This is a genomic window from Pseudomonas bharatica (genome assembly GCF_048586865.1).
Classification (GTDB): Bacteria; Pseudomonadota; Gammaproteobacteria; order Pseudomonadales; family Pseudomonadaceae; genus Aquipseudomonas; species Aquipseudomonas bharatica.
The window spans coordinates 1-91082 of sequence record NZ_JBMAWR010000024.1; the positions used below are offsets into that span (position 1 = coordinate 1).

Below are 91082 nucleotides of genomic sequence, written 5' to 3' on the forward strand. Positions count from 1 at the left end.
TTTCAACTTCAACCACTTGACTCGCTGCGATCTCTCGTCAGCGGGAGGCGAATTCTACAGCGTTACAACCTGCTGTCAACTGCCTTTTTCAACCGCTTTCGGTGGAGACCGAAGTACTTCCGATACCACCTGAAACTTCTAACTCGTTGAATCTCAAGGAGTTTTCCGTTTCGACTGCGCCGGAAGTGGGGCGAATTATAGAGAGATGGAACGGGACGTCAAGCACTTATTTAAACTTTTGTTACCGAACCGCTTTTCCGCCCTGCAAAGCGCGGCAAACGCTGAAGTATGGCGGGAACCCGTGTGAGCAACAGCGCTACGCCAATCACGGCATAGACGCTCCACTCCTTCAGGTCCGCACGAACGATCCAGAGGAAATGCAGCAGTCCCAGGCCGAGAATCATATAAGCCAGTTTATGCAGGCGCTTCCAGCGCGCACCGAGCCGCCGCTGGCTGTAGCGATTGGACGTCACGGCCAGGGCCAACAGGCCGAGGAAGCCCAGAACGCCAACGATGATGTAGGGACGCTTGCGCAACTCGACCGTGAGCTGCCCCCAATCGAGACCGAGAATAAAGAAGAGGTAGGCACACAGGTGCAAGGCTATATAAGCAAAGCACCACAATCCCAACTGACGCCTGACCACGATCCAGCCCGGCCACCCGGTCATGCGCTGCAACGGCGTCATGCCCAGGGTGATCAGCAGGAAAATCAATCCGCCCAGGCCAAGGCGGTCAACCAGTACCTTGCCAGGGTCCGGCCCCAGGGCAAAGATCCAGGCCTGGTACAGCCAAAGCAATGGCCAGACCGCCGCCAGCACAAAGATACTCAGGCGAAACAGGGGATAGCGCATCAATAGTTCTTCCGCAGATCGAGACCGGTGTACAGGGAAGCCACCTCTTCGGCATAGCCATTGAACATCTGCGTCTCGCGCACATTGGGACTGAACAGCCCGCTCGGCAGTCGCCGCTCCCGTGCCTGGGTCCAACGCGGATGGTCGACGGTCGGGTTGACGTTGGCATAGAAGCCATACTCGTCAGGCGCAATCTTCTGCCAGGTGGTTTGCGGCTGCTCGGCGACCAGACTGATGCGCACGATGGATTTCACACTCTTGAAGCCATACTTCCACGGCACCACCAAGCGCAGCGGCGCGCCATTCTGGTTCGGCAGTTCGCGTCCGTACATGCCTACGGCAAGGATCGCCAGCGGATTCATCGCTTCGTCCATACGCAACCCTTCTACATAAGGCCAGTCGATCAGGGCAAACCCCGAACGCTGCCCCGGCATATGCTTGGGATCCTGCAAGGTCTCGAAACGGATGTACTTCGCCCTGGACGTCGGCTCAACCGCCTTGAGCAGTGCCGACAACGGAAAGCCCAACCAGGGAATGACCATCGACCACGCCTCCACACAGCGCAGACGATAGATACGCTCCTCCAGTTGATACGGCTTCATGAAATCTTCGAGTGCATAGCGCCCCGGCTTGCCCACCTCGCCATCGATCACCACGGTCCAGGGCGACGTCGGAAGGCTCCCGGCGTTTTCCGCCGGATCCCCCTTGTCGGTACCGAACTCATAGAAGTTGTTGTAGTGGGTCGCATCCTTGAACGGGGTGATCGCCTCGTCCTGCACATTCACTGCCTGCCAGCGCACTCCCGGCAGCTTTTCGGTGAACCAGGCAGGCGGCGAGCCCGCCTCGACATCGGCATAGCGGGAGGCCTCGGCTGCGCGCGCCCAAGCCGGGAGCCCGGCGACCGCCAGACAGGCCATGGAGGCCCCCAGAAGGGAACGACGGGAAAGGTAAAGCGACTCGGGCGTGACTTCCGACTCGGAACAGTCGGAAGCCCGGGGGAACTTGATCAGCATGATGACTCCGCAGAACCGCTGGACAGATGCAGCAGTAGACTACAGAGTCCTGAAAATATTGCAGCCCTACTCGACGCTTTTCCGCCGACGCATGCGTAACAAATATTGCGCCGGACCAGAGGCCGCATAGGCAAGGAACACCAGCAGGAGGATGCGCGGCGGATCGCTGAAGACAACCGCAAACACCAGCACCACGGCAAGGATGGCCACGAACGGCACACGCCCCTTGAGGTCCAGTTCCTTGAAGCTGTTGTACTTGATGTTGCTGACCATCAGCATGCCCGCGCCGGCCACCAGCAAGGCCACCAGGAATGAAAGCTTGGAACCCTGGATGCCGAAATCGCTGAACGCCCAGACAGTTCCTGCCACCACACCCGCCGCAGCCGGACTGGCCAGGCCGATGAAGTAGCGCTTGTCGGCCTTGCCGACCTGGGTATTGAAGCGCGCCAGACGCAATGCAGCGCCAGCGACATAGATGAAGGCGACCATCCAGCCGACCTTGCCCATGTCACCCAGCGCCCAGCCAAAGGCCAGCAATGCCGGCGCAACGCCAAAGGCGACCATGTCGGACAGGGAGTCGTACTCGGCACCGAAAGCGCTCTGGGTATTGGTCATGCGCGCAACACGGCCATCCAGGCCATCGAGCACCATGGCCACGAAAATGGCGATGGCGGCGAAGGCGAAGTACTTGCTCGCCTCCTTCGGGTCACCGGCACTCAAGGCGCTCTGGGCGCTCATCGAGTTGATGATGGAATAGAAACCGGCGAACAGGTTCGCGGTAGTGAACAGGTTAGGCAGCAGATAGATGCCGCGGTGACGGACTTTGCGTCCTTCGGCGTCATGTCCTTCTTCGACATGCTCATCGATCGGTAGCAGGCTTTCGGCGTCAGAGGCCTTGTTGGGCTCTTCGGGACGTTCGCTCATTGAGATTACCTTGCAACGGTTTGGAAAGTTTCGACAAAGGTTCGCGGCGAGGGTTCGCCGACAAACGGATGGAAAGCTTATACCAGAAGCTGACCCCCGAAATGAAAAAACGCGGCCGAAGCCGCGTTTTCATTCGCTCGAAACCAATCAGTTCTTGGTTTTGTCGACGATCTTGTTCGCCGAGATCCAAGGCATCATCGAACGCAGTTGCTCGCCGATGATCTCGATGCCGTGGGCAGCGTTGTTGCGGCGCTTGGCGGTCATCGATGGGTAGTTGGTGGCACCTTCGGAGATGAACATCTTCGCGTACTCGCCGTCCTGGATGCGCTTCAGAGCGTTGCGCATGGCCTTGCGGGATTCTTCGTTGATGACTTCCGGACCGGTGACGTACTCACCATACTCGGCGTTGTTGGAGATCGAGTAGTTCATGTTGGCGATACCGCCTTCGTACATGAGGTCGACGATCAGTTTCAGTTCGTGCAGGCACTCGAAGTAGGCCATTTCCGGCGCGTAGCCAGCTTCGACCAGGGTTTCGAAACCGGCCTTGACCAGCTCGACGGTACCGCCGCACAGAACGGCCTGCTCACCGAACAGGTCGGTTTCGGTCTCGTCCTTGAAGGTGGTTTCGATGATGCCGGTACGGCCGCCACCAACGCCAGCGGCGTAGGACAGGGCGACGTTCTTGGCGTTGCCCGAAGCGTCCTGGTAAACGGCGATCAGGTCAGGGATACCACCGCCCTTGACGAACTCGGAGCGAACGGTGTGGCCTGGAGCCTTCGGCGCGATCATGATCACGTCCAGGTCGGCGCGAGGGACGACCTGGTTGTAGTGGATCGAGAAGCCGTGGGAGAAGGCCAGGGTAGCGCCCTTCTTGATGTTCGGCTCGATTTCGTTCTTGTACAGGGTGCCCTGGAATTCGTCCGGGGTCAGGATCATGACCAGGTCGGCAGCGGCGACGGCGGTAGCGACGTCAGCAACTTTCAGGCCGTGGGCTTCAGCCTTGGCAACGGTAGCCGAACCCTTACGCAGACCGACGGTGACATCCACACCGGAGTCCTTCAGGTTGCACGCCTGGGCGTGACCCTGGGAGCCGTAACCGATGATGGCAACCTTCTTGCCCTGGATGATCGACAGATCGCAGTCTTTATCGTAGAAAACTTTCATGAAATACCCCTGTTATCTCGGCCTTGTTCAGGCCATTCGCTAATTTCGTAGAGTTAGATGCTCAGCACTTTGTCGCCACGGGCAATCCCGGTGACACCGCTACGCACGGTTTCCAGGATGGACGCAGTGCCGATAGCCTGAATGAAGCTGTCGAGCTTGTCGCTGGTGCCGCTCAGCTGCACGGTGTACACACTGGCGCTGACGTCGACGATCTGCCCACGGAAGATATCGGTGGTGCGCTTGATCTCGGCACGCTGGGCGCCAGTGGCCTTCACCTTGACCAGCATCAGTTCGCGCTCGATATGAGCACTTTCCGACAGGTCGACCAGCTTGACCACCTCAACCAGTTTGTTCAGGTTCTTGGTGATCTGCTCGATCACCTCATCATGGCCGACAGTGGTCAGCGTCAGACGCGACAGGGTCGGGTCTTCGGTTGGCGCCACGGTCAGGCTTTCGATGTTGTAGTTGCGTTGCGAGAACAAGCCGACGACGCGGGACAGGGCACCGGGTTCGTTTTCCAACAGCAGGGAAATAATGTGCCGCATATCAGGTCCGCTCCGTCTTGCTCAGCCACATGTCGCGCATCGAACCATCCTTGATCTGCATCGGATAGACGTGCTCGCTGTTATCGACCTGGATATCGATGAACACCAGGCGATCCTTGAGGGCAAAGGCTTCTTCGAGCTTGGGCTTGAGGTCCTTCAGGCTGGTGATGCGGATACCCACATGACCATAGGCCTCGGCCAGCTTGACGAAGTCAGGCAGCGATTCCATGTACGAATGGGAGTGACGGCTGTTGTAGGACATGTCCTGCCACTGGCGAACCATCCCCAGCACACCGTTGTTCAGGTTGACGATCTTCACCGGCAGGTCGTACTGCAGGCAGGTCGACAGTTCCTGGATGTTCATCTGGATGCTGCCTTCGCCGGTAACGCAGGCTACGTCTGCTTCCGGGAAGTTCAGCTTGACGCCCATGGCCGCCGGGAAACCGAAGCCCATGGTGCCCAGGCCGCCGGAGTTGATCCAGCGGTTCGGCTTGTTGAAGCGGTAGTACTGCGCCGCGAACATCTGGTGCTGGCCCACGTCGGAGGTGACGAAAGCATCGCCCTTGGTGACTTCGCACAGGGTCTCGATCACGGTCTGTGGCTTGATGACGCTGCCGTCGCCCTTGTCGTAAGGGAACAGGCCGCGGTCGCCGCGCCATTCTTCGATCTGTTTCCACCATGCATCCATCGCCGCCTTTTCAGGCTTCTCGCCGATCTCGCGAACTGCGGCGAGCATTTCGGTGAGAACGCTCTCCACCGGCCCAACGATCGGTACGTCGGCCTTGATCATCTTGGAGATCGAAGCCGGGTCGATATCGATGTGGATGATCTTGGCGCTCGGGCAGAACTTGGCCGGGCCATTGACCACGCGGTCGTCGAAGCGCGCGCCGACAGCCAGGATCACGTCGGCATGGTGCATCGCCACGTTGGCGGTGTAGCTGCCGTGCATGCCGAGCATGCCGAGGAACTGGCGGTCGGTGCCAGGGTAGCCACCGAGGCCCATCAGGGTGTTGGTAACCGGAACGTTCAGCAGTTGTGCCAGCTCGGTCAGCGCCTCGGAGCCGCCGCCAAGGATCACGCCGCCACCGGCGTAGATGATCGGGCGCTTGGCGGCGATGATCATCTCGGCGGCCTTGCGGATCTGGCCGGAGTGACCACGCACGGCAGGGCTGTAGGAACGCAGCTTGACCTTCTTCGGATAGACGTACTCGAACTTTTCAGCCGGGTTGGTCATGTCCTTCGGAATGTCCACGACCACAGGGCCAGGACGGCCGGACTGGGCCAGGTAGAAGGCTTTTTTCAGGACTTCGGGGATTTCCGAGGCGTGCTTGATCATGAAGCTGTGCTTCACGATCGGCCGGGAAATACCGATCATGTCGGTTTCCTGGAAGGCATCGGTACCGACCATGGTGCTGGGCACCTGACCGGACAGGATGACCATCGGGATGGAGTCCATGTAGGCGGTGGCAATGCCGGTGATGGCATTGGTAGCGCCAGGGCCGGAAGTTACCAGTACCACGCCGGCCTTGCCGGTGGCACGGGCATAGCCGTCCGCCATATGGGTAGCAGCCTGCTCGTGGCGAACCAGGATGTGGCTCACTTCCGGTTCCTTGAACAGGGCATCGTAAACATGAAGGAGAGCACCGCCAGGGTACCCATAGATGTGCTTAACGCCTTCGTCACGCAAGAAGCGGACGACCATTTCAGCGCCGGATAAAAGCTCCACGTTGTTCACCTCTAAAACGCCAGAATACCGTTCGCTCCGGAACGGGTCTTAATAGGTTTACTGCCAAGCAGAGCATGAGCGACGAAAATGCCACTACGTCAGCACTGACTGAGCAAGTATTGGGAGCGCCCCAAAGTGTTGCGGGGTCTTCCCACCCAGCGCGAGGTAACGCGTTGCGGGGTGTAACAGGTCGGCGCGGGTGTGCGCCTCATGATCTGCTTAGCGGGTCTGCTTCTGGCAGTCCCCCTACAGCGGACTTCGGATTGTTGTGATTCGAACTGCGCAAGTCAAGTGACTTAGCGGTTTAAATTCCGCCGCAGCGCCTTTGCCAGCCGGGCGGAAACGTTTGCCCGGCCTTGCCTGCAACGAAACGGGGCCGCAAAAGCGGCCCCGGACGATAACGGCAGGCAAATCAGGCAGATGGATTGATCAATTGGTCGAACTCGGCCAACAGCTTGCGCAATTGACGGCTTTCTTCCGGACGGTCCACATAGACCGTCTCGGCCATGACCAGGATCCCCGACGCGTTAGGCAGCGGCAGCCCCCGCTCGAGGATCTCCTTCATGCGCGGCAGGAAGATCCACTGCAGCCACTGATCGAACGCCATGGTGTCGACGGCGAACGGCACGGTGCTGGACAGTGCTTCGACGCTGGGGGACTCATCGCTCCACCAGCCCTGCACATGCAGTTCACGCTCGATCAACAGCAGATGATCGGCGATATCGAGAATGCGCGGATCCATCACTGCGGCGCCTGGGCTTTCTGCCGGGCCAGGGCGGCACCCGCAGCGTCACCCTGCTTGTCGCGAGCCTGGGCGATGATGTTCCACAGCCCGGCCTGCAGGTCGGGACGACCGTTCGCATAGGTCATTGCACGACGCGCCAGTTGCTCGGACTGGGCGGCATCCCCCTGGGCCAGGCGCACCTGGGCCAGTCGATAAAGCACCTGGGGTTCACGCGGCGCGATGCGCTGGGCGCGCTCCAGACTGGACGAGGCACCGTTGTAGTCGCCACTGCCCTGCTGTTGCTGGGCAGTGGTCAGCAGCGCGAGCACCGGACCGTCCAGTTGCTCGTCGGCCGATAGGCCACCCGAGCTGGTATTGGCCCGCGGAATACCGGTCGGCGCCGACGGCATCGTGTAGGTGCTGGTACTGCCTTGCGGCGTGTACGGCTGCGAAGTCGACGGCCCCGGGACAATCGGCCCGGTGCTGATTCCGGCCGGCGCGGTGGACGCCGGGAAGGTCTGGATTGGCGCCGCGCCGCTGCCTTGCGGGATCATCACGGTCACACCGCTGTCCTGCGGCACGGACTGGGCCTGGCTGGTACCGCTGCGCACAGGCGCGGTATTGCCGCGGTTGGCCTGGACACGCTCGCTATTGGATACCCGGGTACCGGAATCCACCACCGGGATCGAACCACGCTGCACGGTGGCGCAGCCGTTTAGCAAGGCCAGCGCCGTCAGGGCTGGAAACCACCATTTTTTCACGTCAGGTCCTCTTGGCTCTCGCCGATCAATTCATCCAGCCCTTGACCCAGTCCATGACTGACTCGGCCGGGTTCTGTTCACCGCCACAGGCCGCACCTGCAGCCGGCTCGCTTCCGCGAATATAAGGCATCTGCACCGCGCCGGGGCAGCTCGCATCGGAGCCCTGGCCGGTATGCGGATCGACCCAGGCCTGCACCACGTTGTCCGGCTGCGGCATGTCCAGCGGCAGCGGGTCGGCCTTGCGCATGAAGCTGGTCCACACCTGCAGGGCACCGGTGGCGCCGGTGAACGGCGTCTTGCCGTTGTCGTCACGACCGAGCCAGACCACTGCCAGCAGGTCCTGGCTGAAACCGGCGAACCAGCTGTCCCGCGAGTCGTTACTGGTACCCGTCTTGCCCGCCAGGTTCAGCGACGCCGGCAGCACACTGTAGACCGAGCGCCCGGTACCTTCGCGCATCACCCGCTGCATGGCGTTCTGCACCAGATAGATGGAGCCCGGATCGAAACGCTGCTGGATCTGGAACGGATAACGCTTGAGCGGCTCGCCTTCGGCGGTCAGCACGCTGCGGATACCGCGCATCGGTGTGTTGAAGCCACCGTTGGCCAGGGTCTGGTACATGGTCGCCACCTGCATCGGTGACATTCCGCCAGCGCCCAGGAGCATCGACGGGAAGGCCGGCCAGTCGACCTCGACACCCAGGCGCCCGATGGTTTTGAGCACATTCGGCACACCCAGTTCCAGGCCCAGCTTGGCCGTGGACAGGTTGTAGGAGTTTGCCAGCCCTTGGTACAGGTAGATGGTGCCATGGGCGCGGCGGTCGTAGTTCTGCGGTTTCCACACCTGGCCATCGGCGCCCTTGACCGAGAAGGGTTCATCCTGGACCCAGCTCGTCAGGGTGTACTGGCTGGGTTTCTCCAGCGCCGTCAGGTAGACCGCCGGCTTGACCAGGGAGCCGATCGGACGCACTGCGTCGATAGCCCGGTTGAAGCCGGCGAAACCGGCCTGGCGGCTGCCGATCAGGGCCTGTACTTCACCGGTTTCAGGGTTGGTCACGACCATCGCCGCTTCCACCTCGTCGGCACCCTTGCGGCCCGCAAGACGCTTGAAGGTATCGGCCATGGACGACTCGGCCTTCATCTGCAGGATCGGGTCGAAACTGGTGAAAATGCGCAGGCCTTCTTCGGTCAGGTCTTCGTCGCGATAGTCCTGGCGCAGTTGGCGCTTGACCAGGTCGAGGAAGCCGGGGAACGAGCTGTCCGCCAGGCTGCCGCGCTTGGTCACGCCCAGCGGCATTTTCTTCGCTGCTTCCACCGCTTCCGGCGTTGCCACGCCCTGCTCCGCCAGCAGATCGAGGACAAGGTTGCGCCGCTGCAGGGCACGCTCGGGATAACGGCGCGGATTGTAGTAGGACGGCCCCTTGACCATACCCACCAGCAACGCCACCTGGTGCAGCTTCAGCTCCGACAGCGGCTGGCTGAAGAAGAACTGGCTGGCCAGTCCGAAGCCGTGCACGGCACGCTGGCCATCCTGGCCGACGAAGACCTCGTTGAGGTAGGCCTCGAGGATTTCCTGCTTGTCGTAGTGCATTTCCAGCAGCACCGCCATCATGGCTTCGGTGAGCTTGCGGCTGAGGCTGCGTTCGTTGGTCAGGAAGAAGTTCTTGACCAACTGCTGGGTCAGGGTACTACCGCCCTGGCGCATGGCCCCGGAAGACGTATTGACCCAGACGGCACGGGCAATGGACTTGGGCGACACACCGAAGTGGTGATAGAAGTCGCGGTCTTCAACGGCGACCAGAGTTTCCAGCAGGTACGGCGGCACCTGGTCCAGCTTGATCAGGATGCGGTCTTCGAGATTCTTCGGATACAGGCCGCCGATCAGCAACGGTTCCAGGCGCACCACTGCCAGCTTGGCGTCGTTGGCCGCACTGAGGCCGGCAACGTAGTCACCGGAGAAACGCACGCGGACCTTCTGTGCCGGCTCCATGCCCTCATAGAACTGGAATCCGCGGGTGTTCAGGTCGACGGTATTGCCGTTCACCGCTGCCGCGCCCGGGCCGTTGGCCACGCTTTCACGGCGATAGCCAAGGGCGTCGAGTTCAACCAGGAAATCGTCCCTGCTCAGCTTCTGGCCAACGAAAAGCTCCAGCGGCCGCGCGTAGACCTTGGCCGGAATGGTCCAGCGCTTGCCGGAGAATTTCTCCTGGACGACGGCATCGAGATAGACGGCGAAGCCGGCCAGCACCACAAGACCGACCAGGCTGAGCTTGATGACCCAGCCGAGCCAGGCGCGGGAGCGGCTGGACGCTTGTTTTTTGGGGGTACGGGAAGATCGGGTACGTGTCATGGGCGCGGATTATACGCACTTTATCGTTCATCGACAGACGCCCCCCGGCGGTTTCCAGACGGCATGCTTGCCGCCATAATGACCGATTAGAATCCCCTTTTCCCCGGAAGGATCGCCCGTGACCCAAGCCTTGATCGCAGCCCTGCAGAACCCAGCCCTGTACCCGCATCCAGTGAAGGATTTCCGGGTTATCGAGACGCACATTTCCTGGGTCGTGCTCACTGGCGATTACGCCTACAAGATCAAGAAGCCGATGAATTTCGGCTTTCTCGATTTCACCGAGCTGTCCAGTCGCGAGCACTTCTGCAACGAAGAATTGCGCCTCAACAAACGCCTGACCGATGGCCTGTACCTGGATGTCCTGCCGATCACCGGCAGCGCCGAGGCCCCGCAGCTCGGTGGCGAAGGCGAAGCGATCGAGTTCGCCCTGAAGATGCGCCAGTTCCCCCAGGAGCAGATGCTCAGCACCCTCCAGGCCAATGGCGAACTGACCGCCGCGCACATCGACCAGATGGCCAGGCAGATTGCCGAATTCCACCTCCAGGCCCCGCGCGTTGCCGTCGAACATCCGCTGGGCACACCGGAAAGCGTGATGGCGCCGGTGGAACAGAACTTCGAACAGATCCGCCCTTTCCTCAGCGACAAGGCCGACCTGCAACAACTCGATGCACTGCAGGCCTGGGCCCGCAGCAATTTCGACCGCCTGCACCCGCTGCTGGAAGCGCGCAAGGCACAAGGATTCATCCGTGAGTGCCACGGCGATATCCACCTGGGCAACGCAACCGTCATCGACGGCAAGGTGGTGATCTTCGATTGCATCGAATTCAACGAGCCATTCCGCCTGACCGACGTCTACGCCGACACAGCCTTCCTGGCAATGGACCTCGAAGACCGTGGCCTGAAATGCCTGGCGCGGCGCTTCATCAGCCAGTACCTGGAATTGACCGGCGATTACGCCGGCCTGGAACTGCTCAACTTCTACAAGGCCTACCGCGCCCTGGTCCGGGCCAAGGTCGCCCTGTTCAGCATGCCGGCAGATGCCGACGGCGTGCAGCGTGCCACGACCCTGCGTCAGTACCGCAACTACGCCAACCTGGCCGAAAGCTACAGCGCCATTCCTTCGCGCTTGCTGGCCATCACCCACGGCGTTTCCGCGGTCGGCAAAAGCCATGTGGCCATGCGTCTGGTCGAGGCGCTCGGTGCCATCCGCCTGCGCTCGGACGTGGAGCGCAAGCGCATGTTCGGAGAGCAGGCCGGCGAGGCGACTGGCGAACTGCAAGCCGGCATCTATAGCAGCGACGCCAGCCAGGCCACGTATGAGCGCCTGCACCAACTGGCTGCGATGATCCTGCGCGCCGGCTTCCCGGTGGTGATCGATGCCACGTACCTGAAGCAGCCGCAGCGCGCTGCCGCAGCCGACGTCGCCAGCGAGACCGGGGTGCCCTTCCTTATCCTCGACTGCAACGCCCCGGATGCGGTGATCGCCAGCTGGCTGGCGCAGCGCCAGGCGGACCGGACCGACCCTTCCGACGCGACCCTGGAAGTCATTGCTGCCCAGCAGGTCAGCCGCGACCCACTGAATGCCGAAGAGCAACTGCACAGCAAGCGCGTGGAAACCAACGAAAGCGACAGCCTCGACAAGCTCATCGAGCAGATCCGTCAGCGCCTGCCCGGCTTGTAATCCTGCATAGGCGTGAAGCAGTCCACACTTCACGCCTCTGCTCCGGGGCTTTCCGGAGAGCGTGACACTATAATGCCAGTATCCGGCCACCTCCTTCGGCCGATCACGAGGCGCTCATCATGAATCAACCACGGCTACTGGACAGTTCGCTGTTTGCATTGATTCGCAACGAGGACATCACGGGTTTCAACCGCGAAAAACCCAAGGACGCCAGCATCGATTTCCGCGGGGGTGACTTCCGCGGGCTTGACCTGCGTGACCTCGACACCAGCGGCATCGATTTCCGTGACGCCTACTTCCGCGCTGCCGACCTCCGCGGCCTTGACTTGCGGGATGTGCCCCTCGAAGGCGCCAGCCTGGCCCACGCGCAGATCTCGGGCACCTATTTTCCGGCTGATCTGAGCGCCGACGAGATCCTCATGTCGGTGAAGTACGGTACCCGCATGCGTTATCGTCCGCGCTAGGCTCTGTTCGGAAGCCTTGAGCCCTCCTCGACGCCCGACCTGGGCGACATTCCCAACGGCACTGGCAAATAGCCGCGTTATTGCCAAGTGCCGCTACACTGCTGAGTGATATTCCGCGACTTCCTCCACCAGACCCGTTCAGCCGGCGCAAGGAGGCTTGATGAACGATGAACTCCAGCACCTGAAGAATCTTGGCAAGACCTCGGCACAGTGGCTGCACGCGGTAGGTATCCACAGCGCATCCGACCTGCGTCGCCTTGGCGCGGTGGATGCCTATCGGGCGGTACGCACACGGGGCTTCCGGGCATCGAAGGTGCTGCTTTACGCCATTGAAGGCGCGTTGCTGGATGTGCACTGGAACGATATCCCCGCAGAACGCAAGGAGGCGCTGAATCAACAATTGGATGCGACCAGCCTGCGGAAAAAAAACTGAGTTTTTTCGGATTGGCCCGTTGACATAGAAATGAGAATCGTTATGATTACCACAACTGGTCGCGAGACTGGTTGGATAAACTGAAAGCCCCTGGTTCGGACTCTCAGATTATCTCCTCATCAGGCTAATCACGGTTATTGACCCGGCACTTTGCCGGGTCTTTTTTTGCCTGCTCGATCGTGAACTCAGCGCAGATCGGCGCAGTAGTCCTTCTTCGGCAGGGCCGCCGTGTACCAGACGAAATCGGCCATCTGCGGGCTCACGTCCTCGCCCACCTGCGCCAGCATCAGCACCAGCGTACCCTGCTCCGCACCGAGATCAGCCAGGTGCAGCGGCACACCGACATCCTTGCGCACATGGTAGCCACCGGCCAGGAGCAGGCTCGGTGCCGGGGCAGCAAGCAGACGTTCGGCCATGCGCCGGTCACGCTGCTGTTGCACCGCAACCATGGACGGCAACTGGCTTTCGGGGAGCATGCCGCAGTGACCGTCGCGCACTTCCTCCATCAGCGCATCACGCACCGCCGCAGTGGTAGAGCGTGGGCCACCGAGGTCTGGCGGATTGCGATAGATCGCCGCCATTTCCCCGCGGTCGAGATTGGCCGCCAGGACCGGGTAGCCTTTGGCAAAGGCTTCACGAACGATCGGCGCGTAGAACGTCCAGTCCCAGCCCTGGCGCCAGTCGATGGCCTTGGCCAGGTCGCTCGGCAAAGGCTGTTGCTGACGGACCAGGTCGACCTTGACCTGCTGCGCCGGCTCGAGCATTTCCAGCAACAGGCTGCCTTGCGCCCGTCGCTGGTTCAGCGCCTGCAACAACCAACGTTGCAAGGCATGGTGATCGGGGTTGTCGTGCTGCTCACCGACCAGGACCCGCGGTACGCCCGCCAGGCGCTGGAGTAATTGCTCCGGGGTCAACGCCTTGCCACTGGCCATCTCGCGAATCAGCCCCAGTTCCGCATGCCCGCGCCCCTCGGGGCTTTGCCAGGCCGGAAGCGGCGGCAACGCAGGCGACGCAGGCATGGACTGACATCCCGCCAGCCCTCCGGCCAACAACACAACCACGCCAAGCACGCGGGACAGGGACATGGACGACTCCTATCGGGCAATGATGAGCGGATGCCCCCGCTCGGGATGAGGCTGCACCAGCACGTCGAGACCGAACACGGCCTTCAGCGCGTCCGGCTGCAGCACCACCTGGGGTGTGTCGAGGGCACGGGGCCGACCGTTCTGCAGGAGCAGGATGCGATCACAATAGCGTGCAGCCAGGTTCAGGTCATGAAGGATAACCAGTACCGCTCCGCCGTGATCGGCGAAACCGCGCACGGCTTGAAGCGTCGTGTGCTGGTGCAGGGGATCGAGCGCAGAGGTCGGCTCATCGAGCAACAGGGTTCGCCCCTGTTCGCCAGGCCAAAGCTGCGCCAGTACACGGGCCAGATGCACGCGCTGGCGTTCGCCACCTGACAGCGCCAGGTAGCTGCGTTCGGCAAGATGCAACGCGTCCGCGGCCTGCAGCGCCTCGATCACGATCTCCCGATCACGGGCCTGCCCCGTACGATGGGGCAGACGGCCCATCCCCACCACCTCCTCGACGCGAAACGCAAAGCCCAGGCTGGAGACCTGCGGCAACACCGCCAGGCACCGGGCCCTCTCCGGCCCCGGCCAGTCGGCCAGCGGACGGTCATGCAGAAGCACCCGGCCACGATGAGGCGCCAGCTCACCGCACAGGGCACCCAGCAAGGTGCTCTTTCCCGCGCCATTTGGCCCAAGCACACCCAGCACCTGCCCCGGTGTCACATCGAGGGTGATGCCGTCGAGGACGCTCGTGTGCCCGCGAATGACCTGCAGATCCCGGACCTGGAGCATCAGGCGCGCCCTCGCAGCAGCAGATACAAAAAGAACGGCGCTCCGATGAAGGCGGTAACGATACCGATCGGCAACTCGGCCGGCGCCAGCACCAGGCGTGCGGCCAGATCGGCGAACAACAGCAGCGAGGCACCCGCCAGCAGCGAGGCCGGCAGCAGGACCCGGTGGTCAGGCCCGGCCAGCAAGCGGATCAGATGGGGCACGACAAGGCCGATGAAGCCGATCAGGCCGGCCGCCGCCACCGCTGCACCAACGCCCAGGGCAGTGCAGAAGACCAGTTCGCGCTTGAGCTTTTCTACCTCGAAGCCCAGGTGGCGCGCCTCGGACTCGCCCAGCAGCATGGCATTGAGTGCCTCGGCGCGGCGCGGCAGCCAAAGCGCCACGCCGGTCGCCACCAGCACCAGCGGCCATAGGCGCTGGTAACTGGCGCCGTTGAGGCTGCCCAGGTTCCAGAAGGTCAGGGTGCGCAGGGTGGCATCGTCGGCCAGATAGGTGAACAGGCCCACCGCAGAGCTGGCCAGGGCAGTCAGGGCAATACCGGCGAGCAGCATGGTGGCAACACTGGTCTGGCCGTCCTTGCGGCCGAGGCGGTAGACCAGCGCGGTTACACCCAACCCGCCGAGAAAGGCGCAGAGTGACAATAGATAGGGCGCAAAGGCTTCCGGGATGCCGCCCACCCAGGCACTGCCAACGATGGCAATCGCCGCTCCCAGCGCCGCGCCACTGGACACCCCGACCAGCCCCGGGTCCGCCAGCGGATTGCGAAACAACCCCTGCATCGCCACTCCGGCGAGCGCCAGCACTGCACCCACCGCTAGCCCGAGCAGGGTACGCGGAAGACGGATCTGCCCAAGGATCAGTTCCGCCTGTTCCAGGCCCGCGCCGTTCACGGGCAGGCCGAGCAGGCGCAGGCCGGCCCGCAGGGTGTCCATCATTGGCAGGCTGACCGGCCCGAGGGCCAGCGACAACCAGACTGCCAGCAGACACGCCAGGCCCAGTACTACAAACAGCGTGCGCGGCGTTACCAGTCGGATCATCGCGCGAGCTCGGCCCTGGCCGACGGATAGAAGGCCTGGGCCAGCGCCTGCAGGCTGGCCGGCAGACGCGGCCCGAGGCCTCCGACCAGCAGCGTCGGGTCAAGAGCGATCAAGCGCTTCATGCGCACCGCACGCGACGATGCCAGGGCCGGGTTTTCCTTGATAAGCGCCTCTAGCGCAGCATCACCGCTCAACGCGCGGTCGGCGAACACCACCACCTGGGGATTCAGCGCCGCCAGGGTCTCGGTAGAGAAGTTCTTGTAACCGTCGTTGGTCGCCAGGTTGCGTCCTCCGGCCTTCTCGATCAGCCAGTCGCCCGCAGTTCCCCTGCCGGCGATCATCGGCCTGGCGCCCGCATGGCCGACCAGCAGGATGACCCCCGGGGCATCTTCGGCGGCCCGGGCCGCGCTGATCTTCACCTGCAATGCAGCGAGCTGCCGGCGGTAATCGACGAAACGCTGTTCGGCCTGCTCAGGCTTGCCCAGCAACCGCCCCAGGAGCTTGAGATTGTCATGCACGGCATCCAGGTCGGCCTCGCTGGAAAACAGCTCGACCTGCACCCCGGCGCTGCGGATCTGCGCGAGCACCGGGGGCGGGCCCATTTCGGCGGTGCCTGCCAGCAAGTCGGGACGCAGGCTCAAAACGCCCTCGGCTGAAAGCTGGCGTTGATAACCGATGCTCGGCAGCGCCTTCAAGGATTCAGGGTGCTGGCTGGTGGTATCGACACCGACCAGGCGGGACTGCGCGCCGAGCTCGACAATCCACTCGCTCAGCGCACCACCGGCGCTGACCCAGCGTTGCGGCGGTTCCCCGGCTTGCACCGGGTTGAACACAAGCCCGAGGCAAAGGGCGACCAGGCTGGCATATCGGCGCATAAGGCAGCTTCCTGTTGATGAGGTTGGGAGTGGGATCACGGACAGGGTATAAAGACGCCCGACGCGGCCCGAGCCGGTAATTTGATAATTATTTGCATTTAGGCGTCAAGCCGACCGAATCCGTCACGGAGTTTCCCATGCACCTTCTATGTAGCGGCGTCGAACTGAGCGAAGGCCAGAGCCGTGGTTTCAACCATGAAGGCGTCGAGCTGCTGGGTGTTCGCCGCCACGGCCAGGTTTATCTATACCGCAATCGCTGCCCTCACCGTGGTATTGCGCTGAACTGGCAGCCGGACGGGTTTCTCGACAGCAGCGCCAGCCTGATCGCCTGTGCCCACCATGGCGCCCTGTTCCTGATCGAAAGCGGCGAATGCGTTGCCGGCCCCTGCGCTGGCGAGGCACTGGAAGCCCTGGACTGCCACGAGGACAGCCAGGGCATCTGGCTCAGGGATTGAGCAGTACCGGCAAGGGCCGGTCGATGCGCACCTGGCGGTTGTCCAGCGTGACACCGTAGGCCAGCACCTCGACGCCATCGAGCACGGCCGCGCGCAAGGCGATGGCGTAGCCGGGGTCGATTTCCTCCGCCGGACGTACCGCATCGACACCGGCCAGGTTCACGCAGTAGAGCTGCACGGCCCTTACGCCCTGGCGGGCCAGCGCCGCCAGTTCGCGCAGGTGTTTGGCTCCGCGCTGGGTCACGGCGTCAGGAAAGGCGGCGATGGTCGAGCCATCGAAGCCTAAGGTCACGCTTTTCACCTCGACGTAGGCCAATCCGCTGTCGTAGGTCAACTGGAAGTCGATGCGGCTCTTTTCCTCGCCATAGGGCACCTCGCGGCGCAGGGCGGTGAAGCCGGCCAGCTCGCTGATCACCCCGGCGCGCAGCGCTTCCTCGACAATCGCATTGGCCCGCCCGGTATTCACGCAAGCCAGGCGCCCTTGGGGCGTCTCGCTGATTTCCCAGGTTCCCGGCAGCTTGCGCTTGGGATCGCCGGAGCGGCTGAACCAGACCTGGCCACCCTCTTTCATGCAATTGAGCATCGACCCGGTATTCGGACAGTGGATGGTCATCCGTTCGCCGCTGGGCAATTCGATATCGGCGAGAAAGCGCTTGTAGCGTTTGAGCAGTCGCGCCTGCTCGAGCAACGGGGAAAACTCCATCAGCCTTGCCAGCTCCGCAAGCCCCGGGCAATCCGCTCCACCGCCTCGTGCAAGCGTGGCAGGCTCTGGGTATAGGCGAAACGCACATGATGGTTGGCCTGATGGCGACCGAAGTCGATACCCGGAGTGAAGGCGATGTGTTCGGTTTCGAGGAAATGCCGGCAGAAAGCGAATGCATCGCCGCCGAACTTGCTGATATCGGCGTAAAGATAGAAAGCGCCCTGCGGCTCCACGGTGATGCCGAAGCCCAGCTCGCGCAGCGCCGGCAGGAGGAAATCACGACGGCGGGCAAACTCGGCGCGGCGCTCTTCGAGGATTTCGATGGTGCGCGGTTCGAAGCAGGCCAGAGCGGCATGCTGGGCCATGCTGGGTGCACTGATGTAGAGGTTCTGCGCCAGCTTCTCCAGCTCCGGAATCGCTGCGGGCGGCGCCACCAGCCAACCGAGACGCCAGCCGGTCATGCCGAAATATTTTGAGAAACTGTTCAGGATAAACGCCTGGTCGTCGACCTCCAGCGCGCTCGGAGCATCCATCCCGTAGGTCAGGCCGTGATAGATCTCGTCCACCACCAGGTGGCCATTGTGCGCACGGGTAGCGCGGGACAGGCCGGCCAGCGCTTCGCGGTCGAGCACGGTACCGGTCGGGTTGGCCGGCGAGGCCACCAGGGCGCCAACCGTATCGTGGTCCCAGTAGCGCTCCACCAAGTCGGCATTGAGCTGATAGTTCACCTCTGGCCCCACTGGCACCAGTTGCGCGCCGCCCTCGACCAGGCGCAGGAAATGACGGTTGCACGGATACCCTGGATCGGCCAGCAGCCAGTGCTTGCCCGGATCCACCAGCAGGCTGCTGGCCAGCAGCAGCGCGCCGGAGCCGCCAGGGGTGATGAGAATCCGCTGCGGATCGATGTTCAGTCCATAGCGCTGCCCGTAGAACCCGGCGATCGCCTCGCGCAGCGCCGGCAGCCCGCGCGCGGCGGTGTAACGGGTGTGGCCGGCAGCCAGCGCCGCCTGCCCGGCTTCGACGATGGGCGCAGCGGTGGTGAAGTCCGGCTCGCCGATCTCCAGGTGGATGACATCGTTGCCGGCGGCCTGCAATTCATTGGCCCGTGCCAGCAGGGCCATCACGTGAAAGGGTTCGATGGCGCGACTGCGCGCACTGTAGGGCTGAGCCATTGGCCTTCTCTCAATCGGGACTAGACTGATGATTCTAACCGCGCGCCGCGGTGAACGTATGGATAAACCCCGCTGTCCTACCGGAGATAACCGGGAGTAGCGCACCCCGATCCTATCTGGTAAGTTCGGCGGCTCGCAGTCGCAGGGCCGGCGGTCGCCGGATATGGAAACATGCCTGCGCATTGGATCAGATGAGTGAGAGGCGGTCTATTCATGTCCACCGTAGAAAAGCAAAAAGCCGGTCATTCCATGTACGGTGTCGATGCCTATGTGGAGACCAAGGGTGAGGAGTACATGGGTGAAGCCATGAAGGCTCACTTCACCAAACTGCTCGGCGCCTGGAAAGCTGAACTGATGCAGAGCGTGGACCGCACCGTGGACCACATGAAGGACGAAGCCGCCAACTTCCCCGACCCGGCCGACCGTGCCAGCCAGGAAGAAGAATTCGCCCTGGAGCTGCGCAACCGCGACCGCGAGCGCAAGCTGATCAAGAAAATCGACAAGACACTCGACAAGATCAAGGCCGACGAGTACGGCTGGTGCGAGACGTGCGGCATCCCGATCGGCCTGCGCCGCCTGGAAGCCCGCCCCACCGCAGACCTGTGCTTCGATTGCAAGGAACTCGACGAGAAGAAGGAAAAGCAGATCGGCAAAGGCTGATCCTGACTCCTGCAGACGGGGCGCATCATGCGCCCCGTTTCATTTATACAGCCTGCATTGATCATGACCGACTCCCGCTACATCGGGCGCTTCGCCCCCACTCCCAGTGGTTTCCTGCATTTCGGCTCGCTGGTCGCGGCCCTCGCCTCCTGGCTCGATGCCCGGGCCGTCGGCGGCCAGTGGCTGCTGCGCATGGAAGATATCGACCCGCCGCGCGAGGCACCCGGAGCGCAAAAAGCGATTCTCGACACCCTGGAAAACTACGGCCTGGAATGGGATGGTGAGGTGGTCTACCAGCACGACCGCCACGGCGCCTACGCCGAAGTGATCGACCGCCTGTTCCGCCAGGGCCTGGCTTACGCCTGTACCTGTTCGCGCAAACAGCTGGAAGGTTATAACGGCATCTATCCGGGGCTATGCCGCAATCTCGGGCACGCTCAGGAAGATGCGGCGATTCGCATCCGCGTACCGGAACTGACCTACAGCTTCGACGACCGCGTACAAGGGCACTTTCAGCAACATCTGGGCAAGGAAGTGGGTGACTTCGTCATCCGCCGCCGCGATGGTCTCTATGCTTATCAATTGGCGGTGGTCCTGGACGATGCCTGGCAGGGCGTGACCGATATCGTTCGCGGCGCCGACCTGTTGGACAACACACCGCGCCAGCTTTATCTCCAGGAGTTGCTGGGGCTGTCACAACCCCGCTACCTGCACGTCCCGCTTATCGTCCAGCCGGACGGACACAAGCTGGGCAAGTCCTACCGTTCGGCACCACTGCCGGCGGAACAGGCCGCACCACTGATCCTGAGAGCCTTGCGCGCATTGGGCCAGCCTACCGACGCCGCCATGGCCGCAGCCCGCCCCGCCGAGGTGCTGGCATATGCCGCACGGCACTGGAACGCACAAGCGATTCCGCGCAGCCTGACCCTGGCCGAAGCGGAACTGCACTGAGTGCTTGCCGGAGATCGAAAAGGCCAATAGATTCAAAACCTTGGGTATTGTCCGCCGGCCCGTTTGCAGGCGCCGGCCCTTCCGTTACCATCAGCCGCGTTTTGCGCCAATAATAAATCCACTTCGCAGCGCGCAATTCCTACGAGGCCAGCATGTACATCTATCGTTTGGTCCTGCTTCTGGTCGTGGGGATCTACCTGTTCTCCCCGGCCATCATGGACTGGTGGATCGAGCCGACCGGTGCCTGGTATCGCCCTTACCTGCTCTGGCTGATCCTGATCGTCGTGACCTTTATCCTGCAGAGCCAACGTGATGCCGATGAGCTTTAGCCTGACCCAGATGATCCTGATCAGCGCCGCCTACCTGCTGGTGCTGTTCGGCGTGGCCTGGATCAGCGAACGCGGCATGATCCCCCGGGCGATCATCCGTCATCCACTGACCTACACCCTGTCACTTGGTGTCTACGCCAGCGCCTGGGCCTTCTATGGCACGGTCGGCCTGGCCTACCAATACGGCTATGGTTTCCTCGCCTGCTACCTCGGCGTGTCCGGTGCCTTCCTGCTCGCGCCGGTGCTGCTCTACCCGATCCTCAAGATCACCCGCACCTACCAGCTCTCCTCCCTGGCCGACCTGATCGCCTTCCGCTTCCGCAGCACCTGGGCAGGCGCGCTGACCACGGTGTTCATGCTGATCGGTGTCCTGCCGTTGCTGGCCCTGCAGATCCAGGCAGTGGCCGACTCCATCAGCATCCTTACCGGCGAACCGGTGAAGAGCCGGGTGGCCCTGGCCTTCTGCGCGATGATCACGCTGTTCACCATCTTCTTCGGCTCGCGGCACATCGCGACCCGCGAGAAACACGAGGGGCTGGTCTTCGCCATTGCCTTCGAATCCGTAGTCAAGCTCCTGGCGCTTGGCGGGATTGGTCTGTATGCGCTGTACGGCGTGTTCGGCGGCCCGCATCAGCTGGAGGTCTGGCTGCTGCAGAACCAGACCGCCCTCGCCGCCCTGCACACGCCATTGCAGGAAGGACCCTGGCGCACACTGCTGCTGGTGTTCTTCGCTTCGGCCATCGTGATGCCGCACATGTATCACATGGCCTTTACCGAAAACCTCAACCCGCGCTCGCTGGTCAGCGCCAGTTGGGGCCTGCCCCTGTTCCTGCTGCTGATGAGCCTGGCGGTGCCGCTGATTCTCTGGGCCGGCCTCAAGCTGGGCGCCAGCACCAATCCGGAGTTCTTCACCCTTGGCCTGGGTATCGCCGCCAACAGCCAGGCCCTGGCCCTGCTGGCCTATATAGGCGGGCTATCGGCCGCCAGCGGATTGATCATCGTGACCACGCTGGCGCTTTCGGGAATGGCCTTGAACCACCTGGTGCTGCCCCTCTACCAGCCGCCCGCCGAAGGCAATATCTATCGCTGGCTGAAATGGACCCGGCGCGCCCTGATCGTCGCCATCATCGCGGCCGGCTTCGGTTTCTACCTGTTGCTCGGGGCGCAGCAGGACCTCGCCAACCTCGGCATCGTTGCCTTCGTTGCCACCCTGCAGTTCCTGCCGGGCGTGCTCTCGGTGCTGTATTGGCCGACCGCTAACCGGCGCGGCTTCATCGCCGGGCTGCTGGCCGGTATCACGGTATGGATGGTGACCATGCTGCTGCCGCTGGTCGGCAACCTGCAGGGTTTCTACATCCCGTTGCTGAACATGATCTACGTGCTCGACGACACCAGTTGGCACATGGCGGCAATCGCCTCGCTGGCCGCCAACGTATTGCTGTTCACCCTGATCTCGCTGTTCACCAACGCCAGCTCCGAAGAGGTCGGCGCTGCCGAAGCCTGTGCGGTGGATAACGTCCGGCGCCCGCAACGGCGCGAGCTGCACGCCGCTTCGCCGCAGGAGTTCGCCACGCAACTGGCCAAGCCACTGGGCGCCAAGGCCGCGCAAAAGGAGGTCGAGCAGGCGCTGCGCGACCTCTACCTGCCCTTCGATGAACGCCGCCCTTACGCGCTGCGCCGCCTGCGCGACCGCATCGAGGCCAACCTGTCGGGCCTGATGGGGCCGAGCGTGGCCCAGGACATGGTGGAAACCTTCCTGCCCTACAAGTCCGGCAGCGAAAACTACGTGACCGAGGACATCCATTTCATCGAAAGCCGCCTTGAGGACTATCACTCGCGCCTGACCGGCCTGGCCGCCGAACTCGATGCCCTGCGCCGCTATCACCGACAGACCCTGCAGGAACTGCCGATGGGCGTCTGCTCCCTGGCCAAGGACCAGGAGATCCTCATGTGGAACAAGGCCATGGAGGAGCTGACCGGGATTCCCGCCAAGCGCGTGGTCGGTTCGCGCCTGAGCACCATCGTCGAGCCATGGCGCGGGCTGCTGCTGGGCTTCATCAACGTGCCCGACGAGCACCTGCACAAGCAACGGCTGGCGCTGGATGGCCAGACCCGCTGGCTGAACCTGCACAAGGCGGCCATCGACGAACCCTTGGCCCCCGGCAACAGCGGCCTGGTACTGCTGGTGGAAGACCTCACCGAAACCCAGATGCTCGAAGACAAGCTGGTGCACTCCGAACGCCTGGCCAGCATCGGCCGCCTGGCGGCCGGGGTGGCCCACGAGATCGGCAATCCGGTGACCGGCATCGCCTGCCTGGCGCAGAACCTGCGTGAAGAGCGCGAGGAGGACGGGGAAATCACCGAGCTGAGCAGCCAGATCCTCGAACAGACCAAGCGCATCTCGCGCATCGTCCAGTCGCTGATGAGCTTCGCCCATGCCGGCAGCCACCAGCACAGCGACGAGCCGGTGTGCCTGGCCGAAGTGGCACAGGACGCCATTGGTCTGCTGGCACTGAACCGGCGCAACTTCGAGGTACAGTTCTTCAACCTGTGCGACCCGGAGCACTGGGTCGAAGGCGACCCCCAGCGCCTTGCCCAGGTACTGATCAACCTGCTCTCCAACGCCCGCGACGCCTCGCCCGCCGGAGCGGCGGTGCGCGTGCGCAGCGAGGCCAGCGAGCATACCGTGGACCTGATCGTCGAGGACGAAGGCAGCGGCATTCCGAAAAACATCATGGACCGCCTGTTCGAACCCTTCTTCACCACCAAGGATCCGGGCGAAGGAACCGGGCTGGGGCTCGCTCTGGTCTATTCCATCGTGGAAGAGCATTATGGACAGATCACCATCGACAGCCCGGCCGATACCAAGAGCCAACGTGGCACGCGCATCCGTGTGACCCTGCCACGACATGTCGAAGCGACGTCCGCTGTGAACTGAGACCGTCGAGAGAATTGAATCAATGCCTCATATTCTGATCGTCGAAGACGAAACCATCATCCGTTCCGCCCTGCGCCGCCTGCTGGAACGCAACCAGTACCAGGTCAGCGAGGCCGGGTCGGTGCAGGAAGCCCAGGAGCGGTTCAGCATCGCCACCTTCGACCTGATCGTCAGCGACCTGCGTCTGCCGGGTGCCCCCGGTACCGAGCTGATAAAGCTGGGTCAGGGCACACCGGTGCTGATCATGACCAGCTATGCCAGCCTGCGCTCGGCGGTCGACTCGATGAAGATGGGCGCGGTGGACTACATCGCCAAGCCGTTCGACCACGATGAAATGCTCCAGGCCGTCGCCCGTATCCTGCGCGACCGGCAGAATGCGCCGGCGGCGCCGGTGGAACGCAGCAACGCCAAGGCGCCTGCCGCGGACAAGGCGGCTGGCACGGCCAATGCCAACGGCGAAATCGGCATCATCGGTTCCTGTGCGCCCATGCAGGACCTGTACAGCAAGATCCGCAAGGTGGCGCCCACCGATTCCAATGTCCTGATCCAGGGCGAATCCGGTACCGGCAAGGAGCTGGTGGCCCGTGCCCTGCACAATCTCTCGCGTCGGGCCAAGGCGCCGATGATCTCGGTGAACTGCGCGGCGATCCCGGAAACCCTGATCGAATCCGAGCTGTTCGGCCACGAGAAGGGCGCGTTCACCGGCGCCAGTGCCGGCCGCGCCGGCCTGGTGGAAGCTGCCGATGGTGGCACCCTGTTCCTCGACGAGATCGGCGAACTCCCACTGGAAGCCCAGGCCCGCCTGCTGCGCGTGCTGCAGGAAGGCGAGATCCGCCGGGTCGGTTCGGTGCAATCGCAGAAAGTCGATGTCCGCCTGATTGCCGCCACCCACCGCGACCTGAAGAACCTGGCCAAGGTCGGTCAGTTCCGCGAGGACCTTTACTATCGCCTGCACGTCATCGCCCTCAAGCTGCCCGCCCTGCGCGAGCGCGGTGCCGACGTCAACGAGATCGCCAATGCCTTCCTCGCCCGCCAGGCGGCCCGAATCGGACGCAACGACCTGAAGTTTGCCCACGACGCCGAGCAGGCGATCCGTCATTACTCCTGGCCGGGGAACGTACGTGAACTGGAAAACGCAGTGGAGCGTGCGGTGATTCTGTCCGAGAGCCCGGAGATTTCCGCAGACCTGCTGGGCATCGATATCGAACTGGGTGACCTGGAAGACGACGACGCCTTCGACACCCTTCCGGCCATCGCCAGCCAGGCCAACGCCGCCAGCCATGAGCCTACCGAGGACCTGTCGCTGGAGGACTATTTCCAGCACTTCGTTCTCGAACACCAGGACCACATGACCGAAACCGAACTGGCACGCAAGCTCGGGGTAAGCCGCAAATGCCTGTGGGAACGCCGCCAGCGCCTGGGCATTCCACGACGCAAGAGCGGGGCCACCAGCGAAAGCTGAAAGGAGGGTGCGACACGGTGTCACCCTCATTCGGTAACACCGCGTTTCGGCCAAAAACTGTTACCTCACGGCGACGCCGTAACAGAAACCGGGGCTTACGGTAACGAAACCCCGGTTTTTTTACGCCTCGAAAATGCCCCATGACCGTGCTAACCCCTTGTTTTACTGGGCTTTGCAAAAGTTGGCACGGCACCTGCTATATGTTCGGTACAAGAACAATAACAAGCACTGCAAAACACAATAAAAATAAGACGAATCGGCTCACGCACAATAAGAACAAGACGGCGGAGGCGCAGCTAACTGATTCTTTTGGAGAGGAGTTGTGTTTGGGGCTTGCCCCACAACCAGGTAGAGAACAACAAAAACTGCACTCAAGCAGAACCTGAACTGGTTGGATCGAAAGGTCATCGCAACGTCAGCGACCAAAGCAATCCGTTTGCTCTTGTACTCCCGGTTAGGGAGACAGTCCACAGGCCCCAGGGCATTCAGTGGATCAGGGCATGAACAAAAACAAGAAGCCCGACAAAAAAACAATAAGAGCACGCAACTACTTCTTGGGGAGCTTCGGCTCCCCTTGTAGTTTCCGCCTTCTGGCACTCCCTCTGCGCAGCGTTACCAGCCCATTTCTCGGGTGCCTACACCCTTTTCCGACTAAATGCTAGAATCCGTGCCCATCATGCGGCCATTCTTCCTTTCTGGCCGAAAATTCCTTCAAACAGTGCATCCCATGCTGAAGAAGCTGTTCCAGTCTTTCCGTCCCCCGGCGCGCGTCCAGCACCACAAGCGCACCACGCCCGAGGTGATCAACCATTCGCAGCATTCGCTGCAACGTCATCAATTCAGCCGTCACGCGGTCAATATCGTCGAGCGCCTGCAAAGCGCCGGTTACCAGGCCTACCTGGTCGGTGGCTGCGTACGCGACCTGCTCCTGGGCATCACCCCCAAGGATTTCGACGTCGCCACCAGCGCCACACCCGAGCAGATTCGTGCCGAGTTCCGCAACGCACGCATCATCGGCCGGCGCTTCAAGCTGGTTCATGTGCATTTCGGTCGCGAAATCATCGAAGTCGCGACCTTCCGTGCCAACCATCCGACTGACGAAGAAGAAAACAGTCACCAGTCGTCCCGCAACGAAAGCGGCCGGATCCTGCGTGACAACGTCTACGGCACGCTGGAGGACGACGCCCAGCGCCGTGACTTCACGATCAACGCGCTGTACTACGATCCGGTCAGCGAGCGCATCCTCGACTACGCCAACGGCGTGCACGATGTGCGCAACCGCCTGGTCCGCCTGATCGGCGATCCGACCCAGCGCTACCAGGAAGACCCGGTGCGCATGCTGCGCGCCGTGCGCTTCGCTGCCAAGCTCAACTTCGGCATCGAGAAGCATACCGTGCTGCCGATCCGCGAACTGGCGCCGATGCTGCGGGAAATCCCGGCGGCGCGGCTGTTCGAGGAGTCGCTGAAGCTGTTCCTGTCCGGCCACGCTGCCGACACCTTCGAGATGCTGGTCGACCTGCAACTGTTCGACCCGCTGTTCCCTGCCAGTGCCGAGGCCCTCGAAGAGCAGCCGACCTACACCCACACGCTGATCAGCAACGCGCTGATCAACACCGACCTGCGGGTGAAACAAGGCAAGCCGGTCACCCCGGCCTTCCTTTTCGCCGCCCTGCTCTGGCCTGCCCTGCCAGCACGCGCCCTGCAGCTGCAGGGCCGCGGCATGCCGCCGATCCCGGCAATGAACGAAGCGGCCCACCAGTTGATCTTCGAACAGTGCCAGCGCATCGCCATTCCCAAGCGCTTCACCCTGCCAATCCGTGAAATCTGGGATATGCAGGAACGCCTGCCGCGTCGCAGCGGCAAGCGTGCCGACCTGCTCCTGGACAATCCGCGTTTCCGTGCCGGTTATGACTTCCTGCTGCTGCGCGAAAGCGCCGGCGAAGACACGGATGACCTCGGCCAGTGGTGGACCGATTACCAGGAGTGCAATGAAAGCGAGCGCCGCGACATGATCCGCGACCTCGGCGGCCGCGAAGACGGCAGCGGTGCCGGCCCACGCAAACGCAAGCGCAGCCCGGGCAAGCGACGTCGCGCCGACGGTGGCGCTGGCGAATGACCCAGCGCGCCTACATCGGCCTGGGCAGCAACCTGGCCAACCCCCAGGCGCAACTGCGCAGCGCCCTCGACGCGCTGGCGCAGTTGCCGGATACGCGACTGGCGGGCGTCTCGTCCTTCTATGCCAGCGATTCCCTGTCCCCGGGCCAGCCGCGCTACACCAACGCCGTGGCCGCGCTGGACACCAGCCTCGCCCCCCTCGACCTGCTCGACGCCCTGCAAGGCATCGAGGCCGACCAGGGCCGCGAGCGCAAGGAGCGCTGGGGCCCGCGCACGCTCGACCTGGACATCCTGCTCTATGCCGACCAGGTCATCGACGAGCCGCGCCTGAAAGTCCCGCACTACCACATGCACGCCCGCCCCTTCGTGCTCTATCCCCTTGCCGAACTGGTGCCCGAAGACTTCCGTCTGGCGGACCAGCGCTCTCTCGCAGAACTGCTGGCAGCCTGCCCATTCATCGGGCTGGAGCGCCTGTAGCCGGGCGCTCCCCCAGCGGTAACGTCCGTAACAGTTCCGGCGTAACAATGCGGTAACACGGCAATTGACTTCCCCCCGCGCGCTCACGACTATAGGCGTCCCGTGGCACGACCGTGCCGTAAAACAAGGCCGGGAACGGATTGACCCCAAACACCACGCTCGATGATGTGCCGTTCCAGTGGTTTTCACAGCGCCTGAACGAGGATTGCTTTTCATGCCAGACGTAACCCTGACCACTCTCCAGGCCCTCAAGGCCAAGGGTGAAAAAATCGCCATGCTGACCTGCTACGACGCGACCTTCGCCCAGGCGGCGGCCCGTGCCGGTGTCGAGATCCTGCTGGTTGGCGACTCCCTGGGGATGGTCCTGCAGGGCCACGACAGCACACTGCCGGTGACCAATGCGGAAATGGCCTACCACGTCGCCAGCGTCAAGCGCGGCAACGAAGGTGCGCTGATCCTCGCCGACCTGCCATTCATGGCCTATGCCACCGCCGACCAGGCCTTCGCCAATTGCGCCGAGCTGATGCGTGCCGGCGCGCACATGGTCAAGCTCGAAGGCGCGGCCTGGCTGGGCGAGACCGTACGCCAGCTGGCCGACCGTGGCGTGCCGGTGTGCATGCACCTGGGCCTTACCCCGCAGGCGGTCAACATCCTCGGTGGCTACAAGGTCCAGGGGCGTCAGGAAAACCAGGCACGCCAGATGCGCGCGGACGCCATCGCCCTGGAGCAGGCCGGTGCCGCCATGTTGCTGCTGGAGTGCGTACCAAGCGAGCTGGCCGCGGAAATCACCCAGGCGGTGAGCATCCCGGTGATCGGCATTGGCGCCGGCAGCGCCACCGATGGCCAGGTTCTGGTCCTGCACGACATGCTGGGCCTGTCGCTGAGCGGTCGTGCGCCGAAGTTCGTGAAGAACTTCATGGCCGGCCAGCCGGACATCCAGAGCGCCTTGCAAGCCTACGTGCAAGCGGTCAAGGACGTCAGCTTCCCCGGCAGCGAACACGGGTTCAGCGCATGAATACCGTCAAGACCGTCCTTGAACTGCGCGCCGCCGTCGCCCGTGCCCGCGGCGAAGGCAAGCGCATCGCCTTCGTGCCGACCATGGGCAACCTGCACAGCGGCCATGCCGCGCTGGTGACCAAGGCCGCCCAGCGCGCTGATTTCGTGGTTGCCAGCATCTTCGTCAACCCGTTGCAGTTCGGCGCCGGTGAAGACCTCGACAAGTATCCGCGAACCCTCGCCGCCGACCAGGAAAGGCTCCTCGAAGCCGGCTGCAACCTGCTGTTCGCCCCGACCGTGGACGAAATGTACCCGGACGGCATGGCCGTACAGACCCGGGTCAGCGTCCCGCAACTGTCCGAAGGGCTGTGTGGCGCCAGCCGCCCGGGCCATTTCGAGGGCGTGGCGACCGTGGTCAGCAAGCTGTTCAACATGGTCCAGCCGGATATCGCAGTGTTCGGCCAGAAGGACTTCCAGCAACTGGCGGTAATCCGCGCTATGGTCCGCGATCTGAACATGCCGATCCAGATCATCGGCGAGCCGACCGTTCGGGCCGAGGATGGCCTGGCGCTGTCGTCGCGCAACGGCTACCTGAATGCCGAGCAGCGTGCCATCGCCCCCGTGGTCTATCGCACCCTGAGCCAATTGGCCGATGGCATCCGCCAGGGCCGTCGCGATTTCCCGGCACTGATCGCCGAGGGTCGACAGGCGCTGACCGAGGCCGGCCTCAAGCCCGACTACCTGGAAGTCCGTCACGCCGTCGACCTGCGCCCCGCCCTCGCCAGCGACCACGACCTGGTCATTCTGGTCGCCGCCTACCTTGGCCCTACCCGCCTGATCGATAACCTGCACCTCGATCTCGAAGGCAACTAAGCTCTCGGGATACACCGGGCCAGGACGCCCGGTGAACAGGCTGAAGCGAAATGACATATCTCAATGGCTTTTGCCGGCCTGTCGCGAAATAATCCGCGACGGGCCGGTAACGGCTACACGTTCTCCGTGTCCAAGGCAGTTCAAGCAATCAAGGAACCCTGCAGCGATGGCGTATTACCGTACTCCTCATGATGTCACCGCACTGCCAGCCTGGCAGGCACTCCAGCAACACCGCGAAACCATGCAGGATTTCAGCATGCGCGAGGCCTTCAACGCCGACCCGCAGCGATTCAACCAGTTTTCCCTGAGCAGTTGCGGTCTGTTCCTCGACTACTCGAAGAACCTGATCAATGCCGAGACCCGCGACAAGCTGGTCGGGCTGGCCAATGAAGTGGGCCTGCAGCAAGCCATCCAGGCACTGTTCGCCGGCGAGATCGTCAACGCCTCCGAAGGCCGCCCGGCACTGCACACCGCGCTGCGCCGTCCGGTGGGCGACAAACTGAGCGTCAATGGCGTCAACGTAATGCCGGACGTGCATAAAGTGCTCAACCAGGTTACCGAGCTGGTCGGCAAGATCCACGACGGCCTGTGGCGCGGCTACAGCGAGAAGCCGATCACCGACGTGGTCAACATCGGCATCGGCGGCTCCTTCCTCGGCCCGGAACTGGTTTCCGAGGCCTTGCTGCCCTATGCCCAGCGCGGCGTGCGTTGCCACTACCTGGCGAATATCGACGGCAGCGAGTTCCATGAGCTGTCGGCCAACCTGCGCGCTGAAACCACGCTGTTCATCGTTTCCTCGAAATCCTTCAACACCCTGGAAACCTTGAAGAACGCCCAGGCCGCTCGCGCCTGGTACCTGGCCCAGGGCGGTTCGGAAGCCGAGCTGTATCGCCACTTCATCGCCGTGTCGAGCAACAAGGCGGCGGCCGTCGCCTTCGGCATCCGCGAAGAGAACATCTTCCCGATGTGGGACTGGGTCGGCGGACGTTATTCGCTGTGGTCGGCCATCGGCCTGCCGATCGCCCTGGCCATCGGCACCGCCAACTTCAAGGAACTGCTGTCCGGCGCCTACACCATGGACCAGCATTTCCAGAATGCCCCGTTCGAGCAGAACATGCCGGTGCTGCTGGCCTTGCTCGGTGTCTGGTACGGCAACTTCTGGGGAGCGCAAAGCCATGCGATCCTGCCGTACGACCATTACCTGCGCAACATCACCAAGCACCTGCAGCAGCTGGACATGGAGTCCAATGGCAAGCACGTGCGCCAGGACGGCACGCCGGTCACCCATGACACCGGCCCGGTGATCTGGGGCGGCGTCGGCTGCAACGGCCAGCACGCCTACCATCAGTTGCTGCACCAGGGCACCCAGTTGATCCCGGCGGACTTCATCGTCCCGGTGGTGAGCTTCAACCCGGTCGCCGACCATCATCAGTGGCTGTACGCCAACTGCTTGTCGCAGAGCCAGGCGCTGATGCTCGGCAAGACCCGCGTCGAAGCCGAGGCCGAGCTGCGCGACAAGGGCATGAGCGAAGCCGATGTGCAAAGGCTGGCGCCGCACAAGGTGATCCCGGGCAATCGCCCGAGCAACACCCTGGTGGTCGAACGCATCAGCCCGCGTCGTCTTGGCGCACTGGTTGCGATGTACGAGCACAAGGTTTTCGTGCAAAGCGTAATCTGGGGCATCAACGCCTTCGACCAGTGGGGCGTGGAACTGGGCAAGGAGCTCGGCAAGGGCGTCTACCAACGCCTGATCGGCGGTATCGAGGAGCCGGCAGAAGATGCTTCGACCCAGGGCCTGATCAACTACTTCCGCGGCCGTCACCGCGGCTGACCCCCGGTCGCCGCCCCCGGGCATGGCCGGGGGCAGCGGCTACACTGTCCTGACCCCCGGCTGCCTTCGAAAGGCTTCCCCGCGTCGTCGACGAAGGCAACGCCGTCCATAACAACAGGACAGGTGCCCATGTTCGATATCAGTCGATTCCCCCATGCCGATGCCGTCAGCCGTGCCGCCGAGCTGAGCCAGGGCGACTACGATCGCCTTTATCGCCAATCCATCGAGCAACCCGAGCAATTCTGGACCGAACAGGCCCGCCGGCTGGACTGGATCAGCCCGTGGAGCACCGTGCAGGACTGCGATATCCGCAGCGGCAAGGCGATCTGGTTCAAGAACGCCCGGCTCAACGTCAGCTACAACTGCCTCGACCGCCACCTTGAGGAACATGGCGAGAGGCCGGCAATCATCTGGGAAAGCGACGACCCCTCGCGTTCGGCCACTCTCACCTATCGCCAGGTACACCAGCAGGTGTGCCGCCTGGCCAATGTGCTCAAGCAGCGCGGCGTGAAGAAGGGCGACCGGGTGTGCATCTACATGCCGATGATTCCGGAGGCGGCCTTCGCCATGCTGGCCTGTGCACGGATCGGCGCGATCCATTCCGTGGTATTCGGCGGGTTCTCACCGGATGCTCTGCGCGACCGCATTCTCGATGCCGACTGCCGCACCGTGATTACCGCGGACGAAGGCGTACGCGGTGGCAAGACCGTCCCGCTCAAGCAGAACGTCGACAAGGCCCTGGCCAGTTGCCCGAATGTCAGCAGCGTCGTGGTGGTACGGCGCACCGGTGGCAAGGTGGACTGGAGCGAACCGCGCGACCTCTGGTACCACGACGCCACGGCCGGTGCCGGCGACGACTGCCCACCGGAGCCGATGGATGCCGAGGATCCGCTGTTCATCCTCTACACCTCCGGCAGCACCGGCAAGCCCAAGGGGGTGTTGCACACCAGTGCCGGTTATCTGTTGCAGGCGACGATGACCTTCAAGGTGGTATTCGATTACCGCGACGGCGAGGTGTTCTGGTGCAGCGCCGATGTCGGCTGGGTCACCGGGCACAGCTATATCGTCTACGGGCCGCTGGCCAACGGTGCTACCAGCCTGATGTTCGAAGGTGTGCCGAACTACCCGGACGCCTCGCGTTTCTGGCAGGTGGTGGACAAGCACCAGGTCAACATCTTCTATACCGCGCCGACGGCCCTGCGCGCCCTGATGCGCGAAGGCCAGGGGCCGCTGCAGGGCACCTCACGCAAAAGCCTGCGCCTGCTCGGCAGCGTTGGCGAGCCGATCAATCCGGAAGCCTGGGAGTGGTATTTCAATGCCGTGGGCGAGCAGCGCTGCCCTATCGTCGACACCTGGTGGCAGACCGAAACCGGCGGCATCATGCTCACCCCATTGATCAGCAACCGGCATATCAAGCCCGGCTGCGCGACCCGCCCCATGTTCGGCGTACAACCGGTACTGCTCGACGAGCAAGGCAAGCTGATCGAAGGCCCCGGCGCCGGGCTGCTGGCGATCAAGGCCAGCTGGCCGGCACAGATCCGCAGCGTATATGGCGATCACCAGCGGATGATCGACACCTACTTCAAACCTTTCCCCGGCTATTACTTCACCGGCGACGGCGCGCGCCGCGACGAGCAGGGCGACCTGTGGATAACCGGGCGGATCGACGACGTGATCAACGTTTCCGGGCACCGCATCGGTACGGCCGAGGTGGAAAGCGCGCTGGTGCTGCATGACAGCATCGCCGAGGCCGCCGTGGTGGGTTATCCCCATGATCTCAAGGGCCAGGGCATCTACGCCTTTGTCACGCCGATGAACGGGATCGAACCGGACGAAGCGCTGAAGAAGGAGCTGCTGGCGCTGGTGAGCAAGGAGATCGGCAGCTTCGCCAAGCCGGAACTGATCCAGTGGGCACCGGCGCTGCCCAAGACCCGCTCGGGCAAGATCATGCGGCGGATATTGCGCAAGATTGCCTGCAACGAGCTGGAGAACCTGGGGGATACCTCGACGCTGGCGGATCCCGGCGTTGTTCAAGGGTTGATCGATAAGCGCTTGAATACCTGATATACCGGGTATTTTGGGGCCGCTTTGCGGCCCTTCGCGGGCAAGCCACGCTCCTACAGACGATCGCGTCGCTGGTAGGAGCGTGGCTTGCCTGCGAAGGACCGCGAAGCGGTCCCAGCGACCTGAGCCCAAAGGTATTCATGGAAGCCCTACGCCGCCGCATCGAAACCCAGCTCCTCAGCCTCACCGGCCTGTCCCTCGGCCAACTCGACCTGGAAAACCCCAAGGGCGACCCCGGCCTGTTCGGCCCGCAGAGCCTCAGTTGGCAGGTACACGGCGACTTCCCCAGCATGCTGGCAGGCGGAATCAGCGCCTTGCTCCTGCAAATGCTTCACCCACTGGCCCTGGCCGGGGTCTGGGATCATTCCAATTTCCGCGAAGACATGCTCGGCCGGCTGCGCCGCACCAGCCAGTTCATCTCCGGCACCACCTTCGGCGCGACCGACGATGCCGAATGGCTGATCGAACGGGTCAAGACCATCCACCAGCAGGTCGCCGGCAACGCTGCCGATGGAACGCCCTATGCCGCCAGCGACCCGGACCTGCTGACCTGGGTGCATGTCGCCGAGGTACGCAGTTTCCTCGCCGCCCACCTGCGTTACCGCAACCGCCACATGGCCGACGCGGCGCAGGATGCCTACTACAGCGAAATCGCCCTGATCGCCGAGCGGCTGGGAGCACGGGATGTGCCCAGGTCGCGGCAGGAGGTGGCGGACTATCTGCGCCGGGTACGTCCGCAACTGGTTTGCGACGAGCGCAGCCGCGAGGTGGTGCGGGTGCTACTGAATGCCCCGGCGCCGAGCCGGATAGCCCGGCCAGTGGGGAACCTGATGATGCAGGCGGGGATCGGCCTGCTGCCCGATTGGGCCGGCGACATGCTCGGGTTGAGGCTGGGCCCGGTGAAGCAGCGAGTGGTCGATCTGGGCATGAATGCGCTGGTCGGGCCGGTGTTGCGCTGGGCGATGCGGGATGGCTCGGTGCATCGGGCGCGGCGGCGGATGGGTCTGCAGTGACTTGCCAGCGATGAGGCCATCAAAGCCACCACTGCCCCGACCTGCCCATCTGTGCCACTATGCGCGAGCCCACCGCAGACTCAACGTCAAAACGAACAAGACAGAGGACTAGAGCATGCAAGATGTCGTAATCGTCGCCGCCACCCGTACTGCGGTCGGCAGCTTCCAGGGCGCGCTGGCGAATATTCCCGCCGTCGATCTCGGCGCCGCCGTGATCCGTCAACTGCTGGCCCAGACCGGCCTGGACGGCGCCCAGGTCGACGAAGTGATCCTTGGCCAGGTACTGACCGCCGGTGCCGGCCAGAACCCGGCGCGCCAGGCCGCGATCAAGGCCGGCCTGCCCCACGCGGTCCCCGCCATGACCCTGAACAAGGTCTGCGGCTCCGGCCTCAAGGCCCTGCACCTGGCGACCCAGGCGATCCGCTGCGGCGACGCCGAGGTCATCATCGCTGGCGGCCAGGAGAACATGAGCCTGGCCAACTACGTCATGCCAGGTGCCCGCACCGGCCTGCGCATGGGCCATGCGAGCCTGATCGACAGCATGATCAGCGACGGCCTGTGGGATGCCTTCAACGACTATCACATGGGCATCACCGCCGAGAACCTGGTGGAAAAGTACGGGATCAGCCGTGAAGAGCAGGACGCCTTTGCCGCCGCCTCCCAGCAGAAGGCTGCCGCCGCCATCGAAAGCCGGCGCTTCGTCGAGGAAATCACCCCGATCCTGATCCCGCAGCGCAAGGGTGATCCGGTTGCATTCGCCACCGACGAGCAACCCCGCGCCGGCACTACGGCCGAGGCCCTGGCCAAGCTCAAGCCGGCATTCAAGAAAGACGGCAGCGTTACCGCCGGCAACGCTTCTTCACTGAACGACGGCGCGGCCGCCGTGATGCTGATGAGCGCGGCCAAGGCCGAGGCGCTGAACCTGCCGGTGCTGGCGCGAATCAAGGCCTATGCCAATGCCGGTGTCGATCCGGCGATCATGGGCATCGGGCCAGTCAGCGCCACCCGCCGCTGCCTGGAGAAGGCCGGCTGGAGCCTGGACCAGCTCGACCTGATCGAAGCCAACGAGGCCTTTGCCGCCCAGGCCCTGTCGGTGGGCAAGGAACTGCAATGGGATGCCTCGAAGGTCAACGTCAACGGCGGAGCCATCGCCCTTGGCCATCCGATCGGCGCGTCCGGCTGCCGCGTGCTGGTGACCCTGCTGCATGAAATGATCAAGCGCGATGCCAGGAAAGGCCTGGCGACCCTGTGCATCGGTGGCGGCCAGGGCGTAGCCCTGGCGATCGAACGCTGATCGACGCGGGGAGGGGCCGCCGGGCCCCTCCCCGTTGCGCAACTGGTAAACTGCACGCCCGCAACCAAGGCCACGTGCATGTCTTCCTTGAACCAGGCGCTGCGCGCCGCCCTCGACAACCGTCAATCCCTTCTCGCCGAACTGCATGCCCAGGGCACCGACTGCTATCGCCTGTTCCATGGCAGCCAGGAAGGCGCCCCCGGCCTCACCGCCGACCGCTATGGCCCACAGTTGCTGGTGCAGAGCTTCCACCAGACCGTGGAGCGGGACAACCTGCTGGACCTGCACGCGACCATCGAACAATTCCTCGGCCAGCCGTTGCACCTGGTCTATAACGACCGCTCCCGGGGCAATAGCCGGGTGGACCGCCATGACACCGTCCATGAGGCCAGCGACGAGGCGCTGGCCGATATGGTCGGCCACGAGTGGGGCCTGAACTACCGGGTGCGCGGCCGCCACGCCGGCCAGGACCCGCTGCTGTTCCTCGACTTGCGCAACGCCCGCGGCTGGGTCAGGCAGCACAGCGCTGGCAAGCGCGTGCTCAACCTGTTCGCCTACACCTGTGGCGTCGGCCTTGCCGCTGCGGCGGGCGGCGCCCGTGAGGTATGCAACCTGGACTTCGCTGAAAGCAACCTGGCAGTGGGCCGAGAGAATGGCACGCTCAATCCGCAGGTAACACCGATGGAGTTCGTCCAGTCCGATTACTTCCCGGCCATTCGCCAACTGGCAGGATTGCCGGTCAGCCAGCGCCGTGGACAAAAACTGCCCTCTTACCCGCGCCTGCAGGCACGCCAGTACGACCTGGTATTCCTCGACCCGCCGGCCTGGGCCAAGAGCGCCTTCGGCACCGTGGACCTGTTGCGCGATTACCAGAGCCTGCTCAAGCCGGCACTGCTGACCACTGCCCAGGACGGCGTTCTGGTCTGCAATAACAATCTGGCCAAGGTCGATATGGACGATTGGCGTGAATTGGTATTGCGCTGTGCCGAAAAAGCCGGACGCCCGGTGCGGGAATGGCAGGTGATCACCCCGGCAGCCGACTTCCCCTCCTCTGACGCTCGCCCGCCGCTGAAAACCCTGGTGTTGCATCTTTAAAGATTTGTATGGCGTGGCTGTCGGATCGCTCCGACAGCCTTCGGAACTCCATTTACCTGCCATACTCTAAGCGTCCCGCTCTCCATGCAGATGCCGCACATGCCCAAAGGATTGAAACGCGCCCTCGGCGCCTTGTTGGTTGCGCTTGCCCTGTACAGCCTTCTCGGCTTCTTCATCCTCCCCGGCGTTGCCCTGCGAATTGCCAACCAGCAGTTGGCACAGTACGCCACCGTTCCCGCCCACCTACAGCGCATCGAACTCAACCCGTTCAGCCTTGAGTTGACTGTCTGGGGCCTGCAGATCGGCGAGCCGGGCAAGGAACAACTCGGCTTCGAGAAGCTTTACGCCAACCTGCAACTGGACAGCCTGTGGACCAAGGCCTTGCACCTGGAGCGGGTCGAGCTGGTCAAGCCACGCACCGAGGTACTGTTCGCCAAGGATGGACAACTCAACCTGGTCAATCTGTTCAAGCTCCCTCCCAGCGAACCCAAGCCCGAGGAACCGGCCAGCGAACCGTTTCCACTGCGCATCGGCAGCATCCGCCTGAGCGACGGCTACCTGCATTTCGAGGATGCCCGCCCGAGCGAGCCGATCGAATTCCTCTACGATGCGATGAACCTGGAGTTAAAGAACCTCAGCACGCTGCCTGACGACAACACCGACATGACGTTGGTGGCTACCGGCCCCAACGGTGGCCAGATCGACTGGACCGGCACCTTCAGCCTGTCGCCGATCGCCTCCAAGGGCTCGCTGAAAGTCAGCGATGCCAAGATGAAAGCCTTCTGGCCCTACGTTCGCGATGCCGCACCGCTAGTGCTCGAAGACGGCACCTGGAACCTGCAAAGCGACTACAACTTCAGCCTCGGCAAGCAGACCGAGCTGCTGCTGGAGAACCTGACGCTGGGCGTATCTTCCTTCGCCATCAAGGCGCCGGACGACCGACCGCTGGCACGCTTGGCCAGGCTGGATGTCAGCGAAACCTCCATCGACCTGGCCAAGCAACTGGTCACCGTCGGCAAGATCCGCAGTGACCAGCTGGAAACCTGGGCTGCCCTGGAAGCCGATGGGCAACTGGACTGGCAGAAACTGTTCGCCAGCCAGCCGCCCAAGGCCACCGAAAAGCAAAAGGCCGAGCCCGCCGCTGCCGAACCTACGCCGAAAGAACAAGCCGTGGAGGACAAACCCTGGCAGGTGCTGCTCAAGGACACCCAGGTGCGCAACTACCGGGTTCATCTCGCTGACCGTACCCGGAAAGAGCCGGTCACCCTGGATGTGGGGCCGCTGAACGCCGACCTGCAGAACTTCGACAGCCTCAACCAGGCGCCCTTCACGCTCAGGCTCGATAGCGGCATTGGCAAGCAGGGCAAGCTGCAAGCGGCCGGCGAGGTCAACCTGGCCCCCGTGAAGGCGAAGCTGAAAGTCAGCACCCAGGACATCGACCTGCGCATTGCCCAGGCCTACATCAGCCCGTTCATCCGCCTGGAATTGCGCAGCGGCATGCTCGGTGCCGATCTCGACGTCGATCTGAAGAGCACCGAGCCGCTGGCCTTCACCGTCGCCGGCAAGGCCCGCGTCAACCAGATGCACACCCTCGACACCATCAAGGACCGCGACTTCGTCAAATGGCAGCAACTTGACCTGAGCGGTATCGACTACCGTCACGGCGACGCGCTGAGCATCGGCCGGGTCGATCTGCAACAGCCGTACGCGCGCTTCATGATCAACGAGGACCGTACCACCAACATCGACGACCTGCTGATTCCGCAGCCCGCCGGCAAAGAGACCACGCCCCAGGCCCGGACTGCGGCCAGCAACGAGAAGCCGCTGGGCATACGCATTGGCCAGATCGCCATCAACGATGGCTCGGCGAACTTTGCCGACTTCAGCCTGACGCCGAACTTCGCCACCGCCATCCAGCAGCTCAATGGCCAGATCGGCACCATCGACAACCGCCAGCCGGTTCCGGCCAAGGTCGATGTGAAGGGCAAGGTCGACCGCTATGCGCCGGTAACCATCAAGGGCGCGCTCAATCCCTTCAACCCGCTGGCCAGCCTGGATATCGCCACCAGCTTCAAGCGGGTCGAGCTGACAACCCTGACCCCCTACTCCGGCAAGTTCGCCGGGTATCGCATTCGCAAGGGCCGGCTCAACCTCGATCTGCACTACCTGATTACCAACGGCCAGCTCAAGGCCGAGAACAAGGTGGTAGTGGAGCAACTGCAGTTGGGTGAGAAAGTCGACAGCCCGGATGCCGTGGACCTGCCGATCCGCCTGGCGATTGCCCTGTTGAAGGACACCGAAGGCAAGATCTCCATCGAATTGCCGGTCACCGGCGATCTCAACAACCCGCAGTTCAGCGTAATGCCGATAGTCTGGCAGACGTTGCGCAACCTGGTTTTGCGCGCGGTACAGGCGCCGTTCAAGCTGATCGGCGGACTGATCGCCGGCGGCGGCTCCGAAGACCTTGGCACTGTCGCCTTCACCCCCGGCTCCAGCGATCTGACTGCGGACGCCCAAGGCTCGCTGGACAAGCTCGCCGCCGCCCTGCAGCAGCGCCCGACCCTGCGTCTGGAAATCGAAGGCACCAGCGCCCAGAGCAGCGATGGCCCGCTGATCGCCGGGCAGCGCCTGGAAAGGGAATACCAGAGCACTTATTACAAGATGCTGCAGCGACGTGGCGACAAGGTTCCAGCCCAGGCCTCGATGCTTCAGGTGCCGGAAGATGACAAGCCGGCCATGCTCGAGGGCATCTACCGCTCGCGCCTGAAACAACAGCCACCCAAGGAATGGGAGCAACTGGACACCAAGCAGCGCATTGCCAACATGCGTGACGCGGTGCTGAAGAGCTGGGCGGAAAGCAGCGTTCTGCTTCGTCAACTGGGCCAGGCGCGGGCCAGCAGCATCAAGGACTACCTGGTGGACAAGGGCAAGCTGGAGGATGACCGCGTTTATTTCATCGATGCCAGCCTGGGCGAAGCCGAATCCGATGGGCGGGTCATCACTCCATTGCATCTCGACGCAGAGTGATTTTCCGCCAGCCAAAAAAGTGAGCCCCGGCGCATGGCCGGGGCTCGGGGCGCCCAAATCCTTTTGGGCTGTCGCATGAACCGTCAGGATCAGCGAGCGGAACAAACCATTATCAGTTGGTTTTCAGGCCATCAGCCGAAACAGCCTGTACGCCTTTGATTTTCTTGGCGATGGCAACGGCGGTGTCTTTCTGCGCCGAAGTCACGGCCACGTCGGAGGACAGCGATACCACACCCTTGTTGGTCTCGACCTTGATGTCGGTACCTGGAATACCTTTCTCGGTGACCAGGTCGGCTTTGACCTTGGTGGTGATCCAGGTGTCGGAAGTGGCTTCCTTCGCTTTGGTCACTTCACCGGCTGCGAGCATCATCGGAGCCTGGGTGGACTGTTGAGCAGCGAAGGCGACATTGCCCAGGGTCAGGGTCAGGGCAGTAGCGGTGGCAGCAGCGATAGCGAACTTCTTCATACGAGACACTCCTGTTTTTCGAAAGGGCCTGCGCCGACATGTCCTGGCGGCAGGTGTACTTGGGTTATTGCAGGGGCTGTGCCAGTTTTTCGCCCAAATAAAATCGTTTAAAAACAGTAAGTTACGAATAAACAAGTTTTGCTGGATCGTGCAATTTGCAAAGTGGGCTGCCGTTTCGCTTGCAAGATGCAAGTTGTTGGAAAGCACGCCGCGAATCCCTGTGGGAGCGGGTTCACCCGCGATTGCGGTGGCGGGCCCGCTATCGCAATCGCGGGTGAACCCGCTCCCACAGGGTCCGCGCAAGGCATAAAAAAAGGGCCCCGAAGGGCCCTTTCATTCAGCTAAGGTCGCGAGGACTCAGACGCCCGATGCCTTGGCAGCAGCAACGTCCTTGATCGACAGCTTGATACGGCCGCGGTTGTCCACGTCCAGTACCAGCACTTCGACTTCCTGGCCTTCCTTCAGCACGTCGGTGACCTTCTCGACACGAGCGTCGCTCAGCATCGAGATATGCACCAGGCCGTCCTTGCCCGGCAGGATGTTGACGAAGGCACCGAAGTCGACGATGCGCTCTACCTTGCCGACGTAGATCTTGCCGATCTCGGCCTCGGCGGTGATGCTCAGTACGCGCTGGCGTGCAGCTTCAGCGGCGTCCTTGGTTTCACCGAAGATCTTGATCGAGCCGTCGTCTTCGATATCGATCGAAGCCTTGGTTTCTTCGCAGATGGCACGGATGGTCGCGCCGCCTTTGCCGATGACGTCACGGATCTTGTCGGTGTCGATCTTCATCGCGATCATGGTCGGCGCGTTTTCCGACAGCTCGCTGCGCGATTGGGCAATGACCTGGTTCATCTGGCCGAGGATGTTCAGGCGCGCTTCAAGGGCCTGGCCCAGGGCGATTTCCATGATCTCTTCGGTGATGCCGTTGATCTTGATGTCCATCTGCAGCGCGGTAACGCCCTTGGCGGTACCGGCGACCTTGAAGTCCATGTCGCCCAGGTGGTCTTCGTCACCCAGGATGTCGGTCAGGATGGCGAACTTCTCGCCTTCCTTCACCAGGCCCATGGCGATACCGGCAACTGGCGCCTTCATCGGTACACCGGCGTCCATCAGGGCCAGGGAAGCACCGCAGACCGAAGCCATGGAGCTGGAGCCGTTGGATTCGGTGATTTCCGATACGACGCGGATGGTGTACGGGAATTCGTCGGCAGCCGGCAGCATGGCCTGGACCGAACGACGGGCCAGACGGCCGTGACCGATTTCGCGACGGCCGGCACCGCCCATGCGACCACACTCGCCCACCGAGAACGGAGGGAAGTTGTAGTGCAGCATGAAGGGGTCTTTCTTCTCGCCTTCCAGGGTGTCCAGCAACTGTGCGTCACGGGCAGTACCCAGGGTTGCAACGACCAGGGCCTGGGTCTCGCCACGGGTGAACAGTGCGGAACCGTGGGTTTTCGGCAGAACACCGACTTCGATGTTCAGCGGGCGAACGGTCTTGGTGTCGCGGCCGTCGATACGTGGCTTGCCGTTGACGATGTTTTCGCGAACGGTGCGGTATTCGATCTCGCCGAAGATGTCCTTCACTTCACCAGCGCCTGGCTGGCCTTCTTCGCCGGAGAACCTGGCGACCGCCTGGTCGCGCAGCTCGCCCAGGCGGGCGTAACGGTCGGCCTTGACGGTGATGGTGTAGGCCTGGGAAACGGCCTCGCCGAACTCGGCACGAACGGCGTTCAGCAGTTCGGTGTTGGCAACCGCTGGTTTCCAGTCCCAGGTCGGCTTGGCGGCTTCGGCGGCGAATTCCTTGACGGCCTGGATCACGGCCTGGAATTCGTCGTGGGCGAACAGCACGGCGCCCAGCATCTGGTCTTCGGTCAGTTCCTTGGCTTCCGATTCAACCATCAGTACGGCGTCGGAAGTACCGGCCACGACCATGTCCAGGCTGGAGGCAGCCAGTTGCTCGTAGGTCGGGTTCAGCAGGTAACCGGTGCTTTCGTGGAAGGCAACGCGGGCAGCGCCGATCGGGCCTTCGAACGGGATACCGGAAACGGCCAGCGCAGCCGAGGTACCGATCATCGCAGCGATGTCCGGATCGGTCTTCTTGCTGGTGGAAACGACGGTGCAGACGACCTGCACTTCGTTCATGAAACCTTCTGGGAACAGCGGACGGATCGGACGGTCGATCAGGCGCGAGGTCAGGGTCTCTTTCTCGGAAGGACGGCCTTCACGCTTGAAGAAGCCACCAGGGATCTTGCCGGCAGCGTAGGTCTTTTCCTGGTAGTGGACGGACAGCGGGAAGAAGCCCTTGCCCGGGTCGGCCTGCTTGGCACCGACAACGGTGACCAGCACGGTGACATCATTGTCGACGGTGACCAGTACGGCACCGGACGCTTGACGGGCGATACGGCCCGTTTCGAGGGTTACGGTCGATTGACCGAACTGGAATTTCTTGATTACCGGGTTCACGGTTTCCTACCTTCTCTTCAGTTGCACTTGGGGGAACTGGTTCTTGCGAATTCTTGGGCAGAACGGGGAATCGGCCCCATTGACCGTCCAGATAAAACTAGAGGTTGGGAGCCTGCCCTGCCATCGCGCTAAGCGCTCCGGCGGAACAGCCAACCAACCTCTCGGATACGCGGGGTGCGTTCGCGTGCCGGGGAGCCGAAGCCCCCGGCTGACGACCGCAGTACGCCGCGCACACCACTGGTCGGGCCGCTATTAGCGACGCAGACCCAGACGACCGATCAGGGCGCTGTAACGAGTGGTGTCTTTGCCTTTCAGGTAGTCCAGCAGCTTGCGACGCTGGTTAACCATGCGGATCAGGCCACGACGGGAGTGGTGGTCTTTACCGTTGGCCTTGAAGTGGCCTTGCAGCTTGTTGATGTTGGCGGTCAGCAGGGCAACCTGCACTTCCGGGCTACCGGTGTCGCCGGCGGCTTGCTGATAGTCGGCAACGATCTGAGCTTTTTCTTCAACGCTGAGTGCCATTTGGCTTTCTCCAAATCAACGGAAACCCGAAGGTTCCCAACAGGCCAGGGACAAGCCCTGTATTAAGAAAATGAGGTGTGACCATGCCTGTTGACAGCCACCCTCGTGTCCCCCCAGTACCTGGCCAAGGCCCTGCACTGACGGTTTCGATCATTCCGACCGAATCAGTCGACGCGGCGCGATGCGCCCGTCTTCGCTCACTTCACCGATACCGATGAAGCGACCGTTGTGATCCTGAACGCGGACCATGCCGAATTTCGGCGCGTCCGGCGAACGTACCGGCTGACCATGCAACCAGTAGAAAGCACTGTGCTCGGAGAACTGCAGCAACGGCCAGTCCTGCAGACCGCTGTCGGAGGGCATCAGGAAGCGATCGATCGCTTCGTTGCCACCTTCGGCGTGGGCCGCCTCGAGTTCTTCGAGGGTCACGGTCTGGGCCAGCTCGAACGGTCCGGCCTGGGTCCTGCGCAGTTCCGCGACATAAGCACCACAGCCCAGTACCTCGCCGATGTCCTCGACCAGGGTGCGGATATACGTGCCTTTGCTGCAGCCGACCGACAGGCGAACCCGGGTGCCTTCGCACTCCAGCAGTTCCAAGCGGGTAATAGTAACAGAACGCGCTTCACGCTCCACTACTTCCCCTGCACGGGCCAGTTTGTACAGCGGCTGGCCATCACGCTTGAGAGCCGAGTACATCGGCGGTATCTGGCTGATTTCACCACGGAATCGTGGCAGAACCGCTTCAATGTCCGCGCGACCAACGGTCACATCGCGGGTGCGCAGCACTTCGCCTTCGGCATCCGCAGTACTGGTGGTCTGACCCAGTTGCATGACCGTCTCGTAGCCTTTGTCGGAATCGAGCAGGTACTGGGAGAACTTGGTGGCTTCGCCAAAGCACAGCGGCAGAACGCCACTAGCCAGCGGATCGAGGCTGCCGGTGTGTCCGGCCTTCTCGGCGTTGAGCAGCCAGCGGACCTTCTGCAACGCGGCGTTGGACGTGAACCCCAATGGTTTGTCGAGCAGGATGATGCCGCTGACGTTACGGCGGATGCGTTTGACCTGGGCCACCGGTTACTCCTTGTCGCTGTCCGGAGCGTTGGCGCTCTGGTGCAGGCTGTCCTCGGCAACGGCGCGCTCGATCAGGGCCGACAGGTGGGCACCGCGGCTGACGCTTTCGTCATAGTGGAAATGCAGTTGCGGCACGCTGCGCAGCTTCATTTCGCGACCGAGCTGCATGCGCAGGAAGCCGGCGGCGGAGTTGAGGACCTTCAGGCTTTGCTGGATCGCATCGTCGCCTTCCTGGCCCATGACGGTGATGAACACCTTGGCATGGCCGACATCGCGACTGACATCGACGGCGGTGATGGTGACCAGGCCGACGCGCGGGTCTTTCACTTCACGACGAATCAGCTGGGCCAGCTCGCGCTGCATCTGATCGCCGATACGTTGGGTACGGCTATATTCTTTTGCCATGTCTTGCTACCTGTAACTAAAGCGGCAAACGCCCGGCCAGGCATGAAGCCTGACCGGGCGTTGCGTTCAGAGCATCCAGCGGGGCCATGCGGCCACCTGCCTGGCGCTTCCAAGCTCGCGCATCAGAGCGTACGAGCCACCTGGACTTTCTCGAAGACCTCGATCTTGTCGCCGATCTTGACGTCGTTGTAGCTCTTGACGCCAATACCGCACTCCATGCCGTTACGGACTTCGGACGCGTCATCCTTGAAGCGACGCAGCGATTCCAGCTCGCCTTCGAAGATAACCACGTCTTCGCGCAGTACACGGATCGGGCGGTTACGGTAGACCGTACCTTCCACGACCATGCAACCGGCGATGGCGCCGAACTTCGGCGAACGGAACACGTCACGCACTTCGGCGACGCCCAGGATGTTCTCGCGAACATCGCTGCCGAGCATGCCGGTCAGGGCCTTCTTGACGTCTTCGATGATGTCGTAGATCACGTTGTAGTAACGCATATCCAGACCTTCCTGCTCGACGATCTTGCGCGCACCGGCATCGGCACGCACGTTGAAGCCGAACAGGACCGCATTCGAAGCCAGCGCCAGGTTGGCGTCGCTCTCGGTGATACCACCGACACCGCCAGCGACCACGCGAACCTGCACTTCGTCGTTGCCCAGGCCACCGAGGGAGCCCTGCAGGGCTTCGAGAGAACCACGAACGTCGGCCTTGAGGACGATGTTGAGGGTCTTCTTCTCTTCCTGGCCCATGCTTTCGAAGATGTTTTCCAGCTTGCCGGCATGGGCGCGAGCCAGTTTGACTTCGCGGAACTTGCCTTGGCGGAACAGCGCGACTTCACGGGCCTTCTTCTCGTCAGCCACAACGCTCAGTTCGTCACCGGCATCCGGAGTGCCGTCCAGGCCGAGGATCTCGACCGGGATCGACGGGCCGGCTTCCTTAACAGGCTTGCCGTTCTCGTCGAGCATGGCGCGAACGCGACCGTAGTTGGAGCCGCAGAGGACCATGTCGCCCTGACGCAGGGTACCGTCCTGAACCAGCACGGTAGCGACCGGGCCGCGGCCCTTGTCCAGACGCGATTCGACCACGACACCACGACCTGGAGCGGTAGGCATCGCCTTGAGCTCGAGGATCTCGGCCTGCAGCAGAACGGCTTCGAGCAGTTCGTCGACACCGGTACCCATCTTCGCCGAAACCTTGACGAACGGAGTGTCGCCACCCCAGTCCTCGGAGGTCACGCCGTGAACGGCCAGTTCGTTGCGGATGCGATCGAGGTCGGCACCCGGCTTGTCGATCTTGTTCACCGCAACCACCAGCGGTACGCCGGCAGCCTTGGCGTGCTGGACGGCTTCGACGGTCTGCGGCATCACGCCGTCGTCCGCCGCAACCACCAGGATCACGATATCGGTAGCCTTGGCACCACGGGCACGCATGGCAGTAAACGCGGCGTGGCCCGGGGTGTCGAGGAAGGTGACCATGCCGCGGTCGGTTTCCACGTGGTAGGCACCGATGTGCTGGGTGATACCACCAGCCTCGCCGGCAGCGACCTTCGCACGACGGATGTAGTCGAGCAGCGAGGTCTTGCCGTGGTCGACGTGGCCCATGACGGTCACGACCGGCGCACGGGAAACGCTCTCGCCTTCGAACTTCAGCGATTCGGCCAGGGAGTCTTCCAGGGCGGTGTCACTGATCAGGGTAACCTTGTGACCCAGCTCTTCGGCGACCAGTTGAGCGGTCTCCTGGTCGAGCACCTGGTTGATGGTCACCGGAGTGCCCAGCTTGAACATGAACTTGACGACTTCAGCGGCCTTGACCGACATCTGTTGCGCCAGTTCGGAGACGGTAATGGTCTCGCCGATGGTCACGTCGCGGATAACCGGACCGGTCGGGCTCTGGAAACCATGGGCGTTGCGCTTCTTCGGCTTGGCCTTGCCGCGGCCGCCACGACGGAAGCCATCGCTTTCCTCGTCGGTGGTACGCGGGGCAGCACGAGGGGTCGGAGCTTTCTCTTTCTCCTTGACCTTGACCGAAACGCGCGGCGCTTCGTTGCGACGCTCGCCACCGCGACGGTCGTCGTCACGGGTACGGTCGTTGCGACGGTTGTCGTCTTTCTTGCGGTCGGCGGTCGGAGCCGGAGCAGCAGCCTCGACAGCTGCCGGGGCAGGCGCCGGAGCGGCTGGCTGGGCGACCGGAGCTGGCGCTGCGGGCGCTGCAGCCTTGTCGGCAGCCGCCTGGCGACGAGCCTCTTCCTCGGCGCGTTGACGCGCTTCGGCCTCGGACTTCTCCCGGGCTGCGTTTTCGACGGCGCGACGCTCTTCCAGCTCGCGTTTCTGCTCGGCCTGGATCTCTTCCGGGCTGCGCTGGACGAAAACCTTCTTCTTGCGTACTTCTACGCTGATGCTCTTGCTGCCGGCAACACGCAGGGTGCTGGTGGTCTTGCGCTGCAAGGTGATCTTGCGCGGTTCTTCCACTTTCGCCTTGTGACTGCTTTTCAAATGGGTCAGCAGAGCCTGCTTTTCACTATCGCTCACCAGCTGACCGGCGTCGGTGTGCGGCAGACCTGCCTCACGCATCTGCTGCAGCAGGCGCTCTACCGGTGCAGCGACCTCTTGGGCCAATTCTTTCACCGTGACTTGCGTCATGCACTTCTCTCCTCAGGCCAGCCTGCTTACTCGAACCAGTGGGCTCGGGCGGCCATGATCAACTTGCCGGCACGCTCTTCGTCGATGCCGTCGATGTCGAGCAGGTCGTCAATCGACTGCTCGGCCAGGTCTTCGCGGTTAACCACGCCGCGCACCGCCAGTTCCGCTGCCAGGTCGTTGTCCATGCCCTCGAGGGAGAGCAGGTCTTCGGCCGGGTGGGCGTCTGCCAGTTTTTCCTCGGTAGCGATGGCTTTGGTCAACAGGCGGTCCTTGGCCCGAGCGCGAAGCTCGTTGACGATTTCCTCGTCGAAGCCATCGATGTTGAGCATTTCTTCCAGCGGTACGTAGGCAATTTCTTCAAGGCTGGTGAAGCCCTCGTCAACCAGCACCTGGGCCAGTTCTTCGTCGACTTCCAGCTCTTCGATGAAGTTGCGCAGGATGTCGCCAGTCTCGGCTTGCTGCTTGGCCTGGATGTCCGATTCGGTCATCACGTTCAGGGTCCAGCCGGTCAGTTGGCTCGCCAGGCGCACGTTCTGGCCACCTCGGCCAATGGCCTGGGCCAGGTTGTCGGCAGCCACGGCGATGTCCATCGCGTGGGCGTCTTCATCAACGATGATCGCCGCCACTTCGGCAGGCGACATGGCATTGATGACGAACTGCGCCGGGTTGTCGTCCCAAAGCACGATGTCGACCCGCTCGCCACCCAGTTCGCCGGAAACGGCCTGGACGCGCGAACCGCGCATGCCGATGCAGGCGCCTTGCGGGTCGATACGCTTGTCCTTGGAGCGGACGGCGATCTTGGCGCGGGAGCCCGGGTCGCGGGACGCACCCATCACTTCGATCAGGCCCTCGGCGATTTCCGGCACTTCGATGCGGAACAGTTCGATCAGCATCTGCGGCGCGGTACGCGACAGGATCAGCTGCGGACCGCGGTTCTCGGTGCGGATCTCCTTGAGCAGCGCACGAACGCGAACGCCGACGCGGAAGGTCTCGCGGGAAATGATGTCTTCGCGAGCCAGCAGGGCTTCGGCGTTGTTACCCAGGTCAACGATGACGTTGTCGCGGGTCACCTTCTTCACGGTGCCGGAGATGATTTCGCCCAGGCGCTCGCGATAAGCGTCGACGACCTGTGCACGCTCGGCTTCGCGAACCTTCTGCACGATGACCTGCTTGGCGGTCTGGGCTGCGATACGACCGAACTCGATGGACTCGATCTTCTCTTCGATGATGTCGCCCGCCACTGCGCCCGGCTTTTTGGCCTGGGCCTGGTCTACCGCCAGCTCGATGGCCGGATCGTCGAGGTCTTCGTCCTCGACCACGGTCCAGCGACGGAAGGTCTCGTAGTTACCGGTGTGGCGGTTGATTTCCACACGCAGGTCGACTTCGTCTTCAAAACGTTTTTTGGTTGCAGTGGCCAGGGCCACCTCCAGCGCTTCGAAAATCACGCCCGCCGGTACACCCTTTTCATTGGATACCGACTCAACAACCAGCAGTACTTCTTTGCTCATCGTACGCCTCGCCTTTCGCAAGCCATTGGAACCGCGTCAACCGCAGCTCCGGCATGTCTCAGTCAAAACTGGGAATAATGTTGGCCTTGTCGATCGAGTCGATGGGCAGCAGGAATTCGTGATTGTCCACCTGGACCACGACATCCTGCTCCTCAACACCACGGATCAGGCCTTGAAAGTTACGACGACCTTCGAAGGGCGTACGCAGCTTGATCTTCACTTGTTCGCCGGCATGCGAAGCAAACTGTTCAAGGGTGAACAGCGGGCGATCCATGCCAGGAGAGGAGACTTCCAGGGTGTATTCGGTGCTGATGGGATCTTCAACGTCCAGAATACCGCTGACCTGGCGACTGACGACTTCGCAGTCATCCACCAGGATGCCGTCCTCTTTGTCGATATAGATACGCAGTACCGAATGCTTGCCCTGGGAAATGAACTCGATCCCCCAGCATTGATAGCCAAGCGCTTCGACTACCGGGGCCAACAAGGCCTGCAACTGTTCTAGCTTGCTCGACACCTGAACCCCCTCGTGCATGCTGTGCAAATAAAAAATGGGCAAGCGCCCATCGTGAAATGCGCCGTGGAATGTGGCGCCTGAGAACTGTTTAGCTAACAAAAAGCCCCTGAAAAGGGGCTCCGCTAAAACTGGTTGCGGGGGCTGGATTTGAACCAACGACCTTCGGGTTATGAGCCCGACGAGCTACCAGACTGCTCCACCCCGCGACAAAGCTGGGGCGAAAGTATACGACCGAACCCCGGGAGGGTCAATCAACCTCCACCTGCAAGAAAGCCCGCTAGTGCGGGCTCCCATGCTTCAATTGGTACCGAGAAGGGGACTCGAACCCCTACACCCTATGGGCACAACCACCTCAAGGTTGCGTGTCTACCAATTCCACCACCTCGGCAATACTACTTTGAAACCCGTTACTTCTGCTCTGGAGCCTGAGGAACATCGCTGTTGTTGCCAGCTTCGTTCTTCTGTTGCTGTTGCCCCTGGAGCACCGGTACATCATCTGTTGCCGGTTTGTTCTGCTGTACTTCCAGAACCGCTGGATCTGGCAAACCTGCTTGAGTCAGCTGATGAGCTTTCTCTTTAGCAAAGTATCCTAACCCAAGAGCAGTTAAGAAGAAAGAGGCAGCTAGTATAGCAGTAAACTTACTCAAAAAGGTAGCGGAACCTTGGCTTCCGAACACAGTATTTGAAGCACCTGCGCCGAAAGATGCACCCGCTTCCGCACCTTTACCCTGTTGCAGCAGAACCAGTACTACCAAGCCCAGTGCGCCCAACAGATGAAGAACGACAATAACTGTTTCCAGCATTTTTCAGTTTCCTGCGGCGCGACAAATTGCACCGAATTCGTCTGCGTTCAGGGAAGCCCCACCAATCAGGCCCCCATCGATATCCGGCATGCCGAACAGCTCAGCCGCATTGGCCGCCTTCACGCTGCCGCCGTATAGAAGCCGCGTATTTTGCGCAACTTCCGGATCCTTCGCCGCCAACTGGTCGCGAATGGCTTTATGCACATCCTGCGCCTGTTGCGGAGTGGCCGTCAGGCCAGTGCCGATGGCCCATACAGGCTCATAAGCGATAATCGCATCTGCAAAAGCAGAAATACCCAGTTGGTCGATGATGCTGTCCAACTGACGCCCCACAACCTCGAGCGTTTTGTTCGCTTCACGCTCTTCGAGGGTTTCCCCTACACAGAACACCGGCTTCAAGCCACAGGACTGTGCCGCTGCGAACTTCCGGATCAGGGTCGAGTCCTGCTCGCCCAGGATCTGCCGCCGCTCCGAGTGACCGATCAACACCAGCTTGCAACCGGCATCGACCAACTGACTCGGCGCCACCTCTCCGGTCAGAGCCCCTTGCTGGGACTCCACCGCAGCGTTCTGCGCACCTACCACGATCGATTTGCCTTCCAGCCCCTCGATCACCTGGCTGATGAACAGACTCGGTGGGAACACCGCGACATCAACACCGCTCGGCAGGACCTGATTGCTCAAGCCCTTGATCAGCTCAGCGACGCTGGCGCGGGTACCGTGCATTTTCCAGTTACCAGCTACCATTGGGCGACGCATGCTTTACCTCGTGGGTCAAAGTGGGCGCAGATGTTACCCAACCAATTCATCACTGGCAAGCGTAAATCAAACGCAAACTTCACTTACCAGTTTTGCCAGCGCTTCGGCATGGCCACGCACCTGGGATTCGTCGTCACCTTCGACCATTACGCGCACCAGAGGCTCTGTTCCGGACTTGCGCAGCAACACGCGGCCACGCCCGGCCATCTCCTCGGTGACACGCTCGCAAGCAGCCTTCACGTCAGGATGCTCCAGCGGGTCGACCTTGCTGGCGCCGAAACGCACGTTGATCAACACCTGCGGACATTTGCGCACGGCCTGGCGGGCTTGTGCCAGGGTCTCGCCGCGACGCTTGAGGGCCATCAGCACCTGCAATGCCGCGATGATCGCATCGCCGGTGGTGGTGTGGCTGCAGCACACGACATGCCCGGAGTTCTCGCCGCCGATGATCCAGTCGCGCTCGAGCAGCTCGGACATGACATAGCGGTCGCCGACCTTGGCACGTACGAACGGAATGTCGAGGTCCTTCAAGGCCAGCTCCAGGCCAAGGTTGCTCATCAGCGTCCCGACCACGCCACCTTGCAGCTTGCCGCGCTCCTGCAGATCACGAGCGATGATGAACAGCAGTTCGTCACCATCGACGATGGCACCGGTGTGATCCACCATCAGCACGCGATCACCGTCACCATCGAAGGCAATGCCGAGGTCGGCATGCCCGACCAGGACCGCCGCCTGCAATGACTCGATGTGGGTGGAGCCGCAGTTTTCGTTGATATTCAGCCCATCGGGCTGGTTGGCAAGCACCGTGACATCGGCGCCCAGCTCCCGGAACACGCTGGGCGCTACCTTGTAGGTTGCGCCGTGGGCACAGTCGATGGCCAGCTTGAGCCCGGAAAAGTCGGTACTGCTCGGCACGCTGCTCTTGCAGAACTCGATATAGCGGCCCGCCGCGTCGTTGATCCGCGAAACCTTGCCCAGCTTGCTGGACTCGACCACGGTCATCGGCTGGTCGAGCAACTCCTCGATCATCAGTTCGACCTCATCCGGCAGCTTGGTGCCCTGCCCGGAGAAGAACTTGATGCCGTTGTCGTCGTGCGGATTGTGCGACGCGCTGATCACGATACCGGCTTCGGCGTGGAAGGTCCGGGTCAGATAGGCAATGGCCGGGGTCGGCATCGGACCCAGCAGCAGGACGTCCGCCCCGGCGGCGGACAGCCCGGCTTCCAGCGCCGACTCGAACATGTACCCGGAAATGCGTGTGTCCTTGCCCACCAGTACCCGGCAGTTGCCCTGCTTGCGGAATGCCATGCCCGCCGCCCAGCCAAGCTTGAGCATGAAATCAGGGGTGATCGGGTATTCCCCGACGCGGCCGCGAATGCCGTCGGTACCAAAATATTTTCTGCTCATAAATGCTCCGTCATTCTTTATTCGGCGTTTTGTACTGCGGCGATCATCCGTACGACATCGACGGTTTCAGCGACATCATGGACACGCAGGATCGCGGCCCCTTTTGTCATCGCCAAGGCAGCCAGCGCCAGGCTGCCGTACATCCGCTCGTTTACTGGCCGGTTGAGGGTCAGGCCGATCATGCTCTTGCGTGAAACGCCCACCAACAGCGGGCGTCCCAGGCGCTGCAAGCTGTCCATGTGCTTGAACAGACTAAGATTATGCTCCAAGGTTTTGGCAAAGCCGAAGCCCGGATCAAGAATAATGCGTTCCGCCTCGATGCCGACCGCCGCACAGGCAGCCATACGCGCTTCAAGATAGCGGCCAACCTCGGCAGTCACGTCTTCGTAATGCGGGTCGTCCTGCATGTTTCCGGGCTCCCCGCGCATATGCATCAGGCATACCGGCAAGCCGGTGGCCGCCGCCGCATCCAGGGCGCCATCCCGTGACAGCGAGCGGACATCGTTGATCAACCCAGCCCCCAGCCGCGCCGACTCGCGAATGACCGCCGGCGTGGACGTGTCCACTGAGATCACCACATCCAGCTCGCGATTGAGTGCTTCGACGATGGGCGCAACGCGCTCCAGCTCTTCGAGCGCCGTCACCACCCGCGCACCGGGCCGAGTGGACTCGCCACCGACGTCGATCAGCGTCGCTCCTGCCGCAACCATTGTCTCGGCATGACGCAAGGCCGCATCACGCTGGGTGAAGCGGCCGCCATCGGAGAAGGAATCCGGAGTGATATTGAGGATACCCATGACATGGGTACGGGAAAGGTCGAGAACCCGGTTGCCGCAAGGCAACCGGGTTGGGTACTGCTGTGAAGTCATGTCAGCCCTTAGTGTTGCGCAGCCGGACCACCGATAGGGGACTCGGGACGGTCACCCTGGGATGCAGCGGTGCCCGAAGTACCGGAATCGTTGTCCCAGTCCCGCGGCTCGCGCGGTGTACGACCTGCCATGATGTCGTCGATCTGGTCGGCGTCGATGGTTTCGTACTTCATCAGCGCATCGGCCATGGCGTCGAGCTTGTCACGGTTGTCCGTGAGGATCTGCTTGGCAGTGGCATAGCACTGGTCGATGATGCTGCGCACCTCGGAGTCGATCAGCTTGGCGGTCTCGCCCGACACATTGGTGTGCTGGCCACTAGAGCCTCGGCCCAGGAACACTTCGCCCTCTTCCTCGGCGTACATCAGCGGCCCGAGCTTTTCCGACAGCCCCCACTTGGTCACCATGTTCCGTGCGATCTGGCTGGCACGCATGATGTCGTTGGAGGCGCCGGTGGTCACGCCGTCGAAGCCCAGGGTCATCTCTTCGGCGATACGGCCGCCGTACAGCGAGCAGATCTGGCTGATCAGCGCGCGCTTGGACAGGCTGTAGCGGTCTTCTTCCGGCAGGAACATGGTCACGCCCAGCGCACGACCGCGCGGGATGATCGAAACCTTGTACACCGGATCATGCTCGGGAACGATGCGACCGACGATGGCGTGGCCCGCCTCGTGGTAGGCAGTGTTCTGTTTCTCTTTCTCCGACATGACCATGGTCTTGCGCTCGGCGCCCATCATGATCTTGTCCTTGGCCAGCTCGAACTCCTTCATCTCCACCACGCGCTTGCCACCGCGGGCGGCGAAGAGCGAGGCCTCGTTGACCAGGTTGGCCAGGTCGGCACCGGAGAAGCCAGGTGTACCGCGCGCGATGACCGCCGGGTTGACGTTGTCGCCGATCGGCACCTTGCGCATGTGGACCTTGAGGATCTGTTCGCGACCGCGGATATCCGGCAGGCCGACCACCACCTGGCGGTCGAAGCGACCGGGACGCAGCAGCGCCGGGTCAAGCACGTCAGGACGGTTGGTGGCAGCGATGACGATGATGCCATCGTTCATTTCGAAGCCATCCATCTCTACCAGCAACTGGTTGAGGGTCTGCTCGCGTTCGTCGTGACCGCCGCCCATGCCGGCACCACGATGGCGACCCACGGCGTCGATCTCGTCGATGAAGATGATGCACGGTGCGTGCTTCTTGGCCTGTTCGAACATGTCGCGCACACGGCTGGCACCGACACCGACGAACATTTCCACGAAGTCCGAACCGGAAATGGTGAAGAACGGCACCTTGGCCTCACCTGCAATGGCCTTGGCCAGCAGGGTCTTGCCGGTACCCGGAGGGCCGACCATCAGCACGCCGCGCGGGATACGACCACCCAGGCGCTGGAACTTGCCCGGATCACGCAGGAACTCGACCAGCTCGCCGACTTCTTCCTTGGCTTCGTCGCAACCGGCGACATCGGCCAGGGTCGTCTTGACCTGGTCTTCGGACAAGAGGCGCGCCTTGCTCTTGCCGAAGCTCATCGGGCCGCCCTTGCCGCCGGCACCGCCCTGCATCTGGCGCATGAAGAACATGAATACCGCGATGATCACCAGGATCGGGAAGCTGGCTACGAGCAACTGGGTCCAGATGCTCTGCTGCTCGGGTTGACGACCTTCGATCACCACGTGATTGTCGACCAGGTCGCCAATCAGGCCGTTGTCCTGGATCGCCGGACGGATGGTCTTGAAGGTATCGCCGTCGCTGCGCTTGCCGGTAATGACAGCACCGTCGACCGTGACGCGCTCGACCTTGCCATCCTTGACTTGCTGGATGAAGTCGGAATAGTTGAGGGTCTGCGGCTCATTCGGGCTGGAGAAGTTGTTCATCACCGTCACCAGGACCGCCGCGATGATCAACCACAGGATCAAATTCTTTGCCATATCGTTCAATTCGCTACCCTCTGAAGCAGGTTTAGGCGCAACCGTGCCTCGCATGATAATCAGCGGCTTAACTTACTACATTCCTACAACGGCTGTTGGCGCCGTCTGTAACCCTTTGTGAATCCAGACTACACGATATTCATCCACACCACGCAGGGAGACCGATTGGAAAATACTATCGGTACCGCGTTAAACCGCCGCGTTATTCGCCGCGGTAGCCCCTCGCCAGAAGGTATTGCTCACGCGAGCGATCACGTGACGACGACGGCTTGCGCATCTGGACCTTGTCGAATTTCTGACGAACGTCCTTCAAATAGGTATCGAAGCCTTCACCCTGGAAGATCTTGATCAGAAAATCCCCACCTGGACGCAGGACGCGACTGGCCAGATCAAGGGCCAGCTCACAAAGGAACATCGCCCGCGGCATATCGACAGCAGGCGTACCACTCATGTTGGGGGCCATATCCGAAATCACAAGGTCCACCTGTGAATTACCTACGGCCTCGAGAATCTGCGCAAGCACTTCGTCCTGGGTGAAATCGCCCTGGATGAAGGTCACGTCGGGAATGCTGTCCATTTCCAGGATGTCGGAAGCGATCAGCCGACCTTGCCCGCCGATCAGCCGGCTGGTGACCTGGGACCAGCCACCCGGCGCGGCGCCGAGGTCGATCACGCTCATGCCCGGGCGGATCAAGCGGTCCTTTTCCTGGATTTCCAGCAGTTTGTAGCTCGCGCGCGAGCGGTAGCCGTCCTTTTGCGCCTGTTTGACGAAAGGATCGTTGAAATGCTCTCTCAGCCAGTTATGGCTGCTCTTGGAACGCTGCGCCACTGGGCACCTCGATGATTAAGCGTCGTGATTGACTGGGCGGAGCCACGGGCCCTCGGGTAAAATGGCCGCCATTTTTACAGAATCCAGACGAAAGGGTCAGATTATGCCGCTCAATAACGAGCAGAAGAAACAGTACAAATCCATTGGTCACGACCTGAAACCGGTCCTGATCGTGGCGGGCAATGGCTTGACCGAAGGTGTCCTCGCCGAACTCGAGCGTGCCCTGGTAGATCATGAACTGATCAAGGTGCAGGTCAAGCTCGAAGACCGGGAAGAACGTCGGGCAGTCATGGATGAACTGAGCAAGATCGGCCGAGCCGAACAGGTACAGATCATCGGCAAGATGGTCCTGCTGTATCGCCGTAACCCGCAACCGAACAAGCAACTGTCCAATATCCACCGCTACAAGTAACGGTGATACCGGTCAGCGGCGCGTCTTAGCGCGCCCTGGTCGGGACAGGCTGGGCCACCAGCGCAATGCCGCTGAGCCCCAGCACGACGAAGCAGAACACCTGCCAGCGCGCACCGGCCGAGAAGCCGTAGCGCAAGGTGTAATAGCCGATGCAAGCGGTGAAACCGACCAGCAGCAACTTGCCGCTGAACAGCCGCCAGCAAGCCGGCAATCCCTTCAGCCGCACCAGCACGGCCAATTGCGTCAACAATCCCAGCGCCGCCACACCGATCAACCAGCGGTCGATCTGGATAGAGATGTCCTCTATCAGCAGGGGCGCCAGGCTGCTGACCTTCAACGCCGGCACCAGGCCGACATGAAACACCCAAAGGCCACCGACCCAGAATACCTGGGCCAGTTGCCAGAGGATGGCTTCGACGCAAGGCCCGGAGAGGCTGTCGTCAGATGTGCTTGACTTCGACAATCTCGTACTCGACCGTGCCGCTCGGGGTTTTCACCACGACCACATCGCCTTCTTCCTTGCCGATGATGGCGCGGGCGATCGGCGCGCTCGCGGAGAGCTTGCCTTTCTTGATATCAGCCTCGTCCTCGCCAACGATCTGGTAGGTCACCTGATCGCCGGTCTCGGTGTTTTCCAGATCCACGGTGGTACCGAAAATCACCTTGCCGGTATGGGCGATGGTGGTGACGTCGATCACCACCGAGTTCTGCAGACGGCCTTCGATGTCGCGGATCCGCGCCTCGACCATGCCCTGCTCTTCACGAGCGGCGTGGTATTCGGCGTTTTCCTTGAGATCGCCCAGCTCCCGCGCTTCACCGATCGCCTGGCTCAGGCGTGGGCGCTCGGTCTTGCTGAGGAAGGTCAGTTCGTCTTCCAGGGCGCGAGCGCCCTGGACGGTCATCGGGTACTTGGTAATGCTCATGCTTTGAGTCCTGCATGCAGATCCTGCAAGCGGCGAACGGTCTTTTCCGGACCGAACTTCAGCGCTTCGCAGATAGCTTCACCGGCCGCAATGGTGGTGGTGCAGTAGATCTTGTGCTGCAACGCATTGCGGCGAATCGAGTAGGAATCGGCGATCGACTGGCGACCTTCGGTGGTGTTGATGATCAGCGACACTTCGTCGTTCTTGATCATGTCGACCACGTGCGGACGCCCTTCGGTCACCTTGTTCACGCGACGCACTTTCAGGCCGGCCGCCTCGATGATCTTCGCGGTTCCGGCAGTTGCGACCACTTCGAAGCCCAGGGCAATCAGGTCGCGGGCAACGCCGGCCACTTGCGGCTTGTCGTCGTCACGCACGCTGATGAACGCGGTACCGCCGGTCGGCAGCACTTCGCTGGCACCCATCTGGGCCTTGGCGAAGGCTTCACCGAAGCTGTCGCCGACACCCATGACTTCGCCGGTGGATTTCATCTCAGGGCCGAGGATCGGGTCAACCCCAGGGAACTTGGCGAACGGGAACACCGCTTCCTTGACGCTGTAGAAGTTAGGAATGATTTCCTTGGTGAAGCCCAGCTCTTTCAGGGTCTTACCGGCCATGACACGGGCCGCGATCATCGCCAGCGAGGTGCCGATGCACTTCGAAACGAAAGGCACGGTCCGCGAAGCGCGCGGGTTGACTTCAATCACGTAGATCTTGTCGCCCTGCAGCGCCAGCTGCACGTTCATCAGGCCGACAACGCCCAGCTCCAGGGCCATCTTCTTGACCTGCTCGCGGACTTCGTCCTGCACATGGGCAGGCAACGAGTACGGCGGCAGCGAGCATGCAGAGTCACCGGAGTGAACACCGGCCTGCTCGATGTGCTGCATGATCGCGCCGATGACCACGTCGGTGCCGTCGCAGACCGCATCCACGTCCATCTCGATGGCGCAGTTGAGGAAGTGGTCGAGCAGCACCGGGCTGTCGTTGGAGACCTGGACCGCTTCACGCAGGTAGCGCTTCAGTTCGTCCAGCTCGTAGACGATTTCCATGGCGCGACCGCCCAGTACGTAGGACGGACGAACGACCAGCGGGTAGCCGATATCGCCAGCGGCGCGAATGGCTTCGTCTTCGCTGCGCACGGTGGCGTTTGGCGGCTGCAGCAGGTTCAGGCGCTGGACCATCTGCTGGAAGCGCTCGCGGTCTTCGGCACGGTCGATGGCGTCAGGGCTGGTACCGATGATCGGTACACCGGCCTCTTCCAGGGCGCGAGCCAGTTTCAGCGGGGTCTGGCCGCCGTAGTGGACGATGACGCCCTTCGGCTTCTCGACGCGCACCACTTCCAGCACGTCTTCCAGGGTCAGCGGCTCGAAGTACAGGCGGTCGGAGGTGTCGTAGTCGGTGGAAACGGTTTCCGGGTTGCAGTTGACCATGATGGTCTCGTAACCGTCGTCACGCAGTGCCAGCGCGGCATGCACGCAGCAGTAGTCGAACTCGATGCCCTGGCCGATACGGTTCGGACCGCCGCCCAGGATCATGATCTTGTCGCGGGTCGACGGATTGGCCTCGCACTCTTCCTCGTAGGTCGAGTACAGGTAGGCGGTGTCGGTGGCGAACTCGGCGGCGCAGGTATCCACGCGCTTGTACACCGGGAAGACTTCCAGCTTGTGGCGATGGCGACGCAGGTTCTTGTCGGTGATACCCAGCAGCTTGGCCAGGCGCTGGTCGGAGAAGCCCTTGCGCTTGAGGTTCAGCATCAGTTGCTTGTCGATGGCGGCCAGGCCTAGGGTCTTGACCTTCTCTTCTTCCTTGATCAGGTCTTCGATCTGGATCAGGAACCAGTGGTCGATGCTGGTCAGGGCGAAGATTTCGTCGCGGGTCATGCCGGCGCGGAAGGCATCGGCCACGTACCAGATACGCTCGGCGCCCGGCACGGTCAGCTCGCGCTTGAGGATGCTCGGGGTTTCCGGGTTGGCCAGGTCGACTTTCGGGTCGAGGCCGCACACACCGACTTCCAGGCCACGCAGGGCTTTCTGCAGTGACTCCTGGAAGGTCCGGCCGATGGCCATGACTTCACCCACGGATTTCATCTGGGTGGTCAGGCGGGCGTCGGCTTTCGGGAATTTCTCGAAGGCGAAACGTGGCAGCTTGGTGACGACGTAGTCGATCGATGGCTCGAAGGACGCCGGGGTACGACCGCCGGTGATGTCGTTCTGCAGCTCGTCGAGGGTGTAGCCGACAGCCAGCTTGGCGGCGATCTTGGCGATCGGGAAGCCGGTGGCTTTCGAAGCCAGTGCGGAGGAACGGGATACCCGCGGGTTCATTTCGATCACGACCATGCGGCCGGTGTTCGGGCAGATACCGAACTGCACGTTGGAACCGCCGGTTTCGACACCGATTTCACGCAGCACCGCCAGGGAGGCGTTGCGCATGATCTGGTATTCCTTATCGGTCAGGGTCTGTGCCGGAGCAACGGTGATCGAGTCACCGGTGTGCACGCCCATCGGGTCGAAGTTCTCGATGGAGCAGACGATGATGCAGTTGTCCTTTTTGTCGCGGACCACTTCCATCTCGTACTCTTTCCAGCCGATCAGCGATTCGTCGATCAGCAGTTCCTTGGTCGGCGACAGGTCGAGGCCACGGGCGCAGATCTCTTCGAACTCTTCACGGTTGTAGGCGATGCCACCACCGGTACCGCCCATGGTGAAGGACGGACGGATGATGCACGGGAAGCCCAGCTTCTCGAGGACCGCATTGGCCTCTTCCATGCTGTGGGCGATACCCGAGCGCGGGCATTCCAGGCCGATGGCCTTCATTGCCTTGTCGAAACGCGAACGGTCTTCGGCCTTGTCGATGGTGTCGGCGTTGGCGCCGATCATTTCCACGCCGAATTTCTCCAGGACGCCCTCGCGCTCCAGGTCCAGGGCGCAGTTCAGTGCGGTCTGGCCACCCATGGTCGGCAGCAGCGCGTCCGGCCGCTCTTTCTCGATGATCTTGGCAACGGACTGCCACTTGATCGGCTCGATGTAGGTGGCGTCGGCCATGGCCGGGTCGGTCATGATGGTGGCAGGGTTGGAGTTCACCAGGATGACGCGGAAACCCTCCTCGCGCAGGGCCTTGCAAGCCTGGGCGCCGGAGTAGTCGAATTCGCAGGCCTGGCCGATCACGATCGGGCCAGCGCCGAGAATCAGGATGCTTTTAATGTCTGTACGTTTTGGCATGGTTGTCACTCAAATCCGCAGGTCAGTCGGCAAGCCGTCTTGAACAATCTTGGTCAGGCGCTGCTGAACCGGGCTTCGCCGGTCCAGCGCCTTCACGCAGGGATGCTTAGCGGCGCTTGGCCATGGCATCGATGAAACGATCGAACAGTGGCGCGACATCGGTCGGGCCAGGGCTGGCTTCAGGGTGGCCCTGGAAGCTGAACGCGCTCTTGTCGGTGCGCTCGATGCCCTGCAGGGTACCGTCGAACAGCGACTTGTGGATGGCGCGAACGTTGGCCGGCAGGGTGGCCTCGTCGACCGCGAAGCCGTGGTTCTGGCTGGTGATCATCACCACGCCGGTGTCCAGGTCCTGGACCGGGTGGTTGGCACCGTGATGGCCGTGGCCCATCTTCACGGTCTTGGCACCGGACGCCAGGGCCAGCAGCTGGTGACCGAGGCAGATACCGAAGACCGGGATATCGGTTTCCAGGATTTCCTTGATCGCCTGGATGGCGTAGTCGCAAGGCTCCGGATCGCCAGGGCCGTTGGACAGGAACACGCCATCAGGGTTGAGGGCAAGCACTTCGCTGGCCGGGGTCTGCGCCGGGACGACGGTCAGGCGGCAGCCACGGGCGACCAGCATGCGCAGGATGTTCAGCTTGACGCCATAGTCGTAGGCAACCACGTGGTACGGCAGGTCGGCCGCCTCGATGGTCGGGTGGCTGTCGGTTTTCAGCTCCCAGACACTGGAGCGCCACTCGTAGGCACTCTTGGTGCTGACCACCTTGGCCAGGTCCATGCCTTTCAGGCCCGGGAATCCGCGCGCTGCGGCGATGGCGGCTTCCTCGCTGATATTGTCACCGGCCAGGATACAACCGTTCTGTGCACCTTTCTCACGCAGGATGCGGGTCAGGCGGCGGGTATCGATACCGGCGATGGCCACGACATTGTTGGCTTTGAGGTAATCGCTCAGGGACAGGGTGTTACGCCAGTTGCTGGCGATCAGCGGCAGGTCGCGGATGACCAGGCCGGCCGACCAGACGCGATCGGACTCGGCGTCTTCGGCGGTAGTGCCGGTGTTGCCGATATGAGGGTAGGTCAGGGTAACGATCTGTTGCGAGTACGATGGGTCAGTCAGGATTTCCTGATAGCCGGTCATTGCGGTGTTGAACACCACCTCACCAACGGTCTGACCGTCGGCTCCAATGGCTTCACCGCGAAAAATGCTGCCATCGGCAAGGGCGAGTATGGCTGGCTTAGTCAAGAAGACCTCCCGTAAATCAAGCCTGAAGGGGCGATCGCAGGTTGCAAAAAAGCGGAATGACGTATAGATACGTCACCCCGCTTTCTTCGTCGAATTATCTGCGCGCTTTTAGTGGACACACTAAAGCTGTAGCTTACAGAAAAACGCTTTTTGGGTCTACCACTGATGTGTCTGAAAGACGCAGGAATGCGACAGGGCGCATCGGAGAAGGCCGCAGGAGTGCCCGCTCATGGAGACCGGGCACTCTGGGTAACGCAGCACAGAATCAATGCAGGTCGAGCACGTCCTGCATATCGTACAGGCCCGGCTCGCGACCATCGAGCCACATGGCCGCACGAACCGCACCCTTGGCGAAGGTCATGCGACTGGAAGCCTTGTGGGTGATTTCCACGCGCTCGCCCTCGGCGGCGAACAGCACGGTGTGGTCACCGACTACATCACCGGCACGCACAGTGGCGAAACCAATGGTCTGGCGATCACGTGCGCCGGTCTGGCCCTCGCGACCGTAGACCGCCACCTCCTTCAGATCGCGCCCCAGCGCCTGGGCCACCACTTCGCCCATGCGCAGTGCGGTACCGGACGGCGCATCGACCTTGTGACGATGGTGGGCCTCGATGATCTCGATATCCACTTCATCGGCCAGCACGCGGGCAGCGGTGTCGAGCAGCTTCAGGCAGAGGTTGACCCCTACGCTGAAGTTGGCGGCGAAGACGATCGGAATCTCCTTGCCCGCCTCGACCAGCAGCTGCTTCTCCTCGGCACTGAAGCCCGTAGTGCCAATTACCATGGCCTTCCCCGCCTTGCGGCAGAACGCCAGGTTCTTCAGGGTCACCGACGGGTGGGTGAAGTCGATCAACACATCGAACTCTTCCACCACCTTGGCCAGGTCGTCCGAGATCGGCACGCCGATCCGGCCCAGCGCCGCCAGCTCGCCGGCATCGGCACCCACCAGCGTGCTGTCGGGACGATCCACCGCCGCCGTCAGACCAGCGCCCTGGACGTGCTGGATCGCCTCGACCAGGGTCTTGCCCATGCGCCCAGCCGCGCCCATTACCGCAATACGTCGCATGCGTTTTTCCTTTTACAGATCGCCGAAGAAGCGTTTCACACCCTCGAACCAGCCACTGGCCTTGGGCGAATGGGAACTGTCGCCTTCCAGGGAAGCACGCAGCTCTTCGAGCAGCTCGCGCTGGCGACGGCTCAGGTTGACCGGCGTCTCGACCGCCACACGGCACATCAGGTCACCGGCACCACCACCACGCACCGGCGCCACACCCTTGCCGCGCAAGCGGAACTGCTTGCCGGTCTGGGTACCTTCCGGAATCTTCAGCTTGACCCGACCATCGAGGGTCGGCACTTCCAGCTCGCCACCCAATGCCGCATCGGTGTAGCTGATCGGTACTTCGCAGTACAGATGCTTGCCGTCACGCTGGAAGATCGGGTGCTCGCGCACATTGATCACCACGTACAGGTCGCCGGTCGGGCCACCCTGGGTGCCCGCCTCGCCTTCGCCGGAGAGGCGAATGCGGTCGCCGGTATCGACACCGGCCGGCACCTTGACCGACAGGGTCTTGTACTCTTCGATGCGCCCCTCGCCGTGGCAGGAGTCGCACGGATCGGTGATGATCTTGCCCTGCCCCTGGCAACGCGGGCAGGTCTGCTGCACCGAGAAGAAGCCTTGCTGCATGCGCACCTGGCCGATGCCGCCGCAGGTCGGGCAGGTCGCTGGCGAAGAGCCTTTCTTCGCGCCCGAGCCGTCGCATGGCTTGCAGTTGACCAGTGTCGGCACACGGATATTGACCGTGGTGCCACGCACCGCTTCTTCGAGGTTCAGCTCCAGGGTGTAGCGCAGGTCACTGCCACGCTGGGCGCCGCCGCGGGAACCGCCACGACCACCACCGAAGAAATCGCTGAACACATCGCCGAAGATGTCGGAGAAATTGGCGCCGCCAAAACCGGCACCGCCGCCACCCATGCTCGGGTCGACGCCGGCGTGGCCGTACTGGTCGTACGCGGCACGCTTGCTGGTATCGGAGAGCACTTCGTAGGCCTCGTTGGCCTCCTTGAACAGCTCTTCGGACTCTTTGCTATCGGGATTACGGTCCGGGTGGTGCTTCATCGCCAGGCGACGGTAGGCCTTTTTCAAATCAGCCTCGCTCGCGCCCCGCTCGACTCCCAGAACCTCGTAATAGTCACGCTTTGCCATGGTTCTTTGCACTCTTGAGGACGTTCGGCAAACCTCTGCGCGTCAGCGCTGTGCCGTCAGCATCGGCATCGCTACCGGTGCTGGAGAAAATTCGGGTGTTCCAGACACGCCAACGCGGGAGCAAGCCCCCGCGCGGCGACATCCTACCAGTCAACGTCAAACATCAGTCAACCGGCCGACAACCAGCAGCAATTACTTGTTGTCTTTGACTTCTTCGAACTCGGCGTCAACGACGTCGTCGTGCTTGGCGTCGTCAGCCTGCTGGGCCTGAGCACCCGCTTCCGGCTTCTCGCCCTGCTCGGCGTACATCTTCTGGGCAACCGGCGCGGAGACTTTCGACAGCTCTTCGATCTTCGCTTCGATGGCAGCCTTGTCGTCGCCCTTGACGGCGGCCTCCAGGGCAACCACAGCGGCTTCGATCGCGGTCTTCTCTTCGGCGGTTACCTTGTCACCGGCGTCAGCGACCATCTTGCGGGTCGAGTGGACCAGCGCGTCACCCTGGTTGCGGGCGGCGGCCAGCTCTTCGAACTTGCGGTCTTCCTCGGCGTTGACTTCAGCGTCGCGAACCATCTGCTGGATCTCTTCCTCGGACAGGCCGGAGTTGGCCTTGATCACGATGGACTGCTGCTTGCCGGTGGCCTTGTCCTTCGCACCTACGTGCAGGATGCCGTTGGCGTCGATGTCGAAGGTAACCTCGATCTGCGGAACGCCACGTGGAGCAGGCGGAATCTCGGCCAGGTCGAACTTGCCCAGGGACTTGTTCTGCGCGGCTTGCTTGCGCTCGCCTTGCAGGACGTGAATGGTCACTGCGCTCTGGTTGTCGTCGGCGGTCGAGAACACCTGCGACTTCTTGGTCGGGATGGTGGTGTTCTTCTCGATCAGCGCGGTCATCACGCCACCCATGGTTTCGATACCGAGGGTCAGCGGGCTGACGTCGAGCAGCAGGACGTCCTTGACGTCACCGGCCAGAACGGCGCCCTGGATGGCCGCACCCATGGCAACGGCTTCGTCAGGGTTGACGTCCTTGCGCGCTTCCTTGCCGAAGAACTCGCCAACGGTTTTCTGTACCAGCGGCATGCGGGTCTGGCCACCGACCAGGATCACGTCGTCGATCTTGCTGACGTCGATGCCAGCGTCTTTCATGGCGATGCGGCATGGCTCGATGGTGCGCTGAACCAGGTCTTCGACCAGCGACTCCAGCTTGGCGCGGGAGATCTTCACGTTCAGGTGCTTCGGACCGGTGGCGTCGGCAGTGATGTACGGCAGGTTGACGTCGGTCTGCTGGCTGGAAGACAGCTCGATCTTGGCCTTCTCGGCAGCTTCTTTCAGACGCTGCATGGCCAGAGGATCACCCTTCAGGTTCATGCCGGTTTCTTTCTTGAATTCCTCGACGAGGTAGTCGATCAGACGGATGTCGAAGTCTTCACCACCGAGGAAGGTGTCACCGTTGGTTGCCAGCACTTCGAACTGGTGCTCGCCATCGACTTCGGCGATTTCGATCACCGAAACGTCGAAGGTACCGCCACCCAGGTCATAGACGATCACGGTGTGGTCACCCTTGGCCTTGTCCATGCCGTAGGCCAGTGCGGCAGCGGTCGGTTCGTTGATGATGCGCTTGACGTCCAGACCGGCGATACGGCCGGCGTCCTTGGTTGCCTGGCGCTGGCTGTCGTTGAAGTACGCAGGTACGGTGATGACCGCTTCGGTCACTGCCTCGCCGAGGTAGTCTTCGGCGGTTTTCTTCATTTTCTTCAGGACTTCGGCGCTGATTTGCGGCGGAGCCATTTTCTGGCCGTTGACTTCGACCCAGGCGTCATTGTTGTCCGCCTTGACGATCTTGTACGGAACCATCTGGATGTCTTTCTGCACGACGTCTTCTTCGAAGCGACGGCCGATCAGACGCTTTACTGCGTACAGGGTGTTGTGCGGGTTGGTGACGGCCTGGCGCTTGGCCGACTGGCCAACCAGGATCTCGCCATCGTTGGCGTAAGCGATGATCGACGGCGTGGTGCGAGCGCCTTCGGCGTTCTCGATCACCTTGACGTTGCCGTTTTCCAGAATGGAGACGCAGGAGTTGGTGGTCCCCAGGTCGATACCGATGATTTTGCCCATGTTAACTCTCCCGAAACTTTGGATTTGGTTGCCGCAGCGGTGGTTGCCAACTGCGGTAGCACTTAAACGCTTGACACCTAGATGGGGGCCATCCGGCTAATTTCAAGCCTTCTCGTCGATGGAAGGCGAAACCGCTGCCGGAGCCTTGCTGACCACGACCATGGCCGGACGCAACAGACGTCCGTTGAGCTGATAACCCTTCTGAAACACCTTGAGCACGCTGTTCGGCTCGACGTCGGCGCTTTCCTGCATGGCCATCGCCTGGTGCTGCTCGGCATTGAAGGGTTCGCCGTGCGGGTCGATGGCTTCGAGGTTGTAGCGCTTGAGGGTGTCTTCGAACATCTTGAGGGTCAGCTCGATGCCTTCGCGCATCGGACGGATGCTTTCGTCGTCCGCGCTGGACAGCTCCAGGCCGCGCTCCAGGCTGTCGATGACCGGGAGAAGATCGCCAGCGAACTTCTCCAGGGCGAATTTGTGGGCCTTTTCCACGTCCTGCTCGGCACGGCGGCGGACGTTCTGCAGGTCGGCGGCGGTGCGCAGGGCCTGGTCCTGGGCTGCGGCAACCTGCTCCTCGAGCAGCTGCACGCGCGCAACCAGATCCTCGGAACCCGCCTCGGCGGCTTTGTCTGCGTTTGGATTCAGTTCGTCCAGCTTCTGCTCATCAGCCATGAAATATCTCCTCTCAATGTGGTCGGCGAGCTCGACTCGCGCATCTGCCGGCCTATATGGGGTCGCAAAAAGCAGCTTCAAGGGCGATTGAACATCAATGTGCGGGGCACATAACTGTCCGCGATCAAAAGCCGGCCGGCACAAGCGAATGATGCTAAGGAAGGGCATTGCCAGAAATTTCAAAAACACTGTATAAATAACCAGACATTGACTCTGGGAGCCGCCCGCATGCTGGTGCACCTGTCCATCCACAACTACGCCATCGTCGAACACCTTGACCTCGAACTCGCCCGCGGCATGAGCGTCATCACCGGCGAAACCGGGGCCGGCAAGTCGATCATGCTCGACGCCCTGGGCCTGACCCTGGGTGATCGCGCCGACAGCGGCGTGGTGCGCCCGGGCGCAGACAAGGCCGACATCCTCGCCACCTTCGACCTGGACGACATTCCCGAGGCCCGCTCCTGGCTGGCCGAGCGCGACCTGGACAACGACGGCCCCTGCATCCTGCGTCGCGTGGTCACCGCCGAAGGCCGCAGCCGCGGCTACATCAACGGCACCCCATGCCCCCTCGGCGATCTCAAGGCGCTGGGCGAACTGTTGATCGATATCCACAGCCAGCACGAGCACCAGTCGTTGCTGAAGACCGACACCCACCGCCGCCTGCTCGACGAGTACGCCGGCGCCACCGACCTGGCACGCCAGGTACAGCTGGCTGCACAACGCTGGCGGCAGACCCACACCGAACTGGAACGCCTGCGCAACTCGGGCGATGAACAGCGCGCCCGCCACCAGTTGCTCAGCTACCAGCTGGAAGAACTGGACAACCTGGGCCTTGGCGAAAACGAACTGGAGCAACTGGAGCAGGAGCACAAGAACCTGACCAACGCCGAAGCCCTGTTCGGCATCTGCCGCCAGGTGATCGACCATTGCAGCGAGAGCGATTCAGGCAATGTGCTGAGCGCCCTGACAGCCAGCCTCAATCGCCTGACCGCCGTGCAGAATGCTCCTCGCGCCCTGGGCGAAGCCGTCAACCTGATCGCAAGCGCGCAGATCCAGGTGGAAGAAGCCGTTGGCGAACTCAACCGCTTCCTCGACAACTTCGATGCCGACCCGATGCGCCTGCAGCAACTGGAAGAGCGCCTCGATGCTCTCTATACCCTGGCGCGCAAGCACCGCGTCCACCCTACCGGGTTGCTCGACCTGCAGCAGCGCCTGGGCGAGGAGCTGGAAAGCCTGAATGCCAACGACGAATCGATCGAACGCCTTGAAGAGGAACTCAAGGCGTATACCCGCCACTATCATGAAAAGGCCGGCGAACTGAGCAGCCTGCGCCAGCGCGCATCGACCCAGCTGGCTTCGGCAGTGGAGCAGGAGATCCAGCGCCTGGGCATGCCGGGCGGTCGCTTCCGCATCGAGCTTCGGCCTGGCAATGGCGAAGACCTGCACCCCCACGGGCTGGAACAGGTGGAACTGCTGGTCAGCGCCAACCCCGGGCAGCCTCTCAAGGGGCTGGCGAAAGTGGCCTCCGGTGGCGAGTTGTCACGCATCAGCCTGGCGATCCAGGTAATCACCGCGCAGACCTCGCGAATCCCGACCCTGGTCTTCGACGAAGTGGACGTGGGCATCGGCGGCCCCACTGCAGAAATCGTTGGCCAGTTGCTGCGTCGCCTGGGCGAGCGTGGCCAGGTCCTGACCGTCACCCACCTGCCGCAGGTAGCTGCGCAAGGCCACCACCACCTGTTCGTGCACAAGGTGCGCAACAGCGATGCCACGCACACGGCCGTTACCAGCCTGGGCAAACGCGAGCGGGTCGAGGAAGTGGCACGCATGCTCGGCGGCATCGACCTGACCAAGGAATCACTGGCTCACGCCAGGAAGATGGTGGTGACCAGCAAGAGCTGATCCGGAAAACCTGAAATAAAGAAGGCGACCCGTGGGTCGCCTTCTTTATTGATGCAAACAAGCGCGAACGCTTACTTCTTCTTGCGCACGTACAACACCAGGTTGTGATCGACCAGTTCGTAACCGTGCTCGGCAACGATTTCCTTCTGGCGCTTCTCGATTTCAGCATCGAAGAATTCGACCACCTCACCGGAGTCCACGTTGACCATATGGTCGTGATGGCCGCCATCGGCCAATTCGAATACCGCGTGACCGCCGTCGAAGTTGTGACGTACGACCAGGCCGGCAGCCTCGAACTGGGTCAGGACACGATAAACCGTGGCCAGGCCGACATCTTCCCCCGCCTCCATCAACGCCTTGTAGACGTCTTCAGCGCTCATGTGGCGCTGCTCGGTAGAGTCGAGCATCTGTAGGATCTTGACTCGAGGCAGGGTCACCTTGAGACCGGCTTTGCGCAGTTCGCTATTTTCAACCATGGTCAGCTTTCTCGCCGATGCTGCTTCGCAGCTTCTCTGAATACGGGTATGATCGGGGTTTACGTTGTCCAGCCAAGATAGTGGAAGTCGCCCACCGATGCAAAACACCAAGCTCTTGCTAACCAGCCTCACCCTCGTGGGACTGCTCGCACTCGCCGGTTGCTCGTTTCCCGGGGTTTACAAAATCGACATCCAGCAGGGCAATGTCGTAACGCAGGACATGATAGACCAATTGCGCCCCGGAATGACCCGTCGCCAAGTACGGTTTATCATGGGCAATCCGCTGATCCAGGACACCTTCCACACCAATCGCTGGGATTACCTGTACAGCCTGCAACCTGGCGGCGGTGAGCGCCAACAGGAACGCATCAGCGTCTTCTTCAACGAACAGGACCAACTGGCCAGCCTCTCCGGCGACTTCATGCCAGGCAAGAGCCGCGACCAGGAAATTCTTGGTAACGAAAGCAGCACGACTGTCAGCCAGCCAGGCCAGCAACAGGCCGAGCCGGCAACACCAGAAAAACCTGCCCGCCCGGGCTCGCTGGAAGAGAAAATCCAGCGCGACGTCGACACCATCGAAGTCATGCCGGTACCGGCGCCGCCGCCACTGCAAACCGAGTAATCAAGGCGTGCATAAAAAAGCCCGAACAGATGTTCGGGCTTTTTTTTGAGCTGTGGCCTGTCAACCGTAGAGCTGCTTGGCCCGCTGGCAAAACGCATCGACCAGGGTATTCGCCGCCTGGTTGAACAGCGGCCCCAATGTCGCCTTGACCAAGGCTCCGGAATACTCGAACGACAGGTCCAGGCTGATCTTGCAGGCCTTCTCGCCCAAGGGCTTGAACACCCAAAGGCCATGCAACTGGCTGAACGGCCCCTCTTCCAGATTCATCTCGATGGATTGCCCCGGCACCAGTACATTGCGCGTTACAAAGTGCTGGCTGAGCCCGCCCTTCGCGACCTCGACCCTGGCCCGCATGGCGGTCTCGCTCTGCTCCAGCACGGTGGAACCGGAACACCAGGGCAGGAACTCGTGGTAGCGATCCACATCGTTGACCAGATCGTAGAGCGCCTGAGCGGGATAAGGCAGCAAGGCCGACCGTTGTATATGGGTAGTCATCCAGGCGTCATTTCCAAACGTGAACAAAAAGGATGCGGGGCATTGTCCGGGATTCACCGCGCCGCCTCAAGCTCGCCACTTCCCCGTAGCCGACGACGCAGCGACTCCCTATAATGCCGCCCCTATGGCCAAACAAAAGAAACATCCGACAGGGACCATCGCGCAGAACAAGAAAGCGCGACACGATTACTTCATCGAACACAAGTTCGAGGCCGGACTGGTCCTGTCCGGTTGGGAAGTAAAAAGCCTGCGTGCCGGCAAGGCGCACCTCGTGGACAGCTATGTACTGCTCAAGGACGGTGAAGCCTGGCTGATGGGCAGTCATATCACCCCGCTGACCACCGCCAGCACCCACGTCATCGCCGACCCGACCCGTACCCGCAAGCTGCTGCTCAACCGCCGCGAACTCGAGCGCCTGTACGTGGGCGTGCAGCAGAAAGGCTACACCTGCGTGGCGCTGTCCTTGTACTGGAGCAAGCATTTGATCAAGTGCGAAATTGCCCTGGGCAAGGGCAAGAAGGAATACGACAAGCGCGACACCGAGCGCGAGCGCGATTCCAATCGCGAGCTGCAGCGCGCGGTGCGTAACAAGGGGCGGGAAGACTAGTTCTTTCTATGCCCTTGAGGGCCTCATCGCTGGCAAGCCAGCTCCCACCCGTGGGAGCTGGCTTGCCAGCGATGAGGTCATCAGCAACAACACAAGATCAGCGCCCCTTGCGCCGCTCCGCCCGCGCCACCCGCTGCACTTCCTGCCGCGCCTCCTCCAGTACTTCCTGCACATACAGGATGTGTCGGCTCGACACTTCCCTTGCATCCTGCGCGCGCCCTTCGACGATCGCCAGGTACAGGTCCCGGTGCTGGCTGATCAGCATGTCCCGGGTCTCCGAACGCTGCTGGTACATGCCACCGATATTGGTCACCACGTTGCGCTTGAGCAGGTCGAACAAGCCGCGGATGGTGTGCAGCAATACCGCGTTGTGACTGGCCTCGGCAATCGCCAGATGAAAGCGCGCGTCGGCGGCGCCTTCTTCGGCGCGGGTCACCTCATCATTGCGGTTGTAGCAATCCTGCAAGGCATCGAACGCCGCCTTGAGCCGCTCGCGATCCACATCGGTCGCACGCATCGCTGCGTAATAAGCGCATGAGGCTTCCAGGGTGTGGCGAAACTCCAGCAAGTCACGCTGGGCCTCCGGGTTGCTTTCGAGCAACTGCAGCAACGGATCGCTGAAGGTCGTACCCAACGACTCCGCCACGTAGTTTCCGCCGCCCTGGCGACTGACCAGCATGCCCTTGGCCACCAGCTTCTGGATCGCCTCGCGCAGCGACGGGCGGGAAACGCCGAACTGTTCGGCCAGCACCCGCTCGGCCGGCAGACGCTCGCCAGCGGTGAGGGTGCCCTCAAGAATCATTCCCTCCAGCCGCTCGACGATATCGTCGGACAAACGGCGCTGGCGGACCTGGTCGAAAACCATCACGTGCTCTCCACAATCCCCGAGTCAGTTCGGGGGCGCCTATTCTGGCCTATCCCGCCCGTCTCTACACCCATCAGTTGGCAAGTTTCCTTACCACTCAGCCAACCCTTTCGTCGGCCCTGCGACCAAAGTTTCACGAGGACAAATTGACACACCCACGGAGAGGCTTTTAACCTAGCGCCTCGCCATTGTAAATTGGTATTACCAATTAACCAATGCCAGCGCCTTACCAAAAACAATTAGGGGCCACCCCATATGCAAACCTGGCAACAACTCTATAGTCCGCTTGGTAGTCTCGGCCTGTCCGCCCTGGCGGCAGTCATCCCGATCGTGTTCTTCTTCCTGGCGCTGGCCGTGTTCCGACTCAAGGGACACATCGCGGGCAGCATCACCCTGGCCCTGTCGATCCTGGTGGCGATCTTCGCCTTCCAGATGCCTGCCGACATGGCGTTCGCCGCCGCCGGCTACGGTTTTGCCTACGGCCTGTGGCCCATCGCCTGGATCATCGTCGCCGCGGTGTTCCTCTACAAACTGACGGTCAAAAGCGGCCAGTTCGAAGTGATCCGCAGCTCCGTGCTGTCGATTACCGATGACCAGCGCCTGCAGGTCCTGCTGATCGGCTTCTGCTTCGGCGCCTTCCTCGAAGGCGCTGCCGGTTTCGGCGCGCCTGTCGCCATTACCGCCGCCCTGCTCGTCGGCCTCGGTTTCAACCCGCTGTACGCCGCCGGCCTGTGCCTGATCGCCAACACCGCGCCCGTGGCCTTCGGTGCCCTGGGCATCCCGATCATCGTGGCCGGCCAGGTCACCGGCATCGACGCCTTCCACATCGGCGCCATGACCGGTCGCCAGTTGCCGCTGCTGTCGCTGTTCGTGCCGTTCTGGCTGGTCTTCATGATGGACGGCCTCAAGGGCGTGAAGGAAACCTGGCCTGCCGCGCTGGTCGCCGGCCTGAGCTTTGCCGTCACCCAGTACTTCACCTCGAACTTCATCGGCCCGGAACTGCCCGATATCACCTCGGCCCTGGCCTCGCTGATCGCCCTGACCCTGTTCCTCAAGGTCTGGCAGCCGAAGAACTCCTTCACCACCGCTACCGCCAGCGTCGGCGCCGCCGTGGTCAAGGGCGGCAGCCAGCCGACCCCGTACAGCTTCGGCGAAATCTTCAAGGCGTGGTCGCCGTTCCTGATCCTCACCGTGCTGGTCACCATCTGGACCCTGAAGCCGTTCAAGGCCGCCTTCGCCTCCGGCGGCTCGATGTACAACTGGGTGTTCAACTTCGCCATCCCGCACCTGGATCAACTGGTGATCAAGACCGCACCGATCGTCGCCAACCCCACGGCGATCCCGGCAGTCTTCAAGCTGGACCCGATCTCTGCCACCGGCACCGCGATCTTCCTCTCTGCGCTGATCTCGATGATCGTCCTGAAGATCAATATCAAAACTGGCCTGACCACTTTGAAAGAGACCTTCTACGAGCTGCGCTGGCCAATCCTGTCCATCGGCATGGTGCTGGCCTTCGCCTTCGTCACCAACTACTCGGGCATGTCCTCGACCATGGCCCTGGTCCTGGCCGGCACGGGCGCCGCGTTCCCGTTCTTCTCGCCGTTCCTTGGCTGGCTGGGCGTGTTCCTGACCGGCTCGGATACGTCGTCCAACGCCCTGTTCAGCTCGCTGCAGGCCACCACCGCACACCAGATCGGCGTCAACGACACCCTGCTGGTCGCGGCCAACACCAGCGGCGGCGTAACCGGCAAGATGATTTCGCCACAGTCCATCGCCGTGGCCTGCGCCGCGACCGGCCTGGTCGGCAAGGAATCGGACCTGTTCCGCTTCACCCTCAAGCACAGCCTGTTCTTTGCCACCATCGTCGGCCTGATCACCCTGATCCAGGCGTATTGGCTGACCGGCATGCTGGTTCACTAAAGTGACAGGGGCCGGGCGCGCTTCCGACGCGCCCGGCAGTTGCCTTCTCACACAGATAGCTGCGAGATCCCATGATCATTTCTGCCTCCACCGACTACCGCGCTGCGGCCCAGCGCAAGCTGCCGCCCTTCCTGTTCCATTACGCCGACGGTGGCGCCTACGCCGAACACACCCTGCGGCATAACGTCGAGGATCTGGCGAGCATTGCCTTGCGCCAGCGCGTTCTGAAAAACATGTCCGAACTGAGCCTGCAGACCAGGCTCTTCGACGAAACCCTGAATATGCCGGTGGTCCTCGCCCCGGTCGGCCTGACCGGCATGTATGCCCGTCGCGGTGAAGTCCAGGCGGCACGCGCCGCGGCTTCGAAAGGTATTCCCTTCACCATGTCCACGGTGTCGGTGTGCCCGATCGAGGAAGTCGCCCCGGCCATCGAACGGCCTATGTGGTTCCAGCTTTATGTCCTGAAAGACCGCGGCTTCATGCGCAATGCGCTGGAGCGAGCCAAAGCCGCCGGGGTCAAGACCCTGGTGTTCACTGTCGACATGCCGGTTCCCGGCGCCCGCTATCGCGATGCCCATTCCGGCATGAGCGGGGCGAACGCACCGCTGCGCCGTGTATGGCAAGCCATGACTCATCCGCAATGGGCCTTGGATGTCGGCCTGCTGGGCCGCCCGCACGATCTGGGCAACATTTCCAAATACCGCGGCAACCCCACCGGCCTGGCCGACTACATCGGCTGGCTCGGTGCCAACTTCGACCCGTCCATTTCCTGGAAAGACCTGGAATGGATCCGCGAATTCTGGGACGGCCCGATGATCATCAAGGGCATCCTCGATGCAGACGACGCCCGTGACGCAGTGAAATTCGGCGCCGACGGCATCGTCGTTTCCAACCACGGTGGCCGTCAGCTCGACGGCGTACTCTCCAGCGCCCGGGCCCTGCCGGCCATTGCCGACGCGGTAAAGGGCGATATCAGGATTCTTGCCGACTCGGGCATCCGCAGCGGCCTCGATGTGGTACGCATGATCGCCCTCGGCGCCGATACCGTGATGATCGGCCGCGCCTTCCTCTACGCCTTGGCCACCCACGGCGAGGCTGGCGTGCGTAACCTGCTGGAACTGTTCGAGAAGGAAATGCGCGTGGCGATGGTCCTGACCGGCGCCAAGTCGATCAGCGAGATCACCCGCGATTCCCTGGTCCGCGAACTGGGCGCCTGAGCGCGCCCGCCCTTTATACCGCCTGATTGACCGGAGCACGCGGCGCGCCAGAGGCCGTGGCTCCGCGAGGAGTTTGCATGAGCCTGCCCGCCGCGTTCCTTCGCGATGCCGAGCGCCTGATTCCCGCCGACCGTCGCTTCGACGATCCGACCTCGACCCTGGCTTTCGGCACCGATGCCAGCTTCTACCGGCTGATTCCCAAGCTGGTGGTACGGGTCGAATCTGAAGACGAAGTGGTCGGCCTGATCCATCTGGCCCAGCGCGACCGCGTTCCGGTGACCTTCCGCGCCGCCGGTACCAGCCTGTCGGGCCAGGCCATCAGCGACTCGGTGCTGATCGTGCTCGGCGATAACTGGAACGGCCGTGAAATCCGCGGCCAGGGCGAACAGATCCGCCTCCAGCCGGGGGTCATCGGTGCCCAGGCCAACGCCTGGCTCGCACCGTTCGGGCGCAAGATCGGCCCCGACCCGGCGTCGATCAATGCCTGCAAGATCGGCGGCATCGTTGCCAACAACGCCAGTGGCATGTGCTGCGGTACCGCGCAGAACACCTATCACACCCTCGCCGGCCTGCGCCTGGTGCTGGCCGATGGTACCCGGCTGGACAGTGAAGACCCGGCAAGCGTGGCCGCCTTCGAAAGCAGCCACGCCGGGCTGCTCGACGAACTGGCCCGGCTTGGTCGCGAAACCCGCGCCAATACCGCATTGGCCGAGCGTATCCGGCACAAGTACCGGCTCAAGAACACCACTGGCCTGTCGCTGAATGCACTGGTGGACTACGACCAGCCACTCGACATCCTGCAACACCTGCTGGTCGGCTCCGAAGGCACCCTCGGTTTTATCAGCGCGGTGACCTACGACACCGTACCCGACCACCCGCACAAGGCCTCGGCGCTGATCGTCTTCCCGACCGTGGAGAGCTGCTGCCGCGCCGTCACCGTGCTCAAGCAGCAACCGGTATCCGCCGTGGAACTGCTCGATCGGCGCAGCATGCGCTCGGTGCAGGACAAGCCGGGCATGCCGGAATGGGTGAAAGGCCTGTCGGAAAATGCCTGCGCCTTGCTCATCGAATCCCGCGCGGCCAGTCAGACGCTGCTGCATGAGCAGTTGGCGCAGATCATGGCGTCCATCGCCGATTTCCCGCTGGAGCAGAAGGTCGATTTCAGCGAAGACCCGGCGGTGTACAACCTGCTGTGGAAAATTCGCAAGGACACCTTCCCTGCCGTCGGCGCAGTGCGTCAGACCGGGACTACAGTCATCATCGAAGACGTCACCTTCCCCGTCGAGCAACTGGCCGAAGGTGTGAACCGCCTGATCCTGCTGTTCGACAAGCATGGCTACGACGAGGCGATCATTTTCGGCCATGCACTGGAAGGCAACCTGCACTTCGTCTTCACCCAGGGCTTCAACAACGCGACGGAGGTCGCCCGCTACCAGGCCTTCATGGATGACGTGGCACACTTGGTCGCCGTGGAGTTCGGCGGCTCGCTCAAGGCCGAGCACGGCACCGGGCGCAACATGGCCCCCTTCGTCGAACTGGAATGGGGCCGCGATGCCTATGAGCTGATGTGGAAGCTCAAGCGCCTGCTCGACCCCAACGGCATCCTCAACCCGGACGTGATCCTCAGTGAAGATCCGGACATCCATCTGAAGCATCTGAAGCCACTGCCAGCCGCCGACGAAATCGTCGACAAGTGCATCGAGTGCGGTTTCTGCGAGCCGGTCTGCCCCTCCAAAGGGCTGACCCTGAGCCCGCGCCAGCGCATCGTCATGTGGCGGGATATCCAGGCGAAGAAGCGTGCCGGCGAAGACACCTCGGCACTGGAACGCGACTACCGCTACCAGGGCATCGACACCTGCGCGGCGACGGGGCTGTGTGCCCAGCGCTGCCCGGTCGGGATCAACACCGGTGAATTGGTGAAGAAGCTGCGTGGAAAGGCCGCACATCACGGCAAGACCGCAGACTGGCTGGTGGAGAATTTCCATACGGCGCTCAGCGGCGCCCGCCTGACGTTACGTATCGCCGACGGCGCCCGTCGCTTGCTCGGTGCACCGCGCCTTGCCCGGATCAGTCATTCGTTGAACAAAGCGAGCAAGGGTCGCCTGCCGCAATGGACGCCGGCCATGCCGCAACCGCTCAAGTCGCCGAAGGTCGGCCTTGCCGGCACCGATGCGCGGCCACGGGTCGTCTACCTGGCCGCCTGCGTCTCGCGGGTGATGGGCCCGGCAGCGGGAGACAAGGAACAGACTTCTCTGTTGGACAAGACCCGTCGCCTGCTGGAAAAGGCCGGTTACCAGGTGGTCTTCCCGGAGAACCAGGACAGCCTCTGCTGCGGCCAGCCCTTCGCATCCAAGGGTTATGCCGAGCAGGCCGAGCACAAGCGCCAGGAACTGCTGGGCGCCCTGCTCCATGCCAGCCGCGGCGGCCTCGATCCGATCTACTGCGACACCAGCCCGTGCACCCTGCGCCTGGTGGAGGACCTGGCCGAGACCCGGCTTGACCTGTACGACCCGGTGCGCTTCATCCGCACCCACCTGCTCGACAAGCTCGAGTTCACGCCGCAGGACGCGCCGGTGGCGGTGCATGTCACCTGCAGCACCCAGCACCTCGGTGAAAGCCAGGCGCTGATCGACCTGGCGCGCCTGTGCAGCAAGCAGGTGGTGATCCCGGAAGGTATCCACTGCTGCGGGTTCGCCGGCGACAAGGGCTTCACTACCCCGGAACTCAACGCCCACTCGCTGCGCAGCCTGAAGGGCGCAGTGCAGTATTGCGAGGAAGGCATTTCCACCAGCCGCACCTGCGAGATCGGTCTGTCGAGTCATTCAGGCATCGACTACCACGGCCTGGTCTACCTGGTGGACCGGGTGACCCGCCCGCGCACCATCTGACCGTTTCCGGCCGGTTGGCAAAACAAGCCAACCGGTCGTGACATTCCCGTGAACTCCTTCAAGGGCGGCGCAGTCCACCCATCAGGCCCATTTCCCGAGGCCTTCCCAGCCAAGGAGATTCACATGAAGCGTACTGCGATTACCGGACTGTTCATGACCGCCGCACTGCTTGCCTCCCCTGTGTTCGCGGCGGATGACCTGTGCACTGCCAACCTGCAGAAGATCGACGATCAACTGACCAGTCTTGGCGCCACATCCGAAGAGCTGGTCAAATCGGTCAAGGAACAGGCCGACGACGCACGTGCCGCGAAGACCGCCGGCAACGACAAGGACTGCATCGCCCTTACCACCAAGGCCCTGCAGGACCTGCAGAACACCACCAAGGGTGGCGGCAGCGAGTGAGCCCGCGCATCCGGGCGATGGTATACGTCGCCCGGATGGCGTATACTCCGCCTTACGCGCTTGAGAAAGCGCTCGCTTAGAGCAGTAAAAATGGGGCCGATTAGGATTCGACGCCGGTGATGAAACTCTAGGTGCATGCCGAGTTGGTAACAGAACTCGTAAATCCACTGTTGCAACTTTCTATAGTTGCCAATGACGAAACCTTCGAGGGTTACGCTCTCGCTGCGTAAGCAGCCGAGCCCGCCCTTCTGGTAGCTTCGGCTCCAGCAATCATCAGGGGATGCCTGTAAACCCGAAATGATTGTCATACAGAACAGGATCGCCGTGCAGTACGTTGTGGACGAAGCGGCTAAAACTTACACAACTCGTCCAAAGCACCCTGCCCGTCGGGCGGCTGCGGATTAACTCAATAGACACGGCTAAGCATGTAGTACCGACAGCGGAGTACTGGCGGACGGGGGTTCAAATCCCCCCGGTTCCACCAAATACCCTACAAAGCCCCAGTTTATGGGGCTTTGTGCTATCTGGGCTTTGCGTTTTTGGCCGGTGTGCCACTGACGTGTCACATTCCTGTGGGGCACCATCAGGTGCCTAGCATGAAGCCAACCCCCTCTTACCTGACCCTCAATCGTCACGGGACGTTTTACTTCCGCATCGTAATTCCTCGCCCGCTCCGAGCCTTGCTCAAGAGGCAGCGCGAGATCAGACGCACCCTGAAAACCGACAGCTATCGATTGGCCCAAAAACGCGCCCGACAGTATGCTGCCCGGTATGAAATGGCCTTTGAGAAGGTGATGTACGTGATGGAGCGTGACGAACTCGGTCTTACTGAGGCCGACTACCTGGAAATGCTGGAGCTATTTCCCGACTTCTCTACCCCCAAAGATGAAAGCTCGCCTACTGAGAAGGTTCTTTCAAACGAAGAGATCGAGGCCCGCCAACGCCTAGGAGAAGTGGAGCGACTTTTGACCGGAGCATACGGCCGGACAATTCCAAGCGAACACGAGCCCTTAGCAGAGCAATTACTGGAGCTTTCTCGCCCCTACCTAGCGACCGAGCTGCGCAGGGTGCTGCCCAAGCTTAGAGACGAGCTTGTTCTCCGCCAGCTCAAACCAACGGGTAACCATCCCTACGCAGAAGAACAGCACCACCTGTTACCAAGTTATGACCCAGCGATGGCTGACTGGACGCTTTATCAAGTATGGGAACACCAGCTTGCCCGTGATAAGGCCGACACGTCCTCAAAAGGGGGGCAAGCCAACCATGGAGGCACTTTCGCAGAAAATGAGCGGCGCGCTCGCGTGATGACCGTTCTCACGCAACACAAGCCGGTGATTCAGCTAACCAAGCAAGACTGGCAAGAGGCTTATGATTCCGCGCGAAACATGAGGAACGGCGCTTCAGTGTCATTAGCACCTAACCCTACACCATTGGATGAGGTTCTAACCGACGATCCAGAGCTGAGAACAGGGCATGAGAGGGTGAGCGCACTCATCACATCGATGAAGCAAATACAGGAACATGCTCGGTTTCTTGATTTGACCTTCATCAGACCGACTGACCTCCTCATCAAGCCCGTTGAAAAGAGACGAAACTCCCGAAGCCGTGATGGTGTGCCTTTTTCGGCAGATGACGTTGAAGCAATTTTCTCTGGTTACATCTACCAGGGACAGGTAACCACTGAGCGAACCAAGGCATATCCTTTTTGGTTCTGGCTACCGTTGGTGGGTTACTTCACTGGGGCTCGAACGAACGAGATAGCCCAGCTAGATACTGCTGACATCAAGGAAGTCGACGGCTATCCCTGTATTGATTTCTGCCCTGATGACGAGACCACCTTCGAAGCAAAGAGAATCAAGACAGCAGAGGCGCGACTGGTCCCAGTACATCCACGCTTAATTGAATTGGGCTTCTTGGATTATGTTGCGGACCAGCAACGCGCCCGTCAGAAAAAACTGTTTGGCGACGGCCTGACCTACCTCCGCCCTAGAGAAAACGACACTAAACACAACAAAGAAGGCTGGGCCAAGAGCGCCGGAAAATTCTTCAACGAGAGCCCCAAGGGCTACTTAGTCTCTGTTGGAGTCCACCAACCTAACGATGGCAAAAGCATCTACTCATTTCGACACTCACTCGAAACGAATCTAAGCAACGCCAGACGAGATGGCAAACAAGTGGATCAGAGCATCATCGATGCGATAACAGGTCACACACCCCAGACGATAGCGAGCAAACACTATGATGGCGGAGCCACCACTGAGCAAAAACTAACAGTTCTCTTGCTTTTGCCAATACCAGCGGCCATCCATCGACTAGTCAGTTACGAGGTGAATTTCGTAGATCGATTCGGGGACATCCTCAAGAAAAGCATCGTGGCCCACCGCAAAAAACATGCCCGGACCATTTGAGCGCTGATCCAAAGCCGTAGGTTTTGTAGAGGGCGTCGAAGGCCAACCTGAGTATGCTACCGAGCAGGCTGACCAGTCGCGCCTCTACTGGCTATACCAGTCGGAGGCCAAATGCCATACTCCGGGGCATAGACTTCGAGTCGTCCACTGAGCACAGATGCGATTGGAGTAAATACGGATGTTTACTGTAGTAAACGGAGCACAATCTCTGCCTCAGCAAGGTGTAAACCTTGCTTTTCTCGTTGTTGATTACTGGGACGACTGGTTCAAGTTCCGCACGACGTTCACCCTATTCGCATTTGACTCCAACGGCATTCGCCACAGAGTAGGATCCGTTAAAATCGGCCAGGCAGGCCTTCTCCCCAGTCAAAGCGGAACGGATCTTCCTCCCAACACCCGAACCCCAGCCCTTCCGGATACCTTTATCGAGCTAGATCCCGAGCAATTTTTCTCGCTTGGACAGGATGAGGACTACTACGCGACACTTCAGTCACTACCTCAAGGCCTCGGTATCAAAATACTCCGGGGACTTTGCGACTGCGCATATGACCTCGGCATCCTTGATCGACATATAGCCGAATTGGTAATGCATGAGTCGATCCTTCGCTCGATAGAGGAACTGAACGTCCGCAACCGGCTGAATCGCCTAGCTCATGGAAACCCGATACTCACTCGCTTCGAGTTCCAGTTTACTTTTCCACCAGAGACCGTGGTCATGGGAGGGCCTCCACCCACTCCCCCACCCACGATGCAATTCCAAGTCATCCCTAACGCAATACCTCCAACAAATCTACATGTCCTTATCGGGCGCAACGGCGTAGGTAAAACGCGGTGCATTCAAAGCATCCTTAACACACTCCTAGGACGAGACACCGAAAGCGCTCCACAAGGCACGTTAGAACGCCTTGGAGAGAATCAGCACGAGTGGACGTTTGCGGGCTTGGTCTCAGTCTCCTTCAGCGCCTTCGACTCATTCGAGCTACCTCCTCTTGCCGCCCAACGAGCTCCAGCTACATTTGTTGGGCTACGATCTCAACGGAAGGATGAGGATGGAAATCTTGTTGATATTCTTAAAGGCACTGCTGACTTGGCGAAAGACTTCGTCGAAAGCCTCGAACGCTGCATAGATGAGCCTCGTCGCACCCGCTGGCTTAAAGCCGTGGCGACGCTATCCACCGATCCTCTATTTGGCGAAACCGGAGTTGAGCAGCTCATTGAAGGAGACCCCGAATGGAGTGTGCGAGCATCCCGATTTTTTAGGCGTCTGAGCTCAGGCCATGCAATTGTCCTGCTCACAACGACTCGCCTTGTGGAATTAGTCGATGAACGAACTCTAGTAGTCCTTGATGAACCTGAGGGCCATTTGCACCCTCCCTTACTTTCTGCATTCATTCGCACTGTCGCTGACCTGATGGTTGCCAGGAATGGCGTTGCTCTGATCTCAACTCACTCACCAGTGGTCTTACAAGAAGTGCCGCGCAGCTGTGTGTGGATGTTGAGGAGAACACGAACGCAATCGACTGCTGAACGCCCGTCCATTGAGACGTTTGGGGAGAGCGCAGGAGTGCTAACCCGTGAGGTATTCGGCTTGGAGGTCACTCATTCTGGCTTCCATAAGCTAGTTGCAGCCGTTGCTCAACGACCAGGGACGACCTACGCCGGCGTCGCATTTCATTTCAGAGGGCAACTAGGGACCGAAGCGCAAGTATTGGCAAGAAGCCTAGTACAACGCAGGACGACCCCATGAAGCGGCTTCGTCCACCTCTAATTCATGCAACTGACACGGTGCACGCATGCGTTGCAGGCATCACCATAGCGGAACGTGCTCAGGCACTAATGGACGCACTTCCAACCATCCAAATATCCGAGGCCGAGTACTTGGAGCTTGGGCCAGCCGGTCAGCTTTACCGCATCACGCCAAGCAATTCGGTAACCCCTTCGATAGATTCAGCGCTAATGGGTGTCATCTATAAGTCTCATTTTGCCAGGCAGGGCTCACCATCGCGACCACTCTATGACCAGATTAAGATGGCGCCTGAGTTCGGAATCTGTCCACTTTGCGGACAGAGAAACGTCGCGACAGTTGATCACTATCTCCCTCAGACTCGCTTCCCCACACTGAACCTGACCCCCCTCAATCTGGTCCCCGCCTGCTCAGACTGCAATAAGAAGAAACTGGCAAGTGTCCCCATGAGCGCAGAGAGCCAGACTTTCCACCCGTACTTTGATGAGCTGAGTAATGAGCGCTGGTTGATTGCCGAGATCCATCCCTCCTCCCCTCCTTCAGTGTCATTTGGCATTCGCCCTGCTGAAGCATGGGATGACGTAATGACCGCACGGATGCGCCACCACTTTCTTGTGATGGACCTAGAAGAACTCTATATCGCCCAAGCGGCCAGTGAAATGGCCGACATTTCTTACGCGCTCGAAGAAACCGGCGCCACAACCGGGCTAGAAGGGATCCGCCAACACCTCGATTCTCAATTCAGATCACGGCACGCTCGTGACCCAAACTCGTGGAAGACAGCACTATATGAGGGTTTGCGAGACTCCGACTGGTTCTGTGCGGAAGGCTACCGCTTGATCCGCAACCGAGCTCAGACGACTACCCGATAACAGCCTAAACCGATCTTAATTGAGCTACCTGCCTCATCGATCACGCGACTAACGGACACGTATTCTGTTGGATCCACCCTATCCCCCTTCGGGATTGAGGCAGAGTCCAAGGAATTCGAGTTGCCACTCTCAACCCCTCGCGGACTATCACAGAAGTAGACGTAAACGGTAGTCCGATAGTGCCCTGCCAACGACTATCAAATAACTATTTGTGGTAGACATATGATTCAACTATCATTGCTCTATCGAAACCAGACCAAAGGATAGCCAGGCATGAACGCCCACCTTTACCTCCGCGCCTCAACGAAAGAGCAAGATGCCAATCGTGCAAGAGGCGCCCTGGAGCTATTCGCTACCGAAAAAGGTTTGAACATCGCTGGCGTCCACGCTGAGAACATCAGTGGTACGAAGCTCAATCGCCCTGCATTGCTCACCTTGCTCGAAACTGCCCGCAGTGGAGAGGTGCTATTGGTTGAGTCAGTTGACCGCCTCAGTCGCCTGTCGCAAGTCGATTGGGACACACTTAAGGCCACGATCAGAGACAAGGGCCTTCGGTTGGTCGTGGTGGACCTCCCTACCAGCCATATGCTGGTTGAGGCGAAAGGAATCACCGGGCAAATCATGGATGTAATCAACAATATGTTGATTGACCTGATGGCAACCATGGCGCGACTAGATCAGGAAAAGCGTGTCGAGCGCATAAAGCAGGGCCTCGAAAACAAGCGTGCTGCTGATCCTGACTGGAAGCCAACGGGCAAAGGACGGAATGCGGCCAAGTGGACAGAAGTCGAGTCACTGATGCAAAAGCATCCAACAATGTCTGCGGATCAGATTGCCAAACTCGCTGACTGCGGTGTGGCAACCGTTTACCGCATCAAACGCACATTGAAAGCAGGCTCGACCGCAGTTCACGAAACGGCTGCATCACTCGCAACATCCCAGACCACAGCAAAACAAACTGGCGACGACCAGAGCGCAGACTTTGCGCAAGGAGAATGAGGATGGCCGGTAAACAAAAAACGCCGGATCAAGCTGCCCAGGCGGTGATTCTCCGAGAGGCTGGCTGGACTGTCTCAGCAATTGCGCAGCGCATGAGTATCAGCGTAAGCACAACACAGCGCCTTCTCAAAAAGCACAAAGCCATTGCTGGCGCCAGCACTCAGACCCTGATTGAGAAGGCCAGAGAGGATCTACTCACAGCGGCATTCTCGTTGGATGCTGTGCAGCAAACAGCCGCTTCCCTGGTAGCTGAAGAACTGGCGCTGAACCAACAAATCAGAACCAAGCTGGCGCATGCCCTTGAGGTACTCGATCCGGCTAATCCTATTGTCTTCAGAGGGCTTGCCGCTGCATCAACTGCACTGAAGCTGACGCAGGACGTTACGCGACGAGCCCTCCCATTGGAAAAGTTGAATCAAGCGTTCGCCGTCGAAGAGCTTCCAGAGTTGCAAATTCACATTATGTCGGAGAGCGATGTCGCAGAAATGCGGGCACAACAGCGCCTAGAAGAAGCTGAGCGTGACGGAGACCTTGAGGGTATCGAGGACGAACTTGAGAATCTCCGCTGGATGGAAGGTAAGCGTATAGCGCAGTTACAACAGCTTGACGATGACATCGTTTGCGAAGGCTTTGACACCATCTTGCCCGGATGATGACCGGGCAATCGTCAAACCCTTAGAAATCATCACAAGCATTCAACCCCCTGATCTCACCCAGCAGATCGCATTTTTGAAAATCGCCTCCATCAAGAGGCAGAGAGTTCACCATGACCACGGAACGTGAGATCGCTGCTCGCAGCATGCAAGAAGATCACCTCTCTGAAGGGCAGATGGAGAGCCCGGCTCAACATTTTCCTCATACCAGCCAACGTATGGGTGAGTCCAGGTCAGCTATGACCTTGAAGCAAAAACCCGTAAAAATTCGACCTTATCAACACCTCTCAAAGCTAGGAACGGCGGTGCATGCAAAGGAATTGACCATGCACAAGAGAAGTATCTTATCTAAGAATATTCACAACCCTCAGCAGAGGCTGAAGGCCAACACTCTACTCAACCAGCCATTACCAACCGAGACTGTTCTCAAGTCGTGGAGAGATACAACTGAGAGTGACAAGCTAGCGACAGCAGTCATGCCCCTGTACTGGATGGGGCAGAAAGAAGGCTGGGAGCTGAGAAGATTTACCTTGATGCTCAATGAGAAGCTGAGTGACCGAATGGATGCCGGAGATACGAAAGCTTTCGAACACGTCCGCGATCAGATCACACGAAGCATCAAGCAAGCGTTAGGTGCCGATGCTCATTTCCTATACGGAATCGAAAAAGCTCCTGCGGCACTGGCGGCCGACGGAGGTCGCTGGCGCTGGCATATCCACGGCTTGATCGTTGGTCGGACAGGGTTCGACGAAACCGGAAAAACACCCCTCCGCAAGGCTCTACAAGGCATCAAGGGAGAGGCTCACAACGACTTGGCATTCCACACTCCAGACGAGAGATACGGGCGCTGTCCGAGGGCCTCAGCACTTGGCTGGGGTGTCTACACGGTCAAAAATGGCCTCTCCGTCCAACTCAATCCCGCGCTTTCTAACAGCTACAACCTTGCTCCCGGAAGACAGACGTTCATCTCGGGAGTCCTCAAGCGAGAAGCCAAGCGATGGCATGAGGGGAAGTTGAAGGGGGTGACTGAACGTATGCTGCGAGAGCAGGGGCTGGCAGGTCTGTACGAATTACAAGTGGATATGTAATGTTACCCGGATCGAAAACTGGGACCGTTGTTCAGCTTGGATCACCCATTAGGGTGGAGTTGAGCAGCCCTTCACAGATCCTATTCGGCCAGTCTGAACATCGTATTTGAGTAGCGCATAGGTAGAGCATCACTGGCTCCGGATCTGTCGGAACTCAGTTGGCGACAGGTAAAAACCTGGATAGCAGCTAGCATCCGCCCGCCGTCTTGACGCTATGCCCATCGACCGCACTTATTGACATCAACGACTCTCGTAGAATGCACATGGCCACTCCCCCCCAACCAATCAAAGCCACTGCTGACATTGCTGAGCTGCTGCTTCACTCGAAGGCGTCATGGCCGCTGACCCCCGAACAGAGAGGGGACCTTGAACGCATTTCGCGTTACGACGTTGCAACCTATTCGGAGGAAGACGTTCGGGCAGAGATTATCGATCCCGTTATTCGAATCCTCGGCTATGCCAAGGAGACCTATTTTTCCACTCAGCGTGAAAAGCATCTGAAGGTCGCGGGGGGCGACTTGTTCATCGACTACAAAATGACTTTATGGTCGGAGGCTTTCTGGATCATTGAGGCGAAGAAGGTCAAGCGCAAGACGTTGAAGTTCACTTCTAAAGAACTTCAACAAGTGCTGCTGTATGCAGCGCACCCTGAAATCGACGCTGCTCTCGTTGTGCTATGCGACGGGCGAGTCTTCGAGGTTTACGATCGCGATGAGAGCGTGACACAGCCAGTGGCACGTGTGGAGGTCGCAAAGCTGCCGGAGCAGTTCCACGTGCTTCAGGCTCTACTCGGTCCTTGGCAGGCTTGGTTCTTTCAGAAACGCCGCGCGCTTAAGGTAGCCAGCCGCGTCCTGCAATTGGAGATGACACCTGGCCGAATTGATGAGTTTTCAGACGCGATGCAACGACGCGTACAAGACGCACGAACAAGGGTTTACGATAACTGGCGCAAGACGAGACCCTCCACGGACGAAAACGCACAATGGCGTAGCGCTCTCGAACAAGCTTCTATCAGAAACATAGTCGCGACCGAGTTCTTCTCGGGCCAGACAGCTTCCGGCTGGAAGATTGTCGCCAAGTCGTTGGTAGACAAGGCGAAGCCCGGGGCATTCGAGCTGATGTACGCAATGTTTCCGGACCATCCTAAAAACCTTAACGACCACTATGTGGCGCAGGCTTTACTTACCCTTATCGAATTCGGTAAATCTGGACGAGAAGCCGATTGGATGCCTACATGGTTAGGCGCCCAGCACTCCAGTGCCAATGTGGACGCCCAGATCAAGAAACTGATTGCTCTCTCACTTACTGCTTTCAAGGCCGCCCCGGAGTTCAGAGCCGTGCTCCAATTTGCGGCCTGCGCACGAAGAGTGTCAAAAATTCTGATGGCTCTTATCCCAGCGTTTTCGAAGCCTGGACATATCCGCCACCAGCACGTGCGTCACTTTCTGGATGAGTTCGACTATGCACAGCTCATGTCGACACCTGAAGGCCATAACCTCCGACAACTGGACGTGTACGCGTATGGGCTAACCGAAAGGTTCGTACACGAGTGTGTGGACAAACAACAGACTCATGGCCGTTTCAGCGTGATCCGGGCGCGGACGCTGCTGAATGACTTATGGCAGACTGAACGTCTACTTCTCAGTGACGGCACGGACTATTGGAGGAGCCTGGAGGGCCGAGGCCTAGGTGGCGAGATCCATCCCACTGAACATAACTGGGTGGACTACGACTATTTGGGTCACGTCGTACTGTGCGCGTTAAAGGGCATCCCTGAATGGCGCGAGTACACGGTTGCGAATCACGGGGACGATGTCCTGAAGATTGCGGCTTACGGATCGTGGGCTGCCCGTAAGGTCCTAGGGATTGCAGAAAGTGTAAAGTTGACACCCTTGCCGGATATCGAGAAAGCTGAGCGGTTTTTCGATGGCGACGTAGCGCTTTTCACCGATCTTCAAGGAGCTTACTCAAACCGATAGCCGAAGGCTTGAGTAGTAACGCTATAACCGTTTGAGAATGCCATAACGGGCCGAAAGCGGCCCTTTTCTCACCTGGCACTTATGCAAAAGGGAGGGTCGCCATCTCCCTTTTGCACCGACATGCCAAAGGCTAAAGCCTCATTGCTTCATTCCCACCAAGATCAGCTCTTTGATCCTATGTTGGTTGTACAAGTCCGCGTACTCAAGGTACGTCATCGACCCAGGATGCTCATTCAGATCAAGCCCGGAAGCGATCACCTCACGAACCTTGGCTTCATCACCTTGCGCAATCGCCCGCATGAGGTCATCAGAGGTCAACACAACAGGTTCAACCTCAGATGGGCTACCTACCCCACCAGAACCAGCAGCACGGCTCTGAGCAACGCTGCCAAAGCCATAGAGCATGACGCCGATGATGACAAAGGCCAATCCAAGCATGATTGAGTTCTGTCGGTCCGAAAGCAGCCCGGAGTTATGCACTCTAGCTCCGGCTGTAAACGACGATGAATACACGTCGCTCACAGCCACAGTCGTATCCATGTTCAAGCCCATCATCAGGATGATGAAACCCACTATACCAATCACTACACCCGCAATTTTCATCACCACTCCTTTGGCTCAAGGCCACCTGACTAACGAATACTGTTCCTTGACCGACGCACAGCTATCGGGGCTGAGCCCCTGAGACTGACGTCGGGCATTTTCTTGCACGCCTGCCATGAAGATCGGCAAGTAGGTTTGCTGATCATCCGATCCCGGTAGGAAACGCTGATCCATCCAATCCCCAACTCTCGCAGCCTCAGAGGACGTGTTAAGGCCGCAGCCAACCGCCCGGCCCAGCAACGTAGCGTAGGTCGTCAAGCGATCTACATCCGCGTCAGAGGCCGCCAGTGCGTTGAAGCACACACTTCCGACCAAAGCACCAACACTGACCCTTCCTGTGAATAGCTTCATTCAAACTCCTTCATCGAAAAGCATAGGGGACCAGGCTGCATACTATCGTATGTAGAACGTAAACCTGCATGCAAAGACATTGCGCGCATGGCTACGAATACACGCGAATCACCCCTCCTCCTGATCTTTGCTGCGAACGTGCGGCGGCTTCGGCTTGAGCGAAATTTGTCCCAAGAAGGGCTGGCTGAGCTGGCGGGGATTCATCGGACCTACGTTGGAATGATCGAGCGCTCCGAGAAGAACGCCACGATCTACAACATCGAGAGGCTTGCTAGAGCACTTGGTGTGGCGCCTTCAGACCTTCTGATCGAGTAACCGCAAAGGGTTGGCTAAGGGGCTCACGAGGCGCCGCATGCCGAAACCAAGGCCCCCGTGTCATCGCACTTGAAGACCAAAAGAGAAAATCGTATGGTCAGCGCTCTACCATCATCCAGCTCCACTAGGGTGTGACACTGCCGGTACTGGCGATTAGGGTTGAGGGCAAGGAATTGAAGGGTGGAAATGGGGCCGCTGTGTAAGGTTCTTTTCCCCCCGGTTCCACCAAATACGCAAGACAGAAAGGCACTTTCGCGAGGTTCGCGAAAGTGCCTTTTTTGTTGTCTGGATTTCAACCTCCTCACGGACCATACGCTCAAGAGATCGTATGACAACACGCACAAAACCGCGAAGGCACAAGCCATCAGCCTGAATTCGCGCAATTCTAGTTGTACGACGACGCACAACATGCCATTCTTTCCTGGAAACATTTTGTCTCACTTCGCCATGCCAGCACCGAGACAAGCACCGCACCTCTAAAAATAACGCCAGGTGAACCATGAAAATAAAAGGCATCCGTTGGTGGATGGTCAGCCTTGTTACGGCTGGGCTCGTCGTCAACTACCTCGCTCGCAACACCCTGTCGGTGGCCGCGCCCACCTTGATGACCGACCTCTCCATCTCCACCGCCGAATACGCCAAGATCGTGGCCGCCTGGCAGTTCTGCTACGCGCTGATGCAGCCGATCGCCGGCTGGTTGATCGATTTCATCGGCACCAAGCTCGGCTTCGCCGTGTTCGCCCTGGCTTGGTCCGTCGCCTGCGCCGGTGCGGCCCTGGCCAGCGGCTGGCAGAGCATGGCGTTCATGCGCGGGCTGCTGGGGATGACCGAAGCCGCCGGCCTGCCCGCCGGGGTCAAGGCGACCACCGAATGGTTCCCGGCCAAGGAGCGGTCGGTGGCGATCGGCTGGTTCAATATCGGTTCGTCGTTCGGTGCGCTGCTGGCGCCGCCGCTGGTGGTCTGGGCGATCCTGCACAGTGGCTGGCAACTGGCGTTCGTGCTGGTCGGCGTGGCGGGGATCATCTGGACACTGCTGTGGATGCTGCTCTACAGGCACCCGCGCGACCAGAAGCGCCTGAGCGAAGAAGAACGCGACTACATCCTTTCCGGCCAGGAAGCCCACTTCAAGCAGGAAAAACGCGAGAAAGGCGCCTGGAAAAAGATCTTCAAGACCCGCAACTTCTACGCAATCGCCTCGGCGCGCATCCTCTCCGAGCCGGCCTGGCAGACCTTCAATGCCTGGATCCCGCTGTACCTGATGACCGAACGGCACATGAACATCAAGGAGATCGCGATGTTCGCCTGGCTGCCCTTCCTCGCCGCGGATATCGGCTGTGTGCTCGGCGGCTACCTGAGCCCGCTGTTCCACCGTTACCTCAAGGTATCGCTGTTCACCTCGCGCAAGATGGTCCTGGTATTCGGCGCCAGTTGCATGATCGGCCCTGCCTGCATCGGCCTGGTGGAAAGCCCCTACACCGCGATCCTGCTCCTGTGCATAGGCGGCTTCGCCCACCAGACCCTGTCCGGCGCGCTGTACTCGATCACCTCGGACTCCTTCACCCGCGACCAGGTGGCCACTGCCACCGGCATGGGCGGGATGTGCGGCTACCTCGGCGCCACCGTATTCACCCTGGCTTTCGGCATCCTGGTCACGCAGATCGGCTACAGCCCGCTGTTCGTGGTGCTGGCGGCGTTCGATGTGATTGCTGCGTTGCTGGTGTGGAAGGTGGCGAAAGAGGTGACTGCGGTGCCGGCTCCACGTCCGGTCGCTTCAGCCGGGGGCAACCAGGCGATCGCCTGATCCAACAACAGACAAGGACCGCACTCGCGGTCCTTTTTTATTGATCAAACACACCC

General features: G+C 61.2%; 76 protein-coding genes, 2 tRNA genes, 1 other RNA gene and 1 pseudogene. 37 read left to right on the forward strand and 43 right to left on the reverse strand.

What is annotated here, in order from left to right; genetic code table 11:
- Positions 1-230 precede the first annotated feature (230 nt).
- The 9 genes from msrQ to mrcB form a co-directional block, all read right to left on the reverse strand.
- Positions 231-851 (reverse strand): protein-methionine-sulfoxide reductase heme-binding subunit MsrQ, encoded by a 621-nt coding sequence (msrQ, locus tag ACKLLE_RS22010; RefSeq protein WP_420059062.1) that lies wholly within the window; start codon positions 849-851, stop codon positions 231-233.
- The gene (msrP, locus tag ACKLLE_RS22015) at positions 851-1864 is read right to left on the reverse strand and encodes a protein-methionine-sulfoxide reductase catalytic subunit MsrP (RefSeq protein WP_420059063.1); all 1014 of its coding nucleotides are present in this window, start codon (positions 1862-1864) and stop codon (positions 851-853) included. The genes msrQ and msrP overlap by 1 nt, the downstream gene beginning before the upstream one ends.
- A gap of 66 nt (positions 1865-1930) precedes the next feature.
- Positions 1931-2788 (reverse strand): CDP-diacylglycerol--serine O-phosphatidyltransferase, encoded by an 858-nt coding sequence (gene pssA, locus ACKLLE_RS22020; protein ID WP_420059064.1) that lies wholly within the window; start codon positions 2786-2788, stop codon positions 1931-1933.
- 147 nt (positions 2789-2935) lie between these two features.
- Complete coding sequence (ilvC, locus tag ACKLLE_RS22025; RefSeq protein ID WP_009398817.1) at positions 2936-3952, reverse strand: ketol-acid reductoisomerase; 1017 nt, start codon at positions 3950-3952, stop codon at positions 2936-2938.
- 53 nt (positions 3953-4005) lie between these two features.
- The gene (gene ilvN, locus ACKLLE_RS22030) at positions 4006-4497 is read right to left on the reverse strand and encodes an acetolactate synthase small subunit (RefSeq protein ID WP_008096911.1); all 492 of its coding nucleotides are present in this window, start codon (positions 4495-4497) and stop codon (positions 4006-4008) included.
- Between the two features lies 1 nt (position 4498).
- Positions 4499-6223 carry an acetolactate synthase 3 large subunit gene (locus ACKLLE_RS22035; RefSeq protein ID WP_420059065.1) on the reverse strand — a complete coding sequence of 575 codons (1725 nt, stop codon included), beginning with the start codon at positions 6221-6223 and terminating at the stop codon, positions 4499-4501.
- A 412-nt stretch (positions 6224-6635) separates the two neighbouring features.
- Positions 6636-6965, reverse strand: a complete 330-nt coding sequence (locus ACKLLE_RS22040; RefSeq protein ID WP_064303387.1) for a YqcC family protein — start codon at positions 6963-6965, stop codon at positions 6636-6638.
- Complete coding sequence (locus ACKLLE_RS22045) at positions 6965-7708, reverse strand: tetratricopeptide repeat protein (RefSeq protein ID WP_009398813.1); 744 nt, start codon at positions 7706-7708, stop codon at positions 6965-6967. Before ACKLLE_RS22045 ends, ACKLLE_RS22040 begins: the two co-directional genes overlap by 1 nt.
- 25 nt (positions 7709-7733) lie before the next feature.
- On the reverse strand, positions 7734-10055 hold the full coding sequence (gene mrcB / locus ACKLLE_RS22050) for a penicillin-binding protein 1B (protein ID WP_009398810.1): 2322 nt from the start codon (positions 10053-10055) through the stop codon (positions 7734-7736).
- A 118-nt stretch (positions 10056-10173) separates the two neighbouring features.
- On the opposite strand from mrcB, the gene ACKLLE_RS22055 reads away from it, so the two are divergent.
- The 3 genes from ACKLLE_RS22055 to ACKLLE_RS22065 all read left to right on the forward strand — a co-directional run bounded on the left by ACKLLE_RS22055 (position 10174) and on the right by ACKLLE_RS22065 (position 12633).
- Entirely contained in the window at positions 10174-11736 is a 1563-nt protein-coding gene (locus ACKLLE_RS22055) for a bifunctional aminoglycoside phosphotransferase/ATP-binding protein (RefSeq protein ID WP_420059066.1), read from the forward strand.
- A 119-nt stretch (positions 11737-11855) separates the two neighbouring features.
- The gene (locus ACKLLE_RS22060; protein ID WP_009398806.1) at positions 11856-12200 is read left to right on the forward strand and encodes a pentapeptide repeat-containing protein; all 345 of its coding nucleotides are present in this window, start codon (positions 11856-11858) and stop codon (positions 12198-12200) included.
- 160 nt (positions 12201-12360) lie between these two features.
- Positions 12361-12633 carry a TfoX/Sxy family protein gene (locus tag ACKLLE_RS22065; protein WP_009398805.1) on the forward strand — a complete coding sequence of 91 codons (273 nt, stop codon included), beginning with the start codon at positions 12361-12363 and terminating at the stop codon, positions 12631-12633.
- 185 nt (positions 12634-12818) lie between these two features.
- Here the strand turns inward: ACKLLE_RS22065 and ACKLLE_RS22070 are convergent, their stop codons facing one another.
- From ACKLLE_RS22070 to ACKLLE_RS22085, 4 genes are read right to left on the reverse strand one after another with little or no spacing between them, the layout of a single operon-like run.
- A complete protein-coding gene (locus ACKLLE_RS22070) occupies positions 12819-13718 on the reverse strand; it encodes a ChaN family lipoprotein (RefSeq protein ID WP_420059067.1) in 900 nt (299 codons plus the stop codon).
- A gap of 9 nt (positions 13719-13727) precedes the next feature.
- Positions 13728-14498: a heme ABC transporter ATP-binding protein gene (locus ACKLLE_RS22075; RefSeq protein WP_420059087.1), complete on the reverse strand. Its 771-nt coding sequence runs from the start codon at positions 14496-14498 to the stop codon at positions 13728-13730.
- Positions 14495-15478 (reverse strand): FecCD family ABC transporter permease, encoded by a 984-nt coding sequence (locus ACKLLE_RS22080; protein WP_167654043.1) that lies wholly within the window; start codon positions 15476-15478, stop codon positions 14495-14497. The genes ACKLLE_RS22075 and ACKLLE_RS22080 overlap by 4 nt, the downstream gene beginning before the upstream one ends.
- Positions 15479-15528: 50 nt before the next feature.
- Positions 15529-16407: a heme/hemin ABC transporter substrate-binding protein gene (locus ACKLLE_RS22085; RefSeq protein WP_420059068.1), complete on the reverse strand. Its 879-nt coding sequence runs from the start codon at positions 16405-16407 to the stop codon at positions 15529-15531.
- Between the two features lie 137 nt (positions 16408-16544).
- On the opposite strand from ACKLLE_RS22085, the gene ACKLLE_RS22090 reads away from it, so the two are divergent.
- A complete protein-coding gene (locus ACKLLE_RS22090; RefSeq protein WP_064303381.1) occupies positions 16545-16862 on the forward strand; it encodes a Rieske (2Fe-2S) protein in 318 nt (105 codons plus the stop codon).
- On the opposite strand, the gene sfsA is transcribed toward ACKLLE_RS22090, so the two are convergent.
- Together sfsA and ACKLLE_RS22100 are read right to left on the reverse strand one after the other, a co-directional pair.
- Positions 16852-17565 (reverse strand): DNA/RNA nuclease SfsA, encoded by a 714-nt coding sequence (sfsA, locus tag ACKLLE_RS22095; protein WP_064303380.1) that lies wholly within the window; start codon positions 17563-17565, stop codon positions 16852-16854. The genes ACKLLE_RS22090 and sfsA overlap by 11 nt on opposite strands.
- Positions 17565-18737 carry a pyridoxal phosphate-dependent aminotransferase gene (locus ACKLLE_RS22100; protein ID WP_420059069.1) on the reverse strand — a complete coding sequence of 391 codons (1173 nt, stop codon included), beginning with the start codon at positions 18735-18737 and terminating at the stop codon, positions 17565-17567. The genes sfsA and ACKLLE_RS22100 overlap by 1 nt, the downstream gene beginning before the upstream one ends.
- A 213-nt stretch (positions 18738-18950) precedes the next feature.
- Between ACKLLE_RS22100 and dksA the strand changes: the two genes are divergently transcribed.
- From dksA to ACKLLE_RS22175, 15 genes are all read left to right on the forward strand, one after another.
- The gene (gene dksA / locus ACKLLE_RS22105; RefSeq protein WP_064303378.1) at positions 18951-19397 is read left to right on the forward strand and encodes an RNA polymerase-binding protein DksA; all 447 of its coding nucleotides are present in this window, start codon (positions 18951-18953) and stop codon (positions 19395-19397) included.
- 63 nt (positions 19398-19460) lie between these two features.
- Positions 19461-20348, forward strand: coding sequence for a tRNA glutamyl-Q(34) synthetase GluQRS (gene gluQRS / locus ACKLLE_RS22110; RefSeq protein ID WP_420059070.1), 888 nt, complete (start codon positions 19461-19463; stop codon positions 20346-20348).
- A gap of 152 nt (positions 20349-20500) precedes the next feature.
- Complete coding sequence (locus tag ACKLLE_RS22115) at positions 20501-20677, forward strand: hypothetical protein (protein ID WP_003250005.1); 177 nt, start codon at positions 20501-20503, stop codon at positions 20675-20677.
- Positions 20661-23615, forward strand: coding sequence for a sensor histidine kinase (locus ACKLLE_RS22120; protein ID WP_167654042.1), 2955 nt, complete (start codon positions 20661-20663; stop codon positions 23613-23615). The genes ACKLLE_RS22115 and ACKLLE_RS22120 overlap by 17 nt, the downstream gene beginning before the upstream one ends.
- 22 nt (positions 23616-23637) lie before the next feature.
- Positions 23638-25077 carry a sigma-54-dependent transcriptional regulator gene (locus ACKLLE_RS22125; protein WP_064303375.1) on the forward strand — a complete coding sequence of 480 codons (1440 nt, stop codon included), beginning with the start codon at positions 23638-23640 and terminating at the stop codon, positions 25075-25077.
- 727 nt (positions 25078-25804) lie between these two features.
- Positions 25805-27193, forward strand: a complete 1389-nt coding sequence (locus ACKLLE_RS22130) for a polynucleotide adenylyltransferase PcnB (RefSeq protein WP_009403751.1) — start codon at positions 25805-25807, stop codon at positions 27191-27193.
- Positions 27190-27669 (forward strand): 2-amino-4-hydroxy-6-hydroxymethyldihydropteridine diphosphokinase, encoded by a 480-nt coding sequence (gene folK, locus ACKLLE_RS22135; protein WP_420059071.1) that lies wholly within the window; start codon positions 27190-27192, stop codon positions 27667-27669. Before ACKLLE_RS22130 ends, folK begins: the two co-directional genes overlap by 4 nt.
- A gap of 214 nt (positions 27670-27883) precedes the next feature.
- The gene (panB, locus tag ACKLLE_RS22140; protein WP_009404315.1) at positions 27884-28684 is read left to right on the forward strand and encodes a 3-methyl-2-oxobutanoate hydroxymethyltransferase; all 801 of its coding nucleotides are present in this window, start codon (positions 27884-27886) and stop codon (positions 28682-28684) included.
- Positions 28681-29538: a pantoate--beta-alanine ligase gene (panC, locus tag ACKLLE_RS22145; RefSeq protein ID WP_064303373.1), complete on the forward strand. Its 858-nt coding sequence runs from the start codon at positions 28681-28683 to the stop codon at positions 29536-29538. Before panB ends, panC begins: the two co-directional genes overlap by 4 nt.
- A gap of 166 nt (positions 29539-29704) precedes the next feature.
- Positions 29705-31369: a glucose-6-phosphate isomerase gene (pgi, locus tag ACKLLE_RS22150; protein ID WP_420059072.1), complete on the forward strand. Its 1665-nt coding sequence runs from the start codon at positions 29705-29707 to the stop codon at positions 31367-31369.
- A 129-nt stretch (positions 31370-31498) separates the two neighbouring features.
- On the forward strand, positions 31499-33433 hold the full coding sequence (gene acs / locus ACKLLE_RS22155) for an acetate--CoA ligase (protein ID WP_064303371.1): 1935 nt from the start codon (positions 31499-31501) through the stop codon (positions 33431-33433).
- A 140-nt stretch (positions 33434-33573) separates the two neighbouring features.
- Entirely contained in the window at positions 33574-34446 is an 873-nt protein-coding gene (locus tag ACKLLE_RS22160; protein ID WP_420059073.1) for an oxygenase MpaB family protein, read from the forward strand.
- A gap of 115 nt (positions 34447-34561) precedes the next feature.
- Positions 34562-35740: an acetyl-CoA C-acetyltransferase gene (locus tag ACKLLE_RS22165; RefSeq protein ID WP_420059074.1), complete on the forward strand. Its 1179-nt coding sequence runs from the start codon at positions 34562-34564 to the stop codon at positions 35738-35740.
- A 78-nt stretch (positions 35741-35818) separates the two neighbouring features.
- Positions 35819-36835: a class I SAM-dependent rRNA methyltransferase gene (locus ACKLLE_RS22170; protein WP_420059075.1), complete on the forward strand. Its 1017-nt coding sequence runs from the start codon at positions 35819-35821 to the stop codon at positions 36833-36835.
- Positions 36836-36934: 99 nt separating this feature from the next.
- The gene (locus tag ACKLLE_RS22175; RefSeq protein ID WP_064303367.1) at positions 36935-39862 is read left to right on the forward strand and encodes a DUF748 domain-containing protein; all 2928 of its coding nucleotides are present in this window, start codon (positions 36935-36937) and stop codon (positions 39860-39862) included.
- 112 nt (positions 39863-39974) lie between these two features.
- Here ACKLLE_RS22175 and ACKLLE_RS22180 read toward each other — a convergent pair whose 3' ends face one another.
- From ACKLLE_RS22180 to rlmE, 16 genes are all read right to left on the reverse strand, one after another.
- The gene (locus tag ACKLLE_RS22180) at positions 39975-40328 is read right to left on the reverse strand and encodes a BON domain-containing protein (protein WP_009404305.1); all 354 of its coding nucleotides are present in this window, start codon (positions 40326-40328) and stop codon (positions 39975-39977) included.
- 357 nt (positions 40329-40685) lie between these two features.
- Positions 40686-42791 (reverse strand): polyribonucleotide nucleotidyltransferase, encoded by a 2106-nt coding sequence (pnp, locus tag ACKLLE_RS22185; protein WP_009404304.1) that lies wholly within the window; start codon positions 42789-42791, stop codon positions 40686-40688.
- 252 nt (positions 42792-43043) lie between these two features.
- The gene (rpsO, locus tag ACKLLE_RS22190; protein WP_009404303.1) at positions 43044-43313 is read right to left on the reverse strand and encodes a 30S ribosomal protein S15; all 270 of its coding nucleotides are present in this window, start codon (positions 43311-43313) and stop codon (positions 43044-43046) included.
- Between the two features lie 150 nt (positions 43314-43463).
- Entirely contained in the window at positions 43464-44381 is a 918-nt protein-coding gene (gene truB, locus ACKLLE_RS22195; protein WP_009404302.1) for a tRNA pseudouridine(55) synthase TruB, read from the reverse strand.
- A gap of 3 nt (positions 44382-44384) precedes the next feature.
- Complete coding sequence (rbfA, locus tag ACKLLE_RS22200; protein ID WP_420059076.1) at positions 44385-44786, reverse strand: 30S ribosome-binding factor RbfA; 402 nt, start codon at positions 44784-44786, stop codon at positions 44385-44387.
- Between the two features lie 122 nt (positions 44787-44908).
- Positions 44909-47428 (reverse strand): translation initiation factor IF-2, encoded by a 2520-nt coding sequence (infB, locus tag ACKLLE_RS22205; protein WP_064303366.1) that lies wholly within the window; start codon positions 47426-47428, stop codon positions 44909-44911.
- Positions 47429-47454: 26 nt separating this feature from the next.
- Positions 47455-48936 carry a transcription termination factor NusA gene (nusA, locus tag ACKLLE_RS22210; protein WP_009404299.1) on the reverse strand — a complete coding sequence of 494 codons (1482 nt, stop codon included), beginning with the start codon at positions 48934-48936 and terminating at the stop codon, positions 47455-47457.
- A 58-nt stretch (positions 48937-48994) separates the two neighbouring features.
- Positions 48995-49453, reverse strand: a complete 459-nt coding sequence (gene rimP, locus ACKLLE_RS22215) for a ribosome maturation factor RimP (protein ID WP_009404298.1) — start codon at positions 49451-49453, stop codon at positions 48995-48997.
- Between the two features lie 129 nt (positions 49454-49582).
- Positions 49583-49659: transfer RNA gene (locus tag ACKLLE_RS22220), tRNA-Met, on the reverse strand.
- Between the two features lie 96 nt (positions 49660-49755).
- Positions 49756-49841 (reverse strand) — tRNA-Leu (locus ACKLLE_RS22225).
- A gap of 19 nt (positions 49842-49860) precedes the next feature.
- Positions 49861-50256, reverse strand: a complete 396-nt coding sequence (secG, locus tag ACKLLE_RS22230) for a preprotein translocase subunit SecG (RefSeq protein WP_009404297.1) — start codon at positions 50254-50256, stop codon at positions 49861-49863.
- 3 nt (positions 50257-50259) lie between these two features.
- Entirely contained in the window at positions 50260-51015 is a 756-nt protein-coding gene (tpiA, locus tag ACKLLE_RS22235; protein ID WP_064303365.1) for a triose-phosphate isomerase, read from the reverse strand.
- Positions 51016-51081: 66 nt separating this feature from the next.
- The gene (gene glmM / locus ACKLLE_RS22240; RefSeq protein ID WP_009404295.1) at positions 51082-52422 is read right to left on the reverse strand and encodes a phosphoglucosamine mutase; all 1341 of its coding nucleotides are present in this window, start codon (positions 52420-52422) and stop codon (positions 51082-51084) included.
- A 17-nt stretch (positions 52423-52439) separates the two neighbouring features.
- On the reverse strand, positions 52440-53291 hold the full coding sequence (gene folP / locus ACKLLE_RS22245) for a dihydropteroate synthase (RefSeq protein ID WP_064303364.1): 852 nt from the start codon (positions 53289-53291) through the stop codon (positions 52440-52442).
- A gap of 8 nt (positions 53292-53299) precedes the next feature.
- Positions 53300-55207 (reverse strand): ATP-dependent zinc metalloprotease FtsH, encoded by a 1908-nt coding sequence (gene ftsH / locus ACKLLE_RS22250; protein ID WP_009404293.1) that lies wholly within the window; start codon positions 55205-55207, stop codon positions 53300-53302.
- 202 nt (positions 55208-55409) lie between these two features.
- Entirely contained in the window at positions 55410-56036 is a 627-nt protein-coding gene (gene rlmE, locus ACKLLE_RS22255; RefSeq protein WP_009404292.1) for a 23S rRNA (uridine(2552)-2'-O)-methyltransferase RlmE, read from the reverse strand.
- A gap of 103 nt (positions 56037-56139) precedes the next feature.
- Here rlmE and yhbY point away from each other — a divergent pair, with 103 nt between their 5' ends.
- The gene (yhbY, locus tag ACKLLE_RS22260) at positions 56140-56448 is read left to right on the forward strand and encodes a ribosome assembly RNA-binding protein YhbY (protein WP_009404291.1); all 309 of its coding nucleotides are present in this window, start codon (positions 56140-56142) and stop codon (positions 56446-56448) included.
- 25 nt (positions 56449-56473) lie between these two features.
- Here yhbY and ACKLLE_RS22265 read toward each other — a convergent pair whose 3' ends face one another.
- From ACKLLE_RS22265 to grpE, 8 genes are all read right to left on the reverse strand, one after another.
- The gene (locus tag ACKLLE_RS22265) at positions 56474-56911 is read right to left on the reverse strand and encodes a hypothetical protein (protein ID WP_051032725.1); all 438 of its coding nucleotides are present in this window, start codon (positions 56909-56911) and stop codon (positions 56474-56476) included.
- Entirely contained in the window at positions 56889-57371 is a 483-nt protein-coding gene (greA, locus tag ACKLLE_RS22270; RefSeq protein WP_037061676.1) for a transcription elongation factor GreA, read from the reverse strand. The genes ACKLLE_RS22265 and greA overlap by 23 nt, the downstream gene beginning before the upstream one ends.
- Positions 57368-60589 carry a carbamoyl-phosphate synthase large subunit gene (carB, locus tag ACKLLE_RS22275; RefSeq protein WP_009404288.1) on the reverse strand — a complete coding sequence of 1074 codons (3222 nt, stop codon included), beginning with the start codon at positions 60587-60589 and terminating at the stop codon, positions 57368-57370. The genes greA and carB overlap by 4 nt, the downstream gene beginning before the upstream one ends.
- A gap of 106 nt (positions 60590-60695) precedes the next feature.
- Positions 60696-61832 (reverse strand): glutamine-hydrolyzing carbamoyl-phosphate synthase small subunit, encoded by a 1137-nt coding sequence (carA, locus tag ACKLLE_RS22280; protein ID WP_064303362.1) that lies wholly within the window; start codon positions 61830-61832, stop codon positions 60696-60698.
- A 265-nt stretch (positions 61833-62097) separates the two neighbouring features.
- Positions 62098-62901 (reverse strand): 4-hydroxy-tetrahydrodipicolinate reductase, encoded by an 804-nt coding sequence (dapB, locus tag ACKLLE_RS22285; protein WP_009404286.1) that lies wholly within the window; start codon positions 62899-62901, stop codon positions 62098-62100.
- A 12-nt stretch (positions 62902-62913) separates the two neighbouring features.
- The gene (gene dnaJ / locus ACKLLE_RS22290) at positions 62914-64038 is read right to left on the reverse strand and encodes a molecular chaperone DnaJ (RefSeq protein ID WP_009404285.1); all 1125 of its coding nucleotides are present in this window, start codon (positions 64036-64038) and stop codon (positions 62914-62916) included.
- A 192-nt stretch (positions 64039-64230) separates the two neighbouring features.
- A complete protein-coding gene (dnaK, locus tag ACKLLE_RS22295) occupies positions 64231-66150 on the reverse strand; it encodes a molecular chaperone DnaK (RefSeq protein WP_009404284.1) in 1920 nt (639 codons plus the stop codon).
- Positions 66151-66252: 102 nt separating this feature from the next.
- Positions 66253-66819 (reverse strand): nucleotide exchange factor GrpE, encoded by a 567-nt coding sequence (grpE, locus tag ACKLLE_RS22300; RefSeq protein WP_009404283.1) that lies wholly within the window; start codon positions 66817-66819, stop codon positions 66253-66255.
- Positions 66820-67047: 228 nt separating this feature from the next.
- Between grpE and recN the strand changes: the two genes are divergently transcribed.
- Complete coding sequence (gene recN, locus ACKLLE_RS22305) at positions 67048-68721, forward strand: DNA repair protein RecN (protein ID WP_064303361.1); 1674 nt, start codon at positions 67048-67050, stop codon at positions 68719-68721.
- Between the two features lie 71 nt (positions 68722-68792).
- Here recN and fur read toward each other — a convergent pair whose 3' ends face one another.
- The gene (gene fur, locus ACKLLE_RS22310) at positions 68793-69197 is read right to left on the reverse strand and encodes a ferric iron uptake transcriptional regulator (protein WP_009404281.1); all 405 of its coding nucleotides are present in this window, start codon (positions 69195-69197) and stop codon (positions 68793-68795) included.
- A gap of 97 nt (positions 69198-69294) precedes the next feature.
- Between fur and ACKLLE_RS22315 the strand changes: the two genes are divergently transcribed.
- Entirely contained in the window at positions 69295-69819 is a 525-nt protein-coding gene (locus ACKLLE_RS22315; RefSeq protein WP_064303360.1) for an outer membrane protein assembly factor BamE, read from the forward strand.
- 60 nt (positions 69820-69879) lie between these two features.
- Here the strand turns inward: ACKLLE_RS22315 and ACKLLE_RS22320 are convergent, their stop codons facing one another.
- The gene (locus ACKLLE_RS22320; RefSeq protein ID WP_009404279.1) at positions 69880-70314 is read right to left on the reverse strand and encodes a type II toxin-antitoxin system RatA family toxin; all 435 of its coding nucleotides are present in this window, start codon (positions 70312-70314) and stop codon (positions 69880-69882) included.
- Between the two features lie 124 nt (positions 70315-70438).
- Between ACKLLE_RS22320 and smpB the strand changes: the two genes are divergently transcribed.
- The gene (gene smpB / locus ACKLLE_RS22325) at positions 70439-70921 is read left to right on the forward strand and encodes an SsrA-binding protein SmpB (RefSeq protein WP_009404278.1); all 483 of its coding nucleotides are present in this window, start codon (positions 70439-70441) and stop codon (positions 70919-70921) included.
- A gap of 97 nt (positions 70922-71018) precedes the next feature.
- On the opposite strand, the gene ACKLLE_RS22330 is transcribed toward smpB, so the two are convergent.
- Positions 71019-71786, reverse strand: a complete 768-nt coding sequence (locus ACKLLE_RS22330) for an FCD domain-containing protein (protein ID WP_009404277.1) — start codon at positions 71784-71786, stop codon at positions 71019-71021.
- Between the two features lie 255 nt (positions 71787-72041).
- Here ACKLLE_RS22330 and ACKLLE_RS22335 point away from each other — a divergent pair, with 255 nt between their 5' ends.
- From ACKLLE_RS22335 to ACKLLE_RS22390, 12 genes and pseudogenes are all read left to right on the forward strand, one after another.
- Complete coding sequence (locus ACKLLE_RS22335; protein ID WP_064303359.1) at positions 72042-73706, forward strand: lactate permease LctP family transporter; 1665 nt, start codon at positions 72042-72044, stop codon at positions 73704-73706.
- A 71-nt stretch (positions 73707-73777) separates the two neighbouring features.
- Positions 73778-74923 carry an FMN-dependent L-lactate dehydrogenase LldD gene (gene lldD / locus ACKLLE_RS22340; protein WP_420059077.1) on the forward strand — a complete coding sequence of 382 codons (1146 nt, stop codon included), beginning with the start codon at positions 73778-73780 and terminating at the stop codon, positions 74921-74923.
- A 77-nt stretch (positions 74924-75000) separates the two neighbouring features.
- A complete protein-coding gene (locus ACKLLE_RS22345) occupies positions 75001-77811 on the forward strand; it encodes an FAD-binding and (Fe-S)-binding domain-containing protein (protein ID WP_420059078.1) in 2811 nt (936 codons plus the stop codon).
- Between the two features lie 123 nt (positions 77812-77934).
- Positions 77935-78213 (forward strand): hypothetical protein, encoded by a 279-nt coding sequence (locus ACKLLE_RS22350; RefSeq protein ID WP_009394338.1) that lies wholly within the window; start codon positions 77935-77937, stop codon positions 78211-78213.
- 92 nt (positions 78214-78305) lie between these two features.
- Positions 78306-78697: a transfer-messenger RNA gene (gene ssrA, locus ACKLLE_RS22355) on the forward strand.
- Positions 78698-78809: 112 nt separating this feature from the next.
- Entirely contained in the window at positions 78810-80621 is a 1812-nt protein-coding gene (locus ACKLLE_RS22360; protein ID WP_420059079.1) for a DUF6538 domain-containing protein, read from the forward strand.
- A 178-nt stretch (positions 80622-80799) separates the two neighbouring features.
- Complete coding sequence (locus ACKLLE_RS22365; protein WP_420059080.1) at positions 80800-82368, forward strand: AAA family ATPase; 1569 nt, start codon at positions 80800-80802, stop codon at positions 82366-82368.
- A complete protein-coding gene (locus tag ACKLLE_RS22370; protein WP_420059081.1) occupies positions 82365-83237 on the forward strand; it encodes an HNH endonuclease in 873 nt (290 codons plus the stop codon). Before ACKLLE_RS22365 ends, ACKLLE_RS22370 begins: the two co-directional genes overlap by 4 nt.
- A gap of 273 nt (positions 83238-83510) precedes the next feature.
- Positions 83511-84125: pseudogene (locus ACKLLE_RS22375) on the forward strand (recombinase family protein); the annotation flags it as partial.
- A 113-nt stretch (positions 84126-84238) separates the two neighbouring features.
- On the forward strand, positions 84239-84889 hold the full coding sequence (locus ACKLLE_RS22380; RefSeq protein ID WP_420059082.1) for a helix-turn-helix domain-containing protein: 651 nt from the start codon (positions 84239-84241) through the stop codon (positions 84887-84889).
- Between the two features lie 113 nt (positions 84890-85002).
- Positions 85003-85977 (forward strand): hypothetical protein, encoded by a 975-nt coding sequence (locus ACKLLE_RS22385; protein WP_420059083.1) that lies wholly within the window; start codon positions 85003-85005, stop codon positions 85975-85977.
- 263 nt (positions 85978-86240) lie between these two features.
- Complete coding sequence (locus tag ACKLLE_RS22390) at positions 86241-87956, forward strand: hypothetical protein (RefSeq protein ID WP_420059084.1); 1716 nt, start codon at positions 86241-86243, stop codon at positions 87954-87956.
- Between the two features lie 138 nt (positions 87957-88094).
- On the opposite strand, the gene ACKLLE_RS22395 is transcribed toward ACKLLE_RS22390, so the two are convergent.
- On the reverse strand, positions 88095-88559 hold the full coding sequence (locus ACKLLE_RS22395; protein WP_420059085.1) for a hypothetical protein: 465 nt from the start codon (positions 88557-88559) through the stop codon (positions 88095-88097).
- A gap of 438 nt (positions 88560-88997) precedes the next feature.
- Between ACKLLE_RS22395 and ACKLLE_RS22400 the strand changes: the two genes are divergently transcribed.
- Both ACKLLE_RS22400 and ACKLLE_RS22405 read left to right on the forward strand, forming a co-directional pair.
- Positions 88998-89225, forward strand: a complete 228-nt coding sequence (locus ACKLLE_RS22400; protein WP_420059086.1) for a helix-turn-helix domain-containing protein — start codon at positions 88998-89000, stop codon at positions 89223-89225.
- A 499-nt stretch (positions 89226-89724) separates the two neighbouring features.
- Positions 89725-91026 carry an MFS transporter gene (locus ACKLLE_RS22405; protein ID WP_080604699.1) on the forward strand — a complete coding sequence of 434 codons (1302 nt, stop codon included), beginning with the start codon at positions 89725-89727 and terminating at the stop codon, positions 91024-91026.
- Positions 91027-91082 lie beyond the last annotated feature (56 nt).

What these genes read in the sequence shown, in the direction of transcription:
- ACKLLE_RS22115 (WP_003250005.1), top strand. Translation starts at nt 20,501, where the DNA reads ATGTACATCTATCGTTTGGTCCTGCTTCTGGTCGTGGGGATCTACCTG.
- folP (WP_064303364.1), bottom strand. Translation starts at nt 53,291, where the DNA reads ATGACTTCACAGCAGTACCCAACCCGGTTGCCTTGCGGCAACCGGGTT.
- yhbY (WP_009404291.1), top strand. Translation starts at nt 56,140, where the DNA reads ATGCCGCTCAATAACGAGCAGAAGAAACAGTACAAATCCATTGGTCAC.
- ACKLLE_RS22120 (WP_167654042.1), top strand. Translation starts at nt 20,661, where the DNA reads ATGCCGATGAGCTTTAGCCTGACCCAGATGATCCTGATCAGCGCCGCC.
- lldD (WP_420059077.1), top strand. Translation starts at nt 73,778, where the DNA reads ATGATCATTTCTGCCTCCACCGACTACCGCGCTGCGGCCCAGCGCAAG.
- ACKLLE_RS22065 (WP_009398805.1), top strand. Translation starts at nt 12,361, where the DNA reads ATGAACGATGAACTCCAGCACCTGAAGAATCTTGGCAAGACCTCGGCA.
- ilvN (WP_008096911.1), bottom strand. Translation starts at nt 4,497, where the DNA reads ATGCGGCACATTATTTCCCTGCTGTTGGAAAACGAACCCGGTGCCCTG.
- pssA (WP_420059064.1), bottom strand. Translation starts at nt 2,788, where the DNA reads ATGAGCGAACGTCCCGAAGAGCCCAACAAGGCCTCTGACGCCGAAAGC.
- pgi (WP_420059072.1), top strand. Translation starts at nt 29,705, where the DNA reads ATGGCGTATTACCGTACTCCTCATGATGTCACCGCACTGCCAGCCTGG.
- smpB (WP_009404278.1), top strand. Translation starts at nt 70,439, where the DNA reads ATGGCCAAACAAAAGAAACATCCGACAGGGACCATCGCGCAGAACAAG.
- ACKLLE_RS22395 (WP_420059085.1), bottom strand. Translation starts at nt 88,559, where the DNA reads ATGAAAATTGCGGGTGTAGTGATTGGTATAGTGGGTTTCATCATCCTG.
- ACKLLE_RS22060 (WP_009398806.1), top strand. Translation starts at nt 11,856, where the DNA reads ATGAATCAACCACGGCTACTGGACAGTTCGCTGTTTGCATTGATTCGC.
- ACKLLE_RS22405 (WP_080604699.1), top strand. Translation starts at nt 89,725, where the DNA reads ATGAAAATAAAAGGCATCCGTTGGTGGATGGTCAGCCTTGTTACGGCT.
- ACKLLE_RS22360 (WP_420059079.1), top strand. Translation starts at nt 78,810, where the DNA reads ATGAAGCCAACCCCCTCTTACCTGACCCTCAATCGTCACGGGACGTTT.
- ACKLLE_RS22365 (WP_420059080.1), top strand. Translation starts at nt 80,800, where the DNA reads ATGTTTACTGTAGTAAACGGAGCACAATCTCTGCCTCAGCAAGGTGTA.
- fur (WP_009404281.1), bottom strand. Translation starts at nt 69,197, where the DNA reads ATGGTTGAAAATAGCGAACTGCGCAAAGCCGGTCTCAAGGTGACCCTG.
- ACKLLE_RS22070 (WP_420059067.1), bottom strand. Translation starts at nt 13,718, where the DNA reads ATGTCCCTGTCCCGCGTGCTTGGCGTGGTTGTGTTGTTGGCCGGAGGG.
- ACKLLE_RS22040 (WP_064303387.1), bottom strand. Translation starts at nt 6,965, where the DNA reads ATGGATCCGCGCATTCTCGATATCGCCGATCATCTGCTGTTGATCGAG.
- dnaJ (WP_009404285.1), bottom strand. Translation starts at nt 64,038, where the DNA reads ATGGCAAAGCGTGACTATTACGAGGTTCTGGGAGTCGAGCGGGGCGCG.
- ACKLLE_RS22320 (WP_009404279.1), bottom strand. Translation starts at nt 70,314, where the DNA reads ATGACTACCCATATACAACGGTCGGCCTTGCTGCCTTATCCCGCTCAG.
- ACKLLE_RS22345 (WP_420059078.1), top strand. Translation starts at nt 75,001, where the DNA reads ATGAGCCTGCCCGCCGCGTTCCTTCGCGATGCCGAGCGCCTGATTCCC.
- ACKLLE_RS22400 (WP_420059086.1), top strand. Translation starts at nt 88,998, where the DNA reads ATGGCTACGAATACACGCGAATCACCCCTCCTCCTGATCTTTGCTGCG.
- ACKLLE_RS22175 (WP_064303367.1), top strand. Translation starts at nt 36,935, where the DNA reads ATGCCCAAAGGATTGAAACGCGCCCTCGGCGCCTTGTTGGTTGCGCTT.
- dksA (WP_064303378.1), top strand. Translation starts at nt 18,951, where the DNA reads ATGTCCACCGTAGAAAAGCAAAAAGCCGGTCATTCCATGTACGGTGTC.
- ACKLLE_RS22160 (WP_420059073.1), top strand. Translation starts at nt 33,574, where the DNA reads ATGGAAGCCCTACGCCGCCGCATCGAAACCCAGCTCCTCAGCCTCACC.
- ACKLLE_RS22330 (WP_009404277.1), bottom strand. Translation starts at nt 71,786, where the DNA reads ATGGTTTTCGACCAGGTCCGCCAGCGCCGTTTGTCCGACGATATCGTC.
- ACKLLE_RS22090 (WP_064303381.1), top strand. Translation starts at nt 16,545, where the DNA reads ATGCACCTTCTATGTAGCGGCGTCGAACTGAGCGAAGGCCAGAGCCGT.
- msrP (WP_420059063.1), bottom strand. Translation starts at nt 1,864, where the DNA reads ATGCTGATCAAGTTCCCCCGGGCTTCCGACTGTTCCGAGTCGGAAGTC.
- ftsH (WP_009404293.1), bottom strand. Translation starts at nt 55,207, where the DNA reads ATGGCAAAGAATTTGATCCTGTGGTTGATCATCGCGGCGGTCCTGGTG.
- ACKLLE_RS22130 (WP_009403751.1), top strand. Translation starts at nt 25,805, where the DNA reads ATGCTGAAGAAGCTGTTCCAGTCTTTCCGTCCCCCGGCGCGCGTCCAG.
- ACKLLE_RS22370 (WP_420059081.1), top strand. Translation starts at nt 82,365, where the DNA reads ATGAAGCGGCTTCGTCCACCTCTAATTCATGCAACTGACACGGTGCAC.
- ACKLLE_RS22385 (WP_420059083.1), top strand. Translation starts at nt 85,003, where the DNA reads ATGACCACGGAACGTGAGATCGCTGCTCGCAGCATGCAAGAAGATCAC.
- ACKLLE_RS22085 (WP_420059068.1), bottom strand. Translation starts at nt 16,407, where the DNA reads ATGCGCCGATATGCCAGCCTGGTCGCCCTTTGCCTCGGGCTTGTGTTC.
- ACKLLE_RS22125 (WP_064303375.1), top strand. Translation starts at nt 23,638, where the DNA reads ATGCCTCATATTCTGATCGTCGAAGACGAAACCATCATCCGTTCCGCC.
- panB (WP_009404315.1), top strand. Translation starts at nt 27,884, where the DNA reads ATGCCAGACGTAACCCTGACCACTCTCCAGGCCCTCAAGGCCAAGGGT.
- gluQRS (WP_420059070.1), top strand. Translation starts at nt 19,461, where the DNA reads ATGACCGACTCCCGCTACATCGGGCGCTTCGCCCCCACTCCCAGTGGT.
- infB (WP_064303366.1), bottom strand. Translation starts at nt 47,428, where the DNA reads ATGACGCAAGTCACGGTGAAAGAATTGGCCCAAGAGGTCGCTGCACCG.
- grpE (WP_009404283.1), bottom strand. Translation starts at nt 66,819, where the DNA reads ATGGCTGATGAGCAGAAGCTGGACGAACTGAATCCAAACGCAGACAAA.
- ACKLLE_RS22180 (WP_009404305.1), bottom strand. Translation starts at nt 40,328, where the DNA reads ATGAAGAAGTTCGCTATCGCTGCTGCCACCGCTACTGCCCTGACCCTG.
- tpiA (WP_064303365.1), bottom strand. Translation starts at nt 51,015, where the DNA reads ATGCGTCGCCCAATGGTAGCTGGTAACTGGAAAATGCACGGTACCCGC.
- dapB (WP_009404286.1), bottom strand. Translation starts at nt 62,901, where the DNA reads ATGCGACGTATTGCGGTAATGGGCGCGGCTGGGCGCATGGGCAAGACC.
- ACKLLE_RS22315 (WP_064303360.1), top strand. Translation starts at nt 69,295, where the DNA reads ATGCAAAACACCAAGCTCTTGCTAACCAGCCTCACCCTCGTGGGACTG.
- ACKLLE_RS22100 (WP_420059069.1), bottom strand. Translation starts at nt 18,737, where the DNA reads ATGGCTCAGCCCTACAGTGCGCGCAGTCGCGCCATCGAACCCTTTCAC.
- ACKLLE_RS22350 (WP_009394338.1), top strand. Translation starts at nt 77,935, where the DNA reads ATGAAGCGTACTGCGATTACCGGACTGTTCATGACCGCCGCACTGCTT.
- dnaK (WP_009404284.1), bottom strand. Translation starts at nt 66,150, where the DNA reads ATGGGCAAAATCATCGGTATCGACCTGGGGACCACCAACTCCTGCGTC.
- recN (WP_064303361.1), top strand. Translation starts at nt 67,048, where the DNA reads ATGCTGGTGCACCTGTCCATCCACAACTACGCCATCGTCGAACACCTT.
- greA (WP_037061676.1), bottom strand. Translation starts at nt 57,371, where the DNA reads ATGAGCATTACCAAGTACCCGATGACCGTCCAGGGCGCTCGCGCCCTG.
- msrQ (WP_420059062.1), bottom strand. Translation starts at nt 851, where the DNA reads ATGCGCTATCCCCTGTTTCGCCTGAGTATCTTTGTGCTGGCGGCGGTC.
- acs (WP_064303371.1), top strand. Translation starts at nt 31,499, where the DNA reads ATGTTCGATATCAGTCGATTCCCCCATGCCGATGCCGTCAGCCGTGCC.
- ACKLLE_RS22390 (WP_420059084.1), top strand. Translation starts at nt 86,241, where the DNA reads ATGGCCACTCCCCCCCAACCAATCAAAGCCACTGCTGACATTGCTGAG.
- secG (WP_009404297.1), bottom strand. Translation starts at nt 50,256, where the DNA reads ATGCTGGAAACAGTTATTGTCGTTCTTCATCTGTTGGGCGCACTGGGC.
- glmM (WP_009404295.1), bottom strand. Translation starts at nt 52,422, where the DNA reads ATGAGCAGAAAATATTTTGGTACCGACGGCATTCGCGGCCGCGTCGGG.
- mrcB (WP_009398810.1), bottom strand. Translation starts at nt 10,055, where the DNA reads ATGACACGTACCCGATCTTCCCGTACCCCCAAAAAACAAGCGTCCAGC.
- sfsA (WP_064303380.1), bottom strand. Translation starts at nt 17,565, where the DNA reads ATGGAGTTTTCCCCGTTGCTCGAGCAGGCGCGACTGCTCAAACGCTAC.
- ACKLLE_RS22380 (WP_420059082.1), top strand. Translation starts at nt 84,239, where the DNA reads ATGGCCGGTAAACAAAAAACGCCGGATCAAGCTGCCCAGGCGGTGATT.
- nusA (WP_009404299.1), bottom strand. Translation starts at nt 48,936, where the DNA reads ATGAGCAAAGAAGTACTGCTGGTTGTTGAGTCGGTATCCAATGAAAAG.
- ACKLLE_RS22170 (WP_420059075.1), top strand. Translation starts at nt 35,819, where the DNA reads ATGTCTTCCTTGAACCAGGCGCTGCGCGCCGCCCTCGACAACCGTCAA.
- rbfA (WP_420059076.1), bottom strand. Translation starts at nt 44,786, where the DNA reads ATGGCAAAAGAATATAGCCGTACCCAACGTATCGGCGATCAGATGCAG.
- ACKLLE_RS22335 (WP_064303359.1), top strand. Translation starts at nt 72,042, where the DNA reads ATGCAAACCTGGCAACAACTCTATAGTCCGCTTGGTAGTCTCGGCCTG.
- ilvC (WP_009398817.1), bottom strand. Translation starts at nt 3,952, where the DNA reads ATGAAAGTTTTCTACGATAAAGACTGCGATCTGTCGATCATCCAGGGC.
- carB (WP_009404288.1), bottom strand. Translation starts at nt 60,589, where the DNA reads ATGCCAAAACGTACAGACATTAAAAGCATCCTGATTCTCGGCGCTGGC.
- panC (WP_064303373.1), top strand. Translation starts at nt 28,681, where the DNA reads ATGAATACCGTCAAGACCGTCCTTGAACTGCGCGCCGCCGTCGCCCGT.
- folK (WP_420059071.1), top strand. Translation starts at nt 27,190, where the DNA reads ATGACCCAGCGCGCCTACATCGGCCTGGGCAGCAACCTGGCCAACCCC.
- rpsO (WP_009404303.1), bottom strand. Translation starts at nt 43,313, where the DNA reads ATGGCACTCAGCGTTGAAGAAAAAGCTCAGATCGTTGCCGACTATCAG.
- ACKLLE_RS22165 (WP_420059074.1), top strand. Translation starts at nt 34,562, where the DNA reads ATGCAAGATGTCGTAATCGTCGCCGCCACCCGTACTGCGGTCGGCAGC.